We start from the raw sequence: 104,460 nt of genomic DNA, 5'->3' as shown, positions 1-104,460 counted from the left end.
GCGCTGCGCGCCAGTCCCCGGATGAACGCCTGCACTCAGCCTGCCGAGGGGGCGGGTGGATCAAGATCAAGAGCTGCAGGCGAGCTAACGCTCGGCCTGATGAGTGGTGAAGAGCGACGCGGTGGTGTGTGCTGCTGTGCTTTTGCTTTTCTGTGGGAGCGAGCTTGCTCGCGAAGGCGGCCTGCCAGCCGACCAATTTCTTGCTGATGTCCACAGATCAAATTGTGGGAGCGAGCTTGCTCGCGATGACGGCCCGCCAGCCGACTCAATTCTCACAGGCGAACGAAACCCGCAAGCAGGCCGGCGGGTAGGCCGCCTCGCTTTGGCTTTTGATCTTCTTGCCCCCTCGTGAGGCCGAGAGGAGGTTCTGCGCAGTGGGCAACCCGGCATGGATGCCGGGTTAGCCGCCGCCGGCCATGGATGGCCGATGGCGGCGGGCCCACGGAGCAGGACCGGAGCGCGGGCATGCCGAGCCTGGGCGAGGCACCGAACGTCAGGGGCAAAGCGCGTTGGTTACTTTCGCGCTCTTCGAAAGTGACCCGCCGTAATTGGATGGACTCGCCCGCGCCGAGGCGTCAATGCGCTACGGGCTCAGTCTTCACTGTGGCCCGCAGCGGTAAAGCTCATACCGTTTTTGCTAAGCCACCACCCGATAACACGGCACATACGCCGCGCCACCCGGCAGTTTCATGCGGTGCTGGGCGACGAAGGCTTTGAGCAGCAGGTCTAGCGGTTGCATGATCGCCGCGTCGCCACGGATCTGGTAGGGCCCGTGTTCTTCGATCAGGCGGATGCCCTTGTCCTTGACGTTGCCGGCGACAATGCCGGAGAACGCGCGGCGCAGGTTGGCCGCCAGTTCGTGGGACGGCAGGTCGAGGCTCAGCTTCAGGTTGGCCATGTTTTCGTGGGTCGGGTCGAACGGACGCTGGAAGCCTTCGTCGATTTTCAGCAGCCAGTTGAAGTGGAACGCATCGTTGCGCTCGCGGCGAAATTGCTTGACCGCCTTGAGGCCCAGGGTCATCTGCCGCGCCACTTCGGCCGGGTCATCGATGATGATCTGGTAGTGCTGCTTGGCGGTTTCGCCCAAGGTCGCACCGACGAACGCGTCCAGTTGTTCCAGGTACGGCGCGGCATGTTTCGGCCCGGTGAGGACGACCGGGAAGGGCAGGCCTGCATTGTCCGGGTGCATCAGGATGCCCAGCAGGTACAGGAACTCTTCGGCCGTCCCGGCGCCGCCCGGGAAGATGATGATGCCGTGGCCGACGCGGACGAAGGCTTCCAGGCGTTTTTCGATGTCCGGCAGGATCACCAGTTCGTTGACGATCGGGTTCGGCGCTTCGGCGGCGATGATTCCGGGCTCGGTCAGGCCCAGGTAGCGGCCGCCGTGGATGCGCTGTTTGGCGTGGGCGATGGTCGCGCCTTTCATCGGGCCTTTCATCACGCCGGGGCCGCACCCGGTGCAGACGTCCAGGCTGCGCAGGCCCAGTTCGTGGCCGACTTTCTTGGTGTATTTGTATTCTTCGGTGTTGATCGAGTGCCCGCCCCAGCACACCACGATCTTCGGCTCGACGCCGGGACGCAGGGTACGGGCGTTGCGCAGCAGGTGGAACACGTAGTCGCTGATGCCCTGGGAGCTGCTCAGGTCGATGCGTTGGCTGTCGAGTTCGTTTTCGGTGTAGACGATGTCACGCAGGGCGCTGAACAGCATTTCCCGGGTGCTGGCGATCATTTCGCCGTCGACGAAGGCGTCGGCCGGGGCGTTCAGCAGTTCCAGGCGCACGCCGCGGTCCTGCTGGTGAATGCGGATTTCAAAATCTTTATAGGCTTCAAGGATGGTCTTGGCGTTGTCGACATGGGCGCCGGTGTTGAGAATGGCCAGGGCGCACTGGCGGAAGAGGGTGTAGGTGCTGCCGGAACCGGCTTCGCTCAATTGCTGGACTTCCCGTTGCGAGAGCGTTTCCAGGCTGCCTTTGGGACTGACGGAGGCGTTGATAACTTGGCGTTGGGTCATTCATTGATCCTTAAAACGATGTCATTCACACAGCAACCACGAATGGCATCCGAATAATGTGTATTCATGAAAGAAGATGGCACGAACTGCACGGTCTCGCCATGTCCCCCGCTTGACGATGAAAAAGATGAAAAGGAGCCCCAGCATAGCTAAATCCTTCGCAGAGGCGATAATGGCCCGCTGTCTTTTTGCCTCAGAGCCCTTTTTACCATTGAAGCTTAGGAAACCCGACGCAATGTTCGAAATCCAGCCGATGAACGCCGACACCTACCGGCAACAGACGCGGCGCAGCACGGTCATCATCGCCCTGATTTTCCTGACGCTGGCGATGGTTTTCTCCACGGCGGCGGTGGCGCTGTTCGGCACGCCTGGGGGCGACAATCTGCGCTTCAACGTGGGCGGCGTGTTTGTTGCGGTGCTGGCGATGGCGGCGCTGATGCGCAAAGTGTTCTGGCGCCAGGAATGGATGGCGCCGGCGGTCTACAGTTGGCAACTCAAGCGCAGCCTGATGAGCATCACCAATGTCATGCATCATGTAACGGCGGCCGTGGAACAGGGTGATCCGGTTGCCATGAAGCTGTTGCGTTTCTACCATTTGGGGTTGAACCAGATGCATCAGCTGGACGGCAACTCCAGTGACCACAGCCAGTTGATCCGCGAAATGGACCAGCATGAGGAGCGGATGCAAGCGCTGGGCATCGAAACCGGGCAGACACGCCTGGATCCGGCGTGGCTGGAGGCGGTAAAGCCAGCATCGCGCTAACATCATCGCGAGCCTGGATCAGGCATAGTCAGCAAAAGCGGCGATCAGGAAGACTCGCCCCGTCACAGACAATCAGGGAGCACCATGGGACATCCGCCGATCTACGATCATATTGAAATGCTCCGGCCAACCGTGACCCGGCTCAAGGTCCGCTCGGTAGTGATCCTGCTGGTCGCGGTGTGCCTGTCGATGACGGCAATCGTGATCTGGGAAGCCTGGAGCTCGCGCCAGTACTACCTGCATGACAAGGAAGTGGCGATGTCCAACCTTGCGCAGACCCTGGCATCGCAAGCGCAGGCAACGATCAAGCAGGCCGACACGCTGCTGTTCACCCTGGTCGATCGTCTGGAACACGACGGTGTGTATCAATCCCGGTTGCCGCTATTGCTCAACGCCCAGCGCAGTGAGTTGAGTCAGCTCCATGGCTTGTTCGTTTTCGACGAAAAAGGGCAGTGGATCGCCAATTCCAATGGCGCCGGCCAAACCGGCGTCAACAATTCCGACCGCGAATACTTTATCTTCCATCGCGACAACCCCAGCCGTGGGCCGCACATCGGGCCATCGATCAAGAGTCGTTCGAGCGGTGAATGGATCATGACGGTTTCGCGCCGGGTCAATCATCCCGACGGCAGCTTTGCCGGCGTGGCGCTGGCGTCGATTTACCTCAGTCATTTCCTGCAGCTCTACGACAGCATCGACATGGGCAGTAATGGCGTGATCAACCTGATCGCCGACAATGCCACCATTATCATTCGCAGACCCTTCAAGGAGGCGGAGATCGGCACCAGCCTCGCCAAGGGCCCGTTGTTCACCCAGTTGTTGTCCAAGGGCGATGCGGGTACGGCCACGATCAGGTCGGTCATCGACGGTGTCGAACGGGTGGCGGGGTATCGCCGGGTCGAGGGTTATCCGCTGATCGTTTTTACCGCGCTGAACAAGGATGAAGTGCTTGGCAGCTGGCGCAAGGAGACGCTGCTCAGCGCCGGCATCGTCACGCTATTGTTGAGTTTTCTCGGGGTACTGGGGTTGCGGCTGATCAAGCTGATGAAGCAGCAGAATCTGGTGCAGTTCGAGTTGCTTGACACCCAGGACAAGCTCCTTGAAGTCAATCGCAACCTCGAAGGCCTGGCCCTCAAGGACGCGCTGACGGGGCTGGCCAACCGGCGTCAGCTCGACGCTTTCATCGATGTCGAAATGGGGCGCGCCCGGCGCAGCCAGACCGAGTTGGCACTGCTGATGATTGATGTCGATCATTTCAAACCGTTCAACGATCGCTATGGTCACCTGGCCGGTGATGAGTGTTTGCGCAAGGTCAGTGCGATCATCACGGACAACATCCAGCGCCCCGGTGACCTGGCCGCCCGCTATGGTGGCGAAGAGTTCGCCGTGGTGTTGCCCGGCGCCGACTATGTGGGGGCATTTCTGGTGGCGGAGAAAATCCGCCGCGCGGTGCTACAGGCCGAAATTACCCACAGCGACAGTCCGGAAGGCACCGTGACCGTCAGCATCGGCGTGTGTGCCAGCAATGCCGATTCCCAGGTCCACCCCGAAGACCTGATTGGTGCGGCGGACAAGGCGCTGTACGTGGCCAAGGCCAGTGGGCGGAACATGAGCGTGATTGCCAACTGAACGTCAGGCGTCAGGCAAACCGGTCCGTTCCCTGAACCAGTCGGGTGGCCAGGTTGGGTTTTTCAAGCTGCTCCAGCCACCAGCCCAGGGCGCGACCGTCATGGTCGCCACGCCAGCCGGCGTACAGGATGTTCGGCTCGCGCGGGTCGGCCATCGGCTTTTCAACCAGTGTGCCGTTTTTCAGCAGCGAGCCAACCCGATGCCGCGGCAGCCAGCCCACCCCCAGCGCATTGCACTGGGCGAGGATTTTTGCGCGCATGGTCGGCACGGCCAGCACCGGTTGCCCCCCGGTGACGCCGTAGGTGCTGCCCTCGGTGACTCTGGACGAATCGGCCACCACAATCGCCCGGTGCTGCGCGACCATGGCCCGGGTAATCGGGCCTTTGGCCTTGGCCAGCGGGTGTTTGGGCGACACTGCAAACACCCATTCCATTTCCCCCAGTTGCATCCAGCGCAAGGTCGGGATCGCCGGAGGCTCGTTGGTGGCGCCGATGATCAGGTCCGCGCGGCCTTCGCGCAGGGCTTCCCAGACCCCTTTGAGCACTTCCTGGGTGATGCGCAACGGTACGCCGGATTGCAGCGCATCGAATTCGTGGATCACCGGGATCAAGGTCTCGAACTCCAGCAATTCGTCGGTCACGATCCACAAGCGGCTCTCCCAGCCGTTGGCGACTTGCTGGACCCGTTGGGTCAGGCGCGAGACGTCCTGCATCAGCCGCGCCGCTTCGTTGACAAGCAACTCGCCCGCCGGGGTCAGTTGCAAACGGTAGCGACGGCGGTCGAACAGCAATGCATCGAAACGCTCCTCCAGTTGCCGCGCCGCATAGGATACGGTCGACGGCGCCTTGCCCAGGTGCGCCGCCGCCCGCGACAGACTGCCGGTTTCGCGGATGGCTTCGAGCAGCGCCAGGTCTTCTGTCGACAGCATGTGTTCAGTCCTTGGGGAGTGGTTGAATATTCAGGCGGCCCATTGCCGGATCAATCGAAGATAGACCAGCACGTTGATCACCAACACCACGGCGCCCAATCCCAACTGAATGCCGGGTGTCAGGCCGGTGGGATAGATGACCGGCCAGAGGTAGTGCTCGATGAATCCACCGCCGTAGCCGGATTGCCCGGCTTCATGGCGCATGCGGTTTTCCCAGTCAGTCAGCGGGCAGGGCAGGTGGAAGAACTCCACCGCCATACCCCACAACGCGGCTGGCGGATGCCACCAGATCAGGTGGCGCCATTTGAGCACCAGCAGCCCGCCGAATAACACAAACACAATGAACAGCAAGTGAAACAGCATCAGCCCATCGGCGGCGATTCGGTACAGCATGTCGGTGCCCCTGAGCGGGTGAGCGAATCGCTCCATGGTACTCGGGCCGGTGGCGGGTGCTCTATCGATTGTCGCGGCCCAATGCGCTGAGCACGCCTTTCAAACGTTCGCTCATCGATTCAGTGCTGCGTTGCATCGGTGCACGCAGCTCGTCACCGATCAAGGCTTGCAAGGCCAGCGCGGTTTTCACCGGGGCCGGGTTGGGCTCCAGGAACAGGCTGTTGATCAGCGGCAGCAAACGGAAAAACGTGGCGCGGCCTTCAGCCAATTGGTTGTCGCGGATCTGCCGGTGCAACTGCACGAACAGTTCGGGATGGACATGCGCCGACGCGGCTATCGCGCCTTTGGCGCCCAGGCACAGGGCATTGAAGATCTGGTTGTCTTCACCGCACAGCACGTCGACATGGCCGCTATTGAGCAAGGCGAGGGTGTTCGAAAAATTACCGCCGCAATCCTTGATGGCGACGATCCGCTCGTGGGCGACGATGTTGAGCAGGGTCGTCTGTTCGAAGGCCACGCCGGTACGGTAAGGGATGTCGTAGAGAATCAGCGGAACGCTGGAGGCATCGGCGACCGTGCGGAAAAACGCTTCGAGGCCGGCCTGGGAAGGGCGGATGTAATACGGCGCCGGCACCAGCAGGCCAGCCACCGGGCGCTTGAGGATCTCGCTCTGGAACTGCAACAACTCGCTCAGGTTGTTACCGGCCAGGCCCATGACCACCCGTTGCGCCGGCACCAGCTCCAGCACTGCATCGAGCACCGCCAGTTGCTCATGTTTGCCCATCGCCGCCGGTTCGCCGGTGGTGCCGCAAACGATGAGGCCGTCGACGCCTTTTTCCAGCAGATGGCTGACCAGCCGGCGCAAGCCGACGAAATCGATGGCGCCGTTGTGGAACGGTGTGACCAGTGGAACCCAGATACCTTGAAACGCAGACATGCACTTTCTCCTGATGGTTGACCGATTTCGTCACCGTCAGGGGGCATGGAAGGAGAGTAAGCAAGGGGAGGGTGGTCCGTCGCGCTCAATGTCCTGTCAGCTCATCTGACGGGACAGCGCGCCCCGGTCACATGAGCGACTGTTTCTTCGATTTGAGGGCGTGCGCAACGCAACCTTGCGCCTTGGCAATCAAGCCAATGACGGAAGTGTTGAGGTTGAAGGTTGCGGACATACTTGCTTACACCCTGAATGAGGCGCCCAGTTTTAAAAGGCGGGGCGCCGTTTGTCAATCACGAAAATCAGCGAACTCGGCGCGCATCCGGCCATTGTGCTTGGCCTTGTAGAGCAACTGATCGACCTGTTCGACGAACTCCAGCGCCGTTGCATGCAGTGAAACGCCGGTGGTGCCGACACCGAGGCTGACGCTCAGCAGGTTCGACACCCCGGAGAATTCATGGGCAATCTGCTGTTGGCGAATCAGGTGCAGGCATTTGTGCGCTACCAGCCTGGCGGATTCGGCATCGGTTTCCGGTAGCAGCCAGACAAACTCTTCACCGCCGATCCGCGCAATGAAATCCCGTGGCCGGTTCGCCGCCAGGGACAAGGTTTGCGCGACGCGGCGCAGGCATTCGTCGCCCTTGATGTGACCGTAATGGTCGTTGTACTGCTTGAAGTAGTCGATATCCAGCATGATCACCGACAACGGCAGGCCGGTGCGCTGGGCGTTGGCCCACTCGCGTTCCAGCACGGTGTCGAACATGCGCCGGTTGGCGATGCCGGTCAGGCCGTCCTGGAAGGAATACTCTTCAAGCTGCCTTTGCAGGCGGATCAGGTGTTCTTCGGTCTTCTTGCGCTCGCTGATATCGAACATGAAACCTACCAGCGCCTCGACTTCGCCGTCCTTGCGCACCACGTGCACCACATCGCGAATCCACACGTATTCGCCACTTTCGGTGAGTGCGCGATAGTCGGCTTCGTGATCGATACCGGCCCGCGATTGCGAGACGCAGAAGTCCATCACGTAGTCGCGATCATCCGGGTGCATGCGCTCGACCCAGTCATTGACCGAGGCCCAGCTGTCCTGCTTCCAGCCCAGCAGTTCTTCGATCTGTGGCCCGATGTAGCTGAACGTCATGGTTTTCCAGTCGATGCGCCAGGGAATCGCCCGGGTTGACTCAAGCAGGGTTTTATAAATGTCGCTGTCGGTTTCGACTGAACTCATGAAGGGCCTGCCTCGATGAAAATGCAGCGCAATCATGTTGCTAGCACTTTGGCGAATCAAGCGGGCAGCCGATGAATGGCACGTTGTCGTATGAGTGAGCAAGATTGTTCAAGCCTTCGGCCGCGACTGCTGGCAAAGTCTGGGGTCTTTCCCTGTCTGTAGAACGTTATGTCCAACTCAACCATGCCGCGCAGTGCCTTTTTGCGCGGCGCTGCAGCGATCATGCCGCTGTCTCTGGCCACCGCGCCCTGGGGCTTGCTGGCCGGCTCCATGGCCATCGAAGCCAACCTCACGCCCCTGCAAGGCCAGGGCCTGTCGGGCATTGTGTTTGCTGGTGCCGCGCAACTGGTGGCCATCGGCATGCTCAAGGGCGGTGCCGGGATTTTTTCGATCTTGCTCACCACGTTGCTGCTGACCTCCCAGCATTTGCTCTACGGGATGAGCATGCGCTCGGTGATTTCTCCATTGCCGGGGCGCTGGCGTGCAGGGTTGGGGTTCTTGCTCACCGACGAGTTGTTCGCCCTGACCAGCCAGCACGACAAACAGCAGTTCAACCGCTGGTACGCCTTGGGCGTGGGCCTGACGTTCTACATCGCCTGGAACCTCTTCACCCTGGCGGGCATCGTCCTTGGCAGCAGCATTCCCGGCCTTGAACACCTGGGCCTGGACTTCTCCATCGCGGCCACCTTCATTGCCCTGATCACCCCGGTGGTACGCAACGTGCCGACGGTGGTGTGCGTGGCGGTGTCGCTGTTCTGTTCGGTGTTGTTCAGCTATTGGCAATGGGGCTCGGCGCTGGTGCTCTCGGGGCTGGCGGGGATGACCGCCGGGTTTGTCTGCAATAAATTCTACGGTGGACGCACATGATGGTCTGGGCAGTGATTGTCGGAATGGGCGTGTTGGTGTTCCTCAACCGCTATGTTTTTCTGGAACCGCGACTGCCGGTGCGCCTGAGCAGCAATGCCCGGCAGTTCCTCGGGTTTGCCGTGCCGGGCATGTTGACCGCGATCTGTGGGCCGATTGTGTTCATGCCGGAGAAACAACTGAACCTGCACTGGGACAATCCCTATCTGATCAGCTCGCTGGTGGCGGTCGGGCTGGTGCTTTACACGCGCAATACGTTGCTCAGCATGCTGTTGAGCATGGGTTTCTTTTTTTTGCTGCGCTGGTGGCTCTGAGCGGGGCAGGGGAACTGATCTAAGCTTAAAGTTGATGACCGATCCCTTCAGGAAGCGAGGTGAACATGGCCAATGAACCCAAGCAACCGGACCCGGAAGAAGACGAGGACGAACCCACGGAAGAAGAGATTGAGCAGCAGAAGCGTTCGGTACCGGACTGGAAGCATCCTGACGACGGTAAGGAACTGTCAGAGCCTGACCGCAAGTTCTGACCGGCGCGCGAATACAACAAAGCCCCGCCATTAAGCGGGGCTTTGTCGTGATTGATAAGTTCATGGAACTTTATTAATGAGCGCGGCGCCCTGGTTCCTGACATTGCCAATGGCCTTGTCGACCTTGTACCACTCAAATACATCACTCACCTCGCCCTGGGATAACGCCATTTCCTCGGCTCGCTCCTTGGGCGTGGCCGGGTCCAGCCATTCCCGCGCCAGTTCGGGCGAGAACACCACCGGTCGCCGGTCATGCACATCAAGCAGGCCACCCGCGCTGTCGGTCGTCAGGATGACGAAACCGTCGTGCTCCCTGTGAGGGGCTCCGCCGATGGGGTACTGGCCGATGGCCGCGCAGAAAACCGGGGCCCGGTTCCGTCGCCGGATCAACCACGGTTGTTTGTTGCCGTCACCGGCGTCGACCCATTCGAACCAGTTATCAATCGGGCAGATCGCGCGATGGGGCCAGATCGCCCGGAAGTACGGGCCGTGGGCGACTTTCTCGACCCGGGCATTGACCGGCTCCGTGCGATCCGTCGCCCAGTGCGGTCGCCAACCCCAGCGCACGGCGTCGGCGTGCAGCCGCTCATTTTCCAGGTGCAACAGAGCGAGTTGCGTGGTGGGCGCGGCGTTATAGTGCGCCAGGGGTTCGTTGCCGACGTGGTTGATCAGCGCGTCGGGGATGCTCAGCACCGCCACGAAGTCGTGAATCCCGCGGTATTGCGACAGTCGTCCGCACATGGCCTGACACTCTGGTTGAGCATTTTTTTCAGTTTAGTTGGTGGCGACGAAACGGGCTTGGCAAGCACTGGAACCAAACGCTGTGTACCTTATCCAACCTCGGCCCGCCGTCTCGATACGGACTGACGACGGATGAACGGGTGAAGGATTCCTGCCAATTGAAGTATCGACCGTGATGGTCTGACCCAAGGCAAAACATGAAACAGTTGTTCAAGGTTTTAACGCTGTGCGCCATGGCGGCCGGTCTGCTGGGGTGCATCGCGGCGCCCATCGAAATGACCCCGCAGACCGAACAGCGTCTAAGCGCGCAACCCCCCATCCGGTTTCTGCTGACCTTCGATGACGGTCCCAGTGCATCGAGCTGGTGGAATCCGACCGTGACGGTGCTTGAGAGCCTGGCGCAAAACCCGCTGCAACCGGGCATCAAAGCCGTGTTCTTCGTGCAAACCCGTGCACCGCGAGCCGGCGGCAGCGAGTTGGGCCGGGACATCATGCGTCGCGAACACGCCGAAGGTCACATACTGGGGTTCCACACGGCGACGCCCTGGCACACCAATCATCGCTCGCTGGAGCCGCAGGAGCTGGAACAGGCCCTCACTGATGGCAGCGCCGACATCGCGGCGATCACCGGTGCCCCGCCAATCCTGCTGCGCCCGCCATTCTGGAACTACGACAAACGCACCTTCGCCGCTTATCAGCGGCATGGCCTGCATGTACTGCTCACCGACTTGAGCGCCAATGACGGCAAGATCTGGGGCTTCAACGCCAGCCCCCGACGCCGGTCGCACATGCTGCGCTCGATGTCCGAAGTGCGCGAACGCATTGCCCGCGGCGAATTGCCGGTGGTCGATGGTGTGATTCCGGTGGTGGTGACCTTCCACGACCTCAACCGCTATACCGCCCGGCACACCCGCGAATACCTGCAGATACTGCTCGACAGCGCCCGGGAGACCGGGGTGAAAACCGCCGACAAGCCGTTTTACGACGATCAGGCTGCCCTTCAGCGGGCGGCCATGGCGCGAACCGTGCGCGACGATTCGCAGCCGGTTGAGTTGCCGGGGTTCTGGAACTGGATCTGGGGCGCAAACACCCATTAGAAAACGTGCAGACAGGGCCCGCTACGCAGCCCAGCGGGAGCAAGCTCCCTCGCCACAGGTATTTACTGCGTTAAATTGCCGGTGGCAGCAGCTCATCAATCATCCGTAAACAATGGTTCAACCCCGGCGATACATCGCCCACCCGTCGGCTGAGAATGATCGGCGAGGTGGCGTTGTCCTCCAGCAGCGGGGTGAAGCCGATGTCGTCGCGGTGCAGCAACTGCACCGAGGCCGGCACCAGCGTGACCCCGATTCCTGCCCCCACCAGGCCGATCGCCGTTTGCAGCTCGTTGGTCCATTGTGCGACGTGGATGCGCACGCCGTAGGACTCAAACAGGGCAATCACATGGTCGGCGTAACTCGGCCGTGGATTGCCGGGGTACAACACAAAGGGTTCCTTTGCCAGCTCCCGCAGGCTGATGGGACCGGCGAGCAACGGATGCCCGGCGGGCAGGGCGGCGACCAGGCGGTCTTCGGTGAGCACGGTCTGGACGATGGCCGGATCGTCGATACGGATCCGCCCGAAGCCGATGTCGATGCGCCCGGCCTTCAACGCCTGCACCTGTTGCAGGGTGGTCATTTCCGACAGGCCCAGCTCCAGCTCCAGCGGTTCGCCACTGCGTAAGCGTCGGATCAGTTCCGGCAGCACGCCATACAGAGTCGACGGCGCAAAGCCGATACCCAGCCAGGTCTTTTCACCCAGGCCGATGCGCCGCGTGTTGTCGCAGACCTTGTTCAGTTGTTCGAGCAGGGCGGTGGAGTGTTCATGGAAAAACCGCCCGGCGTCGGTCAATTTCAGCGGTCGGCCGCGCTCCAGCAGCACCACCCCCAGTTCATCCTCCAGTTGCTGGATCTGCCGGCTCAGGGGCGGTTGGGCGATGTGCAGCAGCTCTGCGGCGCGGGTGAAGTTGAGGGTTTGAGCCAATACCTGGAAATAACGCAGGTGACGCAGTTCCATGGAGCCTCCAGATGCGGATCGGTTGCATACCTTTAAGGTATCAAGTCAGACCAATTCTATATTGGCATCGGGAAAAAAGCCGTACGAGAATCGATTCCAGAACTTCAAGAACCTGACGGGTATCGAAATGCTTGCAACAGCCATTGAGTCGATCGAGACGATCATCGTCGACCTGCCGACTATCCGCCCACACAAGCTGGCCATGCACACCATGCAGAACCAGACCCTGGTGATCATTCGCGTGCGTTGCGCCGACGGCATCGAAGGCATCGGCGAATCCACCACCATCGGTGGCCTGGCCTACGGCAATGAAAGCCCGGACAGCATCAAGACCAACATCGACACGCACTTCGCACCGCTGTTGATCGGCCAGGACAGCAACAACGTCAACGCCGCCATGTTGCGCCTGGAGCGCAGCATTCGCGGCAACACCTTCGCCAAATCCGGTATTGAAACCGCACTGCTCGATGCCCTGGGCAAACGCCTCGGCCTGCCGGTCAGCGAATTGCTCGGCGGCCGTGTTCGCGATGCGCTGCCCGTGGCCTGGACCCTGGCCAGTGGCGACACCGAGAAAGACATCGCCGAAGCGGAAAAAATGCTCGACCTGCGCCGTCACCGCATCTTCAAACTGAAGATCGGTGCCGGTGAGGTCAATCGCGATCTGGCCCACGTCATCGCCATCAAGAAAGCCTTGGGTGACCGCGCCAGCGTGCGGGTCGACGTCAATCAGGCCTGGGACGAAGCGGTCGCGCTGCGGGCCTGCCGGATCCTCGGCACCAATGGCATCGACCTGATCGAGCAGCCGATCTCGCGCAACAACCGCGCCGGCATGGCCCGCCTCAACGCCATGAGCCCGGCGCCGATCATGGCCGACGAATCCATCGAATGCGTGGAAGATGCGTTCAACCTGGCCCGCGAAGGCGCGGCCTCGGTGTTTGCCCTGAAAATCGCCAAGAACGGTGGCCCACGCGCCGTGCTGCGCACCGCCTCGATCGCCGAAGCGGCCGGTATCGCCCTGTACGGCGGCACCATGCTTGAAGGTGGCCTGGGCACCATGGCGTCGGCCCATGCCTTCGTCACCCTGAACAAACTGGCGTGGGACACCGAACTGTTCGGCCCGCTGCTGCTGACCGAAGACATTCTCAGCGAACCGCTGGTGTATCGCGATTTTGAACTGCATGTGCCGAACACCCCGGGCCTGGGCCTGAGCCTGGATGAGGAGCGCCTGGCGTTCTTCCGCCGCGACAAGACATCCACCGCCATTCATCAAGCCTGAGGAGAGCATTATGCTGTTCCACGTAAAAATGACCGTGAACCTGCCGGTCGATATGAATCCGGAAGCGGCAGCCAAACTCAAGGCTGACGAAAAAGCCCTGGCCCAGCGTCTGCAAGAGCAGGGCAAGTGGCGCCACCTGTGGCGCATCGCCGGACAATACGCCAACTACAGCGTGTTCGATGTCGACAGCGTTCAGGAACTGCATGAACTGCTGATGCAATTGCCACTGTTTCCGTACATGGCCATCGAGATCGACGCGATGTGCCGGCATCCTTCTTCCATCCGTGACGATGACCGCTGAGCCCAGCCTGTCCAGCGCGCTACGCTAATAATTACAAGATGAGGAACCCTTCAAAATGAACGTCAAGATTTCCCACACTGCCGAAGTCCAGAAATTTCTCGAAGAGGCCAGCGGCCTGCTCAACGACGCTGGCGACCCACGGACCAAGGCGCTGGTCTACCGCATCCTGCGTGACTCGGTGAACATCATCGAAGACCTGGCCGTGACCCCGGAAGAATTCTGGAAAGCCGTCAACTACCTCAACGTGCTGGGCGCGCGCCAGGAAGCCGGACTGGTGGTGGCCGGTCTCGGTCTGGAGCACTACCTTGACCTGCTGATGGACGCCGAAGACGAGCAGGCCGGCAAGTCCGGTGGCACCCCGCGCACCATCGAAGGTCCACTGTACGTGGCGGGCGCGCCGCTGTCGGAAGGCGAAGCGCGCCTCGACGATGGCATCGATCCGGGTGTGACCCTGTTCATGCAAGGCCGCGTATTCAACACCGCTGGCGAACCTTTGGCCGGCGCCGTGGTAGACGTCTGGCACGCCAACACCGGTGGTACTTACTCGTACTTCGATACCACGCAATCGGAATTCAACCTGCGTCGCCGCATCGTTACCGACGCCGAAGGCCGCTATCGTTTGCGCAGCATCGTGCCGTCGGGCTACGGCTGCCCACCGGACGGTCCGACCCAGCAACTGCTCGATCAACTGGGCCGTCATGGCCAGCGTCCGGCGCACGTGCACTTCTTCATTTCCGCGCCGGATCATCGCCACCTGACCACCCAGATCAACCTCGACGGTGATCAATACCTGCACGACGATTTCGCCTACGCCACCCGCGACGAATTGATCGCCAAAATCACCTTCAGCGATGATCAGGCGCGTGCAGCGGCCCACGGTGTCAGCGGTCGCTTTGCCGAAATCGAGTTCGACTTCACCTTGCAGTCGTCTGCCCAGCCTGAAGAGCAACAGCGCCACGAGCGAGTTCGCGCACTGGAAGACTGATCGCACGACCCTGTGGGATCACCACACTGTGGGAGCGAGCTTGCTCGCGATAGCGGTTTAACATTCAACATCCATGTTGACTGGCACTCCGTCATCGCGAGCAAGCTCGCTCCCACAAGGTCTTGCGATAACACATCGATGCGAGCACTGTTCTGGAATGATCCGACGCAACCTATAACAACAACGAGAGTGACCTGATGATGCAAGCGCAACTGTTGAGTCAGCGTAGCCGGGTGTTCGACCATGCCGACCCTTACGCGGTGTCGGGCTACGTCAATCAGCACGTCGGCAACCATTGCATCCTCATGCCCCGTGCGGGCCAGCCACTGGCCAGTCTCGACCATCGAAAGTTCGCCAGCCTCGACCTGTGCCGCATCAGCTACGGCGCCAGTGTGCGGGTGACGTCGGGCGCACTGGAGAACATCTATCACCTGCAAGTATTGCTGCGCGGCAATTGCCTGTGGCGCGGCCACGGCCAGGAACACTACTTCGCCCCCGGCGAATTGCTGTTGATCAATCCCGACGATCCGGTGGACCTGACGTACACCGACGATTGCGAAAAATTCATCCTGAAGATTCCCACCCGCTTGTTCGAGTCCGTTTGCGATGAGCAGCGCTGGCAGTATCCGGGACGGGGCGTACGGTTTCTGGAGAACCGCTATCAGTTGGGCGAACTGGAAGGTTTCGTCAACCTGCTGGCGATGATTTGCCAGGAGGCCGAGGCCACCGAGCAGATCCCCAGGGTCCAGGAGCATTACGCACAGATCATCGTCAGCAAGATGCTCAGCCTGATGAAAACCAACGTCAGCCGCCTCGAACTGGGCTCGCAGACGGCCACGTTCGAGGCGATTGCCGATTACATCGCCAATAACCTCAAGCAGGACATCGACAGCGAAGCACTGGCGCGCCAGGCGCACATGAGCCTGCGCTCGCTGTATGGCCTGTTCGAGCGCAATGCCGGCCTTACGCCGAAAAACTACCTGCGCCAGAAACGCCTGGAACGCATCAACGCCTGCCTGAGCGACCCGACCTGCAACGTGCGCAACGTCACGGAAGTGGCGATGGATTACGGCTTCCTGCACCTGGGCCGGTTCTCCGACAGCTACCGCAAGCAGTTCGGCGAATTGCCGTCCGATACCCTCAAGCGTCGGCATTGAGCCTTCAGGTTTGATGTTGTCTGGTCTGGCGCCATCGCGAGCAAGCTCGCTCCCACAGGGGCAGCGCGATCCAATGTGGGAGCGAGCTTGCTCGCGATGGGGCCGGCACATTCAACATTGATGTCGCCTGACACAACGCTGACTCCCTGCACAAAACGGATAAAGGTCTGCACCCCGCGGATATTCCAGCTTGCCCCCCCGTCCTAGCATGACCCCTGCCTGAACAATAACAATGGAGGCGGCGGCCATGACCCTGCGACCCGAATATTTGCATTCCCTGCTTGAAGACGATCCCGAGCAGGGCCTCTATCGCTGCAAGCGCGAGATGTTCACCGACCCCCGGTTGTTCGACCTGGAGATGGAACACATCTTCGAAGGCAACTGGCTGTACCTGGCCCACGAAAGCCAGATCCCCAACATCAACGATTTCTACACCACCACCATGGGGCGCCAGTCGATCTTCATCGCGCGCAACAAGGACGGTGTACTCAACGCCTTTATCAATGCCTGCAGTCACCGCGGCGCGACCCTGTGCCGGCACAAGTCCGGCAACAAGAGCTCCTACACCTGCCCGTTCCACGGCTGGACCTTCAACAACTCCGGCAAGCTGCTCAAGGTCAAGGACCCGGCCAACGCCGGCTACCCGGCGAGCTTCAACTGCGAAGGCTCCCATGACCTGACCCGCGTGGCGCGTTTCGAGTCCTATCGCGGCTTCCTGTTCGGTAGCCTCAAGGCCGATGTGCTGCCACTGGTCGAGCACCTGGGCGAGTCGGCGAAGATCATCGACATGATCGTCGACCAGTCCGCCGATGGCCTGGAAGTGCTGCGCGGCTCCTCCAGCTACATCTACGAAGGCAACTGGAAACTCACCGCGGAAAATGGCGCCGACGGCTACCACGTCAGCTCCGTGCACTGGAACTACGCGGCGACCCAGAACCAGCGCAAGCAACGCGAGGCCGGCGACAGCAACCCGACCATGAGCGCCGGCAGCTGGGCCAAGCAGGGCGGTGGTTTCTATTCCTTCGACAAGGGCCACATGCTGCTCTGGACCCGTTGGGCCAACCCGGAAGACCGTCCGCTGTACGAGCGCCGCGATGAGCTGGCGCAAGACTTCGGCAAGGCCCGCGCCGACTGGATGATCGAGAACTCGCGCAACCTGTGCCTGTACCCCAACGTGTACCTGATGGACCAGTTCAGCTCGCAGATCCGCATTGCCCGGCCGATCTCGGTCAACCGCACGGAAATCACCATCTACTGCATCGCCCCCAAGGGTGAAAGCGATCACGCCCGTTCCAGCCGGATTCGCCAGTACGAGGATTTCTTCAACGTCAGCGGCATGGCTACGCCGGACGACCTGGAGGAATTCCGTTCCTGCCAGACCAGCTATCAGGGCAGCGTCACCACCTGGAACGACATGTCCCGTGGCGCCGAGCATTGGATTGAAGGCGCCGACGAGGCCGCCAAGGAAATCGACCTGCATCCGCTGCTCAGTGGCGTGCGCACCGAAGATGAGGGCCTGTTCGTGCTGCAACACAAGTACTGGCAGCAGACCATGCTCAAGGCCCTGGCGGCCGAGCAGTCGAAGCTGATCGCCGTGGAGGACGTGCAATGACCATCACCTACGACATCGTGCGCGATTTCCTCTACCGCGAAGCGCGCTACCTCGACGATCGGCAGTGGGACGAATGGCTGGAACTGTACGCCCCCGACGCGACGTACTGGATGCCGTCCTGGGACGACAACGACGAGTTGACCGAAGACCCACAGCGGGAAATCTCGCTGATCTGGTACGGCAACCGCACCGGCCTGGAAGACCGCATCTTCCGCATCAAGACCGAGCGCTCCAGCGCCAGCGTGCCGGACACCCGCACGTCCCACAACATCAGCAACATCGAGCTGCTCGAACAGGCCGACGGATTGTGCAAGGTGCGCTTCAACTGGCACACCCTGAGTTTTCGCTACAAGACCGTCGACAGCTATTTCGGCAGCAGTTTCTACACCCTCGACGTGCGCGGTGAAAACCCGTTGATCAAGGCCAAGAAAGTGATCCTGAAGAACGACTACGTTCGTCAGGTCATCGATGTTTACCACTTGTGAGGCGGCCGTCATGACCCATTCCATTGCGTTCAATTTTGAAGACGGCGTCACCCGGTTCATCGACGCCAACGCCGGAGAAACCGTGGCCGATGCCGCGTACCGCCAGGGCATCAACATCCCGCTGGACTGCCGCGACGGCGCCTGCGGCACCTGCAAGTGTTTTGCCGAAGCCGGCAGCTACGACTTGGGTGAGGAGTACATCGAAGACGCCCTCAGCCCAGAAGAGGCCGGGCAGGGTTTTGTCCTGACCTGCCAGATGCGCGCCCAAAGCGATTGCGTGGTGCGCGTACCGACCTCCTCGGAGGTCTGCCGCACTCGTCAAGCCAGTTACGATGCGACCATCAGCGCGGTGCGCCAGTTGTCCGACAGCACCATCGCGCTGTCGATCAAGGGCGAGGCCTTGAGCAAACTGGCGTTCCTGCCGGGGCAGTATGTGAACCTGGGGATTCCCGGCAGCGAGCAGACTCGCGCCTATTCGTTCAGCTCGTTGCAGCGCGATGGCGAGGTCAGTTTCCTGATCCGCAACGTGCCCGGTGGCTTGATGAGCAGTTTCCTGACCGGCATGGCCAAGGCCGGCGATAGCATGAGTCTGGCGGGACCGTTGGGCAGTTTCTATCTGCGTGACATCCGTCGGCCGCTGTTGCTGCTGGCCGGTGGCACCGGGCTGGCGCCGTTCACCGCGATGCTGGAGAAGATCGCCGAGCAGGGCAGCGATCATCCGCTGCATCTGATCTACGGCGTGACCCACGATTTCGACCTGGTGGAAATCGACCGCCTCGAAGCCTTCGCCGCGCGCATCCCCAACTTCACCTTCAGCGCTTGCGTGGCCAGCCCCGAGAGTCAGCACCCGCTCAAGGGCTACGTGACCCAGCACATCGAGCCAAAGCATTTGAACGATGGCGACGTCGACGTCTACCTGTGCGGCCCGCCGCCGATGGTCGAGGCCGTCAGCCAGTTCATTCGCGAGCAAGGCATCGCGCCCGCGAACTTTTACTTTGAGAAATTCGCCGCCAGCGCGGCGTGAGTCGCGCGAAATACCCTGCCTGGCAAAGATCCAATGTGGGAGCGAGCTTGCTCGCGATGAGGCCGGAACATTAAACATTGATATTGCCTGTGAGGCCGCAATCGCGAGCAAGCTCGCTCCCACAGGGGCAGTTGGCATCCTTCGAGGTACACATGAACAGATTTCACGAAAAAGTCGCACTGATCACCGGCGCTGCCCAAGGTATCGGGCGGCGGGTGGCCGAGCGTATGGCCGCCGAAGGGGCGAAGCTGATCCTGGTGGATCGCTCCGACCTGGTATTCGAAGTGCAGCAACAGTTGGCGTCGACCACCCAGGTTTTGGCCCTGACCGCCGACCTTGAGCAATACGAGGAATGCAGCCGGGTGATGCAAACCGCGGTCGAGCGCTTCGATCGTCTCGACGTGCTGATCAATAACGTCGGCGGGACGATCTGGGCCAAGCCGTTCGAGCACTATGAAGCGTCGCAGATCGAGGCCGAAGTTCGCCGTTCGCTGTTCCCGACCCTGTGGTGTTGCCATGCCGCGCTGCCGTTCATGCTGGAACAGGGCAGCGGGGCGATCGTCAACGTCTCCTCCATCGCCACTCGCAGCCTCAACCGCGTGCCTTACGGCGCGGCAAAAGGCGGGGTGAATGCCTTGACCGCTTGTCTGGCGTTCGAAACCGCCGGTCGTGGCGTGCGGGTCAATGCCACCGCGCCTGGCGGCACCGAAGCACCGCAGCGACGCATACCCCGCAACGGTGCCGAGCAGAGTGAGCAGGAAAAAGTCTGGTACCAGCAGATCGTCGACCAGACCCTCGACAGCAGTTTGATGAAGCGCTATGGCACGCTGGATGAGCAGGCAGGGGCTATTCTGTTTCTGGCCAGCGACGAAGCGTCCTATATCACCGGCATGGTCATGCCCGTTGGCGGCGGCGATCAGGGCTGACGGGAGCGGCAAACAACCCTATCCACAAACGGAGTCATGGTGATGAGTGACAAACCCACGATCGTGCTGGTCCATGGTTTTTGGGGCGGCGCTGCCCACTGGAACAAGGTCATCGTCAAATTGCTCAGCCGGGGTGACACGCACATTCGTGCCGTCGAGTTGCCGCTGACTTCGCTGGCCGAGGATGCCGAGCGTACGCGCAAGATGGTCGCCCAGGTGCCCGGTCCGGTGCTGCTGGTGGGGCATTCCTATGGCGGTGCGGTCATCACTGAAGCGGGTGATTTGCCGAATGTGGTGGGCCTGGTGTACATCGCCGCCTTCGCGCCGGACGCTGGTGAAAGCCCCGGGGGCATCACGCAACGGCATTTCCCAGCGGCGGCGGCCAACCTGGCTCCCGACAGCGACGGTTACCTGTGGGTCAAGCCTGAGCTCTACCACGAAAGCTTCTGTCAGGACCTGCCGGCGACCGAAGGGATGGTCATGGGCCTCACCCAGAAAGCGCCGCTGGCCAGCACCTTCGACGACACCATTGGTACGGTGGCCTGGAAGAAAAAGCCATCGTGGTATCAGATTTCGACCGCAGACCGGATGATCGCGCCACAGAACCAGCAATGGATGGCCGCGCGGCTCAACGCCCGGGAGATTCTGACCTTGAATGCCAGCCATGCGTCATTGGCGTCGATGCCCGCCGAAGTGGCGGCTTTGATCGACAGGGCAGCGACGGCGTTGGCCGAGGGTTAGGGTCTAAATGCAACCCGAATCGGGAATTTCCATGGCGACGTCTGGTCGGTATTTTGGAGAAGGGTGGGTGTAAGGTAAGCAAGTCAACCTGATATCACTGCCCAGGAGGAGGTGACTATGAGCGTTCCGATGCTGAACAAAATGCACATGAACGGCTATGACGTGCTCCGCGTGAACAACGGCCCCTGGCGGGTATGCACCCAGGGTGACCGACTGGGTTCGTTTGACAGTCGGGAAGAAGCACTGGCGTTTGCCGCGTCGTTGCCCGGCTACAGGGCTAGTGCTGGCAGGCCGGCGCGCAGCCATCAGGCAAAGTGAAGTCCAGCCCGAAGCCCGGTTCTCCGGTAATCTCCTGTAGGAGCGAGCTTGCTCGCGATGGTCGCTAACGATAACGCGTGTTTCCTGGCTAAACTCGGCGCGCTTGAGTCCATCGCGAGCAAGCTCGCTCCTACAAAGTCCTTAAGGGCGCTAGTAGCCGCCGCCTCCGCTAGGGCGGGAGGGTTCTCGAGCCTTTTGCTGCATGTGGCTCCATTCCGCGCACGTCATAAAGCTTTTGTGGTCGACCATGCCGCGGCCATCGAAACTGACGTTGTACGGCTGCTGATGGTCGGCATGAGTCAGTCTGTAGTCAAAGCACGTACCGGGTTCGACGGTGCGATCGGTGACCGCCAGGGGCTGTCCGCCGATTTGTCGGACTTGCTCCTGGCTCATGCCGGTGTCGACTTTCGCGACCAGCGGCTGGTCCTGGTAGATCGAGTTGGTGCTGCAGCCTGCCAACGCGGTCAGTGCGACGACCAGCGTGAATAGAGGCCTGTTCATGGCAGCGCTCCCGCTATTGAGCCTTGTTGCGGCTAATGACCTTGGCTTTCACTTCCTCGGCGTAGCCGGACAGTTTTGCTTCATCACCTTGAAACAAAGAACACAGTTTCTGAACGGCTTGTGCGTCGATGTCGTTCCCGAGCAGACGCAATTGCTGCTCGATGCGCAACAGCTCCACAGCCGACCAGCGCAAATCTGACGCAAGCCCTTGCAGATCACGCCGAAGTTCCTGTTCCGATTCGTTAAGCCACATGATGACCTCCTGAACTCCTCACTCCGGAATTTTAGACCCGTTTACCGCACCGGATGTTGTGTTCGTCTGAATCAGCGGGGTTTCCTTTGGTCGGGAAAAAACTGATATCGGCCCATCAACTCAGCGGGTCAGAATGGGAGTAAGTCACGCAACGACAGCATGGAGCCTGCGAAAGATGGATGGATTATCTGAACGCAAGGAACTAACCGGGCGAAGTGATATCAATGACAGTCGCTGAATCGTTGGGGATGGCTGTAGGGACGACGGCGAGCTACATTTTCTTATTTCGAATTAAAGGAAGCAGCATGCGGATGTTGATGGGGGGAGTCGCTCTGGCATTGCTGGCCGGGTGTTCGTTGCCGGCGTCGCTGGTACCGGGCGAGCCGAATGTCAGCAAGCACAGCGCGAAGACGCCAAAAGAGTATGCGGCGTGTGTGTTGCCTGCCTGGCAAAAGGAAGTATCGAATACCACCCAGGTTTCGATATCCAACGGATACCGCATCACCGCGCCCAGCGTTATCACGGCCGACGAAGTGGTGGATATCGTGAAGTACAAGGACGGCAGCCGGGTTTCGCTGTATCAGGGGCCACCTTGGGCCAAGTCCGGCGACCTGCGCAAAATCGTGCGCGACTGTTTGTAAGCGCGGGAGCGTGAAAATCGATCACCGACCGTTTTTCGTCTGAATCGAGAAAAAACCGGATGCCTGGCGTGCATCCGGTTTTTTTTTGTCGATCAGTCTGAAAGATTGGTCGTCGGGATGATTTGCTCGCTGGCCTGGGCGCCGCTTTTCCGTTCCCGACGCTCGTTCATCCAGTTTTCCACCTTTACGCCGAATTCCGGTGGGGCCTTGCGCCCGAACTTCCTGGCGATGTCGAGGATGGTTTGTTGGGCGAGGGCCTCCTCCATGCGTTTTTGCGCAACCATCATCGCGCCATGGACCGCGCACGGACCGTCCAATGCCCATTCAGGCGGAGTGCCGTCAAACACTGCGCAACGGCCACGGATCTCCCGACAATCGAAGATCGACTTGCGACCGTCAATGGCATTGACGATATCCAGCAGGGTGATTTCGTCTGCGGGCCGGGCCAGCTTGAAGCCGCCGCGCATGCCTTCGGTGGCGACCACCAGGTTGCCTTTGGCCAGTTTGGTGAAGATTTTCGCCAGATAGTCCAGGGGAACGCCTTGCAATTCGGCAAGGTCGCGCACGCTCGCCTCGCGCGAGTCGCCGCTATTGCCTACGAGAAAAAGCAAGCAGTGGATGCCGTACTCGACACCCGCGCTGTAAAGAGACATACATATCTCCGACTTGATTAGTCGCCAATATTACCAGCCGAAAGCAAGCCAGGCAACGAATCGTCGCGTCATGAATTTTCTTTTGCAGCTTGAAAAATCCTTGTTATGCGCGTTCTTGAGCCTTTTCTGGCGAGGCATCGGCGCATTCGATGGCTGCCATCAAAAAAAACGGGTTGCAGGTTTTAACTAGGATCAATACAGTCGTAGTTGTTCGAGCGGCACAGGTGAGCAATTCTCAAAAAACACCTACCTCATGCCCGCTCCCGATGAGCGCGACTCACAACACTTGGTTATCCCCTGGAGTTAAAAATGAAGCAGCACATTCTGGTAATCGGCGCAGGTTTCGGTGGCATGTGGACCGCTTTGAGTGCCACGCGTCTGTTCGATATTCACGGCCACAACGACGTTGAAGTGACCGTGCTGGCTCCTCAGGCCGAGCTGCGTGTGCGTCCGCGCTTCTATGAACCGAATGCCCATCAACTGGCCGCGCCGATTGGCGATCTGTTTGATGTTGTAGGGGTCAATTTCATCAAGGGCGCGGCGCAGACCATCAACGTCGGGCAAAAACAGGTGGGCTATGTCGATGCCACAGGTGCCCAACAGGTCTGCAGCTACGACAAACTCGTTCTGGCCACCGGCAGTCGCCTGGCTTCGCCGAACACGCCGGGCGTGGCCGAACATGCCTTCGACGTCGATCAGATCGAACAGGCCGTGCGTCTGGAAAACCACCTCAAGGCGCTGGCCAGCCAGCCTCAAAGCAAGGCGCGCAACACGGTGGTGGTGGCCGGTGGTGGTTTCACCGGGATCGAAACGGCGACTGAAATGCCGAGCCGTCTGCGGGCCATCCTCGGCGACCGTGCCGACATCAATGTGATCATCGTTGACCGTGGCGACAAAATTGGCGGCTCGATGGGTGAGCAAATCGCCGAATCGATCGTCGAGGCCAGCCTGGCAACTGGTGTGCAATGGCACTTGAACGCCTCGGTTGTGTCGGTCGATGCCAACGGCGTCACCCTGTCCGACGGTGCTCGTATCGATGCCAACACCGTGGTCTGGACCACCGGCGTCCGCGCCAGCTCGCTGACCGAACAGATTCCGGCCGAACGCGATCACCTGGGCCGCCTGCATGTCGATGCGCACCTGAAAGTCATTGGCCAGGACGACATCTTCGCCACTGGCGACGTCGCCTATGCGGCCAGTGACGAGATCGGCAACCACGCCTTGATGACCTGCCAGCACGCTATTTCGCTGGGCCGTCACGCCGGCAACAACGTCGCCGCGCAGATTCTCGGTGTGGACCCGACGCCGTACAGCCAGCCGAAATACGTGACCTGCCTCGATCTGGGCGCCTGGGGCGCGGTGTACACCGAGGGTTGGGATCGTCAGGTCAAGTTGGTCAAGGAAGAAGCCAAGGCGCTGAAGACTCAGATCAATACCCAGTGGATCTATCCGCCAGCGGCTGATCGTGTCGCTGCATTGGCTTCGGCGGATCCGATGATTCCTGTGGCCTGATTGATTCGAACATCGGGTCTGAATAAAAAATCCCGCTCGGGTTCGCCTGAGCGGGATTTTTTACGCCTGGATTGCTTGTGTGAAAATTACCGTGTATTTTTTCATGAAATTAAAAATACAAAATTTCACGAGGCCGTATGTTTCAGCAATCCACCCGGCATGTCGCCAGTTACTACGCCCATACCTGCGCCGATCGTCTGGTCGATCGAGCCGCTCTGGAGGGCGAGCAAGACACTGAAGTGCTGATCATCGGGGCCGGGTTCAGTGGATTGCACACGGCTTTGCGCCTGGCGCTGGCCGGCAAGCGCGTGACCTTGCTCGAAGCCAGCCGGGTGGCCTGGGCCGCGTCCGGGCGTAATGGCGGCCAGGCGATCCTCGGCTGGTCGTGCGACATGCCACCGCTGGAAGCGGCGCTGGGTTACGAACGGGCGCGGCGCTTGTGGGACGGCATGCGCTGGGCCGCACGCGAGCTGCGTGACTTGCCCGGCCGCCATGGGTTCGATTGCGACTACCGCGCCGGTCATCTGTGGACTTCGGTGATGCCGCGTCGGGTCGGACTGCTGACCGAGTGGCAACACGAGGCCAGTCACAAATGGGGTCACGACAAACTGCAATTCATTCCACGGCAACAGTTGCCGGAGTGGGTGGCCAGCGAGCGTTATCAGGCGGGCCTGTTCGACCCCGAGGGCGGGCATCTGAATCCGCTGAAACTGGCCCTTGGCCTCGCGGATGCGGTTGAGCGGGCCGGTGGTCGCATACACGAGCAAAGCAAGGCGCTGAGCTATGGCGAGGAGGGCGACGGTTTTGTGGTGACGACCGAGCGCGGTCGTATTCGCGCCGATGTGCTGGTGCTGGCGTGCAACGCTTACCTCGATCGACTCGACCCGCAACTGGCCAGCTGCGTATTGCCGGTCGGCACCTATCAGGTCGCGACTGCGCCGCTGACGAAGGAGCAAGCCACCGCGTTGCTGCCGAGCAACGTGTGCGTGACCGACAACCAGTTCGTGCTCGATTATTTCCGCCGCACCCCGGATAACCGCCTGCTGTTCGGCGGCGGTTGCACTTACCTGGGCGGGATGCCCAAGGACATCGCCGCCGCGACCCGGCCGTTCCTGGAGCGCGTGTTCCCGCAACTCACGGGTGTCGGGCTGGAGTTTGCCTGGGGCGGGCACATCGACCTGACCCTCAAGCGCACACCGGATATCGGCCGTCGTGGCGATCTGTACTGGATGCAGGGGTATTCCGGGCATGGCGTGCTGCCAACACTGGCCGCGGCGCGGGCGGTGTCCGACGCGATCCTCGGTCAACCCGACGAACTGTCCCTGTACCAGGGCCTGAACAACGGCAGTTTCCCCGGCGGCAAATACCTGGCCGCGCCGCTGGAAGCCATCGGCAAGGCCTGGTATCGACTGCGCGACAGCATTTGAAGCGACACTTTCTGGAAGCCTCTAGATGGACATGCAAGAAGAAATCTCGGCGTTGGCGATCCTGATCCAGGACCTGCGCAAGCACAAGAAGTACACCCTGAAGGAATTGGCGGACAAAATCGGCCGCTCCGTCGGTTTTCTGTCCCAGGTCGAGCGCGGCCTGTCGCGCCCGACGGTAGCTGACTTGACCGCCATCAGCGAAACCCTGGGGGTGCCGACCACCTATTTCTACAGTCTGCCCAAACCCATGGCGTTGTCCTGGGTCACCCGCCCGGACGAGCGCCGCACGCTGTACTACGCCGATGGCATTACCGACATCCTCGTTTCGCCAAAAATGCGCGCGTCGTTCTCGATGCTCGAAAGCCAGCTGGAGCCCGGCGCCAGCAGTGGTGACCGGCATATGAAGGACAGCTCGGAGCAGGGCGGTTATGTCCTCGAAGGGGAACTGACCCTGTGGCTCGATGACAACGACCCGGTGACCTTGCGTCCCGGCGACAGCTTTCAACTGGCCAGCCATGCGCACTGTCGCTACGGCAACCTGTCCGACCAACTGACCCGCGTGCTTTGGGTTTACACCTGATAACAACAAGGAACAAAACGATGGATGCTGTGTGCTCTGAACTGCTGGCCGAGGTTCGCAACTTCCGCCACTGCAACCCCGAAGTGCGTTACGTCGACCTGATCTCCCTGGACATTCCGGGACATTTCTACGGCAAGCGCTACCCGATCGAGATGCTGGAAAAAGTCGCTGCCGGCAGTGCACTGAAACTGCCGCAAAACTGCGTGCTGCTCGGCACCCAGGGCGGACTGTTCAAGATCGGTGATTACTGCTTCAACGATGGTGACCCGGATGCGCTGCGCCGTTTGGTGCCTGGCACGCTGAAGCTGGTGAGCTGGGAAAAACAGCCCTTGGGCCAGATGCTGATCACCTCCGACGGCACGGAAAAACCGATCGAATTCGAACCGCGGGAAGTGCTGGCGCAGGTGCTGCAACGGCTCAAGCGCAAGGGCATTCATCCAGTGGTGGCCTTCGAGCTGGAGTTTTACCTGTTCGACAGCCGCTTGAAGGACGGCTTGCCGCAGTTCCCCCGTGATGAGCTGACCGGCGATGCCGATGATCAGCCGAACATGCACATCGAACGCTTGTCGCGATTCGCCCCGGTGCTCGATGAAATGGTCGAGACGGCGCGTGAGCAGGGCATCGATGCCACGGTGATTACCGCCGAACTCGGCCCGGGCCAGTTCGAAATCAACTTCGGCCATTGCGATGACGGCCTGCGCGCCGCCGACTGGGCCGCGCTGTTCTGCCGCAGCACCCGGGGCGTGGCGCTCAAGCACAACTACCGCGCCAGCTTCATGGCCAAACCTTACTTGCAGCACCCCGGCAGCGGCATGCACGTGCACGTCAGCCTGTATGACCAGGCCGGCAACAACCTGTTGGCGGCGAACGGGCAGCGGGCGCTGCGCCATGCAGTGGCCGGTTGCCTGGATGTGTTGCCGCACTGCATGCCGATCTTTGCCCCGAACCACAACGCCATGCGCCGCTTGAGCGCCACGGTGAACGTCGCGTCCCGCGCCAGTTGGGGCTTCGAGGATCGCGATGCCTGCTTGCGTATACCGGAGTCGGACGTCAAAAACCTGCGCATCGAACATCGCCTGGCGGGCGCCGATGCCAACCCTTATCTGGCGTTGGCGGCGATTCTGGTGGGGCTGGAGCAAGGTCTGGAAGGGGAGCGCGAGCCGATTGCACCGCTCAACGAAGACCGCAGCAGTGGTATCGATTTTCCGTTGGAAATGCTCGAAGCGGTGCAGTCCATGCAAAGTCACTCATCGCTGCGCGAAGGCTTGGGGGCAGAGTTCGTGGACGTCTACTGCGAAAACAAGCGTCAGGATCATCTGGCATTTCTGCATGACATCAGCGCGCGGGAGTATCGCTGGTTCCTGTAGCCGCCCCTAGAAAACATGTGGATATTGAAGGGGTTAGAAAGATTAGTAACTGAATAGTGAATAAAAATATCTTGTTACAGCCGGAAATATTCCGTAATATCCGCGCCGCGTTCACCACCACGGTTTATGCATTTTTAAATCCCAGGCGTCCATCAGCTGCCTGGGATTTTTTTTTGCCTGAAATTTAGTCGGCCGCTGACTCCAGCATCGGCGCTCGCTTGCCGAGCTTCATCAGCCAGTAGTAACTCAACGCCGGCACCAACAACCCTACGATCCACGCCAGATCCACCCCATCCAGCGCCGTGGCCACCGGACCGACGTACAGCGTGGTGTTCATGAACGGAATTTCCAGGGCAATCGCCAGCAGGAAACTGCCGCAGGCAATCCGGTTGACCCGCCCGTAGATCCCGTTCAGGTCGAAGATGTCGTCAATCCGGTACTGGCCTTTGCGCAGGCAGTAGTAGTCCACCAGATTGATCGCCGTCCACGGGATCAGGAAGTAGCTCATGAAGAAGATGAAGTTGAGGAAGAAGCTGATGAAGTCGTCCTGACTGATGGTGCACAGGGCCGTGGCCACCAGGCTGATCAGCAGCATGAACACGCCGCGTACTCGCGGGGTCACCTTGAGTCGGGCGAAAGGTTCGATCACGGTGATGGTCGACATGAACGCGCCGTACAGGTTGAACACGTTGATCGATACCTGGCCGTAGACGATGAAGGCGAACAGCAGCACCGCACCAGCGCCGAACAGACCGGCGACATGCCCGCCGACGTTGCTGGAAAAGTCGCTGATGCCGACGCTCAGGATCGCCCCGAGAATCATCATCCACGCACCGCCGCTGACCGTGCCGGCGTAGCTGTACCAGAACACCTGGGCGGTCGGCGTGTTGCTCGGCAGGTAGCGCGAATAGTCGGCGACGTAAGGCGCGTAGGACAGTTGCCAGGTCACGGCGATGCTCACCGCCACCAGGAACTTCGACAGCGAGAAGCCTGTCGGCAGCCATTGTTCGGCCGGGATCGGCAACTGCAAGGCGAGCACCGTGGCCGCCACGAACACCACCAGCGACAGAATTGACAGCAGCTTCTGCAAGCGGTGAATCAACCGATAGCCATAGAGCGCGACGACGAAGCACAACGCGCCGATCAGGTAGATATTGCCGGACATCGGCAGCGGGCTGACGGACTCCAGCGCCTGGGCCGCGAGCAAGGTGTTGCTGACGAAGAAGCCCAGGTAGATCAGCATCACGAACAGCAGCGGCAACACCGCCCCCAACACGCCGAATTGCGCCCGGCTCTGGATCATTTGCGGAATGCCCAGCTTCGGTCCCTGGGCCGAGTGGGAGGCCATGAAAATCGCCCCCAGCAACGAGCCGATGATGATCGCCAGCGCACTCCAGAACAGGTTGAGCCCCATCACCACCGGCAACACGCCGGAGGCGATGGTGGTGATGTTCATGTTGGCGCCGAACCAGATGTAGAACAGCGAGCCCGGCTTGCCGTGACGTTCGGCCTCGGGGATGAAATCGATGCTTCTTTTTTCGACTTGCATGGCGATCACTCCTGAGTCCGGACGAGGCGGGATTGCAGACGGGCGATGGTGCTTTCCAGCTGATGGGGCTGGTGGGCGAACAGATCCGGACGCTCGGGGATCAGGCTCAGGTAGTCGCGGTGTTCCAAGGCGCGCAGGCATTCGGTCGTGGTTAGGATTTCCAGTGCGTAGACCCAGTTGGTCATGATCAGCAGGGCCGAGTAATGCCCGGCCTCGGTGGTCGTGGTGCAGGCATCACTGACCAGGCGCACGTGATAGCCCAGGGCGAAAGCATCGAACACGCTGGTGAGTACGCAGACGTCGGTCAGCACGCCGCAGACGATCAGCGTGTCGACCTCCATTGCCTTGAGTCGGGCGTCGAGGTCGGTGCGGTGAAAGGCACTGTAACGGCCCTTGTCGATGATCAATTCACCGGGCTGCGGCGTCAGCGCCTCGATGATTTCCACTTGCCGGGTGCCGGCGCGGTAACTGCCGGGGCCACCGTCGGCGGCCAGAGGTTCGCCGTGGGGCAGGTCACTGCCGTCGGCCTGATTGATGTGGCGGGTATAGACGACAGGCATCCGCTGACGGCGGGCGGTATCGAGCAAGGCGGCGGTATTGGCGACTACCGTGTCGAGGTTTTCGAGGACGAATCCGTCCTCCTGCTGCATGTCGATGATCAACAGCGCGTTGTTATTGTTCATTGGGCAAACCTGATCAAAGGCGAAACACAAGGCACCGTACGCGCCATGCAATGGCGAGACGCGGGGTGCGTGATTGGCTGTTCGGGTGGGCTCAGTGAACTATTTGCCAGAAGCCGTTCTGCTTGGCCGAAACGCTGGCGCGCAGGCGTTTGAAATGCAGGTGCGAAGCGGTCCATTCACCGCGCAGGTAAGCCCGCGCGGCGCCGCAGGGAAGGGCGAGTGATGGGAGACGACCGGTAAGCATTGGAATCGACCCCTGTAGGAGCGAGCTTGCTCGCGAAAAACATCTGCACAACGCGGTCATTCAGATGGCGCGCGTTATCGTTGGCGTCCATCGCGAGCGAGCTCGCTCCTACCTGAACGCTGGCACCACGTGCTTGATGAACAGCTCCAGGGATTTTTTCTTCTCCGCGTGGGGCAGGCTGTTATCGCACCAGAAGCTGAATTCGTCGACCCCCAGTTCCTGGTAGTACTTGATGCGCGGAATGATTTCTTCCGGGGTGCCGATCATGGCGGTCTTGTGCAGGCTTTCCAGTTCGAACTCGGGGCGACCGGCGAATTTCTCTTCCGGGCTCGGCGCGAGGAAGCCGTTGACCGGGGTGGTCTTGTTGCCGAACCAGGCATCGAAGGTGCGGTAGAACTTCGAGATCGCCTTGGCCCCGACTTGCCAGCCTTCGGGATCGTCAGCGGTGTGCACGTGGGTGTGGCGCAACACCATCAATTGCGGGCGCGGCACGCCAGGATTGTTGTCCAGCGCGGCCTGGAATTTGTTCTTCAGGTCGAGGACTTCCTCGTCGCCTTTCATCAGCGGCGTGACCATGACGTTGCAGCCGTTGGCCACGGCGAAGTTGTGCGAGTCCGGGTCGCGGGCGGCGATCCACATCGGCGGGTTCGGCTGCTGGATCGGCTTGGGCACGCTGGTGGAGGTCGGGAATTTCCAGATGTCGCCGTCATGGGCGTAGTCGCCGTTCCACAGGGCCCGTACCACCGGGACCATTTCCCGCAGCGCCTGGCCGCCGGAGGATGCCGGCATGCCGCCGGCCATGCGGTCGAACTCGATCTGGTAGGCGCCACGGGCCAGACCGACTTCCATGCGCCCGTTGCTGATCACGTCGAGCAACGCGCATTCACCGGCCACCCGCAGCGGATGCCAGAACGGCGCGATGATGGTGCCGGCGCCCAGGTGGATGGTGGTGGTCTTGCCCGCCAGATAAGCCAGCAGCGGCATCGGGCTTGGCGAGATGGTGTACTCCATGGAGTGGTGTTCGCCGATCCACACGGTGCTGAAACCACCGGCCTCGGCCATCAGCGTCAGTTCGGTCAGGTCTTCGAACAACTGGCGGTGGCTGACGCTTTCGTCCCAACGTTCCATGTGTACGAACAGGGAAAACTTCATGACGCTTACCTCGGATCTTTTGTTGTTGGCCTGTCGACTGCGGGCCTGTTGGTTGTTGGTATACCATAATACTAAATTGTAGAAAAATATATTCTGACGAACAGTCCGGATCTCAGTCAGTAAAAGGTAGATCAAGCGCCACAGGTTGTATGTCAGTCATGTGATCGCTTCAGGCCAGAACGGGCAAAGCACCCATCTTGCCGTGGCAATACACCAGCGGGCCGGCATTCTGGTTGGGCACGATCAGGTTTTTCACCGCGCCGACCATGATGGCGTGGTCACCGCCTTCATATTCGCGCCACAGCTCACATTCGATGACCGCCGTGGCGTTGGCCAGAATCGGGTTGCCCAGTTCGCTCAACGTCCACTCGATCCCCTGGGCCTTGTCCTTGCCCTTGCGCGCGAAGGCATAGGCTTCGTTTTGCTGGCCGCCGGACAGCACGTGAATGGCAAAACGTTTGTTCTTGATCAGGACCGGGTAGGAGTCGGAGCTGTAGTTGGGGCAGAACAACACCAGGGCCGGGTCCATCGACAGCGAGCTGAAGGCGCTGGCGGTCAGGCCGACGATTTGCCCGTCGTCATCCAGGGTGGTGATCACGGTCACTCCGGACGGGAACGAACCCATGACTTGTTTGTAGATGGCGGCATCGATCATTGGACGGTCCTCGGTGGTGTTGCGCGGTTCTTATTTGTTTGTAGGTCTGATGGTATACCGTAATACATCTATTGCAAGGCCTTTTTGGGTGAACCGATAAACGTACGGATTTCGTCTGAAGCTCAATGATTACGGGGCTTTCAGCTAGCCAGTGCTGGCGTGAATCGGGCAGGATGCCGGTTCAGACGGGGGTTCAAAGTCCGGATCAGTCTTGTTTAAAGTTTGGAATACCATAATATGGTCCGCATCTGAGGGGCGGCCAAAGAGTCCCCCCGGTTTGGCTTCATACAAAGATAAGAACAGACAAACTCGAGTTCATGCACATGTCCCAGATGTCCCGGCAAGATCCGTTGATCGAGAACCACACGGTCGACTACGTTCCACTCGCAGAGCGCCACGGGAAGGCCCGCGATCTTTTCACCCTGTGGTTCAGCACCAACATCGCGCCACTGCCGATCGTCACCGGCGCCATGGTGGTCCAGGTGTTCCACCTCAACCTGTTCTGGGGTCTGCTGGCGATTGCCCTCGGGCACATGGTCGGCGGTGTGGTGATTGCCCTCGCGTCGGCCCAAGGGCCGTGCATGGGCATTCCGCAGATGGTGCAGAGCCGTGGTCAGTTCGGTCGCTACGGTGCGCTGCTGATCGTGTTCTTCGCGGCGCTGATCTACATCGGCTTCTTCATTTCCAACATCGTGCTGGCAGGCAAATCGATTGTCGGCATTGCGCCGTCGGTCCCGGTGCCGGCCAGTATTCTCATCGGTGCCCTCAGCGCCACGGCCATCGGGGTGATCGGTTATCGCTTCATCCATACCCTGAACCGTATCGGCACCTGGGTGATGGGCAGCGCGTTGCTCACCGGTTTCCTCTACATCTTCGCCCATGATCTGCCGGCGGATTTTTTCACCCGCGGCGGATTCAACCTGTCCGGCTGTCTGGCCACGGTGTCGCTGGGCATCATCTGGCAGATCAGCTTCTCGCCGTACGTGTCGGATTACTCGCGCTACCTGCCGGCGGACATCGGCATTACTCGGCCATTCTTCGCCACCTATCTGGGGGCGACGCTGGGCACGATCCTGTCCTTTACCTTCGGTGCCGTGGCGGTACTGGCAACCCCGGAAGGCACCGAGGCGATGGCGGCGGTCAAGCAGTCCACCGGCTGGCTGGGGCCGATCCTGATGGTGCTGTTCCTGCTCAACATCATCAGCCACAACGCCTTGAATCTGTATGGCGCGGTGCTGTCGATCATCACTTCGATCCAGACCTTCGCCAGCCAGTGGACGCCGAGCATCAAGGTGCGCGTGGTGTTGTCGGGCATCGTGCTGGCGGGCTGCTGCGTGGTGGCGCTGGGTGCCTCGGCGAATTTCATTTCGCAGTTCATCGGCCTGATTCTGGCGCTGTTGCTGGTGCTGGTGCCGTGGGCCTCGATCAACCTGATCGACTTCTACCTGATCAAGCGTCGTCGCTATGACATCGCCTCGATCTTCCGCGCCGACGGCGGCATCTACGGTCGCTTCAACCTGCACGCGATCATCGCCTACTTCATCGGCATCATCGTGCAGTTGCCGTTCGCCAATACGTCGCTGTATGTCGGGCCCTACGCCAATCTGGTAGACGGCGCGGACCTGTCGTGGCTGGTGGGGCTGGTGGTGACATGCCCGTTGTATTACTGCCTCGCTACGCGCAGCCAGGCGCAGGAAAGCCGTTCTGTGAAGTTCGGCTATACCGACTGAGGCAAAAGGGTTTGGTGTTCGTCTGAAAAATGCCCGGCCCGTCGCCGGGCATTTTTGTTTTCGGCAACCGCTCAGGAATGCTTGAACACATTCAGGCCGCGTTGTACCGCCGGCCTGGCTTCGACCGTGTCGAACCAGCGCGATAGCTGTGGAAGTTGCTTCCAGTCCAGTCGATCACGGAACGCTGTGGCAATGGTGAACGCCGAAATGTCGGCCATGGAGAACTGCGCTCCGGCCATGAATTCGTCCGTCAAAAAACTTTGGGCGTAGGTGAGTTGCTCGATCACCCGCAGATCGATGATCGCCGCCGCCTTGTCCTGCCCCGCCTGGTGCAGAAAAAATGCGGCATGGCTGGGGGCGATGACGTCGGTCACGAAAAAGAAATAGCGGTCAATCACCCGGATGCGCTCAGGTCCGGGCTGCGCCGGTGCCAGCCGTCCAGGCGCCTTGGAATCGGCGTACTGGATAATGGCGTTGGACTGGTTGATGACCAGCGCCGGCGTTTTCCCGTAATCGATCAGGGTCGGGACTTTCCCGGCCGGGTTAAGCGCCAGGAAGGCCGGCCCACGATGCTCCTGTGCATACAGGTCGAGCCTGCGTGCCGTGTAAGCAATGCCGGCCTCTTCAAGAGCAATCGCTGCCCGCAGACTGTTGCCGGTATTAGCGCCGTAGAGCTGTAGCTGATCGTTCATGGGTCATTGCTCTTGTAGGGACACACAAGCAGCTACCGAACGCTGCTGATGATGTCAGTATGATGAAAATCCGCCGCACCGATATGCAAAAACAGTGATCGTCCATACCCCTGCGCGACAAGGCTTATCCCTCCACGAAAACTACTTTCACTGCGTTTGATAATAGCCTCTCGAAATGTTTTAAGAGTTTCACAAGCCAGCCAGTCAACCCTCACCTCGAACTTCCGATGCGCAAGTCACTCATCGGGCGCACCTGTTTTCGCGCTCGTGTTGAGTGCTGTTGCGTGGGCGGCAATCGGGCCCTGTCTGGCGCTGAAGCCCTCAAATAACGATAAGAAACACCCAGGAGCACCGTATGTTCAAACGCGCCATTCCCACCGCAGTTCTGTTGGCCACCGGTTCGCTGTGTGCGCAGGCCGCCGATTCCGCCGCCCATGGTTTTCTCGAAGACAGCAAAGCCAGCCTCTCGATGCGCACCTTGTATTTCAACAGCGACAATCGCGATGGCAGCGCTGCCCCTTCGAAAACCGAAGAGACGGCCCAGGGTTTTGTGCTGCGCTATGAGTCGGGGTTTACCCAGGGCACCTTGGGGTTCGGGCTCGATGCTCAGGCATTGCTCGGCATCACACTGGACAGCGGAGCGGGGCGCCACGTCGGTAGCGGCATGATCCCGACTGACGGCGACGGCGCTGCCGACGCCTGGAGCAGCTTCGGTCCTACGGCGAAGATGCGCCTTGCCAGGACCGAATTTCGCTACGGCACCTTGCTGCCAAAGTTGCCGATCCTTCTGGCGAACGATGCTCGCGTGTTGCCGCAATCGTTTACCGGCGCGCAGATCACCTCGAACGACATTGATGGCCTGACATTGACCAGCGGTGTGCTTGAACACGCGGTAGGACGCGCCTCGACGGACCGCACCGGCTTGTCGGTCGCCGGCGGCACGCAGGACAGCAACAAGTTCTACTACGCCGGCGCTGACTACAACCTCACCAAAACGCTCAAGACCCAGTATTACTTCGCGCAACTGGAGGACTTCTACAACCAGAACTTTCTCGGTCTGACGCATATTTTGTCCATCGACAGCGCCAGCTCACTGATCACTGACCTGCGCTACTTCCGCACCACCTCGAGCGGTGCCAACAGCACCGCCTCCGGCCGTGCGCAAGGTTATCGGGTATCGGGTTATACCGACGACAACGACGGTGAAATCGACAACAGCACCTGGTCTGCGATGGTCACCTACACCCATGGAGGCCACGCGGTGACGGTGGGCCATCAGCGTGTGGGCGATGGCAGCAACTTCGTCCAGCCCAACCAGGGCAGCCTGGTGGACAAAGGAGCGGGCGGCGGCAGCGTCTACCTGCCCACCGACAAGATGATCCAGAACTTTGCCCGGGCCGGCGAGCAGACGAACTTTGGCCAATACACCTACGACTTCGCGCCCTTGGGCGTGCCGGGCCTGAAAGCCTCGATCGTGTATTTGAAGGGCACGGACATCAAGGTGCAAAACGCCAGCGACCAGTCCGAGTGGGAGCGCGACATGACCCTGGACTACGTGCTGCAATCGGGCACGTTCAAGGGGGTGGGTTTCACACTGCGTAACGCCAAGTCCAATACCGATGCCGGGCGCAATGTGGATCAGAATCGACTGATCATCAATTACACGTTGTCGTTGTTGTAATCACGCCACAACCCCTGTGGGAGCGAGCCTGCTCGCGAATGCAGAGTGTCAGTCAATGCAGGTGTCGACTGACCCACCGCCATCGCGAGCAAGCTCGCTCCCACAAAGGATTGATGTCGAACACAAAGTCCGCGTACGACGAAAATCCACTGTGGGAGCGAGCTTGCTCGCGATGGCGGACTGACAGGCAACAGAGATGTACGGTGTAGGGCTTAACGAAAAAACTCCCCCGGTGTTTCGCCGAATTGCTGGCGGAAGGCAGCGATAAAAGCCGACGTCGAGTCGTAGCCACAGGACAACGCGACGTCGGTCACTCGCTCGCCCTGTTCCAGTGGCGTCAGGGCGCCGAGCAGGCGCAAACGCTGACGCCAGGCGCGAAAGGTCAGGCCGGTGTCGCGCAGGAACAGGCGACTGAGGGTTTTCTCGGTGACGCCGAACTTGTCGCTCCAGTGACTGAGCGTGGTCTGTTGCTCCGGGTGCGACTCCAGGCTTTGAGCGATCTGCCGCAGTCGGCTGTCCTGGGGCAGGGGCAGCATCAAATCGATCTGTGGCGCTTCAGCCAATTGATCCAGAATCACCTGGGCCAGCCGACCGTGCGGACCGTTCTGATCGTATTCCACCGGAATCTGGCTGAAGGCACGGATCAACTCGCGCAACAGATCGCTGACCCCCAACACATGACAGCCCGGCGGCGCCCAGGTCGAGACGCTGCAATCGATGTACAGGCTGCGCATTTCCGTGCGCGGCGAGCTGAACACCCGGTGCGGCATGCCCGCCGGAATCCACACCGCACGCTCCGGCGGGGCGACGAAACGCCCGACGCCGGTCTGTATTTCGAGCACGCCCTGAATCGCGTAGGAAAGCTGCACCCACGGGTGGCTGTGGCGCCGGGTCAGGGCGCGATTGGGCAGCGATTCGGTACGGCCGTAGAGCGGTCGTGGCAGGCTGGACAGCCCGGGAATACTGCGTCGAACACTCTTGTCATGTCCTTTAGGCGGCATCAGCTGGCTCATCGGCGTTAGTCGGTAATTCCCAGTCACGTTAGAGTCGCTTTCACGTACTGGCAACCCCCGGATGATCAACCCCATGACTCGCCCCCGTTTGTTACCCGACAACTTCACCCTGACCCTGATCGGCGTGGTGACGCTCGCCAGCCTGCTGCCCGCCAGCGGTGAGGTTGCGGTCGGTTTTGGCTGGCTGACCAACATCGCCATCGCACTGTTGTTTTTCCTGCATGGCGCCAAGTTGTCCCGCGAATCGATCCTTGCCGGCGCCGGGCACTGGCGCCTGCATTTGCTGGTGTTCAGCCTGACCTTCGTGCTGTTCCCGTTGCTCGGCCTGGCGCTCAAGCCGCTGCTGTCGCCGCTGATCGGCAATGACCTGTACATGGGCATGCTTTACCTGTGCGCGCTGCCCGCCACGGTGCAGTCGGCGATTGCCTTTACCTCGCTGGCACGGGGCAACATCCCGGCGGCGATTTGCAGTGCGGCGGCGTCCAGCCTGTTCGGGATTTTTCTCACGCCGCTCTTGGTGACCCTGCTGCTGAATGTCCACGGCGAAGGCTCCTCGACCCTCGACGCCATCCTCAAGATCAGCGTGCAGTTGCTGCTGCCATTCATTGCCGGACAGATCGCCCGGCGCTGGATCGGCAACTGGGTGGCGCGCAACAAGAGCTGGCTGAAGTTCGTCGATCAGGGTTCGATTTTGCTGGTGGTCTACGGGGCGTTCAGCGAGGCGGTGATCGAAGGCCTCTGGCATCAGATTCCGCTGTGGGAACTGGCCGGGCTGGTGGTGGCGTGCTGTGTGCTTCTGGCATTGGTGCTGGTGGCCTCAACCGTGCTGGGCAAGGCATTCGGCTTCAATCAGGAAGACCGCATCACCATTCTCTTCTGCGGCTCGAAGAAAAGCCTGGCAACCGGCGTACCGATGGCCCAGGTGTTGTTTGCCGGTAGCACCATTGGCGTGCTGATCCTGCCGTTGATGCTGTTCCACCAGATTCAACTGATGGTCTGTGCGGTGCTGGCGCAGCGTTATGCCAATCGGCCGGAATCGATTCCAGAGCTGATGGCCCAGGTTGATCCCTGATGATCCGGGACTGGAGCGGTAAAGGCTCCAGTCCCGGTATCGATTACCGCTGGTCAGCCGCCAATGGCGGGGTGCGCGGCGGGATCATGCGTTTGTTTCCGGTCGACTCGAACGCCGACGCCAGGTGCAGCAGTGACGAGTCGTCATAGGCGCGCCCGGCAAACGTCAGGCCGACCGGCATGCCGATGTCCGGCATCACGCCCATCGGCACAGTGACCGTTGGCACACCAAGATGACGGATAGCGAGGTTGCCGTTGGCGACCCATACGCCGTTGCTCCAGGCGATGTCCGCCGATTGCGGGTCGACATCGGCATTCGCCGGGCCCACATCGGCGACCGTCGGGAACAGCACAGCGTCGAGACCCAGCCGATCCATCCAGTCTTCCAGATCGATCTTGCGGGTCTTTTCCAGTCCGCGCAGGCCGTCCGGCACTGTGCTGATCTGATCCCACGGCGTAATGCCGCGCTCAGCCATACGCACGTATTCGTCCATGCCCGCAGCCAAGTCGCCCTCGCGATTGGGCAGGGTGCCCGGGTCGTGAGGGAAGATCTGCGGACCGTCGACATCGACCAGACGGTTCAGTTTCGGATCGCCGTTGGCCTGCAGGAAATCATCGAACGCCCAGGCGGTCAGGTCCCACAGTTCATGGTGTAAAAATTCCTTGGAGACGATGCCGCGATTGAACACGGTCGGCGCGCCCGGGCGATCGCCCTCGCAATTGGAGACCAGCGGGAAATCCACTTCGAGCACTTCGGCACCCGCGTCTTCCAGGGCCTTGCGCGCCTGTTCCCAGAGCCCGATCACTGAAGGACGGGTGTTGATGCGTTGGCCGGTCGGGCCACCAATGCCCGGCGCTTCAGAGGTGCCGGCTTCAGGGTCGGCGTTGATGTACATGCGCGGGATGCCGAACTTCTTGCCTTTGAGCGCATCGCTGTTGGCAGCCAGCGCCGCGTAGGATTTGGGGCGCACCAGGGACGAGCTCGGGATCGGCACCCAGGGTTGCAGGCGCCACAGATCGCCACGGGTGTCCGGGTCATCGGCGACCACCACGTCGAGCACTTCGAGCAGGTCGGCCATGGTCCGGGCAAACGGCACGACCACGTCCATGGTCGGGGTCAACGGCCAGTTGCCGCGCACCGAGATCACCCCGCGTGAAGGGGTGTAGGCGCACAAACCATTGTTCGAGGCCGGGCCGCGACCGCTCGACCAGGTTTCTTCCGCCAGGCCAAAGGCCGCGAAACTCGCGGCAGTAGCAGTACCCGCGCCGTTCGACGAACCGGAGGCGAAAGGGGCGGTGAGGTAGTCAGCGTTGTACGGGCTCTCGGCGCGGCCGTAGACGCCGCGCTGCATCCCGCCGTTGGCCATCGGCGGCATGTTGGTCTTGCCCAGGCAGATCGCCCCGGCGGCGCGCAGGCGTTCGATGGTGAACGCATCGCGATAGGCGACCAGGTCTTTGAAGGCCGGGCTGCCGGAAGCGGCAGTCAGCCCCTTGACCAGATAACTGTCCTTGGCGGTGTAAGGGATGCCGTCCAGCGGTCCCAGCGCCTGGCCCTTGGCGCGACGGGCGTCAGACGCCTGCGCTTCGGCGAGGGCCTCGGGGTTGCGCACCACGACCGCGTTCAGGGCGGTGGGCGTCTCGGGGCCGTCATAGGCGTCGATCCGCGCGAGATAGGCCTGGACCAGTTCAACCGAGGTGGTCAGGCCGGATTCGAGCGCAGCGCGCAGCTCGGCAATGGAAACTTCGGTAACTTCGATCATGCTGCCACCGCCGCTTGCAGGTGGAGGGTCCCAAACACTTCACTTTTCTCGAAATGGACTTTCATATCGTTATTCTCGTTGCACTGTGTGGCACGACAGGGTCGGGTGTTAAAAATACTGAGCACTATTTAGCATTAAACCGGGATTTTAGGAATCCGTTGTCCAATTTATCTTACAGGCGACAGAAAAAAGGCCACCACAACCCGACGTTGTGGTGGCCCGAGGGTGACTCATTATAGTGGCCCGCGCGCGCAGGCCAATGGATCAGTGAGCGCCGGCGGCCTTGTTCAGGTCGCTTTCGGCCCATTCGGTGTAGACGCAGGCATCGGCGGTGGCCCAGCGCACCCGCACCGGGTCACCGGCCTTGAGCGGCATGCCAGCGGCGGACAGTGCCTTGACCGTCATCGAGGTGCCGCCAGCGGTGACCACGCTGCAGGTCTGGCTTTCGCCGAGAAACAACACTTCAACGACCTTGGCCGAGACTTCGTTCCAGCCGGCGGCCAGCGGTTCGGCAATGGCTTGTTCATTGCTCAGGGCCAGGGCTTTTTCCGGACGCACCATCAGCAGCACGTCCTGGTCGGTTTGCAGGCTGGCGGTGAGTCGGATCGACAGCGGCTGCCCTTCGAAGGTCGCCACCGCATTACCCTGGGCCTTGAGCTTGAGGAAGTTCGAGTTGCCGAGGAACGAGGCGACAAAGGCGTTCGGCGGATTCTGGTACAGGTCATAACCACTGCCGAGGCCGACGATCTTGCCGTGACTGAAAATCGCGATGCGCTGGGACAGGCGCATGGCTTCTTCCTGATCGTGGGTCACGTAGACGATGGTGATGCCCAGGCGCCGATGCAGCTGACGCAGTTCATCCTGCAAGTCTTCGCGCAGTTTTTTGTCCAGCGCGCCCAGCGGTTCGTCCATCAGCAGGATGCGTGGTTCGTATACCAGCGCCCGTGCAATGGCGACCCGTTGCTGCTGGCCGCCGGACAGTTGCGAAGGGCGGCGATGGGCGAATTGCTCAAGCTGCACCAGCTTGAGCATCGCATCGACCCGGCGCTCGCGTTCGGCGGCGGCCAGTTTGCGGATGGCCAGCGGGAAGGCGATGTTGTCGCGCACCGACAGGTGCGGGAACAGCGAGTAGCGCTGGAACACCATGCCGATGTCGCGTTTGTGCGGCGGCACGTTCACCAGCGACTGGCCGTTGACCAGGATCTCGCCGCTGCTCGGGGTTTCGAAGCCGGCAAGCATCGACAGCGTGGTGCTTTTGCCCGAGCCGCTGGAGCCGAGGAAGGTGAGGAATTCACCGTCCTTGATGTCCAGCGAGATGTTGTCCACGGCGGCAAAGTCGCCGTAGTGCTTGTTCAGGTTACGCAGGCTGACCAGGGGTTTGTCATTTTGCTGCGCGGAATCTTTGATCACTGCACTCATGTCGTACTCCTGGCGCTCAAGCGCTGATTTCGTTGCGCCGGCGCAGAGCGGCGGCGATCACCATGACCAATACCGAGAGGCCGATCAGCAGCGTCGAAGCGACGGCGATCACGGGCGTCAGGTCCTGGCGCAGGGTGGTCCACATTTTCACGGGAAGGGTTTGCAGGGTCGGGCTGGCCATCATCACGCTGAGCACCACTTCATCCCACGAGACGAGGAAGGCGAAGAGGGCGCCGGCCACCATGCCCGGACGGATCGCCGGGAAGGTCACCTTGAACACCGCTTGCAAGCGCGAGGCGCCGCAGATCACCGCCGCATCTTCAATCGACTGATCGAACAGCTTCAGCGAGTTGATGATCGAGATGATGGTGAACGGCAACGCGACGATCACGTGGCTGACCACGAAGGCGAACATGGTCCCGGTGTAACCCAGTTTCAGGAACAGCGCATACACCGCCACGGCGATGATCACCAGCGGCACGATCATCGGCAGGGTGAACAGGCCGTAGAGCATTTCCCGGCCGGGAAAGCGGCCACGCACCAGGGCGAACGCGGTGGGCAGGCCCAAAGCGACGGCGAAGAAGGTGGTCAGCACCGCGACCTTGAGGCTGGCCATGGCCGCGTTCATCCAGTCGGCATTGGAGAAGAACTGGCCGTACCATTTCAGCGTCCAGCCCGGCGGCGGGAACACCAGCCATTGCGACGATCCGAACGACAGCAGCACGATGAACACGATCGGTAGCAGCAGGAACAGACCGATCAGCCCGGTGGTGGCATACAGGCCGAAGCGCATCCGGCGGCTCATGGCATTGGGGGTCAGGAGCATGACGGCTTACCTCGCGTTGCTGGCGCCAACCGGGGATTCCGGCTGGAGCTTCAGGTAGAAGTAGAACAACACCAGCGTGATCACGATCAGCAACGCGGCGCCGGCGCTGGCCAGGCCCCAGTTGAGGAACGACTGCACCTGCTGAATGATGAACTCGGGCAGCATCATGTTCTGCGCACCGCCCAGCAGCGCCGGGGTCACGTAGTAACCAAGGGACATCACGAACACCATCAGGCCACCGGAGAACAGCCCCGGCCGGCACAGCGGCAGGAACACCCGGAAGAAGTTGGTCCACGGACTGGCCCCGCAGATCGAACCGGCCTGCAGGATCATCGGGTCGATGGCCTGCATGGTCGCTTGCAACGGCAGCACGATGAACGGGATCATGATGTAGCTCATGCCGATCACCACCCCGGTGAGGTTGTGCACCATCTCCAGCGGTTGATCGATGATGCCCATGGCCATCAGCGCCTTGTTGATCACCCCGGAGGCTTGCAGCAGCACCAGCCACGAATAAGTGCGGGCGAGCAGGCTGGTCCACATCGACAGCAGCACGATGTTCAGGATCCAGCGGCCCCAGCCGCGGGGCACCAGGGTGATCGCCCAGGCCAGCGGGAAGCCCAGCAACAGGCTGAACAGGGTCACAAGGCCAGCCACCGAGAAGGTGTTGAGCAACACCCGGGCATAGGCCGAGTTGGCGAACAGCTGTTCGTAATTGCCCAGGCCCGGCACCGGTTCCAGCACGCCGCGCAGCAGCAGGCCAATCAACGGCGCGAGAAAGAACAGGCCGAGAAACAGCAGGGCGGGCACCAGGTTGCTCGCGCCACGCCAGCGCTGGGCCAGGGAAGGGGATTGCGTCATCACAGCTGCCTTGGCGGGGGCCGAACCGGCAGCGCCAGTGGCGCTCCCGGTGGCAGTGGATGGACGAGACGCGGTTGCCGTCATTTTCATTTGACCAGCCATTCGTTCCACCGTGTCGCGATGGCCGGACCGTTCTTGGCCCAGTACGCGAAATCAAGAGTGATCTGATCCTTTGCGTAAGCGGTCGGCAGGTTTGGCGCCAGCGTCGAGTCCAGGCGCTGCACGCTGTCGACGTTGACCGGGGCGTAGGCGGTCAGGTTGGAGAAGTCGGCCTGGCCTTTGGCGCTGCTGGCGTTGGCCAGGAACTTCATCGCCGCGTCCTTGTTTTTCGAACCCTTGGGAATGACCAGGATGTCGGCCATGACCAGGTTCTGTTTCCAGCTTACGCCGACTGGGGCGCCGTCTTCTTGCAGGGCATGAATCCGGCCGTTCCAGAACTGGCCCATGCTCGCTTCACCGGAGGCCAGCAGCTGCTGCGACTGCGCGCCGCCGCCCCACCAGACGATGTCTTTCTTGATGGTGTCGAGTTTCTTGAACGCGCGGTCCAGGTCCAGCGGGTAGAGCTTGTCCGCCGCTACACCGTCGGCCAGCAGCGCCAGTTCCAGTACGCCAGGGCTTGGCCATTTGTAGAGGGCGCGTTTGCCGGGGTAGGTCTTGGTGTCGAACAGCGCGGACCAGTCCTGAGGTTTGCTGGCGCCGAGCTTGCCTTCGTTGTAGCCGAGGACGAAGGAGAAGAAGAACGAGCCGACGCCGTGATCGCTGACGAAACGCGGGTCGATCTTGTCGCGTTCAATGACTTTGAAATCGAGGGGTTCGAGCAAGCCTTCGGCGGCGGCGCGCAGGGCGAAGTCGGCTTCGACGTCGACCACGTCCCACTGCACGTTGCCGCTTTCGACCATGGCCTTGAGCTTGCCGTAGTCGGTCGGGCCATCCTGCACAACGGTGATGCCGCTGGCCTTGCTGAACGGGTCGGCCCAGGCCTGCTTCTGCGCATCCTGGGTGCTGCCGCCCCAACTGACGAAGTTGACGCTTTCAGCCGCCAGCAATGCCTGGCTGGTCACGCTCAGCAGTCCCGCAAAAAGAACCGCGGTCGCACGTTTGTTCAACACCATTTTCACGCCCTCATTGTTGTGTTTATGAGCGGGGCTTTCGAGTGCCCGCCTATCGGGAGCATCAGGTCCGTCGAGTCAGTTCTGACTGTCCGGTCTATGGAATATCATATTATGGTATTCCAAACTTTGTGCAAGCACTTTGCCGTACCGGCTATCAGCCAAAAGTGGTTTTTTGGCTCTGGGGTTTGGCCTGAGCCTGTCAGGCAATGCAATCCCTTGTGGGAGCGAGCTTGCTCGCGATGAGGGCGTGTTAGTCGATACAAGTGATGACTGTCATACCGCTATCGCGAGCAAGCTCGCTCCCACAGGGAATTGCGCTAAACCGAGGGTCAGTCGGTGAATGGAATACTCTCCACCACCTCCAGGTCATACCCGGTCAAGCCCGCATACTTCAGCGGCGGGCCGAGGTGGCGCAGTTTGCCGACACCCAGGTTCTGCAGGATCTGCGCACCGGTGCCCACCTCCGAGTAAATCCGCGACTGCGAACGGCTGAACTGCCGGGGCGGCTGGGTCAATTGCGGCACCCGCTCGAGCAACGCCTGCGAGGATTCGTGATTGGCCAGCACCACCACCACGCCGTGGCCTTCGGCGGCGACACGCTGCAAGGCGGCCCACAATGTCCAGTTGCTCGGCCCGCTGTACTCGGCACCAACCAGATCGCGCAATGGATCGATCACATGCACCCGCACCAGTGTCGGTTGCTCGCGGCGCAGATCGCCCATGACCATGGCCATGTGGACACCGCCTTCGATGCGATCCTCAAAGGTGATCAGACGAAAGGTGCCGTGCACGGTCGGCAGATCACGCTCACCGATGCGCACGATGGTGTGCTCGGTGCTGAGGCGATAGTGAATCAGGTCGGCGATGGTGCCGATCTTGATCCCGTGCTTGCGCGCGAACACTTCCAGGTCCGGACGGCGGGCCATGGTGCCGTCGTCGTTCATCACTTCGACGATCACCGAGGCGGGCGTATGGCCGGCCAGGCGTGCCAGGTCGCAGCCGGCTTCGGTGTGGCCGGCGCGGGTCAGCACGCCGCCTTCCCGGGCGCGCAACGGGAAGATGTGGCCGGGCTGCACGATGTCGGCGGGGCCGGCTTGGGCGGCGACGGCAGCGGCCACGGTGCATGCACGATCGGCAGCGGAGATACCGGTGGTCACACCGACGGCGGCCTCGATGGACACGGTGAACGCGGTGCTGAACACGCTGCCGTTGCTCGGCACCATCTGCTCCAGGCCCAGGCGTTTGCAGTGTTCGTCGGTCAGGGTCAGGCAGATCAGGCCCCGGGCTTCACGGGCCATGAAGCTGATCGCCTCGGGTGTGCAGCAATCGGCGGCCAGCAACAGGTCGCCTTCGTTTTCCCGGTCTTCATCGTCGACCAGCAGGACCATTTTGCCGAGGCGGTAATCTTCGATGATTTCTTCGATGCTGTTGAAGGCCATGCTGGAGTCTCAGTGTTTGTTGGATTGGTAATGTGGTATACCATAATACAAAACAAACTGAGAGGTCACTATGAAGGCGTACTGGATTGCTCATGTGGATGTCACCGATCCCGATCAATACAGCCAATACACTCAGCGGGCGCCGAAGGCGTTTGAGCTGTATGGCGGTCGGATTCTGGCGCGGGGTGGGCGTAGCGAGGCGATGGAAGGGCGGTCTACGCCGCAACGCAGTGTGGTGATTGAGTTTGATTCCTATGAGCAGGCGGTGGCTTGTTATCGGTCGGCGTTGTATCAGGAGGCTAGGGGGCACCGTGAGGGTGTGGCTTTGGCTGAGGTGATTATTGTCGAGGGTGTGGCGCCGCTCTAAAAAGCGACTGAGTTGAGTACATATCCGTTGCTGCGGTAACGGCGGCTTATGGTTTCGCCCTTACGGCGAGTCCCTTTTGGCAAACGCCCCAAAAGGAACCAAAAGGTCTCGCCCCTTACGTACGGCCCCTCGCCAAGGCTCGGGGTTCCTTCGCTCCGGCATTCATCCGGGGGCATTGCCCTCCGGTCGGCTTCGCTTCGACCTACATGCAATGAGTTCGACTGCGTCGAACGGCGCTGCGCGCCAGTCCCCGGATGAACACCTGCGCTCAGCCTGCCGAGGGGGCGGGTGGATCAAGATCAAGAGCTGCAGGCGAGCTAACGCTCGGCCTGATGAGTGGTGAAGAGCGACGCGGTGGTGTGTGCTGCTGTGCTTTTGCTTTTCTGTGGGAGCGAGCTTGCTCGCGATGGCGGCCTGCCAGCCGACCAATTTCTTGCTGATGTCCACAGATCAAATTGTGGGAGCGAGCTTGCTCGCGATGACGGCCTGACAGCCGACCAAGTGCATCCCAGACGAACGAAACCCGCGAACAGGTCGGCCGGTAGGCCGCCTCGCTTTGGCTTTGGCTTTTGATCTTCTTGCCCCCTCGTGAGGCCGAGTGGAGGTTCTGCGCAGTGGGCAACCCGGCATGGATGCCGGGTTAGCCGCCGCCGGCCATGGATGGCCGATGGCGGCGGGCCCACGGAGCAGGACCGGAGCGAGGGGGTGCCGAGCCACAGCGAGGCACCGAATGTCAGGGGCAAGAGCGTTTGGTTACTTTGCGCTTTTCAAAGTGATCCGCTGTAAGAGCGGAACCCTAAGTGGCCGTTACCGCAGGAATGGATATGTACACCGACCAGAAAACAGCCGAACAAGGGGATTCTCCAAAACAGCTAGCGAATAAAGTGAATCTTCCCGCTGTCATCATTGCCCATATAAATGCCATACACCCCAGCCTGGCGCTCCTCGATATAGCGCTCAAGGATCTGCCGGATCGCCGGGTAGTAGATGCTGTCCCAGGGAATATCCTCAGGCGCGAAGAATTGGTAGTCGAGGGTTTCCGGGCCGTACTGTCCGGTAATCTCCAGCGCGATGGCGCGAAAGATGATGTACACCTCGCTGATCTTGGGCACGCTGAAAATCGAGTAGGGCGAGACGATTTCCGCGTGCACGCCGCTTTCTTCCCAGACCTCGCGCAAGGCCGCCTGCTCGGTGGTCTCGCCGCTTTCCATGAAGCCCGCCGGCAGGGTCCAAGTGCCCGGACGCGGCGGAATCGCGCGTTGGCACAGCAAATATTTGCCGTCCTGCTCGATGATGCAGCCGGCAATGATCTTCGGATTGACGTAATGGATGTAGCCGCAGCCGCGGCACATCAGGCGCTCGTGCGTATCGCCCGGCGGCACCTGCTGACCGAGATCAGCGCTACCGCACTTGGGGCAAAAGCTCGGGCTGAACATTTCAGCGACCTATGCGCGGTTCTTTCAGCGCGATGGGCTGGGTGATCGCCGGGATGTCGCCGGTTTCTTCCTGCTTGCGCTTGAGGTAATCCAGGGCCACGGCAGCGGCTGCACGCACGTGGTCGACGCACGCCTGGTGGGCGGCCAGCGGGTCACCGCCCTTGATCGCTTCGACCATGCGTTCCATTTCCTGGTTACTGGCGCCGCGACGGTTTTCCTGGGACACCGAGGTCGCCCGCAGGTAGCTGATGCGTGCCTGCAACTGGCGCAGCTGAGTGGCCGCGACATGGTTGCCCGAGCCTTCGAGCAGCACATCGTAGAAACCCTGAACCGAGTCGATAACCTGTTGCAGCTCGCCGTCTTTCAGCGCCTTGCGGTTTTCTTCCAGGGCTTTTTCCAGGGCCTTGATGTCCTTGGCCTTGGCGCGCAGGGTGAACAGTTGAACGATCAGCCCTTCGAGCACGCAGCGCAGCTCGTAGATGTCCACGGCATCGGCCAGGGTAATGATCGCGACACGCGGGCCCTTGGCATCGGCGAATTCCACCAGGCCTTCGGATTCCAGGTGACGCAAGGCTTCGCGCACGGAAGTACGGCTGACGCCCAGGCGATCGCACAGATCGCGTTCGACCAGACGGTCTCCCGGCAGGAGCTGGAAGTTCATGATGGCGCTTCGCAGTTTATCCAGCACGATTTCGCGCAGGGTAACGGGGTTGCGATTGACCTTGAAGCTGTCGTCGAGTGGCAGGCGTTTCATGGGGTCCGCTCTGATTGTGGCTGTCCATGCAAAAAGAGCACTTCGATTACGGGAATCTGGGTGCTCGGTCGGATCAAACAGCCAAGGGTTAACTGGAGGCCTCGGCATCGGCTTCGGCGAAGGCTTCACGGGCGAGCCGGAAACTGTCTACGGCAGCGGGGACACCGCAATAAATGCCGACCTGAAGCAGTATTTCGCGTATTTGCTCACGACTCAGGCCGTTACGCAAGGCGCCGCGCACATGCAGCTTGAGTTCGTGCGGCCGGTTGAGGGCCGAGATCATCGCCAGGTTGATCATGCTGCGCTCCTTGAGCGACAAGCCCTCACGACCCCAGACATGACCCCAACAATACTCGGTGACCATTTCCTGCAATGGCCGGGTGAAGTCGTCGGCGTTCTCGATGGAACGATTGACGTAGGCCTCACCCAGCACTTGGGTGCGGATCTTCAGGCCTTTTTCATACTTTTCGTTGGTCATTTGCGTAGCTCCCGTGGGCTCAGAGGCCGCCCATCAAGGTGTATTTGAGTTCCAGGTAATCCTCGATGCCGTACTTCGACCCTTCACGGCCCAGCCCCGAGGACTTGATGCCGCCAAACGGCGCGACTTCGGTGGAAATCAGCCCTTCGTTGATCCCGACCATGCCGTATTCCAGTGCCTCGCTCATGCGCCAGGCACGGCCCAGGTCACGGGTGTAGCAGTAGGCGGCGAGGCCGAACTCGGTGTCGTTGGCCATCTCGACGGCCTGGGCTTCGGTGTCGAAGCGGAACACGGCGGCCAGTGGACCAAAGGTTTCATCCCGGGCGACCTTCATCTGCGTGGTGACGCCTGTGAGCACGGTCGGCTGGAAGAAGCCGTTGCCCAATGCATGACGTTCGCCGCCGCACAGCAATTGTGCGCCGTTTGCCAGGGCGTCTTGCACGTGGTCTTCGACCTTGGCCACGGCACGCTCGTTGATCAGCGGCCCTTGGGTGACGCCATCATCGAAACCGCTGCCGACCTTGAGTTGCGAAATCCGCTCGGCCAGGCGCGCGACAAAGGCGTCGTGGATGCCGTCCTGCACCAGGAAGCGGTTGACGCAGACGCAGGTCTGCCCGGCATTGCGGAATTTGGCGATCAGCGCACCGTCAACGGCGCGCTCCAGATCGGCATCGTCGAAGACAATGAACGGCGCGTTGCCGCCCAGTTCCAGCGAGACTTTTTTCAACGTTGGCGCGCACTGGGCCATCAGCAGTTTGCCGATGGCGGTGGAGCCGGTGAATGACAGTTTGCGCACCTGCGGGCTGGCTGTCAGCTCGGCGCCGATGGCGATGGCATCGCCGGTGATCACGTTGAAAATCCCGGCGGGAATGCCAGCCTGTTCTGCCAGCGCCGCCATGGCCAGTGCCGAGAACGGTGTTTCCGGGGCCGGTTTGACGATGCATGGGCAACCGGCTGCCAGCGCCGGGCCGGCCTTGCGGGTGATCATCGCCGCCGGGAAGTTCCACGGGGTGATGGCCGCGACGACGCCAATCGGCTCCTTGCTGACCACGATGCGCGCATCGCCCTTGTGGCTGGGAATCGTGTCGCCGTAAATGCGCTTGGCCTCTTCGGCGAACCACTCGATGAAGCTCGCGGCGTAGAGGATTTCGCCTTTGGCTTCGGCCAGTGGCTTGCCTTGTTCGAGGGTGAGGATTTGTGCCAGGGCGTCGGCGTTTTCCAGCATCAGCGCATGCCAGCGCTTGAGCGTATCGCTGCGCTCCTTGGCGGTCAGTGCGCGCCAGGCCGGCCAGGCCTTGTTGGCGGCATCGATGGCCATGCGCGCGTGCTCGGCGCCGAGGTTCGGCACCTGGCCGATCAACTCGCCGGTGGCCGGGTTGAAGATGTCCTGACAGGCGCCATCCGGCGCGTCCAGCCATTGGCCGTTGATGTAGGCCTGCTGGCGGAACAGTAACGAGGCTGCTGGGCTCATGCCGGCTCCTGGAAAGAATGAAGACTTATCTGTCTGGTGCAGTACCTGTGGGAGCGAGCTTGCTCGCGATAGCGGTGTATCAGTCGACATACATGTTGAATGTCAGTCCGTCATCGCGAGCAAGCTCGCTCCCACAAGGGATTGGCTCCCACAGGGGGATTGTGTAGATCCATCAGGCCAGGGTGGGCAACGGCCCCAGCTTGCCTTTGTGGTAGATCATCGGCGTCACCGGTTGCTCCGGCAGGATCAGGTTCTTCACCGCGCCGACGATGATCGCGTGATCACCGCCGTCGTATTCGCGCCACAGTTCGCACTCGATGATCGCCGTCGCCTTGGCGAGGATCGGGTTACCCAAATCGCTCAAGTGCCACTCGATACCTTTGGCCTTGTCCTTGCCTTTACCGGCGAAGGCATAGGCCTCGGCGGTCTGGTCGGCGGACAGCAGGTGAATCGCGAACTGCTTGCTGTCGCGCAGCACCGGGTAGGTGTCGGAGCCGTAGTTGGGGCAGAACAGCACCAGTGCCGGGTCAATCGACAGCGCACTGAACGCGCTGGCGGTGATGCCGACGATGCCGCCGTCCGGGTCCAGGGTGGTGACCACCGTGACCCCGGACGGGAACGAGCTCATCACGTCTTTGTAAATGCCGGGTTCGATCATTTTCCAGGACTCCTAGCGCATCACGAAGGGATCAGGCATCGGTGCCTGGGACAGGTTGATCCACACCGTTTTCAGCTCGGTGTAGGCCAGCACCGAATCGATGCCGCTTTCGCGTCCATAGCCACTGTTCTTGAAGCCGCCGATCGGCGCCATGGCCGAGACCGCGCGGTAGGTGTTGACCCAGATGATCCCCGAACGCACGTCCCGGGCCAGGCGATGGGCGCGGCCCAGGTCGCGGGTCCAGATGCCGGCGGCGAGGCCGAACTGCGAGTCGTTGGCGATCGCCAGCGCTTCGGCTTCGTCCTTGAAGCGGATGACCGAAGCCACCGGGCCAAAGACTTCTTCCTGCATGATCTTCATCGAGTTGCGGTCGCACTCGAACAGCGTCGGCTCGTAGAACCAGCCGTCGCCCAGATTGGTCGGACGCTTGCCGCCCAGGCGCAGGCGCGCACCTTCGGCGATGGCGTCAGCCACCAGCCCTTCGACCACGGCCAGTTGCTGCGCGGTGGCCATCGGGCCCATTTCGCTGCTGTCGTCCTGGGGGTTGCCGATGCGGATGCGCTGGGCGCGTTCCACCAGACGGCCGACGAACTCGTCGTAGATCTCGTCCTGCACCAGCAAACGCGAACCGGACACGCAGCTCTGCCCGGAGGCGGCGTAGATCCCGGCGATGGCACCGTTGATCGCGCTGTCGAGGTCGGCGTCGGCGAAGATGATGTTCGGCGATTTGCCGCCCAGTTCCAGCGACAGTTTGGCGAAGTTCTCCGCGCTGCTGCGCACCACATGCCGCGCCGTGGCCGCGCCGCCGGTGAAGGCGATCTTGCGCACCAGCGGATGGCGGGTGAGGGCGGCGCCGGTGCTTGGGCCGTAGCCGGTGACGACGTTGACTACCCCCGGCGGAATCCCGGCTTCCAGCGCCAGGCGTGCCAGTTCGAGGATGGTCGCCGAGGCGTGTTCCGACGGCTTGATCACGATGGTGTTGCCCGCCGCGAGGGCCGGGGCGAGTTTGATCGCGGTCAGGTACAGCGGACTGTTCCACGGAATGATCGCGGCAACCACGCCCATGGCTTCGTGCACGGTGTAGGCAAACAGGTCCGGCTTGTCCAGCGGCAGGGTGCCGCCTTCGAGCTTGTCCGCCAGGCCTGCGGTGTAGTGGAAGAACTCCGGCAGATAGCCAACCTGGCCACGGGTTTCGCGGATCAGCTTGCCGTTGTCGCGGCTTTCCAGCTGCGCCAGTTGTTCTTTGTTTTCGGCGATCAGGTCGCCCAGGCGTCGCAGCAGTTTGCCGCGAGCGGTGGCGGTCAAACCGCGCCAGGCCGGGCTGTCGAAAGCCGTCTGCGCAGCCTGCACGGCGCGCTCGACATCGGCTTCGTCGGCATCGGGCAGCTCGGCCCAAGGCTCGGCCAGCGCCGGGTTGAGGCTTTCGAAGGTCTTGCCGGACAGGGCATCGACCCATTCACCGCCGATGCACATCTGGAAGCGTGCGAGTGTCATGCAACGATCCCCTTGATCTGGTTTTGTTGGGAGTGCGCAGCCTGCAGAAACTCCAGCAACAGCTGGTTGACCAGGCGCGGCGATTCTACGGGCATCATATGCCGTTGCTCGGCGAGTACGGCAGCGGTCGCGCCGGGAATGCGTTCGGCCAGTTGTCTGGCCATTTCCGGGGTCGAACCGGGGTCCAGTTCGCCGGTGGCGATCAACGTTGGCACCTGGATACTGGCCAGGTCGTCGGCGCGGTACATGTCCTGGGTGGCGAACAGTTCGTAAGTGGTCAGGTAACCCTGCGGGTCATTGCCAGCCAGGGTCTGGCGAATCGCGGCGATCTGCGCCGGGTTGGCCGCCTGGTACTCGCGGCTGAACCAGCGCGACAGCGCCGCTTCGGCATTGGCGTCCGGCCCGTGTTCGGCGGCCTGACTGGTGCGGGCGATGACCCCGGCGCGCTGTTCGGCGCTGCGGTTGAACACGCTGTTGAGCACCACCAGGCCTTCCAGGTGTTGCGGGTAGTGCAGGGCAAAGGCCCGCGCCACCAGCCCGCCCATGGAAAAGCCGATCACCGTTGCCTTGGGCAATTGCAGGTGGTCGAGCAGTTCCAGCAACTGGTCGGCATAGCCGAGCAACGGTGTGCCACTCTCCGGCCGCGGGCTGGCGCCATGGCCGAGCATGTCGTAGGCGATGACGCGGTACTGCGTGGCCAGGCCAACGATCTGGCCGCCCCACATTTCTTTGTTCAGGCCCACGCCGTGGATCAAGACCACGGGCTGGCCTTGGCCGGTCGCCAGGTAACTGGTGCCAGCCGGGGTGAGTTCAGCGGTGAGCCGAATCATGGAGCGCTCCTGCAATGCCTTCTTGTTGTCGTTCTGCTGGCCGGTTACTGGGCTTTTTCGGCTGCCAGTTCTTCCAGGTCGATGTAGCGATTGCCGATGCGCGGGTGCAGGCGGCCGCCGTCGGCGCAACCCAGGACCACGACGATTTCGTCGGCACGCGGTGCGTCTTCAATCTGCATTTCCAGGGTGATGTAGTGCGAACGCAGGCCTTCGTCGTCCTTGTGCATCATCGGGATCTGGATCGAGGTGCCCGGGCCGCCGCGCTTGTTGGTGAAGCTCAGGTAGCTCTTGGCCTTGACCGCTTCGCGGTAATGGTTGCCGAAGCGCAGGGTGTGGATCACCGCCGAAGCGTGCTCGATCTCGCCGTCGGCGCCGACCACCGCAGCCTTGCCGTACGCCTCGATTTTCTCGGCACCGCCGATGATGCCCACCAGACGCTCAACCATCAGTGCGCCGAGGTCGGAGCAGTTGGCGCGGATCTGTGGTTTCAGGTCTTCGACGAAACCGTTGCCCAGCCAGGGGTTTTTCATCACCACGGCCAGACCGACCATGGTCACGGGCTTATCGGTGGCTTTGCCGCCTTCAATAAAGGTTTCTTCGACATAGCTGACGATCTTGCGGATTTCGAAACTCATGAGCTGCTCCGTAGAGGTTTTGGGTGTCTGTGCGTCTGATGGTATACCATAATACCGGAAGCACAAGTCCCCGAATGGAGTTTCTGGCTGGATGGCATGCAAAAATGTGCGCCACGGGCAGCAGCGGACAAACGGCAGGCACGGGTTTATGCCGGGCGCAGGCCCGGCATGGGGGAGAAGAGAAGGGTAAGGAAGGGGATCAGCGGTGAAGCGGGGTCAAGCGGTGCGTCGGGTTTGCTACCGGCTGTCCGTCAGGACTTCGCCTCCTTGGTCCCCAGCACATCACGGATGTTGTCCACCACATTGCTGTCCTTGATCACATCGTTGAGCCAGCCCTCGAGCGGCATGTTGCCCCATTTGATCGCGCGTTCGATCAGGTAGGGGACGGGGCTCTGGGGTTCGGTCTGCTTGAAGAACTGCGCAATACCCGCCAGCAGGGTGAATGCCTCGTCGCGGGTTTGCGGTGTGGTGCGCAGCGGTGTGACGGGGATGTCTTGCTGGGTCTGGGTCATTGCGGCACCTGCAGGTTGTGCGCCAGCGCTTTCGGAGACGGTCGGGGGGGGAGCGACAGGGGCCGGGTTCAGTTCGATGCCGCGATCCTTGAGCAGTTTTTCGGCCAGTTGGCCTGCGCGGGACAACACGTCATGGAGCCCGGCAAAGCTTGGCGCGTCATGGCCGAAAAGCCTGTCGGCGGTGCTCTGTAGTTGCTGGCAGGCCTTCAGGCTGGCGGCGATTTCGCCGGCTTTCTGGCGCAGGTGATCGGAGTCGGTCAGCACCACCGAACGCTGGAACACTTCGGCGTTGATCTTGCCTTCGTCGAGGGCGGCGCGCATGGCCTGGGGGTTCTGCAACGCCAGGTTTTCGACATGCCGGGATTCGTCATAACGCAGCAGGCCGTACTGTTGGCCCTGGGTGATCGGCAGTCCGCCCACCACATCCGCCAGCGACGTTTTCATCCACGCCAAACGGGCAGCGCGTTCATCGACCCCGTCCTCGAGGGAAGGGAAGAGGCCGGTCCAGAAATTGTCCAGCAGGCGTTCGGCCAGGGTCAGGCCGAAGCTGATACCGGTGAAATGGTACTTGTGCGCCAGGGCTTCGCTGAGCCAGGCGACGAGCATCAGGTCCTTGCTCTGCCGAGCCAGGCCTTGGGCAGCCAGGGTGAGGGTCAGATCCCAGTCGGATGACTTCAGATCGGTTTGCCAGTCACCCTGGGTCAGGTAATCGGGGTCTGCTCGCCGTGCTTCTTTCACCTGATCGAACAAGGTGGAAAAGCTCAGGTCTTCGCCGCTCCCCTCATTGATGGGCGCGGTCAGTTCGGCCAGCGAAAGGTCGTTGAGAAATTCAGACATGGGAAACTCTGATCAGACTAAAAGAACACCGCGCCCGCCGGGCAGGCACGGTGCCGAAAACGAGCCGCGTGCGCGGCCCGTCATTGCCACGGTGTTATGCGAAAACCTTGTTCGCGGTGCGATCCCAACCACCGGTGACGTTACCGCCGCCCTGGCCATCTGCACGGCTCTGCTGGGTGTAGGTGGTCTTGATGCGGGCGAAGTTGAAGCTGATTTCTTCGATCGGCAGGTCGCCAACCGCTTTGTCTTCACCGTTCTGGCTGCCGCCAGCGACCGCTTTCACGGACGACACCACGACTTCTTCCAGGTTGATGGTCAGATAGGTCACCTTGTCGCCACCGGCACGGTTCACGTTCAGCTGGATCTTGGCGATGTGGGTGCCTTTGCAGCAGGCTTCGAACAGCTTGGCAGAAGCCTTGTCCACGGCTTTGCGGATGCTGAAGTCGCTCAACGCAACACGCTCCGACGAAGCACCGCCCGAAGAGCTGGCCGTCGCGGAAGTCGCCTGGGTTGCGCCGTACTCGTAGCCCAGCACTTCGATCCAATCCTTGTGTTTGTCGTCCAGAACTTCACCTGGAATGCCGTCGATCTGGATGTATGCGTCAAATGCCATTTCTATTTTCTCCTTACCTTCATTTAAAGGGATGTCACCTGCAAGCAGGTCGCAGCCCTTCGCTTTAACCTCTTTGAATCGATCAACAGAGGTGTCTTATGCCGGCTCGGGCCTCTCGTCGAGATGACCCGGATGCCGGTATTTCTTCACAAGGCGCGCATGCTCAGTTGAGTGCCCGCACTTCGATTTCTACCCGCCGGTTAGGCTCAAGGCAGCGGATCAGCAGGGCCCTTGGTTGCTGCATGTCGCACTTGACCAAGGGCTTGTTGCTGCCTTCGCCGACGGCTTCGACCAGCTCGCCGGGCACGCCTTTGCCTACCAGATAGGTCTTGATGGTTTGCGCCCGCTGTTTGGAAACCTGCAGGTTGCCTTGGGGATCGCCGAGTTGATCGGCGTGCCCGGCGATGATGATTTTTCCGATGTTGGGGGTGCTCAGCAGCTTGCCGGCGATCGCGCTGAGCTGGCTTTGGCCTTCGGTCTTGAGGCTCTGGAAATCCGCACGGGCGAAAGCGAACAGGGTGTCCGACTCCAGCGTGATGGTTTCGATCGAGCGCAACGACTGAGTCAGCAGGCTGTTGATGTAGTTGCGCGAGCTGGAGATCAGGAACGCGTTGTCGAGGATCCGCGGCACGTCCGACTGGTGAATCTGGTCGCTGTAGAAATTGATCTGGCGACTGGCGAATTCATAGTCCGAGGCGGCGACACTGGCGTTGCCGACCTGACGGGCAATCGCCGGGTACCAGTAGTCCGGGATTTTCGCCTTCAGGAACGCAGGGTCGGCCTTTTCCCGTTGTGCACGGGACAACATGACGTAGGTGTCCAGCGTCGCCTTGCCGAAACCGGCGATGGACTGCGCCCGGTTGTCGTTGGGCAGCGCCTTGGGTTCGACGCTGTCCACGCCAGTCACGGGCATCAACTCTTTGGCATTGCGCTGATAGACCTTGAGGGTGGTCAGCAAGTACAACGAGCGGGTCAGGTTGTCGGCCGTGGGCTTGAGCATCACGCTTTCCAGGCGGTCGAAATAGCGGCTGCGCACCAGTGGTTCTACCTTGTGGCCTTGATAGAGCCCGAGGCGCATGCGCAGCGGCACACCTTCGTCGTGGTGCTGCGCGTAGTAGTGCGCGGTCCAGAAACGCAGGCGGTCCAGGGTTTGCCAGGCGGTGTACTGAGCAGGTACTGAACGGTCGTCGATGCCAGCCTGAGTCAGTTCTGCCGAGAGACTCTGCAAGGTGTTCCTGTTGTTCACATACGACCAGCCCGACAGGCTGCACAGCAGCACCGCGACCACTGCGGCACCGCCAATCCAGGTCGCCCGGCGCCGACGCTCGCGGTGGTTGGTGGTGTACAGCGCCACCAGGTGCTGGTCGGGAATGATGACCTTGCGGAACAGACTGTTGATGAACAACGGGCGCGGTTGTGCATTGCCGTTGGCGGTCTCCCGGTCACCTTCCAGGGAAAAGCGCTCGGTCACCTGCCGTGCGTGTCCACCCAGTTCCGGCTGGTCTGCGTCCAGCGCGCTGGTGAAATAGAAGCCGCGCAGCAGTTCCGCACTTTGATAAGGGTTGGCGCGCAACAGGGCATCGACGAACAGTTGAAGCCGTGGCTTGAGGGCTGCCAGTTCCAGCGGGAAGCGATACACCGCCGAATCCTGCCGGGTGATCTGGATGTCCTGGGTGACCAGTTGCTGGCTCGCCACTTGTTGCCAATAGCTGACCAGTTCGTCCATCGCGACGCCAAAGCGCTGCCCCCAGTCGGCCTGCTCAAAGCCTTTGTGGGAGAAGGTCTTGCCCATGACTTCGCCGCGTGCGGTTTCATCGAGCTGGCGATAGAAGGGCGCAAAACCCGGCACCAGGTCGCACTTGGTGAACACCAGGTAGACCGGCAGGCGCACTTCCAGCAGGGCATGGGTTTCCTGGATGCGTTCGCGCAGGCGCTTGGCGATGCGCTCCTGATCCTCGAGCGAGGCTTGCAGGATGTCGTGGATGCTGACGGTGACGATCAGACCATTGAGCGGCCGACGCTGGCGATGCTGGCGCAGCAGTTGCAGGAACGCGCGCCATTTGCCGGCCTCTTCCTGGTTGTTCATGTAGCGGCCGGCGGTGTCCAGCAACACGGCTTCGGAGCTGAAGAACCAGTCGCAGTTGCGGGTGCCACCCAGACCTGCGACCCGCACACCCTCGCGCTCGGCGTAGGGGAAGTTCAGACCCGACTGGTAGAGCATGGTGCTTTTGCCCGCTGCGGGCTGACCGACCACCAGGTACCACGGCAGGGCGTACAGCGCGTCCTTGGGGTTGCTGCCCCGTGGCTTGTTGCTGTGCAAGCGCTCGATGCTCTGCAGCAGACGCTCGCGCAACAGGCTGACTTCCTCGCGATCCGCCGGGCTCGCGTTCAACACGGCCTGATCGGCATCCTCGCGCAGCAGTCCTTCGAGGTTGTGATGCCGGGACACGCCCCGATAGAGCAGCAGCACATAACCAGCGGACAGGAGCAAGAACACGCCGATGCCGGTCAGCAGGCTGTTGAGCGAACTGAAGCCGAACGCACGCCCGATGCCCCACACCACGAAGATCGTGAGGAAAAAGCACACCCCCAGAATGTAGGGTTGATAGCGCAAGAAGTAATACTTGATCTTGTTCATACAGGCTTCGAATCCAGGGCATCGACAAAACGGTCGATAACGTCACCCAGCGGGCGGTCGATTTCGGGAAAGGCGTGTTTGCGGTGGTGCTCGTCAAAGGCATCGAAAGACGCCAGAACGTCGTAGCTTTGCGAACGGTCAGCGATGCCGGTCAGCAGGCGATAGGCATCGCTGGTCTGGCGCGATGCAAAACAGATCAGCCGGGGCCGCATGAAGTCGTCCGCCAGCAGGCTGATCTGCGGCACCGCACGTTCCGGGGTCATCTGCGTCAGCCAGGTGACCCACAGATCGGCGGTCGGGTTCTTCAAGCCCCGTTCCGCCGGCAAGGGCAGGGCGATGCCGATCGGCGTCGCGTGAGCCAGGTGTCTTCTCAGGGCCTGAAGCCGGGTCAGCACGGCGTTGGTGACGAATTCCGGGTAGGCCCCTTCGAGCGCGGTGCTGATATCGCGCAAGTTGAAGTTCACCAGGAACTTGTCATGCACGCGCCGGAACAACTCGAAGTCCTGGCCTTGCAACGGGCGCAGGGCCTTGATGCGGTCGAACAGCACTGAAGTGCTTTCGCCCTGGACGGCCATGTGCAGCAAGGGCCTGATCTGTCCGCTGAACAGTTCGCCCAGAGTGAACGGATTGACCAGAGGCTCGGCTTCAGTGGCCTTGAGGGTCTGGAAAATGAAAAACGGATAACGTCGCCCACTCGAATCCCTCGAGCTGATCAGCCCGCCCAGCAACCAGTTGCCGCTGCGTGCCCGGTAGCTGAAAAAACACAGCGGCAATGCGTCGAACAGTTCGCGCCAGTCTTCGCGGTGCTGCAGGGCGGCCAGCGCCCCTTGCAGCCAGCTATCGAACTCGCAGACGTCGTCGCCCGCACCTTGCAGGCTGACGAAGTCCGGGCTCGCGGGCACCTTGCCGAAGCAACCGATCATTGGCCGCAACCCTGCTTCAAGGCTCGGCCGCTCACAGCGCTTGACCTTCTTTGGCGTTGAGCGCGCTCAAGGCCTTGACGTTGGCCAGGTCGGTCAGCTTGACGCCGCCGTAGTTGCGCACGGCGAGGCTGACCGGGCCACTGCTGGTGTTCCAGCTGAAGCGTTGCTGGATGCCGTCCAGATCGCTGACCCGTGCGCTGTCGTTCATCCGCAGCAGACCCCAGCGGCCCGGGTAGTCGAACACCGTGATGCGCTCACCGGTCAGGGTCACCACATCGAGGCGTGCGCCCGGCGTGGTGGTCGTGCCCGGCCACGAGAAGCGGCTCCAGCTGGTCTTGCCGTTGCGGTAGTGCTGCACCTGGCCGTCGAGGGTGAAGATGATGTCGGTCAGGTTGGCGGAAGGTTCGAGCATGATCTCGAAGCCGTTGTCGCGGTCCGACAGGCTGGCGATCACCTGGCCCAACGAGCTGGCCTTATCGATGCTGTTGACCATGTTCGGGTTGACCAGTGGCGTAGCCTTGCTGTTGCTGCTCATCCCCAGGCCTTCGCCACCGGACAGATTGCCGATTTCGTTGCGCTTGAAGTTCGGCAGCAGCCCGGACTCCGGGTCGACGAAACGCTGCAGATCCTTGACCGAGGCTTCATTGCGGCTACCAGGTGCAATCGGGTAACGGTGCGCCATGACCTGTTCCCAGGGCTTGGCAATCTGTTGCGCCCAGGCCTTGGCAATCTGTTGGCCGGCCGGGTCGCGCAGGGTTTCCCAGGCAAACTGGATCGGCAGGCTGAACAGGCCCTGCAACGAATCGGACAGGCCGCCCTGGCTGGTGTCGACGGTGGTCTCGACATAGTTGCGCACGCTGGTCACTTCGCTTGGCAGCCCTTCGAGGGTTTCGCTGATCAGCTGCTTGCTGCTCTTGCCAACGTCCTGGGAGCGCTGGATGTTGTTCATCCGCACCTTGAGCTTGCGCAGGGCCGCGAGGTAACGGTCCATGATCGTGCTGTCGGCGCCTTCGGCGTTCTGCACCGCAAACACCCGCGATACCGGTTCGAAGCGCTTCGCCAGGCTGCCGTCGTCGACCGCCGGCAACGGCGAAATCAGCGCGCCTGGCGAGGTGTTCTTGTCGTCGAAGATCCCGGTGACGCTGCTCCAGAATCCGTCATCGGGCTTGAGGCCCGCTTGCAGGGTTTCGCGGGGGGCAGGGACGTCCCATTGGGTGTTGTCGTTGACCGCCGCCAGGAGAGTTTTCACCGGCGAGTTCTGCACGTCGCTGAGCAGCGACAGTTGCTGGGTCGCATTGGCCATGTCGGTGAAATGACGGACGCCAACGCTGTCGATGAAGGTGTACCAGGCCTGGGTGTAGTCGCGCTTGTAGCGCGTCATGAACTCACGGATGAAGTTGGCTTTCTGCACGATGCTGTCGCCGCCTTCGCCATCGAGCACCCAGTCCGATTCGTTTTGCAGGTTGCCCGACACCAGCTTGATCAGCTCGGGCTTGACGAACTGTTCCCAGCCCTGGCGGGTGAAAATCGCCGGGACCGCCTCGGTGCCGTACAGCAACTGACGGCCGGGCATTGGCACCAGGTCGCTCAAGCCCACGGCCGGGAACTGACGGCTGGATTCCAGTTGCAGGCGCAGGTATTCGCGGTCCACCAGCGAGCTGGAAATCATGAAGGACTTCAGGCTGTTGCGGGTTTCGCTGATCAGCTGCTCGTTACGCGACAAGGACGGTGCCTGGCCATTTTTGAGCAATTGCACGTAGACCGGCGAGTTGTCCTGAATCACCGCCGTGCTGACAGGATTGTCGGTACTGGCGGTTTTGGCCCAGGCCACCGGCAATGCGGCGCCGACGAACTCCGGATCTGGATGGGTGCCGGGTTGCGTGAGCATCAAGTAGAGCTTCAGCGCGTTATAGGACTCGATGATGGACGCGACCTGTCGCTCATCCAGCCGGCCGAGCATTTCTTCGGACAACGACAACCCGCCGGTGGTCGCCGACAAATCCGCGGCATCGCTCGCCGTGGCAGGGTTGCGCAGTGCCGTCAGCACTTCGCCCCGTGCCTTGTTCGCGGCACCCTTGGCGGCACCGCTCAGGCGACTGGCGACATCACCGCCACTGCGCGGCAGGTTGTTCAAGCGGACCGGCAGTTTCTGGCCCTGCACGCGGGCTTTGACCGAGTCGGCTTTGTTTGGCGCAGGCGCAAAGCTGTTCTGCGCATCCATGGTCTTGGCGAACTCATTGAAGGCGCGCATCTGCAATTGCAGTTGCAAGGTGACAGGTTCCAGCGCCTGGGTGCGCAGTTGCTGCAAGTAGGCGGTCTGCGCGACGCGGTAAATGTCGTCACCGCGATAAAGGCCTGCGCCGAGTTGCAGCGGCACACCCTTGGCGCGGTGCTTCTCGATGGCCGAAAGTTGATCGCGCAGCAGTTCCAGGCCCTGGCCCGAGGCGAGTAAGCCGGCACGGTCCGGGGACTGTTGCAGTTCGGTCAGTTGCTCGCGCAATGTGGCCAGCCACTGACGGTTGTTCTGGAACGACAGGGCTTGCCAGCCAATGAACGCAACACCGGCCAGCACCGCCAGGCCCAACAGGGCAGGGCTGGCGGAGGTGTTCTTGCCCAGGCGCGACTGATAAAGGGTCAGGTCACGGTCCGGGAAGATCACCCGGCGGAACGTATCGGTAATGAAATAGCTGCGGTCGCTGATTTTCTTGCCGTTGCTTTGCTCCGGTTGCTCAGGCGCTGGTTTCAAGGCGAACGACTCGGCCAGGTCGTCTTCGTACACCTGGCTCAGTTGCTGGTCGGTCTGCAAGGCGCTGGTGAAATAGAGCCCGCGCAGCAACAGTGGCGCACCGCTGCGACGGGTCTCGGCGAAGTGCTGGAGAAACTGCTCCAGCACCCCGGAAAGTTCGGCGAAATAGTTCGGGAAGTTCAGCAGTGCGCTGTTGGCATCGGCACCCAACGCAATCATCTGGGCGTCGACATGACGGCGAATATGGTTGTGCAGGTTGGCCAGCTTGGCATCCAGCACCGGGCGCAGGCCCTGGTTGCGGATCTCGGACAAACCGAAGGTCATGCCCAGCGGTTGCTGGCGCTCGTTCAGGTCCAGGCCTTCAAACGCCTGGCTGAAGCCCGGCAGTTGATCGGTCTTGCTCAGCATCAGGTAGATCGGCGGACTGGCGTCCAGGCAATCGTTGTATTCCTCGATGCGCGACACCAGTTGGGCGGCGAGTTCGTTGCGCTCGGTCGCGCTGCACGCCAGCAGTTCCGGCAGGCTCACCACCAACACCAGACCGTTGACCGCGGCCTTGCTGCGCTGCTTTTTCAGCATCCGCAGGAAGGCGGCGAATTCGCTGGCCGACGGGTCGTCCCGCAGGTAACGGCCGGCCGTGTCGATCATCACGGCCTCGGGGCTGAAATACCAATCGCAATGCTGTGTGCCGCTTTCGGTGTCGTTGGCGCTGCTGGCAATGCTTGCGGACAGTCCCGAGCGGGTCAGCAACGAGGTCTTGCCCGCTGCCGACATGCCGATCACCAGGTACCACGGCAAATCATAAAGCGCCGACGAGCCGCCGCCACCGGCCGAACGGTCGGCGCGCAGCATCGCGATGGCGTGCTTGAGGCGTTCGCGCAGCACTTGCTGGTCGCGGAACTCGCCGGCGGATTTGAGCGAGCGATCGACTTCGATCTGTACCAGGTTTTCAAGGTTGTGCTCGGTGCGGATGCGCTTGTACTGACGCAGCACAATGATCAGCAGGTAGAAGGCGCTGACGATCGCCATCGCCTCCAGCGCATAGCCGCGCAGCCAGCTCACGTGCGGGGCCACGAACCAGCAAACCGCCAGGCTCGCCAGCCACAGGGCGGGGACGAGGAGCCAAAAACTTTTTAACGAGCGCAATAATATCTTCATGTCTTCCTGACTCGATTACCTGACCTGTTTTCAGGCACTGAACAGCTGGCTGATTTGTTCGGACAATGCGGCCAGGTCTTTGGCCAGCAACCAGTCCAGCGTCAGGTAGACACCCGCGCAGACCAGCGCAATCAGTGCCAGGTAGAGCCAGAGGGGAACTTCATGGCGCAGCATCTGCGAGACCTGGTCAGGCAATGCCCAGTCAGGCGAGAGGGCCTTGGGCGTCTTGCGAAACCGTGCGATGTCCTGGCCCAGGGTATTGGCCAGGTAACGCAGCTGGTCCTTTTGCCCGAGGCTGAACTTGCCTTCGAAACCCAGGGCCAGGCACAGGTGGTAAACCTCGAGCACATCGAGGTTCTGTTTGACGTCGCCACGCAGTGCATCGATTTTTTCGAAGAAGCCTTCGCCGGCCAGGTGCACGCCGAAATAGCGGAACTGCAAGGGCTGCAACTCAAAGTGGCGACGCAATTCGTTGTCCCCGGAACGCAACACGCTTTCATCGAGGAACGCACACAGGGCGTACTGGGTGTCTTTCACCTGTTCAACGCTGTAGTTGGCGCCACGGGCATCGCGTTCCAGCGCCTTGAAGAAGGTGTCGACGCTCGCCTCGAAGGCGCTGACCGAAGTCACCTGGCGACCCTTGCGCACGATCAGTGCCATGCTGATGAAGTCCTGCACCAGATCTTTGAGGGTCGGTTTTTCACGGGCGGCCGCAACGGCGCCTTGCAGTACGGCTTCGGTCATTTGAGTACCGCCATCAGTTCAAGCTTGAGGTTGGTGAACGCGCTGGGCGCATAGAAAGAGATGGCCTGGGCACTCATCATTCGCTCGTACACCCGGCCATGGGGTTCGATGGAGAAGTAGTGATTGTCCAGTCGCACCGGAATCGCATTGGGCAGGCGGGTCGAGTGATTGAGGGTGACCCCTGGCATGGCGCTGTTGACCACCACTTCGATGTCTTCCGGCGAGCCGACCTTGAACGCCCGTGGCACCAGTTCCAGCAGGCTCGCGCCTGGCATGTCGGCGTGCACGGAGATGTAGAAGTCCGCCTCCGCCAGCCGTGGGTCGTGCAACTGCCCTTGCCAGTAGGAGGGTTTGGTCTGGGTCAGGTTGATCACCACGCACTGGTTCGGCACCACGTTGTCGAGCAGCACGCGAATCATTTCGTCGAGCTTGACCAGCGAGGCCGCCGGGTCGTGGTGGTCGTACTCGGGGATGTCGTTGAGCTGGGTGTCCAGCGAAAACGTCAGCAAGCCGCCGGCAAGTTCGGCCAGGAACAGATACAAGCGCTCGGGGTGCAAGCGCGGGTGCGCAAGCAGGTGCGCCAGGGCCGGGTGGGCACGGTTCACCGTGTTCAACAGCCAGAACAGGGTCACGTCGCTGGAGCCGAACTCGGCAATCTGGTCCGCGCGCTCGCGACGACGCCCCGACAGCGCCTTGCTCTTGGATTGCAAGGCGCCGAGCAAACGCTTGCCCAGTCCGATCAGGGTGTCGTGGGTGCCCAGGTGCAGCGTCGGGTGCACAAAATGCCCGTCGAGGTTAAAGCCGCCGATGTTGTTGCGCGACAGCCGGGCAATCGGGCACCAGGTGTAGCCATCGAGGTTGTCGCCGTCGATCAGCATCACCACGTTCAGGCGCAGGCTGGTGATTTCGTTTTCCAGGTCGCCTTCGTTGAGGTCCGGCAAGGTGTCGAACTGCTTGCGAAAGCGCCGCCCGGTCTTTTGTTCCTGACCGTCTTCGACGTAGTTCAGGCCGAAGGGCTCTGGCAGTTTCAGCGCGGCATAGACCTTCAGGTCGTTACCCTTGAGCAAGTCCTTCAAGTCCCGGGCGGCCGGCAGCGGATCGTGCTGCGGTGCGTCGAACAGGCTGCCGTCGGGAAACACCAGTTTCAGCCGCTTGAGCTGCAGGGAACCAGTGGCGAGGGCTTCCTCGTCCACTTCCAGCAACTGCACGCCCCAGTGAAAAGGCGTGTTGCGCAGGGTCGCCTGCGCCAGCTGATGCTGGTGGAACTCATCCTGATACTGGAAATGTTGTGGCAAAAGGAACATGCCTTCGGACCACATCACCCGGCTTTGCTTACTCATTGAGCGCCTTCCAATAATGAATTCAATTTCGAGTCCACGGCTTTTTGCGCGGAGGCACTCGCCTGGTCCTGGGCCTTTTGCAGCACGGCGTCCTGCACACGGTCGGTCAGCGTGGGTTCGGCCGGTTGCTCAGCGGCTTTGGCCAGTTGTTCCTGGGTCTTGGGTTTGTCCAGCACGTCGACGCCGCTGACGGCCGACACGGTGTTGTTGTCCACCAGCACCCGCAGGCCGTCGGAGGAGAACCAGATGCCGTCCTTGCGCAGGGAGTTGGCGTCAAACGCGACCTTCCAGCGACTGTTCTCATCAGTGCGGAAAAAAGCCGCGACGCCGACATAGCCGGCTGCTTTGTTCAGGGGCCACTTGTCGACTTGCCCCATGCCCGGCAACAAGGTGATTTCGCGGTTTTCCAGCAGGGTATTGCCGAGAGCCTTTTGCGGGTCGTCCCACAGCGAGTCGGCATCCACCGACGCAAAGCGCTCCAGCGATGTCAGCTGGTACACGCGCAGCACCACCGAAAGCGGCTTGCCGGACGCGTCGGGATTGAGCTGGTTGCCGCCGTCGGACGTCAGGATGACTTTCTCGTTGTCGTCGAACAGCATGTCGCCGGCCCACGTGTCGTCGACCCGCTTGCCGACCCGGTCGGTGACGCCACAGGCGCTCAGTACCGCCATCATCACCACCGCCGTCAGGCATTTAGCCAACGCCGTCTTTTCGGGACGCTTCCCTGGATATCTCTTGTCCATGACCACTACCTGTAAATGCCCGATCAGTTCAGGCGATAGGCGAAATCGCCGTCGCTGCCCAACTCGATGTTCAAACTCTGAATTGGTTTGTCCTGCGCCATGCGCTCCAGGACCCGCTGGGCCAGTTCCGGCATCAGGGTCTTGGACAAAATGTTGTCGATGTTGCGGGCGCCGCTGTCGACTTCCGTGCAGCGCGAGGCAATGGCCTTGACCAGCGCCTCGTCATAGCTCAGGACGGCCTGATGATTGCGCTCGAAGCGCTGGCGAATGCGCTCCAGCTTGAGCGCGACGATGCGCTCCAGGATCGCGTCCTTGACCGGGTAGTAGGGGACGATGGTCAGGCGGCCGAGGAAGGCCGGCTTGAACACTTGGTTCAACTCGTCACGCAGCCCTTCGACGATGTCTTCCGGCGTCGGTTGCGGCTGTGCATTGAGGCACCACTGCATGATGCGGTCGGTCCCGGTGTTGGACGTGAGGATGATCACGGTATTGCGGAAGTTGATCTCGCGACCTTCGCCGTCATCCAGCACGCCTTTGTCGAACACCTGGAAAAACAGTTCGAGCACGTCCGGGTGGGCCTTTTCCACTTCATCGAGCAGCACCACGCTGTAGGGCTTGCGTCGCACGGCTTCGGTTAGCACGCCGCCCTCGCCATAACCGACATAACCCGGAGGCGAACCCTTGAGGCTGGAGACGGTGTGGGCTTCCTGGTACTCGGACATGTTGATAGTGATGACGTTACGCTCGCCGCCGTACAGGGTGTCGGCCAGCGCCAGTGCGGTTTCGGTCTTGCCGACACCGCTCGGGCCGAGCAACAGGAACACGCCGATGGGTTTGTTCGGGTCTTCCATGCGAGCGCGGGAAATCTTGATGCGCTTGCCAATTTCGTGCAGTGCGTGGTCCTGGCCGAGCACCCGTTCGCCCAGCAATGCCGGCAGGCGCTGCACGGTTTCGATTTCGTCGCGCAGCATCTTGCCCAACGGAATGCCGGTCCAGCCGGAGATCACTTCACCGATGGTGCCGCCATCCACCAAGGCATGTACCAGCGGTTGTTCACCCTGGACGCTGGCCAGTTCGGCGCGCACCGCGGCAATCTCCTGGGCATCCGGTGCCTGATTCTCCGGGTGGCTGAGGGCACCGAGTTTTTCCACCAGTTGCAGCTCGCGTTGCCACTGTTGTTCAAGGGCGTCGCGGGTCTGCTGTTCACTCAGCAGTTCAGTGTTGAGGGTTGCCAGGCGTCGGGCATGGTCGCTGCCTTTGGCGGCTTCCTGCTGCAGTACCGAGATTTCCGCCTGCAGGTTGTCGATCTGGCGCTTGCAGTCTTCCAGCGGCCCCGGTTGCGCCGATTGCCCCAGGGCCACCCGGGCGCAGGCGGTGTCCAGCACGCTGACGGCCTTGTCCGGCAGTTGGCGCCCGGTGATGTAGCGATTGGACAGGCGCACGGCCTGCACCAGCGCTTCGTCCATCACTGTGACTTTGTGATGTTCCTGCATCTTGGCCAGCAGGCCGCGCAGCATGTGGATCGCCTTGTCTTCGTCCGGCTCTTCGACTTTCACCACCTGGAAGCGGCGGGCCAGGGCGGCATCCTTCTCGAAGTACTTCTTGTACTCGGCCCAGGTGGTCGCCGCGATGGTGCGCAGTTCGCCACGAGCCAGGGCTGGCTTGAGCAAGTTGGCGGCGTCGTTCTGCCCGGCCTGGCCACCGGAGCCGATCAAGGTGTGCGCTTCGTCGATGAACAGAATGATCGGGTGCAGGCTGCGCTTGGTTTCTTCGATGACTGACTTGAGACGGTTTTCGAATTCGCCTTTGACGCCGGCTCCGGCCTGCAACAAGCCCAGGTCCAGGGTGTGGATGGCGACGCCCTTGAGCACCGACGGCACGTCACCTTGAATGATGCGCAGGGCCAGGCCTTCGACCACGGCGGTTTTGCCGACGCCGGCTTCACCGGTGAGGATCGGGTTGTTCTGGCGGCGGCGGGTCAGAATGTCGACCATCTGTCGCACCTCGAACTCGCGACCCAGCACCGGGTCGATCCGGCCTTCGCGAGCGCTTTGCGTGAGGTTGATGGTGTATTGATCGAGGGCCGGGGTTTTGCCGTTGCCTTTTACCGGATTGGCGCTGGCGCCGCCGGAAGTGTCCAGCGGTTTGGCCTGTTTCGACTCGGCGCTGCCTTCCACCAACGCATTGAGGTTCACGCGCAAATCGTCGGCGTTGATCTTCTCCAGCTCGGCCGCACCGGCGATCACAACCCGGCGTAGCTCATCGTCATCGAGCAAGGCTTGCAACAGATGGCCGGTGCGGATCTGTGCCTGGCCGAACTCGATGGACGCCAGGACCCACGCCTGTTCGATCATGCGGGTCAGGTGCGGCGACAGTGCGGGCGTGCGCGTATTGCCTTTCTTGAACGTCCCCAGTGCCGTCACCAGTTGCGCCTGCAAGCGCTCAGGCACCACGTCGTAATGACGCAGGATGGCCGGCAGGTCGTTGTCTTGGCTGCCCTGCAACTGCAACAACAGGTGCTCGATTTCGACATCGTAGTGGTGTTCCGACAGGCACAGGGCCGCGGCGCTTTCGGTGGCGGTACGGCTGGTGTCGTTCAGCTTGGCGAACAGGGACTTCAGGTTCACAGGGAGACCCCATCAAAAGGAATGTGAAAGAGGGCACAACGGGAAGGCTCCACGTCGACGCCTGGTCGCTTGAGCCAGCCGAGCCGGCCCAGCGAAACGTTGCCCTGGCGACCCAGGCGGGCGACGGGTACGGACTGCGGTTTGAGCTTTGGCGCCAACTGGAAGTCGAGTTCCGCGCCGACATAGAAACGCACCAGTTCCACCAGCTTCTGGTAGTCCTCGGTGCCTGGCTGGAAGCGTTGATAGTCGGCCAGTTCCAGTGGGCCCATCTCGATGCGCACGCACGACTGGTAGTCCCAGACCCGATTGCCGGCGACAGCGCTTTGCCCGAGCACGGCGTTCTTGCGCCCCAGTTGCGTGCATTGGCTGGCGTCGAGCTTCAGCCAGCGACCGGCAAACGGCTTGACCTTGAACGGCAGGGAAAAATAGAAAGCCAGCATCACTTCCAGGTTCAGCGCGTTGCGCGGTTTCTGGGCGAACAGACCGGAGAAATAGCTGAACAATTCACGGCGCAGGGGCGAGCCTTGTTTGTCGAATTTCTGCTTCTGCGCCTCGGGGCCGAACCCCACCAGGTTGAGCAGGTAACGATCGAAATCCGAAGTGCCGTTGCGTTCGTACTCGATGTAGAACTTGTACTTTTGCCAGGCTTCGTAGAACAGCGTGGTCATGCGGTGCGAAAAAATGTCGAGGAACGCATGGGCCGCATCGTCCCGGTACTGGATGTGCCGCTCGATCAACAGCTCGGTGTACGGGCGCGGCAACACGCCCGACGGCCCGACCAGCCCCATGAAGGTGACTTGCATCTCGGACAGCGGCAGGCCGGCCACGGACACCTTGCCCTCACGCTCGAACTGCAGATCGCTGACTTCACTGGCCGGGAAGTTGAGCGACAGCTGCGAGCGAAAGCGCAAAGGGTCTTCGTGCGGTCGGGTTTCCAGGTCCATGCGCCCGGTTCTGCTGTAATGCAGGCGAAGCAAGCGCACCAACTGGAAAAACTCGAATCGGTGCGGCTCAGCCCGTGCCTGGTCGATCAGACCAGGGGTTGATCGCCGGTTCGCGGTGGCCATTGGACGACTCTCTTTTCGCGCTGCAAGGTGCGAAGGGTTAATTGGGTAAAACTGTTCATCGAGCAGTACTGACCAAAGAAGTGATCGAGCACCATGCCGAACAAAAACACACCGCTGCCGGTGTATTGGCTTTCATCGAAATTGAGGGTGATGCCGACGCCGCGAACGAAATTCGGTCGCGGGTGGCCGATGCGTGCGACCACGGGTTCGCTGCTCACCGAGACAATGCCGTTGATCTGTTTGCGGATCGCCGACACGTTGCGGTAGTTGTAGAGCGACAACAGCTCCAGCAGCACCTCGCGACCTCGGGACACCAGCGACATGTGGTTCAGCGACAGGTGCGAAATCAGCCGCCAGATCACGCCGTTGCCCAAGGGCACGCGCGCGGTGGCGGTGGGCTTGCGCAGGCAGCGGATGTCCTTGATCACCGAGTTGCCCGGGATATTGAAATCGCCGCGCTCACCACCGAACGGCAACATCAGGGGCAGGTCACGGTTGCTGCAGGTCAGGCGGATGCTCAACGCATCGTTGTTGGACTCCATCAGCCCCAGCTCGCGATCCACCACCCGGATAAACACGTTCGAGCCATCGCGCTGGCCGCTCTGTACCGCACGGCGCCGGGCAATCCAGAAGCTTTGGCCGGGACCCAGATCGCCTCGGGGTTCGAAAAACGGATGGCAGGTGCCGACCTGATCGATACCGCCGACCTTGCGCACCCGTCGTACGCGATCGATGGACACCACTTCGGCCGAGCCTTGCAGGCGCACATCCGGCGTCACCGCGTACTCGTGCTGGGAGTGGGTCAACTTGATCGGTTCGGCCTGCTGGCGGAACAGGTTGATGATCGGCGTGCAATTGAGCTTGAAGTTATTGCGCCCGATGTTTTGCGTCAGGCGCGCCAGGCGGTCGCTCAGGTCGTAGTCGGAAAAGTAGAAATTGATCTCGACTTTCTCGACGTCCTTGCCCGCCAGAATCCGTGCAAAGCCCGACAGGTCGAAGAACATGAACTTGTCGGGGAAGGTGAAGTACTCGTGCAGCAGGCGGTAGCCGAGGAACGAGCGCTCGGAGTAGTCCACCAGGCCTTCGTCCAGACCGTAACCGACGGCTTTCAACGCGTTGGCCGGCAAGGTGACCTCGCGGGTGCGCCCCTGATCTTCGAAGCTCAGCGTGGCCTTGGCCAGGTTGTTGAACAGCAGTTCGTACAGTTGCAGCATCAACGTGCTTTCGCCGTCGAGGAAGAACCGCAGGCTGTCCAGTTCCAGCTTGCCGAACATCACGTCGGAGGTCGCCACCAGGCCGATGCGCAAGCGCGCGACCAGGTCGGCGCTGTGGCCGTTGAACGCCGAGCGTTCCATCTCGATGAACGACGCCTGTTGCACCGCCACCGGCCACAGCTCGACCGGATAGCAGGTGCGGAATTTACACACCACGCCTTCGATCGGGTTGGCACTGAGTTCGGTATGCCGGGGCACACGGAACGCTTCGGTGACTTTTTCCTGCTTGCCCAGGTTGAACTCGACGATCGACATCGATGGGGTAGGGCGCAGGTAATGCGGGTACAGCACTTCGAGAAACGACTCGACGATTTCCGGCAGCTCGTCGTCGAGTTTTTTGTGCACCCGTGCAGACAGGAACGAGAAGGCCTCGATCAAGCGCTCGGTATGCGGGTCTTCGCAGTTATCGCCCTCGATGAGCAACCGCGAAGCGATTTTCGGATACTGGCTCGCAAACTCCTGGCCTAAAAAGCGCAGGTGCGACAGTTCCTTTTCGTAATAGGGCAGCAGATCGTCGAGCATCAGTTGAGGTTCTGCACTTTGTATTCCTGGGTGTTGACCTGCAGCACCGCGTCGAAGGACACCTGACGGGTGACGTCTTGCAGGCGCAGGACCGCGTCCACGCGAAAGGTCAGCATGCGTTGGCCGGTCTGTTGGGCGAGCAGTTGCACTTTGACGCTGCGAAAGCGCCGGTCGCCGACCGTGATTGCCTTCTCCAGCTGCCGCTGGATCAACAGGCGATCCTTCGGATCAAGCACGCTGCGACTGGTGAAGTCCGGCATGCCGTAATCGAGGATGCTGCCGCTGAGGTTGACGAACCCGTCCAGCTCGTTGGCGACCAGGGACTGGCGGGTGTTGACCAGGATTTCCAGGTCGCGAACGATGCTGGCCTTGTAATCGGCCAGCGAACACAAGCGCTGCGATGACGCTTCGATGGACTGATGCGGACGATCGTCCAGCAATCGGTCCAGCAGTGATGGCAACAGCTTGTGTTGACTGGTCATGGTGCCTCCCTGGCAATGTGCTCGATCAGCCGCGGGTCGATTGCGGCAATTCAGCGACCAGGCGCAACGAAGCGGTCAGCTCGTCCAGTTGGTAGTGCGGGCGCAGGTAGGTCACGGCCTTGTACACCCCCGGCTTGCCCGGCACCTCGAACACTTCGGCGCGGGCTTCGCGCAACGGGAACTTGGCCTTGGCTTCCTGGCTCGCGGTGTCGTCCAGCAGCACATAGCTCGACAGCCACTTGTTGAGGAACAACTCGACGTCCTTGCGCGAAGCGAAGCTGCCGATCTTGTCGCGCATGATCGCCTTCATGTAGTGCGCGATGCGCGAAGTGGCGAAGATGTACTGCAACTGCGCGGAAAGCCGGGCGTTGGCGTTGGCGATGTCGGTGTTGTACTGCTTCTGCTTCTGCGCCGACTGGGTGCCGAAGAACGCGGCGTAGTCGGTGCCTTTGCAGTGCACCAGCGGAATGAAACCGAGGTCCGACAGCTCTTTTTCACGGCGGTCGGTGATGGCGATTTCGGTCGGGCACTTGAGGGCGATTTCACCGTCATCGGTCTTGAACGTGTGGGTCGGCAGACCTTCAACCAGACCACCACCTTCGACACCACGGATCGCCACGCACCAGCCGTAACGGGAAAACGCGTCGGTGACCCGGGTGCCCAGCGCGTAGGCGGCGTTCATCCACAGGTACTTGTTGTGGTCACGGCCATCGACGCTTTCGACGAAGTTGAATTCCTCGACCGGCGTGGTATCCGGGCCGTAAGGCAAGCGACCGAGCACGTGGGGCAGGGTCAGGCCGACATAACGCGAGTCTTCGGAGGCGCGGAACGACTTCCACTTGGCGTATTCGACGGTGTCGAAGATCTTCGCCAGATCCCGTGGGCCGGACATGTCGGTGAACGAATCCCAGCCGAACAGCTCAGGAGAGGCCGCCGAGATGAACGGCGCGTGGGCGGCCGCGGCGACGTGGGAAATCTCTTCGAGCAGGTACATGTCTTCCGGGCTGCGGTTGAACTCGTAGTCACCCAGCAGCATGCCGAACGGTGCACCGCCGAAGGTGCCGTATTCTTCTTCGTAGATCTTCTTGAACAGCGCGCTCTGGTCGAATTCCGAAGCGGCCTTGAGGTCGCGTACCAGGTCTTTCTTCGACGCGTTGAGCAAATGGATCTTCAGCGTGGTGCTGGTCTCGGTCTGGTCCACCTGATACTTCAGGCCGCGCCAGGAGGCTTCCAGCTGCTGGAACTCACTGGCGTGCATGATCTCGTTCATCTGCTCGGAGAGCATCGCGTCGATCTCGGCGATGCGCGCATCGAGCACGGCGATCAGGTCCTTGCTCGGCGTCATTTCGCCTTCCAGGATCTGGTTGACCAATTCACCAATCAGGTCGCGGGTGCGGGTGCGCTCGGTCTCGGAACGGGCCACGCGGCTTTGCGAAATGATGCTGTCGAGCAACGAGGATTGCGCGGTGAAGCTGTCCACTTCAACCAGCGTGCTGTCCTGTTGAGTCACGGTTTGTTTGTCGTTCATCGTCAGGCTCCTACGCTTTGCCGTCGGTGGCTGGAACAGCGGCTTCGCGGCCGAATTCCTTGCCCAGGGTTTTCAACTTCTCGGTGTTCTGCAACACGTCCATCAGCAGCTCTTCGAGCTTGTCGTTGCCGCCCATCTTGTTGCGCAGGTCCGCCAGCTTGTTGCGCACTTCCAGCAGCTTGCGCAGCGGCTCGACCTGCTTGACCACGTTCTGCGGTTCGAAGTCTTCGAGGGCGTTGAAGTTGAGCTCGACGCCCAGTTGCGTGCCGTTCTTGGCCAGGGTGTTGTCGACGCGGTAGGTCAGGCGCGGCTTGATGCCCTTGAGCACGCCGTTGAAGTTGTCGCGGTCGATGAAAATGAACTTGCGGTCCTTGAGCTTCGGCAGCGGCTCCAGCGGGTTACCGGAGAAATCGCCCAGCACACCGACGACAAAGGGCAGCTCTTTCTTTTCCTGAGCGTCACCGATATCCACGTCGTAGGTGATATGGACCCGAGGCGCGCGAACGCGATCGAGTTTGTGCTGGGTACTTTCCTTCTTCGCCATCGTGATCTCCTGTGCGAGCAATTCGCTGCAAGTCGTTTGCGTGTCGGTTCATTGGGTGGCCGAGCGCGTTACATTCCTTCGATCGTCAGCAGCAGGCGCTGACGGATTTCATCGTTCATTTCCATGATGTTTTCAAAGCCCACTAATTCTTCGAAGCTGGTGTTGCCGGCAATCTGGGTGCTGCTGCGGATCACGGCCTCGTCGGGCAACTGCGAGCGAACCGGCGAGCTGATGACGCAGAAGGGCAGGTCGCCGAACTCCTTCAAGCGCTCGAAACTGACGGGAAAACGCAGGCCTTCGAGCAGGCGGCTGATGCCGGGTGACTTGCTCAGGCAGTAGAACAGCACCAGGTAATGCACCACGAAGCGGTACAGCTCGGCGCTGCTGCGATTGGGGTCTTTGATGACGGTGCGAAAACGCGCCAGGTCGAACGAACTGAACCCGACCACCCAGCGCACGGGGCTGGTGATGCGAATGGATTGGCCGCTTTGGGACAGCACCTTGTCGTACTCCAGCGCAAACAGTTGCGGGGTGGTACTGAGCAGGTTGAGGGGCACTTCGAGTTCGTTGACCAGCTTGTACGGGGAGGTCGAGCCGATGCGGTCGTAGAGCTCCTTGAGTTCCTTGAAATGGTGCTGGGTCTCGCGCCCGCTGCTGCGTTGCGCGCCCTGCAGGTACTCACCGAAAAACGTCTGCGGACGGATCAGCAAAGCCAGGGTCGCAAGATAGTCCGAAGCCTGCGCCTTGAGCGCATCGGAAATGGCCCGGGTCTGGCTTCGCAGCTTGATCAATGCTTCAACATCAAAAAACGTCTGAGTCATCGGTACATCGTCCTTGAACACTCCACGATCGCTACCCGGATTAACCCGGGCGTGAAGAGCTACTAATTTCTCGATTGAACACCTGTTCACGAGTTGTGATTGCTGATGTTTGACATCAAGAAATCACACCGTCAGGCGTATCCGGAAGTTCATTGCTGGCATAAAGATATTGAGTGGCCAGCAATGTCGTGTATGGCAGCACCGATATCGAAAAGTTCACATGGGGGCTGATTTTTTCTCGTTTTTGTTACGTCCTGCAATGATGTCTTAGTGCCATTTCTTGTAGGAAAATACTTACATCGAAGTCTGAAACCCAGCAGGATCAAGGGTTTGGTGAGTGTGTTGGATCCAATTTTTAGTTCAAATTAAATTGTAAAAAGGTGAAGCGGTTCATCTGCGAGAGAGGTTCATTCATGCAAGGAAACACAATCAGCGGGAAGTGAGAGCTTCTTTACTGGCGAAAGTGGTGGTGCTGACTCCGTCGGCAAAAGCCATCAACAACAAAAACCGGGTTGACACCGAGTGGTGCGTGGGTGTTTCCTTTCGCACGTATTCAAGTCCCGGTTCGACAAACTGTGATGCGTTTCTCGTTTTTCAATATGCCCGGAACTTTTGGCGGGTGGGGTGATCGCATCCCGCAACAGCATGACTGGATCAACTGATCTTTATTGTTATTAGCTGTCGAGAGGCGCCGGTTAGTTGAGCGTGACGCTCGGAAAGTGAGCAGGGCCTTACACGGCGATAGTTTATTGCAGAACTATTCGACCGGCGGGTATAGGAGAAAGGAACATGGATGAAAGATTTTTACCTTGCACAGTGGCCAACCCCCGCGGTACGCGGCAGCAAGCCGGATTGATTTCTGGCGGCAATCTTTCATTTCCCAGTGAGATCGCCTCGCGGTCCTTCCCTGCGCCGCAAAATTTTGCCGGTTACTACGCGACCAGCGATTACAACGCGGCGATGTTTCTCGCCCATGAACTGGCTTCGCCCGAATTGGACATGTCGCCGAGTGAGGCGCAAGAGTCCTTACAGTTACTGCGTTCGTTAATCAGGAGCCTGACTTCGGCGAAGGATATTTCAGTCAAAGCGCTGAAAGAATTGCAGAAAACCGCCGAGGCCATCCCGGAAATAGGGCCTTTGATGTTTTCTCCGGCCAACTTGCCTGGCACGTTGGTCAGTGCCGGTACCAGCATCGCTGCATTAACCAAGTCAAAGTCGGTTGTAGACCTGCTGGATCTCTCCGCGGCCGACAAGAAAAAGCTGATCAAGTGGGCGAGTAGTCGGGGCACCGCGAACTCAACCTCAGCTAAAAAAGCCTTCAAAGGCAGGATAAAACTGATTCGGGTTGCAGGGCAGTTGCATTTTGAAGTGCCGATTACTGCCCAGGCACAAAGTTATAAGGTGCTGGGGCAGGTTGGGCAGCAAGTTGCTAATCTTCCGGCTTATGGAACTAAGGCCGCACTTAGTAAACGTGCAATGTTGCATTCCGGCGGAGCCGCAGGCGGACTGAAGTTTATGACAGGCAATACCGTCGGAGTTGCCTTGGCCGTTGGGCCGCAGGCTTATTTTGACTATACAAGTTCGGCTTCAATGAACGAGTTTTATAGGAAGTCTGCATACAGCCAGCCTACTAATGTTGCGGCGTTTGCTGGTGGGATAGCTGGGGGGGCGTTAGTTACTTTTGTATATGGAATCGCAGCATTCGGGGCCGCACCACTCGTGCTGGTTCTCGCTGTCGGCTGGGGCTTTGGATTGGTAGCGCAGAGAGGCATGAGTTACACAGGAGCGGATCAAAAAATTGGAGATTATCTAACAAAATGAATCTTAATCATGATTAATGCGGACACTATAAAGAAGGGAAGTTGGCTGGTTTTTTTCTCTATTGTATTTTTGAGCGCTTTGGGTCCTTCAAATTTAGATTATTACTGGTGGGTGTACTGTTTTTTTTGTGCTTTATTTTTTGTCTGGACGCTGTATCTCGTTTATTTATGCGAGAGCTATGTGGTGTATTTGACAACAGTTCTGACCGCTACGGTAAGTATCTTTGCTTTCCTGGCTGGTGGTTTGGCGTATCTTTCTACTTCAAATTTTTTAGGGGGAACAACTGTTCTTCCTGTTGTTATTGGGATGTGCCCGGCAGTTTTGGTTTTTGGGGTTTTTGCTACGATTTATTTCAGCAAGCCATCGTTTTTTCCTTTTGAATGCGTAGGTAATAGGATAACTATACGTTCAGGTGGCCGAGAACAACCTAAGTATAATATCGGGATTATTGCTGGTATTACAGCGTTGGCGGGGGGTGTATTTCTTAGAATGGTCGACGCACTTACAACCGATGTGGTGGCCGTGTCGATTTGCACCGGTTGCGCTATCGCAATATTGATCCAATTACGGCACACCGTACGAGGTCTTCGTACCCTCCACATTCAGGAGCGTAATATGAACGTTCCTTACACATTCATGGAGATTGATGAAATACGTCAAGCCCGTCACCGATGGTGGCTGGGTAGGTTTTTGAGATGGCTAATTTCCCTGCGGTCTTCGGTGTAATTGGGGGCGATATATAGCGAGACTAATTTTAAGCTATTGCGGGTTCGTTGGGAGCACCGTGGTGATAGTTTTTGTAGTCGGCATGGTGGCCGGCACTGCCGTTCAATCGTTTATGATTCATAGTGGTTTAGATAAAGAAATTGCGGATCGCCTGAAAAATTGAGAGTGCCAAATGTTTGATCCCGATGCATACATGATTAAAAAGCTCCCGTGGCTCGTGTTTTCTGCGGTGGCATTTACCGGTGTTTTCAAAATTTCTGGGTTGCCCTACTACTGGTATATGTATTTTTTTCTTATTTTTTTGATGCTGGGTGCTACTTTATATTTAGCCTACCGATGTGAGCGATATACAAGCTTCGTGTTGATAACGCTTTGTTCTGGGTTGTATTCGCTTATGTATCTTCTGTCCAGTTTAAGCTACTTGCTTTTGAAGAATGATTTAGGATTTGGTGCGGTGGGTGCGGTCACAGCTGGGGCAGGGCCTATGCTGATAGTGGTTGCTGCGTTTTTACTGATCTATTTTACGAAGTCTCCATTTTTGCCTTTTAAAATTGAAGGTGGAAAAGTCGCTGCTAAAGAGTTCAAGGCGAAGGATTCTGGATTTTTTGGTGGTGTGCTTGTAGGGGGAGCCGCTTTGCTTGGCAGTCTGTTTGTTAAATCTGTAGGTTCATTCAATGCCGGGGCGGTTTCCATTTTATTAGGGACCTGTATGTGCGTGTATTTGCTGGTACGACTACGTCACGTAATCCGCGGCATCCGCACACTTCGCCTGCAAGAGCGTTGCATGCCTGTCCCATATACCTTCATGAGAATCGACGAAATACGCGAAGCCCGCAGTCGCTGGTGGCTGGGTCGATTGTTTAAATGGATGAGTTCCCTGCGTCAGCCGACAGGTTCCTGACGGCGCCAGATGGTATTGCGGCAGTAGCCCGAATATAGATTTCCAGGAGTTACATATGACAATGGATCTTTCATCCCTGTTTACCGCGCAGAACCGGCGCCTGTTCAAACTGAATATGCCGCTTAAAAATGGCCAGGAGCTCCTGCTTGAATCCTTCGTCGGGCACGAGGGCCTTTCGATGGAGTTCGGCTTTGAACTGGAGCTGTTGTCCGATGATGCCAGTGTAAAACTCAAAAGCGCGCTGGGGCAGTCGGCGACGATCGAGATTGAATTGGCTACGGGCGCAAGTCGCTACATTAACGGGCATGTATTGCGATTCGGTAGTAGTGGCAGCGACGGTGGGATGTGTCGTTATTCGGCGCTGATCGGCTCCTGGCTCAGTTTGCTTGAACAGCGGTTTGACTCGCAGATTTTCCAGGACCAAACGGTCGAACAAGTGATTACCCAAGTGTTCAGTCGTTATGAAGGACTGGCCAAGTTCGAGTTTCGAGTTAACCGTGCGCTCAAACCTCATAGCTACATCACTCAATATCGGGAAAGTGATCGGCATTTCGTAATGCGCCTGCTGGAGCACGAAGGGCTGTTCTATTACTTCGAGCACACCGCCGATAGTCACACGTTGATCATCATGGATGATTCAACCCAGTTACCTGTACTGCCAGAGCAGCCTCAAGTGCGATTTCACACGGCTTCCATTACGGAGTCGGCGGACTCGATCACCCACTGGAATGCGGAAAGGGAGTTGCAATCGAGCAAAATAGCGGTCCAGACCTTCGATTACCGCCAGCCTCAAAACCGCCTTCCAGTGACCATGAACAGTCTCAATCAGCAGGGCGATGTACCTGCGTTCGAGATTTACGACTTCATGGGGCAGTACACCCATGGAACGTACGACGACGGCGAAGTGCTGGTGCGCAATCGTATCGAGGCACTGGAACTCAGAGGCAAGGAGTTTTCCGCTGCGAGCAACTGCCGGGCGATGCGACCCGGTTACACGTTCGAGCTCACGCAGCACTACGAACACGATAATGGCTCGGTCGATGACCGACAGTTTTTGTTGATGAGCATCCAGCATCGGGGCAGTAATAATTATCTGTCCGGCGGACAGGCGGGTTATGCCAACAACTTTATTTGCGTACGCAAGAAAATCAAGTTTCGACCTCAACTCGATACCCTGACGCCAACGATATCCGGCCCACAAACCGCCATTGTCGTCGGCCCACCCGGCGAAGAGATCTACACCGACGAACTGGGCCGGGTAAAAGTGCAGTTCCACTGGGACCGCTACGGCGAGTTCAACGACAAGAGCTCCTGCTGGGTCCGCGTCGCCCAGTCCGGTGCCAGTGGCGGTTTCGGCAGTGTCCTGATCCCTCGCGTTGGCGACGAGGTGGTCGTGGCGTTTCTCGATGGTGACCCCGACCGCCCGCTGATCATGGGCAGCCTCTACAACAGTCAGAACACCCCGCCGTGGTCGCTGCCGGCGAACAAGACCCAGAGCGGGTTTCTGACGCGGTCGATGAAGGGGAAGGGCAGCAATGCGAACTTTTTCCGCTTCGACGATAAAGCGGGTGCCGAACAGATCATTGTTCATGCCGAACGCAATATGGACACCGAAATCGAAGCTGACGAAACCCATAAAGTCGGTGGAAGTCGCCAGATCAAAGTCGACGGCAAGCACTCGGAAACTATCAAGCTGGAAACCAGCATTGCCGTTGAAGAGGGGTCGTATTACGTCACCGTCGATAAGGGCGAAGTGAAGATCAAGGCAGAGACGTCCATCACGCTGGAAGTCGGTGCCAGCAAGTTCGTCATGAATCAGGACGGGACAATTACCCTGTCCGGCATCGTCGTCGATGTGGAAGGTAAAACCATCATCAACCTGAACAAATAAGCTGACGGATAAGGGACTGCCGCATGCGAACCAGTATTTACGATCGTATCTCCGAGAAAAGGATTCGTGAGGAACAGCAACTCGAAAAAGAGCGCTTGGAGCAGGAGGCACTCGACGCACCGCCCCCACCTCCCGAACGTTTTCAGACCAATGAGTTGAGCTTTGTTCGCCCGCCAGGCTTCAAGGACAAAACGTTTCATGTATTTACGCTCACTGATATAGGGCCAAGCCCCTTATCCGTGGTAATTGGTCGAACACCTATCGAAAGCGACAGTGATCTTGAATCAATGGCGCAGCAGTTGCTTGCTGATCTGAAAAAAGCCCTATCACATCTGGAGTGGGTTGAGCCTTTGAGCCCTGCCGAACTTGCGGGTGTTGAAGCTAGACGTGTCGAATTCAAATGGCGGCAACAAGGTCAACCGGTGCACCAACTCCAGTTGATCTTTCTCCATCACGACGAACTTCGGCAGCCGCTTCTGATGCAGATCACAGGAACAAGCAACAATCCCAAAGGCATGACGTCTGAAGAGCGAAGCGCGTTCTATGAGTTAGTCGAATCGCTTGAACTGCGGCACGTCCAAGATGGCGGTGAATCGGTAGAGCAGGCATGAGCGCTGCTGCACGCCTGGATGATCCGATTGAGCACACCGGATCACTAACGGGGTTGCTTGCAGGACTCGCCGTTGGTGCCATTGGCGCTGCTCTGATCGTGGGTACCGGCGGATTGGCAGCGGTCGCAATTGTCGGCGCTGCCGCGGCGACGGGAGCAGGCATAGGTCAGTTGGTTGGAAGTTTGTCGTTTTGCAGTCACGAAGCCGGCCAAATCGTCAGTGGGTCTGGCAACGTTCATACCAATGGCAAGCCCGCCGCCAGAGCGCACCTGGACAAGGCGAAATGTGACGAGCACGGCTCTGCGCCGCAAATAGTTGCGCAGGGGAGCAGTACCGTTCATATCAACGGTCAACCAGCGGCCCGGGTCGGTGATCGCACCGTGTGTGATGGGAAAATCAGTTCCGGATCTGGCAATGTATTCATCGGAGGAGGCATCGATACGACCGACCCGATAAATCCCGAAGTCCCGGAGTGGCTGGAGCGAGCAGTTCTCATCGTTGGTTTGGGAAGTGCCTTCGTATTGGCAAGCCCGGTGGTCGTGGTTGCAGGGCTTGTTGGCGCTGTCGCAGGCGGATTGGCTGGACACTGGGCTGGTGGGGAGTTGTTTGGTCAAGGGTCCGATGGACAGAAACTGATGGCCTTCGGTGGCGCTTTGTTGGGAGGAGGGCTAGGGGCTAAAGGGGGGAAGTGGTTTGATGCGCGGTATGAGATTAAGGTTCAAGGAGTTGGGTCGAATCTTGCGAATGTGAAGATTGTCCCAAAAGGTTCAGAAAAAGTTGCGAGCATTGCGGAATCAGAAGCCGCATTAGGTCGCGCGAATCATGCCAAAACAGAACTACCTTCGAGCAAAGAATATAAAGTAAAAACCGTATCATCGAACGACAAAAAAACATTGAGTGGATGGGGTGACAAGAAACCCGAGGGGTACGAAAAAGTATCAGCAGAGCATGTAAAGGCGAAGTCAGAAGAAATTGGGCACGAAGTGAAGTCACACCCATATGATAGAGACTACAAAGGGCAATATTATTCGTCTCATGCGGAAAAACAAATGTCTATAATCAGCCCGGATCATCCTATAGGCGTTTCTAAACCAATGTGTAATGACTGCCAAGGTTATTTTTCAAAATTAGCGCAGTATAAGAATGCGGAGCAGGTTGTTGCCGATCCAAAGGCGGTTCGGATCTTCAAGCCTGATGGGACAGTTGAGACAATTTTGAGGTCGGAATGAACAAAAAGTCTGAAGTGTTAGTTAAAAGATTGTTGGTTGAGGTGAAAAACTCGCCGTCGGGTGAGCTGATTTTACCTTTAAGAAAGCTTTTGTGGAACACCATTACGGTTGATGAGCCTGACGAGGTGAAAAGGCTGATTCTTACCAAGCTGGATTATATTTGTGTAAATCATGGCGCAGCCATCTGGTCACATAAGTTTGGAAGTTCTCAGAATTTAATCACGGTTCTAACTGTAGCGCTTGATACCGTTGAGGGGAAGCTCTCTGAAGTGAAGGCCCTGAGTATTCGAGATGATTTCTATGTTGAGGTAGTTGAAAATCAAGAATACGAACCTGACGAGTATCCAGCAATGTTCGTTGGTCATGCTGCTGCCAATACAATTGCTACAGCAACAGCTGATTTTGTGTTTGATCCTTCTGATGATCGTGATGATCGTGACCTCGATCCTGACGCATTCGAACCTAGCTTTTTAATGGCTTCTGCTTTCGCCGGGGGATTGGACGATAGTGGCGATTCTGAGTTGCGGCGTAGATTTTGGGAGTGGTATTTGTCGAGTGCAATAAATCAGGTGGTTTGAATTTCTATTAGTCTGGAGCTTTTATGTTGTTTTTTTGTTGCGGAACTAATGTGGGGATTTTCAATGTTTTATTATTTAGAGCCAGAAGTTGCTGGAGGGTTTGGTGAAGATGCTGTAGTAAATACTGCAAGCCATCCGCCTGTAGTGACAAGGTTAGAGTATAAGTTTGAAAGTTGGTTGGGTGATGAGGTTTTGGAAATATTTCCGTGTTTTATTGTAACTGAGGCCGTGGCCTCAAAAATCACCAAGCGAAACCTTACAGGCTTTTCTTTAGATTCTGTAAAGATTTCAAAGTCTGAAGAGTTTGATGAAATGGAGCCATTGACGGTTTTGCCAAAATTCTTGTGGCTGAAAGTTGAAGGTCAGGCTGGAGTGTCAGACTTTGGTATTGCAACTGATCATAGGCTGGTCGTTTCGGATAAGGCTAAAAGCGCTTTGGAAAAACATCAGTTGCAGTATGCTGATTTTGAGAATTTCGTTGGGTAGATTTAGTGTTTGCGGTAGCTAAAGGGCTATCAGGACATTTTGTCAGCGTCGGATGCGGCGTTGCATAGTTCGCTGCGCCGCTATGTTCAACTACTTTTTTCAATGCTTAAAATTTTTGATGTCCAGAACTTCAAGTCTGATTGGGCAGTTAATAAAACTCTGAGATGGGAATGAACAAAAAACCAGAAATGTTAGTTAAGCAACTAATAGGTGAGGTTAGGAATTCGCCGTCAGGCGAACTGATTCTGCCTTTAAAAAAACTTTTGTGGGACACCATTGCGGAGGATGAGCTTGAGTGTCGAAAATGATTACATTGGAAAACGTGGTGGAACAAGTTAAAACTTGTTTTGTCGATCGTGATGTGTATTTTTCGCCGAATGAATTGCCCGCGGATGTGGTTGTTCCGACGGGGTGGAAAGAGTTTGGTGCCGTTTTTTCTGAGCAACCCAAGTTTTCCGTTGCATGGTATTCTTTTGCCGATAAATTGCCTTGGGTGTTGTCCTTGCTAGATACTTGCTTGATCGGCACGTTTGTCTTGGGTGGGGAAAAAATTGAATTGTTATATGTTTTTCATGACGCCAATGGTCTTTATTACTATGTGGGTGGGTTGCCACTAAGTAGTTGTCCATTGAAGTCTGATAAGATTAACCTGATTGCGGGTAGGTTGTCGGATTTCTATTTGCATGTACACAATGGGTTCACTTTTTTCCCCGCGCAATCAATGGGGCCTCAAAAAATAGAAGATTTATCACGTGTAGCAGATTTAATTGATGAAGAAGAAACGAGCTTTGCGGAGAGTTGGATTACAGTTTTTTCTAATGGGGGTGGAGATTATTTAGCCGTGGATATAAATAACCAGGCGGAAGATAAAGGTGTTATCTGGTGGCATGAGCAATCCATGGAGCCGGAATTGGGAATAGATGTTTTTGAGGTGATGGATACGTGGATCTCTATATTTCTGGAAGACACACAATTGCGAAGTGATATATTGATAGAAGAATCTAATTTCAAAGCTTAAATTCGTCTGAAGCAAGTAGCTTGGCGTGTGACACCTAGGTGAATTAACCCGACAACAGGGCCTGGCGCACCCCAATAGCAACCTCATCGCCGAAGTCGACGCCTTCGGTCACACAGCCGAACACCTTAACGGTGATGACGGCCTGCCGCACCTTCATTGATGCCAGCCACAAGTCAAAATACCCGTGGTGGAACACCTGGCATGGGTCGAGCGCTTCCAGAGTTCCTTGGGTAAAACACCACGTTTCGGTTCGACGAGCGCCAGGACCTGATCGCCGTCACCGACGTGCTGGGCCATACCACCAAGCTGGATTTCGAGAAACTGTTGTCTGGTCAAGAGGTCGATATATTCGATTTGGATGGAACGGCGGCGTCATTAAGTTGATTTTTGGAGTGCTTTTTATGCCTGTTATAGCAATAGTTCTTGAAGGGGAAGTAACTCAGGCACAAAGTCTTCTGAAATTTCACAAAACGCTTGGTGTATCACTGCATTCGTTGAAGGACTCGTGGTTGAACGAACGTCCGATTGTGGAGGTGGAGATTTTTGAAGGAGATTACCAAGAGAAAGCAAAGATTATACGCTCAGTCCTTAAAATTATTCATGAAGAGCATCTAGTTGCGAAATTTTATGAAATTCCTTTTGGCGAGCAGTATGCCGGTAATTCGCAGCTCCAGACTTGGGAGGTTGATGCTGCACTCGTCGGCGGTATATTGGATGCTGCCGATAAGGAAGTAGATCGACAGTTGGATAATTGATGTTTCATGGGCATTGGTTTGGCTTTATTTATGAAGGATGTAGTCATCCTCGGCACTAAAACAGAGTTATCAGAAATGCTCTATCTGTATTGATGTCATCAACTATCATATTTTTCATTGATTAAATACGATGGGTTCTTGTGTTTTATTGTGTGGTGCCTGGAGAAGTGGCGAACTGAAGGCTTGATAAGCTGTGACAGGGATCGCGATGACCTGCACAGAGAAATAGACGATGGTTTTCGTTTTTCACTAACACCTGCCAGGATTACGGTGTTTTATAAAGTCAACTACTAGGGAAGTAACCATCTCATGCAGCAATCACCCACACCCGCTCCAACGGTGACAGGTCAACTGATCTCCACTTTCCGCCACGGTAAAGGCTTTCTGGTCTTCATGCTGTTGTTCGCAATCGTCTTGTTGTGCCTGGCGGGATTTGTGCTGTACCTGGGCACCATACTGCCGGCGGGCAGTTCCGGGGCGAACACCAGTCGTGGTTCCAGCCCGCAGTTGCTGATCTACTCCGTCAGTGGCTTGTTGGTCGTCATTTCGGCAGCCCTGTTCGGACTTTATACGTGGCAGAAGAAGTTGCGCGGGACCCATTATGAGGTTTACGAGCACGGCATTGTTGCTGTCAGCGGAAAGCAGCAACAATTTACGGCGTTTGCTGAAATGGAAGACCTGTATCTGTTCGGCTCGGGGCAGACGGCATTCACCGGGCTGATCACCAACCTGGCGTATCGACGTAATGAAAGGGAGCCATTTCATCGCATTATCGAGTCGCTGAAAGGCTTTCAGGACTTTCAGCAGTTGGTGCGTGAGTTGCACGTCCGCGAGCGTTTGCCGGTTGTGATGAACAAGCTTGAGTCTGGCGGAGCAGTGACTTTCAAGTATGTGCCGACTGGGCAGGTCTGGCGCAAACGGATCGCGGGAGACCTCCTGAATGTCGTCACACCAACAATTATTGTGACACGCGAATTTCTGGAAGTTGACGGACGTAAAACCCCGGTGTCGACCCTTGCTTCAGTCGATTTAAATGCCTGGAGTGAGAAGGTCACTCTAAAAGACGAGGCTGGGAACCCGATGCTGTCAACGGTGTGCACCGGCATCATGAGCCATGACCTGTTCCTCACGACGCTGGATGTCCTGCTGGATGCTCAACGAGCAAGCAGCGACGAGACTGTCGAGAGCCTGGCCTGAAGTTCTCAAGGTACCCTCAGGCTGAACAACAAAAGAAACCGGCTGATCAGGCCGGTTTTTTTGTGGGGCGGTGGTAGAGCAATTTATTCAGGCGGTGCGATTCTGGATCAGACGATCCGAGCCACCTTCAGCGACGCGGTTTTGCAKCAGTTTGTCCGAGCCACCTTCAGCGACTCGATTTTGCAGCAGTTTGTCAGAGCCACCTTCAGCGACGCGGTTYTGCAGCAGTTTGTCGGARCCACCTTCGGCAACGCGGTTCTCCATCAACTTGTCGGAACCATCGGCGGCAACGCGGTTTTCGATCAGGCGATCGGAACCACCCTCGGCCACACGGCTTTCAATCAGACGATCCGAACCGCCTTCGGCGACAACTGGCTGAGCAGAAGTAGCGGCAAAAGCGTTCACTGCAAAAACCGAGAAAGCGATGCTGAGGAGGGTCTGGCGTTTCATGATGGTGTGCTCCGGGGTGTTATGGGTTGGTATGGAGCAGATGTTACGCCGTGGATTTTTTAAGAGAACTTCATTGAATCAATGGTGACTATCGACGCAGTCAATGGATGCCGCACCCGGTGTTATCGGGAAATGAGCCCGTGATCGATCGCGTATTTGACCAGCGCCGCCGGCTTGTCGATGTTGAGCTTGCGCCGAATGCTCAAACGATGTGTCTCCACCGTGCGCACGCTGATGTCCAGCTCCCGCGCCATTTCCTTGTTGTTCAAGCCTTGCGCCATCTTCGACAGCACCTGGCTTTCCCTCGGGGTCAGTTCATTGTCGGTGTTCTTGTCGGCGATCAGGCGCTGGGCGATTTCCGCGCTGTAGAAGGTGCCGCCGCTGCTGATGGCTTCGATGGCGGCGATGATTTCCCGTGACGGGGCGTTTTTCAGCACGTAGCCGCTGGCGCCGGAGCGCACCGATTCACTGACGTATTCGTAATTGTCGTACATGCTCAGCACCAGCACCTTGAGCGACGGGTACTGGCTGCGCAGCACACGGGTCAGCTCCAGGCCGTTCATGTCCGGCAGGCTGATGTCGACCAGCAGCAGGTCAGGCTGGCAGCGTCCGACCATTTCGATGGCGTCGGCGCCGTTTTCCGCTTCGCCGACCATTTCCAGGGGCGACATCACGGCCAGCAGCGCCTTGATGCCGTCGCGGACCAGGGAGTGATCGTCGACCAGGGCGACGCGGATCGGGGAGGGCAGGTTCATGCGAGGTTTCACTCTTGTAGTGTTGGGCCGGCTCAGCGTTTTGCGCCAGGTTTCATCGGCAGCCGTACGTCCAGCTCGCTTCTGCCCGGCATCGAGATCAAATCGAAGCGCCCGCCAAAATGTTCGACGCGTTCGCGGATGTTACGCAAACCTATGCCAGCCTGACGACGTTCGACCTGGGCGACGTTGAAACCGATGCCGTCATCGACCACTGTCAGCCGCACGGACTCGTCGCAGCCGCGCAGTGTAATGGACACGTTCTTCGCCTGCGCGTGGCGTTCAATATTGGTCAGTCCTTCCTGGACGATGCGGAACAGCGACACAGCCGCGCCGTCGACCAGTTGGCAGTCGAATTCATTTTCGTCATAGGTCACGGTCAACCCGCTGCGCTGCTCGAATTCGGCGGCCAATTGGCCGATGGCCGCCGGCAGGCCGAGGGTGTCGAGCAAGGATGAGCGCAGGTCGTGGGACAGGCTGCGCACCTCGCCAATCGCTTCGCCCAGGCGTTCGGTGGCATCCCTTAACGTGTTCAGGCCCTTGTCGTGGGCTTGTCCACGTTCCAGCAGATGGCTGGCCAGTTCGAACTGAAACTTGATCGAGACCAGCACCTGGCTGATGCCGTCGTGCAACTCGCGGGACACCCGGGATCGCTCTTCCTCCTGCAGGCTAACGATGCGCTGGGTCAGGCGCTGCAGTTTCTTGTCCGCCAGGCGATGCTCGCTGACATTCAGGGTCATGCCGGTGGCGAACACGAACAGCACCGCGACGAGGGCGACCACGGCAATCGCCATCATGGTCTTGCGAATGCCCATGGCCACTTCGGCACGGGCCTGCTGGGTGGCGCGCTCGACATCTTCGAGGTAGATGCCGGTGCCGAGCATCCAGCCCCAGCGATCGAGCATCACCACATAGGCGAGCTTGTCGGTCACCTGGCCGGAAGAAGGTTTGTTCCAGGCGTAACGTTGAAAGCCTTCGCCGGATTGCGCACTTTGCAGCAGCGCCTGAATCACCGGCAGGCCGTGGGGATCTTTCATGTCCCACAGGTATTGGCCCACCAGCTCCGACTGTCGTGCGTGCATCAGGCTGCGGCCTTCGCGGTCGTAGACGAAGAAGTAGCCGTTGATGCCGAAGCTGAGCTTGCGCAGTTCTTCCAGCACTTGCTGCTGGGCACGGGCGTCACCATGGCCGTCGTCGTACAGCGGCGCGATCAGGCTTTGCGCCATTTCCACGTAGTTTTTCAATTCCGCGCGCTTGCTCGCCAGAATGCTGTCTTCGATCAGTTGCGCCTGCTGATCGCCCAGTTGGCGGTTGAGGGAAATCACCAGCGCGCAGATGACGGCAATGGCCAGCACCAGCGGCAGAATCCCGAGGGCGACAATTTTGTGTTTGAGCTGCATGTTGACTCCTGCCCGCGCGAAGGCTAGGGATCATATGCCAAAGCGGCGCTGGGCTTGTAGCGTTGCTGGACGGAATGACCGGGTGGGAGTGTGCAAAACCTGTGGGAGCGAGCTTGCTCGCGATGAGGGAGGCACATTCGGAAGTGATGTGGCTGAAAGTCCGCTATCGTCGGAACGCCGCCCGGAGCAAGCTCGCTCCAACATTTGATCGGGGATGGCCCCGGATCCGGTGGTCAACCCACAGGAGATCGGTGTCATCTACGTAGAACTACGTAGACGCCACGTACGTAGTAACGCGGATTTATTTGTGGACGGCATGCGCAGATATTGGGCCAGCTCCGCACCGCGGACACAATTATAAAAATTACCGCCGCAGTCACTGGCTGTCGGCAGGAGACACGCTATGCCCCGTCTGGCTAAACACCTCGCCTGGTTTGCCGTGGCTGTCCTGGGAGCGATTGCGCTGAGTGTCGTGGCCCTGCGCCGCGGTGAAGCGATCAACGCCCTGTGGATCGTAGTCGCAGCCGTCGCCATCTACCTTGTTGCCTACCGCTACTACAGCCTGTTCATCGCCAATAAAGTGATGCAGCTCGACCCCAATCGAGCCACTCCCGCTGTGCTCAATAACGATGGTCTGGACTACGTACCGACCAACAAACACGTGCTCTTCGGTCACCACTTCGCGGCCATCGCTGGCGCGGGACCTCTGGTCGGCCCGGTGCTGGCGGCGCAGATGGGCTACTTGCCCGGCACGCTGTGGCTGATCGCCGGCGTGGTGCTGGCGGGTGCCGTGCAGGACTTCATGGTCCTGTTCATGTCCACCCGCCGCAATGGCCGGTCCCTCGGCGACATGGTCCGCGAGGAAATGGGCCGCATCCCCGGCACCATCGCGCTGTTCGGCTGCTTCCTGATCATGATCATCATCCTCGCGGTGCTGGCGCTGATTGTGGTGAAAGCCCTGGCCGAGAGCCCGTGGGGTATTTTCACGGTGATGGCGACCATCCCGATCGCGATGTTCATGGGCATCTACATGCGCTACATCCGCCCGGGCCGCATCGGTGAAATCTCGGTGATCGGCGTATTGCTGCTGCTGGGTTCGATCTGGCTCGGCGGGCAGATTGCCGCGGATCCGGTGTGGGCCAAGGCCTTTACCTTTACCGGTCTCCAGATCACCTGGATGCTGATCGGCTACGGATTTGTCGCAGCGGTGTTGCCGGTGTGGCTGATTCTGGCACCGCGTGACTACCTCTCTACTTTCCTCAAGATCGGCACCATCGTCGCCCTGGCCATTGGCATCCTGGTGACCATGCCCGAGCTGAAAATGCCGGCCCTGACCCAGTTCATCGACGGCACTGGCCCGGTATGGAAGGGCGGCCTGTTCCCGTTCCTGTTCATCACCATCGCCTGTGGTGCGGTCTCCGGTTTCCATGCGCTGATTGCCTCCGGCACCACGCCGAAACTGCTCGCCAGTGAAGGGCATGCCCGCTACATCGGTTACGGCGGCATGCTGATGGAATCGTTCGTGGCGATCATGGCCATGGTCGCCGCGTCGGTCATCGATCCGGGCGTGTATTTCGCCATGAACAGCCCGGCAGCCGTGGTTGGCGCTGATGCGGTTGCCGTTGCGCAAACCGTCAGCAGCTGGGGCTTTGCCATCACACCGGAAGCCCTGCAGGCGGTGGCCCACGACATCGGTGAAACCACGATTCTGGCCCGTGCCGGCGGTGCGCCAACCCTGGCAGTCGGTATCGCGCAGATCCTGCACCACGTCCTGCCGGGTGAAAACACCATGGCGTTCTGGTACCACTTCGCGATCCTGTTCGAAGCGCTGTTCATCCTGACGGCGGTCGACGCCGGTACCCGTGCCGGGCGTTTCATGCTGCAGGACTTGCTCGGTTCGTTCGTGCCGGCCCTGCGCCGGACCGAATCCTGGACCGCCAATCTGATCGCCACCGCCGGTTGCGTGGCCATGTGGGGTTATCTGCTGTACCAGGGCGTGATTGATCCGTTGGGCGGCATCAACACCTTGTGGCCGCTGTTCGGTATCTCCAACCAGATGCTGGCCGGTATCGCGCTGATGCTCGGCACCGTGGTGCTGATCAAGATGAAGCGCCAGCGGTATGTCTGGGTCACCTTGCTGCCGGCGGTATGGCTGCTGATCTGCACCACCACCGCCGGTTTCATCAAGCTGTTCGATGCCAACCCGGCGATCGGCTTCCTCGCCCTGGCGAAGAAGTACAGCGATGCGCTGGCCAACGGTCAGGTGCTGGCCCCGGCCAAGAGCATCGACCAGATGCAGCACGTGATCTTCAACGCCTACACCAACGCGACGCTGACCGCGCTGTTCCTGTTCGTGGTGTTCAGCATCCTGTTCTTCGCGCTCAAGGTCGGTATCTCCGCCTGGGGCAGCAAGGAGCGTACGGATAAGGAAGCGCCATTCCACGCGCTGCCGGATGCCTGATCATGTTCAATGACCTGAGTCGCCTCGGTAAATACCTCGGTCAGGCTGCACGCCTGATGGTCGGCATGCCCGACTACGACAACTACGTCGAGCATATGCAGACCAAGCACCCGGACAAACCGGTGATGGACTACGAGGCGTTCTTTCGGGAACGCCAGGAGGCCCGTTACGGCAGTAAAGCCGGACCGAAGTGCTGTTGAGTGAAGTAAAAAAACCGGCTGAAAGGCCGGTTTTTTATTGAGTGCAGGAACACCCTGAATGGCTCAGGCCGGGTGGCAATCCGAATCGTCGCCGCCACTTTTGTCCCTGGTCATGGAAACATTGCCAACATTTCGTCCATGCGGCTGATGATCCGGCCTGGCGATCTTGAGCGCCCGGTCGGCGACCTTGGCGTTATGCATCAGGCGACAGAACACGGCGGCGATGATGATCGACAGCAATGACCAGATGACAATGGCTTTGAGGAGCATGGCGAAACCTCTCGCGGCAAACAATTCTTACGGTCGCCAGCGTCCTTGCAGCAAATGCGACTTATCCATTGTGGCATGTGTTCATGATCTTGCATTTCCTTGCATTTCCTTGCTGATTTGAGCTGTTTATCAGCTATCTCCCCAGATGAAGCGACAGTTTCCCGGACCGGTACTTTAATGGATGTTCTGGAGCGACTGATCACTGGGCCGTCATAGCCTTAAGGCTATGGATCCCATACCGAAAAGCTATTTCTTCAATCGGTGATCCGGATCCACGCTTAAGGATGGTTAGCTGAAAACAAAATCAAGAGGAGATGCCATGTCAACTGAATCGAAATGCCCGTTCAATAACGCCGCTGGCGGTGGCACGACGAACCGCGACTGGTGGCCGAACCAACTGAACCTGAAGATCTTGAGTCAACACTCGCCCAAGTCTGACCCGTTGGGGGGCGACTTCAACTACGCCGAAGCCTTCAAGAGCCTGGACTTCCAGGCGCTGAAAAAAGACCTGACTGCGCTGATGACCGATTCCCAGGACTGGTGGCCAGCGGACTTCGGTCACTATGGGCCTTTCTTTATCCGCATGTCCTGGCACGCCGCAGGCACCTATCGCACCGGTGACGGCCGGGGCGGCGCCGGTTCCGGCCAGCAACGTTTTGCACCGCTCAACAGCTGGCCGGACAACGTCAGCCTCGACAAGGCCCGTCGGCTGCTCTGGCCGATCAAGCAAAAGTACGGCAACAAAGTCTCCTGGGCCGACCTGATCGTTCTCGCCGGCAACGTTGCACTGGAGTCCATGGGCTTCAAGACCTTTGGTTTTTCCGGTGGCCGCCCGGATGTCTGGGAACCGGACGAAGACGTCTACTGGGGCTCGGAAAGCACGTGGCTGGGTGGCGACGTGCGTTATGGCAAAGATGCCGGGCAAGCTCCCGCAGAGCGCAATCTGGAAACCCCCCTCGCAGCCGTGCAGATGGGCCTGATTTACGTAAACCCCGAAGGCCCTGAAGGCAACTCTGATCCGGTCGCCGCCGGCAAGGACATCCGTGAAACCTTTGCGCGCATGGCCATGAACGACGAGGAAACCGTCGCGCTGATCGCGGGCGGTCACGCCTTCGGCAAAACCCACGGTGCCGGTCCTGTCGACCATGTCGGACCTGAGCCCGAAGCCGCCGGCCTCGAACTGCAGGGCCTGGGCTGGAAGAGCACGTTCGGTACCGGTAAAGGTGGCGACACCATCTCCAGTGGCCTGGAAGTGACCTGGACGACCACGCCAACCCAGTGGAGCAACAACTACCTGGAGAACCTGTTCGGCTACGAATGGGAGCTGACCAAGAGCCCGGCGGGGGCAAACCAGTGGAAGCCGAAAAGCGGTGCTGGCGCCGGCACCATTCCGGATGCCCATGATCCGTCCAGACGGCGTGATCCGACCATGCTGACCACGGACCTGTCGCTACGTTTCGACCCGATCTATGAGCCGATTTCGCGGCGCTTCCTGGCCAATCCAGACCAGTTGGCCGACGCCTTCGCCCGTGCCTGGTACAAGCTGATTCACCGTGACATGGGGCCGCTCTCACGCTACCTCGGCCCGGAAATGCCGAACGAAGAGCTGTTGTGGCAAGACCCGATCCCTGCCGTCAACCATCCACTGGTCAACGACAGCGATGTGGCCGCGCTCAAGGGAAAAATTGCCGCCTCGGGGCTGTCAGTCTCGCAGCTGGTATCGACGGCCTGGGCGGCAGCGTCGACTTTCCGTGGCTCCGATAAACGCGGCGGCGCCAATGGCGGTCGCCTGCGCCTGGCGCCACAGAAGTCCTGGCAGGCCAACCAGCCCGCGCAATTGGCGACGGTGCTGGCGAAACTTGAAAGCATCCAGAACGAGTTCAACAGTGGCGGCAAGAAAATCTCCCTGGCCGACCTGATCGTGCTCGCCGGTGGCGTGGGCGTGGAACAGGCGGCGAAAAATGCCGGCCAAAGCGTGACGGTGCCTTTCACTCCGGGGCGCATGGACGCCAGCCAGGAGCAGACGGATGTCGACTCCTTCGGATTCCTTGAACCGATTGCCGACGGCTTCCGTAATTTCCTGAAGCAACAGTACCGTGTGCCGGCCGAAAAATTGCTGATCGACAAGGCGCAACTGCTGACGCTCAGCGCGCCGGAAATGACGGTGTTGCTGGGCGGCTTGCGCGTGTTGAACACCAATGTCGGCCAGAGCAGACACGGTGTGTTCACCACGCGCCCGGAAGCCTTGACCAACGACTTCTTCACCAACCTGCTGGATATGGGCGTGGAGTGGAAGCCGGTGTCGGATGCCCAGCAAGAGTATGAAGGGCGCGATCGCAAAACCGGTGCAGTGAAGTGGACGGGGACGCGGGTTGACCTGGTCTTCGGTTCCAATGCGCAGTTGCGCGCTTTGGCCGAATTCTATGCCTGCGCCGATGCGCAGCAGAAGTTCGTCAAGGACTTCGTCGCCGCGTGGACCAAAGTGATGAACCTGGACCGATTCGACTTAAACCGCACTGTCTAGAGGAGATGTTGTCATAACGCTGGCATTACCGGCAAAAAGTGCCTCGGCTCGCCCTCCGGCTCCTACATCAGCGGAGGGCATCCAGCGACCATAAACCTTGGCGATCATGGTCCAGTCTTTGTGGCCGAGCTGCTTGGCTACCCACATTGGATTCTCGCCAGCAGATAGCATCATCGAGGCATAGGTGTGGCGACTCTGATAGGGTCGCCGCCACCTAACCCCCGACTTCTTCATCGCCGCCAGCCAGGAAGGTCAACTCTTTCTGCTTGAGCAATGCTTCCCGCGCCGGAGCCAGTAACTTCACGGTGCGCCTCCCAGCCAACGTCTTGGTCGACTCTGGCTCATTTGCAGCCCGCGTCTTGGCCCTGACGATCCTTATCTCCCCCGCGATCCAGTCGATATCCCCCCATTCCAAGGCGATCAGTTCGCTGGGCCGTAGACCTGTCCAGAAAGAGAACTGCAGTTGCGGCCACGTTTCGCCCCTGGCTGCTGCCAATATCGCTAGTTGCTCTTCGCGAGTGAAGGGGTCAACGTCATCTTCCTCCTTGAGCTGTTCACGATTCTTGTAGGCCCACCCAGAGAGCGGATTGCTCTCCAAGATTTCATCCTCGACTGCGTCGTTAAGCGCAGAGCGAAAGCAACTCTGCACATTCGTAAGGGTCTTGTTGACCACCTTATAGGTCGACATTTTTTCTCTGATGATCTTTTTCGACAGCTCATTCAGAGGCAGGTCGCCGAACATTGGCTTGAGGATTACGCGGATGGTTGTTACGTAGAATGATTCCCGCGAGAACTGCTCAATGGTCTTGTACCTGATATGTCCGCTCATGCCTTCTTCCAGGTGGCCGTCGACACCCGCGTCCAGCGCTCGGTGGTGACGATGATGAAGTTGCGGAAGCCGGTCAGGACCAGGTGCATTTCGCCGTCGAACTCGACGAAAGAACCCGTCTTGCGGCGCTCAGGCTGGCGTTCGATGGTGTCGAGCAGGCGGCCGACACTGCCATCTGGCCGGCGCTCATGGATGTCATAGGTTGGCATTGCGATGCTCCATGCCGCGCGTGGCGGCAGAAGGTGGTGATTGTGGTTAGGCTGCCTTCCGCAGTGCTTGGGCGGCGATCCGGCGCCGGCTCATGAGTACCTGCAAGCGGTACGCGTGGAAGCAGCGACCGTCCTGCGATGTGATTTCCGGTGCCAGGTACGACAGGTCTTCTTCCAGCTGGCCGAAGTAATAGAGGTGCTCGCCGTCACTTCCCCACTCGGGCTGTGCGGTTGCCCAGTTGCGAGCGGCGAGGTATGACATGCAGGTTTTGAACGAGCCCATGTCGCCTTCCCAGCTTCCTGATATCAATTGGTACTTCTGGCCGGGCTCGATGTGCCCGTGGCATTCGCCGCATTTGTGCACCTTGCGAGCGGTGGGCGTGGTTTCGGTTTGAAAATCGGACATGACGAATCCTCGCCCGCCGTTCACCGGCAGGCTGGTAGGTGGGAGAGGGATTATTCAGTTGGTGGCGGCAATAGCTTTTGAGCGGCTTCGACCATGCGTCGACCGTCCGGCAACAGCATGTGAGGCATGAACACCTCTTCGAACGTCATCAACTGGCACTCGACGGCGGTTACGGGCAGGCTTTGAGTTGCCGCCGGCTGGCGTGATTCGTTGAAGTGGGCTATTGGTTGATGACCGGGCATGTTGCTGGATCAAGGAGGAAAAAATGGTCAAAAAACCAAGCAATAAGTTGATTGCAGAGGTTTCAGGCTTGACTGAGGGTGAGGTGGGAACCTACCTGTGCCAGCTAGATCAACAGGCGAGTGGCGATTGGTTGGCTTACTTTGGTAATGAGATAGAAAAAGCTTCTGCAACTTGTCAAAAACGCAATAAGGCGAAGACGGTAACGATCCCCGTAGAGTTGGCTAACAGCTGGTACGACCGAGGCAATGGCTGAGCTCGTAGCTCAATAGGTGAGGAGTTATGCTGAGGTTTGAACAGATCGAGAAGGTAGATTCTTCAAGGTGAGTCTATGGCGCATTATGTGGTTTCAGCCGTTCGAATCAACGATGCCGCTGAAATAGAGCTCTTCATGTGGGCAAAGGTTGACTCCAGCGTCAGCAAAGGAAGATTTCTTGAAAAACCACACATAGCTTCGATGGAAGACATCATTGCGGCTATTCGCGATGGCGACGTTGTTGAGATGACATTCGAAGCGGGCATCGGGACGGTGTCAGGTGGAAAGCTTCTGGAATGCCACTTGCCAAGTGGTGAGGTGACCGTAACCGAAGAACGTGCTAATCCAGGCAGAATGATCAGCGACCTACCAAGATTTTAAATCGTGACAACTACCCGTCTGCCGATGCGTTCAGTGCAATAGGTGAGGGCGGGTCAGGCAGCTGCCGTGGATTCAGGCGAGTAGTCCATCCACGAAAGCTTGGTCGCTGACTTCCGCCTCACATCATTCTGTGGCAGCTTGACCTTCGCCCTGATGATCACGTCGCGGCACCGCCCCAGCTTACGAATGCGCTCCGCGTACTCGGCGGCGTACTGGGGGGGCATCAAACATGCTGCTGAGCTGTGCGACACGCTTGCCGTCCATGATCTTGATCACGCGCTCTTCGACGGCTTGGAGCCACTGGCTCATTGAAAGCTCGATCCGCTTACCTTTCTCGATCTTGTAGTCCCGAACCTTGCGCTTCGCCTCTTCGCGGGCGAAGTGCTCATTCATTCCAAATACGGCAAATGTGCTCATGGCTATTTCCAGGCAGACACCTGCCTCGCCGGCTGGCGTGAGTCGTTTAAGAGGGGAAGGCCATTACTGATTAAGTCGTATCGATACGCTTCTCACAGTGGTCGCTGCTGGCGTAATGCGTTGATGGCGTTAGGGTGATTTGATTTCACTTGAGCCCCACCCCAATCATCTGCTGGCGTGTTGATCATGAGGAAAGCGGTTGAAATGGTTAACTGCCATTCAAACTCTCTACATCTTGAAATTGACGGTGAGTGGGACGTCGGAATTGACATGACCAGATGCTCGGGAAACGTCTTTCCGAATCTTCTCGTCAATGTTCGTTCCCCGACTCGAGCAGTGAAGCCAACCCGAAACCAACCTTGCCCTTGTGGGACGGGGAAAAAATTCAAGCACTGTCACGGAGCAATCTAATGGCAACAGCAATCAATGTAGATGGCGACGATAATAAGTTTCCAGGGGCGGTAATTATCTCGGACGGAGACGGGGTTATTGTCAAAGGCAATAGAAACGACTTCTCGTCAGCGAAAATTGCAGCAGGCGTTAAAAATGTAGATCGGACTATTGCGTTGCTGGGGTTGCCTGCTGACACCCCCCCGGAATACCTCACCGAGGTACTTGAGGCTTTTGCCAAGAATGGCGAGGTTAATGAGAACGAGAAATTTGCACTTAAAGATTGGCTTGTGAAGTCTGGAAATGAAGCCGTTTCTTGGTTGCAGCTTTTGAAAAACATCGCTGCCCTCGTCCTTCCCTGAGCTCCTCAATAGCTAGTTAGGTTGGGTTGGGGCATTGCGGGGGATACAAATGTCGGTCGAAAGGAGATCTAAATGCTGCACTCAAGCTTCAGAGATGCTTACAAAGGACGCATCATCCAGATTCGCTTTGATGAACATCCAAAGGGCTTTACTGCCAAGTTGCAAATTGATGGTAATTCTACCGAACTGCCAGACAGGGGCCGTGTGTGGCGTGATCGCGAAGATGCAAAAGTTGATGTCACCAACATTGCTCGCGAGATCATCAGCAGTATGTGATGTTGATCAGTCGTCATGGCAGATGCGCAGGGCTTCGCGGTTGTAGGCGAGCTCAAGTTTGCGCGACACGTTTTCGGGTATCTCGTAGGTGTGTCGCGGCGGGGTCAGCAGAGACGCGGACTTTTGAGGCCCTAATCCATGAAGATGATGAATCATCAGCGTGATGGCCTCGCCCTGTTCCTCGATGCCGCTCCAGGCCATCAGCTCAGCCAGTGCCTGCCGGGTGCCGGCCATGCAGTGCAGCCGGATTTCTTCCTCGCCGCGAGTCTTTCGCCTCGCCGCGGTCTTTGCCGATCGTTCTTTCTGCGCGGCTGCCATTGCTGCACTCCTTTAAATCGCTGGCTGGTAGATCCAGCCATGTCTGTCGTCGGCGCTGGCGCACCTGGTTGCTTATTCGTCTCATGCTGCCCTCTGCTGACTCCAGACACCCACGGCGTCGAACACCCGTGCGGCCTGCTCTTCAGTCAGCGATATCTCGGCGGGGATGGCGATCCAGCCCGAAGCGACCCGATGATTCGGATTGCTCTCGGCGATCAAGTCTTTGTAGGTTTCCTCGATCACGTCTTCGAGGTGCGCGGCCAGATAGTTGCCTTGGGGAGCAACCTCTACTGATTTAGTGTAGCGGTGCCCTCGTTGATCGCGACACTGGACGCTGAGATAGATTGTCCAACGGTGAGCAAAGTCGCAGACCGCGTCCGCGAGGCGTTGGCCTGGCGGGATGCTCTTGCAGCTCTTCCAGTTGATCATGCCCTGGCGGCCGCTGGGATCGATGTTCACCACCGCGACGTGGTTGGTGCCCAGCAGTGCTCGGCACGATCGCTCAATCCGCGCACGCATGTTGTTTGGCTTTCTCTTGCTCATAGTGGAATCTCGTCGCCAAGGATCACTTCGACCTGCAGCTTCGGCAGCTTGGTTTTGATCTCTGTCAGGCCTTCTTTGAGCACCAGAGAGTTATCCGAGACGGATGGCATAGACATGACGTTCAACGACGACGAGTCGGTGACGCTGAGATGGGAAGCAAGTACGGATGAAGACCGTGTGATGGAGGTCGACAGCATTGAAGCGGTAGAGGAGCCGGCGCCTTTCTAGCTGGTAACAAAAAAAGCCCGCACGTGGCGGGCTCATCTATTCGGATTGACTTCAGTCCTCTGGATCAATTTCTTCTTCAGGCTCACACCTGGCAATCAACTCGGCGATGGTTTCTGCTATGAACTCCGCGTTTCCTGTGATCACGGCCAGATGGTCCTCAATACGGTTGGACACTTCCGTAGAACCACGCTGATCGATCCAAATACCGATCTCTTCAACGGCACAACCCAGGGCCATGATGTTCTGATTGAGGCGGTGGAGCAGGGCGGGGGTAAGGTCGTTTGACATAGCCGGTCCTCCAGTTAACAGAGAAGCATAGCAAGCAGGGAAGAGCCCAAAGGGCTATCGATCATTCAACAACGAGGCGACTCCACGCGTGATGAATTCTAAGTTTTCATCCAGCTTGGTCAGTGAGTTGCGGATTCTGGTCCCGTCTTCAGCGGGACCATGCAACTGTTCAATCCAAATGGACAGATCTTCCACAGCCGCTGCTATGGCGAGTTGGTTTTCGTTGAGCTTGTAAATCAGAGAAGGGACGAGGTCGTTGGTCGGCATGGCTTGATCCTCCTTTGTGTGAGGAAAAGCGTAGCAGGCAGCAAAAAGCCCGCTTAGTGGCGGGCTTTTTGTACGGGGTCAAATCCTTTTGTCCGTTCAATCTGCGCTCCATTCTGTGAGCGCTTCGTGAAAAGTATGTCGCAGGAACGAAAAAGCCCGGCGTCGGCCGGGCTCTCTGTAGATGGGCCAAATCCCTTTGGCTGACCGCATTGTGCGTGACGGGTGTTACGGATGCGTGACAGTGCAGATACGAAAAGCCCCGCGCGGGTGTGTTCAGGCGCAAATTGCGCCCCTGATGATTCTGTCTAGCCGATTGTAGGCTGCTGCCAAACGATCTAACGGTCGATGCTGGATAAAGCATAGACTGAAAAGTAACCTTCTCCGCCAAGGTCAAGGATAGGGTGATCTAGCGTGCAATCGTTACACGCTCTTGATTTTACGTGCTATAGCATGAGTCTCTTGGTTGGCTCCGGTTGAGGGTAGCCGCCATGCTTTCCAGTCTAGAGCTTCGATACCTGGTCGAGAGAAGCTTTCTCCCGATGTATTGCGCATGCTCAGTTTCATCTGACAACTGTCTGACTGTCCGTATCTACAGTCCAGAGACAGGCCGGCTAGATCTTTTCTCTACCGGCATCTCCTGTTCCGAGCTCAACAGCAATCGTGCAATAGAGAGTATGCTCGCCAACCTCCGCAATGATCTCAACGCACATACCGTGCAACTTTCGCTCGTGCGTAATCATTGAGCCCCAGAACCCCGACTTGATCGCTACCTGAGCATGACCAGGCTTTTTGGAGAGCTTTCGAGCACAGAAACGAAAAGCCCTGCTCTGACGCGGGCTGATTTTCAGTTTCTGACCTGGCGACCAAAGCGACTAATCGTTCATCAGCTCCGCGATTCCGCGGGTGATGTGCGCCAGGTTCTCGTCGAGAGTAGTCAGGGTGCTACGCACATTGTCGGCAACATGCGAAATTGCACTCCACTTGACCACCCGCTTGCATTCGACCTGACCAGTCATTTGCATTCGTTCTGACCACCGATTGCATCGGATTTGACCAGCACGCTTTGTAACCATGATCGGCAGAGAACGGCCAAAAGCAGTGACAGCCATAAGTGAAATTTCTTAAATTTCTATTTTTTCTTAGACGCTTCAGCCCCCATCCAGCCAGACAAGATGTTGCATTGAACGACGTTATCGACCAGCGAAGTTGAAATCCTCCATCAGCATCGCGCGCGATGAAAATAACCGTACTAGGCTATTGCGGGCGCCTTGAGTAGTAATGGGAGTTCTATCGCTGGGTGAGTTGACCCCTTTGATCTATCCATTGGGCATTGTTTGAGGGATCACTCACCAGGATCCTGGTCGCTGCGTGCTGGATGTTTGAGTAGCAGTAACAAGGATCGACACTTGATAAAGGAATGCCTGTATGAAAAGACTTCCACATTGCTCCAGGCTATTCGTTGCCTGTTCATTACTGATAGCGCTCAACGGCCTGGCCCAGGCAGCACAAACAGAAAAGCCCAATATCCTGTTCATCGTGTCCGACGATACTGGCTACGGAGACCTCGGCCCCTACGGCGGCGGTATTGGCCGCGGCATGCCGACCCCGAGCATTGACGAATTGGCACAAGAAGGTACGACCTTTTATTCCTTTTATGCCCAACCAAGCTGCACCCCGGGTCGGGCGGCCATGCAGACCGGGCGCATCCCCAACCGCAGCGGCATGACCACCGTGGCCTTCCAGGGCCAGGGCGGTGGTTTGCCCGCCGCTGAATGGACCCTGGCCTCGGTGCTCAAGACCGGCGGTTACGAGACCTACTTCACCGGCAAGTGGCACCTGGGTGAAGCCGACTATGCGCTGCCCAATGCCCAGGGCTATGACGTGATGAAGTACGTCGGCCTCTATCACCTCAACGCCTACACCTACGCCGACCCGACATGGTTCCCTGACATGGACCCGGAAACCCGGGAAATGTTTGCCAAGGTGACCAAGGGCGCACTCTCGGGCAAGGCGGGAGAAAAGGCCGTCGAAGAGTTCAAGATCAACGGCCAGTATGTTGATACGCCGGTCATTGATGGCAAACCCGGTGTAGTCGGGATCCCCTACTTTGACGGTTATGTCGAGAAAGCCGCGCTGGAATTCCTCGACACCGCGGCCAAATCTGACAAGCCGTTCTTCATCAACGTCAACTTCATGAAAGTGCACCAGCCGAACCTGCCGGCACCGGAGTTCGTTCACAAGTCGATCTCCAAGTCCAAGTACGCCGACTCGGTGGTCGAGCTGGATACGCGCATCGGCCGTATCATGGACAAGCTCAAGGCGCTGGGCCTGGATAAGAACACACTGGTGGTCTACACCACCGACAACGGTGCCTGGCAGGATGTTTATCCGGACGCCGGCTACACGCCATTTCGTGGCACCAAGGGCACCGTGCGCGAGGGCGGTAACCGGGTCCCAGCGATCATGACCTGGCCCGGAAAAATCAAGCCCAATGCCAAGAACCACGACATTCTCGGCGGGCTCGACTTGATGGCGACCTTCGCCTCGGTGGCCGGCATCAAGTTGCCGGAGAAGGATCGCGAAGGTCAGCCGATCATGTTCGACAGCTACGACATGACCCCCGTAATCACCGGCACTGGCCCCGACCCACGCAAGGAGTGGTTCTACTTCACCGAAAACGAGCTGTCGCCAGGGGCCGTCCGTGTAACCAATTACAAAGCCGTGTTCAACCTGCGTGGCGACAATGGTGTGCCGACCGGCGGCCTGGCCGTGGACACCAACCTGGGCTGGAAAGGGGAGTCGAAGTACGTGGCGACAGTGCCGCAAGTCTTTGACTTGCTGCAAGATCCCCAGGAGCGCTATGACATCTTCATGAGTAACGTCACCGAGCGCACCTGGACCATGGTGCCGATCAGCCAGGCGATCAACAAACTGATGCAGACCTACATCAAATACCCGCCACGCAAGCTGCAAAGCATGGGCTATGACGGCCCGATCGAGTTGTCCAGGTACCAGAAATTCCAGTCGGTGCGTGAAGTCCTGCAGAAAGAAGGGATCAGCCTGCCGATGCCAGCCGGTAATTAATTAAGCTGACAATGAGCGACGGCCCTTTCAGGGGGCCGTCAATTTGCGACTGACGTTTCTAAATATGAAATGGTGCCGATAGTGGCGGTGGTGAGTGCCACCGAAGCCCTCACGGGTAACCGCGATCAGAGATACGATGCGTGATCCGAAAGCACTTCTGAAGTAGCAAGTTATAGGCATTACTAATGCGCATCCGGTCGGCGTTTTCAACGCAACTGCTGACCTGCGCGCTTTCTGGAAACCCAATAAGAATCATTTTACTTAGCTTCATCTGAAGGACTGCAAAGGGTCGTTCTCTGCCGGTCATGGCCACGCAGCGTGATGGTCAAATCCGATGCAAATGATTGGTCAGGTCGAATGCAAATGGGTGGGCAAGTCCGTGCAATTACCCACAACAGTGGGATGCCCGAGTTTGTCTACCCATAGAGCAAGCTCTTCGACAGCGGCCGCGATCGCTATTTGGTTCTCGTTAAACCGGTAGAGCAGGGAAGGGATCAGATCGTTGGTTGGCATGAGCTCGCTCCTCCTTTGAGGAGAAAAGCTTCGCATCGGACAACAAAAAGCCCGCACGTAGCGGGCTTTCTGTATGGGGTCAAATCCTTTTGTCTGTTCAATCTGCGCTCAACTCTGTGAGCGCTGCGTGAAAATTGCGTCGCCGAAATGAAAAGCCGATGAGTGTCAGGATCGGGGGATGGCAGAACGAAAAAGCCCGGCGTCAGCCAGGCTTCTAGTAATCGAGGCCAAATCCATTTGGCTGTCTGCATTGTGCTGGGTGCATGTGACGAAGGCATGACAGGGGCAGATACGAAAAGCCCGGCTCTGGACCGGGCATTTGAGTTACATCGGTACGACCGCCAGCACGCTTGTACTCACAATTTCGCCAGCCTCCATTACGGAGAACTGCTGAACCCTGATTTTTTTTGAGTCCCGCATCGAGTGACTACAACATCTCGCCGTCATACCACGCGCCTACTCCGCCTTCCCCCGCACAATCCTTCTCGCCTTCATAACCCGCCAGCTAATTTGTGCCGTTCAATGGAGAACCCTGCGACTCTCTCCAATCCTGATCCGATCAAGCGCCCGGTTTAATGCGTCCAAGGCATCGAGGAGAGCTTTCGCCTCGGCTTCCCGGCCATCCCCCCATAGGCGTTCAGCCATTTTGTTCAGGGCTTGGATGGAACGCTCAATTTCAGCAGCAGTCACTGCTGCTTTACTGTCCGTCTGCTTCTTCTTCATTGAGTAACCGTTTGCAGGGCATTGCTTGTATTTCAGGATCTAGCGCAAATACGCCCGCCAGAACGTATGGCTATTCAGCCTTCCGGACAATCCTTCCCGCCTTCACCTCATCAGCGTAAGCAGTCAGCCGATCAGCTTGCTCATGCAGCTTTTCGATCGTCTCCATTGCCTCCAGAAGCTCTGTATCCCCGCGCTGTTTTGCCAGCCTGAACATTTCCAGGGCCGCTTCTTCGAGGGAATATGCAGCGGCTTTCAAGTCGCGGCGTAACTCTTGATTGGGTTTGTTAAGTGCCATGACAACCTCCTGCCAATCCCTGCCGCGATCATTGGCAGTGTTCCGCCTTCGCCGGCCGGATTACCTGACCTGCACCGATTTCTTTAATCCAGCCATCTAACCGATTCTCACCTTGCTGAAAGACTGTGATCATCCTTCGAAGCGCCTCAGCATCTGGTCCATTACCTGCGTGGCTTAGCCGCTCGGCAATCCGAACTAACTCCACGGC

The 104,460-nt window shown here is 59.2% G+C and carries 110 protein-coding genes and 1 pseudogene (1 of these 111 cut by a window edge); 46 read left to right on the top strand and 65 right to left on the bottom strand.

The genetic code is table 11. The features are described 5' to 3' along the window. Positions 1–637: 637 nt before the first annotated feature. Positions 638–2,011: a nucleotide 5'-monophosphate nucleosidase PpnN gene (gene ppnN / locus AC1D1M_RS14670; protein WP_477776183.1), complete on the bottom strand. Its 1,374-nt coding sequence runs from the start codon at positions 2,009–2,011 to the stop codon at positions 638–640. A 235-nt stretch (positions 2,012–2,246) separates the two neighbouring features. Between ppnN and AC1D1M_RS14665 the strand changes: the two genes are divergently transcribed. Next, on the top strand, positions 2,247–2,774 hold the full coding sequence (locus AC1D1M_RS14665) for a DUF3087 domain-containing protein (RefSeq protein ID WP_477776182.1): 528 nt from the start codon (positions 2,247–2,249) through the stop codon (positions 2,772–2,774). An 84-nt stretch (positions 2,775–2,858) separates the two neighbouring features. After that, the gene (locus tag AC1D1M_RS14660; RefSeq protein WP_477776181.1) at positions 2,859–4,403 is read left to right on the top strand and encodes a sensor domain-containing diguanylate cyclase; all 1,545 of its coding nucleotides are present in this window, start codon (positions 2,859–2,861) and stop codon (positions 4,401–4,403) included. Between the two features lie 10 nt (positions 4,404–4,413). On the opposite strand, the gene AC1D1M_RS14655 is transcribed toward AC1D1M_RS14660, so the two are convergent. The 4 genes from AC1D1M_RS14655 to AC1D1M_RS14640 form a co-directional block, all read right to left on the bottom strand. After that, entirely contained in the window at positions 4,414–5,331 is a 918-nt protein-coding gene (locus AC1D1M_RS14655; RefSeq protein ID WP_477776180.1) for a LysR family transcriptional regulator, read from the bottom strand. A gap of 30 nt (positions 5,332–5,361) precedes the next feature. Beyond that, positions 5,362–5,724 carry a DUF2784 domain-containing protein gene (locus tag AC1D1M_RS14650; RefSeq protein WP_477776179.1) on the bottom strand — a complete coding sequence of 121 codons (363 nt, stop codon included), beginning with the start codon at positions 5,722–5,724 and terminating at the stop codon, positions 5,362–5,364. A 61-nt stretch (positions 5,725–5,785) separates the two neighbouring features. Further along, positions 5,786–6,661: a 4-hydroxy-tetrahydrodipicolinate synthase gene (gene dapA / locus AC1D1M_RS14645; protein WP_477776178.1), complete on the bottom strand. Its 876-nt coding sequence runs from the start codon at positions 6,659–6,661 to the stop codon at positions 5,786–5,788. Positions 6,662–6,947: 286 nt separating this feature from the next. Then, complete coding sequence (locus tag AC1D1M_RS14640) at positions 6,948–7,883, bottom strand: diguanylate cyclase (RefSeq protein ID WP_477776177.1); 936 nt, start codon at positions 7,881–7,883, stop codon at positions 6,948–6,950. A gap of 168 nt (positions 7,884–8,051) precedes the next feature. Between AC1D1M_RS14640 and AC1D1M_RS14635 the strand changes: the two genes are divergently transcribed. From AC1D1M_RS14635 to AC1D1M_RS14625, 3 genes are read left to right on the top strand one after another with little or no spacing between them, the layout of a single operon-like run. Continuing rightward, entirely contained in the window at positions 8,052–8,750 is a 699-nt protein-coding gene (locus tag AC1D1M_RS14635) for an AzlC family ABC transporter permease (RefSeq protein WP_477776176.1), read from the top strand. Then, positions 8,750–9,061: an AzlD domain-containing protein gene (locus AC1D1M_RS14630; RefSeq protein ID WP_015095729.1), complete on the top strand. Its 312-nt coding sequence runs from the start codon at positions 8,750–8,752 to the stop codon at positions 9,059–9,061. The genes AC1D1M_RS14635 and AC1D1M_RS14630 overlap by 1 nt, the downstream gene beginning before the upstream one ends. Before the next feature lie 59 nt (positions 9,062–9,120). After that, on the top strand, positions 9,121–9,273 hold the full coding sequence (locus AC1D1M_RS14625) for a hypothetical protein (RefSeq protein ID WP_477776189.1): 153 nt from the start codon (positions 9,121–9,123) through the stop codon (positions 9,271–9,273). Positions 9,274–9,333: 60 nt separating this feature from the next. On the opposite strand, the gene AC1D1M_RS14620 is transcribed toward AC1D1M_RS14625, so the two are convergent. After that, positions 9,334–10,014, bottom strand: a complete 681-nt coding sequence (locus AC1D1M_RS14620) for an SOS response-associated peptidase family protein (protein ID WP_477776175.1) — start codon at positions 10,012–10,014, stop codon at positions 9,334–9,336. Between the two features lie 197 nt (positions 10,015–10,211). Here AC1D1M_RS14620 and AC1D1M_RS14615 point away from each other — a divergent pair, with 197 nt between their 5' ends. Beyond that, positions 10,212–11,111, top strand: a complete 900-nt coding sequence (locus AC1D1M_RS14615; RefSeq protein WP_477776174.1) for a polysaccharide deacetylase family protein — start codon at positions 10,212–10,214, stop codon at positions 11,109–11,111. A gap of 70 nt (positions 11,112–11,181) precedes the next feature. Here AC1D1M_RS14615 and AC1D1M_RS14610 read toward each other — a convergent pair whose 3' ends face one another. Further along, positions 11,182–12,069, bottom strand: a complete 888-nt coding sequence (locus tag AC1D1M_RS14610; RefSeq protein WP_477776173.1) for a LysR family transcriptional regulator — start codon at positions 12,067–12,069, stop codon at positions 11,182–11,184. 127 nt (positions 12,070–12,196) lie between these two features. Between AC1D1M_RS14610 and AC1D1M_RS14605 the strand changes: the two genes are divergently transcribed. From AC1D1M_RS14605 to AC1D1M_RS14560, 10 genes are all read left to right on the top strand, one after another. Beyond that, positions 12,197–13,345: a muconate cycloisomerase family protein gene (locus AC1D1M_RS14605; RefSeq protein WP_191629309.1), complete on the top strand. Its 1,149-nt coding sequence runs from the start codon at positions 12,197–12,199 to the stop codon at positions 13,343–13,345. A gap of 10 nt (positions 13,346–13,355) precedes the next feature. Continuing rightward, positions 13,356–13,646: a muconolactone Delta-isomerase gene (gene catC / locus AC1D1M_RS14600; protein ID WP_477776172.1), complete on the top strand. Its 291-nt coding sequence runs from the start codon at positions 13,356–13,358 to the stop codon at positions 13,644–13,646. Positions 13,647–13,701: 55 nt separating this feature from the next. After that, positions 13,702–14,631 (top strand): catechol 1,2-dioxygenase, encoded by a 930-nt coding sequence (gene catA / locus AC1D1M_RS14595; protein ID WP_477776171.1) that lies wholly within the window; start codon positions 13,702–13,704, stop codon positions 14,629–14,631. A 197-nt stretch (positions 14,632–14,828) separates the two neighbouring features. Beyond that, positions 14,829–15,788, top strand: coding sequence for an AraC family transcriptional regulator (locus AC1D1M_RS14590; protein ID WP_477776170.1), 960 nt, complete (start codon positions 14,829–14,831; stop codon positions 15,786–15,788). 247 nt (positions 15,789–16,035) lie between these two features. Next, positions 16,036–17,400 (top strand): benzoate 1,2-dioxygenase large subunit, encoded by a 1,365-nt coding sequence (gene benA / locus AC1D1M_RS14585; RefSeq protein WP_477776169.1) that lies wholly within the window; start codon positions 16,036–16,038, stop codon positions 17,398–17,400. Then, the gene (gene benB / locus AC1D1M_RS14580) at positions 17,397–17,885 is read left to right on the top strand and encodes a benzoate 1,2-dioxygenase small subunit (protein ID WP_477776168.1); all 489 of its coding nucleotides are present in this window, start codon (positions 17,397–17,399) and stop codon (positions 17,883–17,885) included. Before benA ends, benB begins: the two co-directional genes overlap by 4 nt. A gap of 10 nt (positions 17,886–17,895) precedes the next feature. Beyond that, on the top strand, positions 17,896–18,909 hold the full coding sequence (gene benC / locus AC1D1M_RS14575) for a benzoate 1,2-dioxygenase electron transfer component BenC (protein ID WP_477776167.1): 1,014 nt from the start codon (positions 17,896–17,898) through the stop codon (positions 18,907–18,909). Between the two features lie 152 nt (positions 18,910–19,061). Then, on the top strand, positions 19,062–19,835 hold the full coding sequence (locus tag AC1D1M_RS14570; RefSeq protein WP_477776166.1) for a 1,6-dihydroxycyclohexa-2,4-diene-1-carboxylate dehydrogenase: 774 nt from the start codon (positions 19,062–19,064) through the stop codon (positions 19,833–19,835). 42 nt (positions 19,836–19,877) lie between these two features. Beyond that, positions 19,878–20,576, top strand: a complete 699-nt coding sequence (locus AC1D1M_RS14565; protein WP_477776165.1) for an alpha/beta hydrolase — start codon at positions 19,878–19,880, stop codon at positions 20,574–20,576. A gap of 117 nt (positions 20,577–20,693) precedes the next feature. Continuing rightward, positions 20,694–20,894, top strand: a complete 201-nt coding sequence (locus AC1D1M_RS14560; RefSeq protein WP_477776164.1) for a DUF2188 domain-containing protein — start codon at positions 20,694–20,696, stop codon at positions 20,892–20,894. Between the two features lie 150 nt (positions 20,895–21,044). Here AC1D1M_RS14560 and osmE read toward each other — a convergent pair whose 3' ends face one another. Next, positions 21,045–21,395, bottom strand: a complete 351-nt coding sequence (osmE, locus tag AC1D1M_RS14555; protein ID WP_477776163.1) for an osmotically-inducible lipoprotein OsmE — start codon at positions 21,393–21,395, stop codon at positions 21,045–21,047. A 13-nt stretch (positions 21,396–21,408) separates the two neighbouring features. Continuing rightward, complete coding sequence (locus tag AC1D1M_RS14550; RefSeq protein ID WP_116263595.1) at positions 21,409–21,648, bottom strand: hypothetical protein; 240 nt, start codon at positions 21,646–21,648, stop codon at positions 21,409–21,411. A 305-nt stretch (positions 21,649–21,953) separates the two neighbouring features. On the opposite strand from AC1D1M_RS14550, the gene AC1D1M_RS14545 reads away from it, so the two are divergent. Further along, complete coding sequence (locus AC1D1M_RS14545; protein ID WP_477776162.1) at positions 21,954–22,289, top strand: hypothetical protein; 336 nt, start codon at positions 21,954–21,956, stop codon at positions 22,287–22,289. Between the two features lie 92 nt (positions 22,290–22,381). Here AC1D1M_RS14545 and AC1D1M_RS14540 read toward each other — a convergent pair whose 3' ends face one another. Then, complete coding sequence (locus AC1D1M_RS14540) at positions 22,382–22,942, bottom strand: RrF2 family transcriptional regulator (RefSeq protein ID WP_477776161.1); 561 nt, start codon at positions 22,940–22,942, stop codon at positions 22,382–22,384. A gap of 309 nt (positions 22,943–23,251) precedes the next feature. Here AC1D1M_RS14540 and AC1D1M_RS14535 point away from each other — a divergent pair, with 309 nt between their 5' ends. The 4 genes from AC1D1M_RS14535 to AC1D1M_RS14520 all read left to right on the top strand — a co-directional run bounded on the left by AC1D1M_RS14535 (position 23,252) and on the right by AC1D1M_RS14520 (position 27,828). Then, complete coding sequence (locus AC1D1M_RS14535; protein WP_477776160.1) at positions 23,252–24,454, top strand: NAD(P)/FAD-dependent oxidoreductase; 1,203 nt, start codon at positions 23,252–23,254, stop codon at positions 24,452–24,454. 137 nt (positions 24,455–24,591) lie between these two features. Then, positions 24,592–25,881 carry an NAD(P)/FAD-dependent oxidoreductase gene (locus AC1D1M_RS14530; RefSeq protein ID WP_477776159.1) on the top strand — a complete coding sequence of 430 codons (1,290 nt, stop codon included), beginning with the start codon at positions 24,592–24,594 and terminating at the stop codon, positions 25,879–25,881. A 25-nt stretch (positions 25,882–25,906) separates the two neighbouring features. Continuing rightward, entirely contained in the window at positions 25,907–26,461 is a 555-nt protein-coding gene (locus tag AC1D1M_RS14525) for a helix-turn-helix domain-containing protein (RefSeq protein WP_477776158.1), read from the top strand. Between the two features lie 20 nt (positions 26,462–26,481). Further along, positions 26,482–27,828, top strand: coding sequence for a glutamine synthetase family protein (locus tag AC1D1M_RS14520; protein WP_477776157.1), 1,347 nt, complete (start codon positions 26,482–26,484; stop codon positions 27,826–27,828). Positions 27,829–28,012: 184 nt separating this feature from the next. On the opposite strand, the gene AC1D1M_RS14515 is transcribed toward AC1D1M_RS14520, so the two are convergent. The 5 genes from AC1D1M_RS14515 to AC1D1M_RS14495 form a co-directional block, all read right to left on the bottom strand. Then, on the bottom strand, positions 28,013–29,377 hold the full coding sequence (locus AC1D1M_RS14515; protein WP_477776156.1) for a purine-cytosine permease family protein: 1,365 nt from the start codon (positions 29,375–29,377) through the stop codon (positions 28,013–28,015). A 5-nt stretch (positions 29,378–29,382) separates the two neighbouring features. Further along, positions 29,383–30,060, bottom strand: a complete 678-nt coding sequence (locus tag AC1D1M_RS14510) for a cysteine hydrolase family protein (RefSeq protein ID WP_477776155.1) — start codon at positions 30,058–30,060, stop codon at positions 29,383–29,385. A gap of 91 nt (positions 30,061–30,151) precedes the next feature. Next, complete coding sequence (locus AC1D1M_RS14505; RefSeq protein WP_477776154.1) at positions 30,152–30,304, bottom strand: hypothetical protein; 153 nt, start codon at positions 30,302–30,304, stop codon at positions 30,152–30,154. Between the two features lie 108 nt (positions 30,305–30,412). Further along, positions 30,413–31,456, bottom strand: coding sequence for an LLM class flavin-dependent oxidoreductase (locus tag AC1D1M_RS14500; RefSeq protein WP_218432959.1), 1,044 nt, complete (start codon positions 31,454–31,456; stop codon positions 30,413–30,415). A 169-nt stretch (positions 31,457–31,625) separates the two neighbouring features. Further along, a complete protein-coding gene (locus AC1D1M_RS14495; RefSeq protein ID WP_046043515.1) occupies positions 31,626–32,111 on the bottom strand; it encodes a flavin reductase family protein in 486 nt (161 codons plus the stop codon). 323 nt (positions 32,112–32,434) lie between these two features. Here AC1D1M_RS14495 and AC1D1M_RS14490 point away from each other — a divergent pair, with 323 nt between their 5' ends. Then, positions 32,435–33,841, top strand: coding sequence for a purine-cytosine permease family protein (locus tag AC1D1M_RS14490; protein WP_477776153.1), 1,407 nt, complete (start codon positions 32,435–32,437; stop codon positions 33,839–33,841). A 71-nt stretch (positions 33,842–33,912) separates the two neighbouring features. Here the strand turns inward: AC1D1M_RS14490 and AC1D1M_RS14485 are convergent, their stop codons facing one another. Next, on the bottom strand, positions 33,913–34,533 hold the full coding sequence (locus AC1D1M_RS14485; protein ID WP_477776152.1) for a glutathione S-transferase family protein: 621 nt from the start codon (positions 34,531–34,533) through the stop codon (positions 33,913–33,915). A 355-nt stretch (positions 34,534–34,888) separates the two neighbouring features. On the opposite strand from AC1D1M_RS14485, the gene AC1D1M_RS14480 reads away from it, so the two are divergent. Further along, positions 34,889–36,214: an OprD family porin gene (locus AC1D1M_RS14480; protein ID WP_477776151.1), complete on the top strand. Its 1,326-nt coding sequence runs from the start codon at positions 34,889–34,891 to the stop codon at positions 36,212–36,214. A 212-nt stretch (positions 36,215–36,426) separates the two neighbouring features. On the opposite strand, the gene AC1D1M_RS14475 is transcribed toward AC1D1M_RS14480, so the two are convergent. Beyond that, positions 36,427–37,215 carry an AraC family transcriptional regulator gene (locus AC1D1M_RS14475; protein ID WP_477776150.1) on the bottom strand — a complete coding sequence of 263 codons (789 nt, stop codon included), beginning with the start codon at positions 37,213–37,215 and terminating at the stop codon, positions 36,427–36,429. Between the two features lie 85 nt (positions 37,216–37,300). On the opposite strand from AC1D1M_RS14475, the gene AC1D1M_RS14470 reads away from it, so the two are divergent. Further along, positions 37,301–38,299 carry a bile acid:sodium symporter family protein gene (locus tag AC1D1M_RS14470; protein ID WP_477776149.1) on the top strand — a complete coding sequence of 333 codons (999 nt, stop codon included), beginning with the start codon at positions 37,301–37,303 and terminating at the stop codon, positions 38,297–38,299. Between the two features lie 43 nt (positions 38,300–38,342). Here the strand turns inward: AC1D1M_RS14470 and AC1D1M_RS14465 are convergent, their stop codons facing one another. The 6 genes from AC1D1M_RS14465 to ribBA form a co-directional block, all read right to left on the bottom strand. Then, entirely contained in the window at positions 38,343–40,058 is a 1,716-nt protein-coding gene (locus AC1D1M_RS14465) for an amidase (protein ID WP_477776148.1), read from the bottom strand. A gap of 264 nt (positions 40,059–40,322) precedes the next feature. After that, complete coding sequence (locus AC1D1M_RS14460; protein ID WP_477776147.1) at positions 40,323–41,477, bottom strand: ABC transporter ATP-binding protein; 1,155 nt, start codon at positions 41,475–41,477, stop codon at positions 40,323–40,325. 16 nt (positions 41,478–41,493) lie between these two features. Beyond that, positions 41,494–42,303 carry an ABC transporter permease gene (locus AC1D1M_RS14455; protein WP_007976227.1) on the bottom strand — a complete coding sequence of 270 codons (810 nt, stop codon included), beginning with the start codon at positions 42,301–42,303 and terminating at the stop codon, positions 41,494–41,496. Between the two features lie 6 nt (positions 42,304–42,309). Continuing rightward, positions 42,310–43,254 (bottom strand): ABC transporter permease, encoded by a 945-nt coding sequence (locus AC1D1M_RS14450; RefSeq protein ID WP_056723593.1) that lies wholly within the window; start codon positions 43,252–43,254, stop codon positions 42,310–42,312. Further along, positions 43,251–44,276 carry an ABC transporter substrate-binding protein gene (locus AC1D1M_RS14445; RefSeq protein ID WP_477776146.1) on the bottom strand — a complete coding sequence of 342 codons (1,026 nt, stop codon included), beginning with the start codon at positions 44,274–44,276 and terminating at the stop codon, positions 43,251–43,253. Before AC1D1M_RS14445 ends, AC1D1M_RS14450 begins: the two co-directional genes overlap by 4 nt. A 329-nt stretch (positions 44,277–44,605) precedes the next feature. Then, on the bottom strand, positions 44,606–45,715 hold the full coding sequence (ribBA, locus tag AC1D1M_RS14440) for a bifunctional 3,4-dihydroxy-2-butanone-4-phosphate synthase/GTP cyclohydrolase II (protein ID WP_477776145.1): 1,110 nt from the start codon (positions 45,713–45,715) through the stop codon (positions 44,606–44,608). A 70-nt stretch (positions 45,716–45,785) separates the two neighbouring features. On the opposite strand from ribBA, the gene AC1D1M_RS14435 reads away from it, so the two are divergent. Further along, positions 45,786–46,082 (top strand): DUF1330 domain-containing protein, encoded by a 297-nt coding sequence (locus tag AC1D1M_RS14435; RefSeq protein ID WP_477776144.1) that lies wholly within the window; start codon positions 45,786–45,788, stop codon positions 46,080–46,082. 872 nt (positions 46,083–46,954) lie between these two features. Here AC1D1M_RS14435 and AC1D1M_RS14430 read toward each other — a convergent pair. From AC1D1M_RS14430 to AC1D1M_RS14320, 23 genes are all read right to left on the bottom strand, one after another. After that, a complete protein-coding gene (locus AC1D1M_RS14430; protein ID WP_477776143.1) occupies positions 46,955–47,518 on the bottom strand; it encodes an NUDIX hydrolase in 564 nt (187 codons plus the stop codon). A gap of 1 nt (position 47,519) precedes the next feature. Then, positions 47,520–48,272, bottom strand: coding sequence for a GntR family transcriptional regulator (locus AC1D1M_RS14425; RefSeq protein WP_046042558.1), 753 nt, complete (start codon positions 48,270–48,272; stop codon positions 47,520–47,522). Positions 48,273–48,360: 88 nt separating this feature from the next. Further along, positions 48,361–48,750, bottom strand: a complete 390-nt coding sequence (locus tag AC1D1M_RS14420; protein ID WP_477776142.1) for a carboxymuconolactone decarboxylase family protein — start codon at positions 48,748–48,750, stop codon at positions 48,361–48,363. A gap of 19 nt (positions 48,751–48,769) precedes the next feature. After that, complete coding sequence (locus tag AC1D1M_RS14415) at positions 48,770–50,221, bottom strand: NAD-dependent succinate-semialdehyde dehydrogenase (RefSeq protein ID WP_477776141.1); 1,452 nt, start codon at positions 50,219–50,221, stop codon at positions 48,770–48,772. Positions 50,222–50,393: 172 nt separating this feature from the next. Then, a complete protein-coding gene (locus AC1D1M_RS14410) occupies positions 50,394–50,879 on the bottom strand; it encodes a flavin reductase family protein (RefSeq protein WP_477776140.1) in 486 nt (161 codons plus the stop codon). A 12-nt stretch (positions 50,880–50,891) separates the two neighbouring features. Beyond that, on the bottom strand, positions 50,892–52,373 hold the full coding sequence (locus AC1D1M_RS14405) for an aldehyde dehydrogenase (protein ID WP_477776139.1): 1,482 nt from the start codon (positions 52,371–52,373) through the stop codon (positions 50,892–50,894). After that, complete coding sequence (locus tag AC1D1M_RS14400; protein ID WP_477776138.1) at positions 52,370–53,203, bottom strand: alpha/beta fold hydrolase; 834 nt, start codon at positions 53,201–53,203, stop codon at positions 52,370–52,372. Before AC1D1M_RS14400 ends, AC1D1M_RS14405 begins: the two co-directional genes overlap by 4 nt. A 44-nt stretch (positions 53,204–53,247) precedes the next feature. After that, a complete protein-coding gene (locus AC1D1M_RS14395; RefSeq protein WP_007978708.1) occupies positions 53,248–53,838 on the bottom strand; it encodes an amino acid synthesis family protein in 591 nt (196 codons plus the stop codon). 251 nt (positions 53,839–54,089) lie between these two features. Beyond that, positions 54,090–55,187, bottom strand: a complete 1,098-nt coding sequence (gene tssA, locus AC1D1M_RS14390) for a type VI secretion system protein TssA (RefSeq protein ID WP_477776137.1) — start codon at positions 55,185–55,187, stop codon at positions 54,090–54,092. A gap of 94 nt (positions 55,188–55,281) precedes the next feature. Continuing rightward, entirely contained in the window at positions 55,282–55,800 is a 519-nt protein-coding gene (locus AC1D1M_RS14385) for an Hcp family type VI secretion system effector (RefSeq protein ID WP_007978712.1), read from the bottom strand. Positions 55,801–55,963: 163 nt separating this feature from the next. Beyond that, on the bottom strand, positions 55,964–58,438 hold the full coding sequence (gene tssM, locus AC1D1M_RS14380; RefSeq protein WP_477776136.1) for a type VI secretion system membrane subunit TssM: 2,475 nt from the start codon (positions 58,436–58,438) through the stop codon (positions 55,964–55,966). Then, positions 58,435–59,361 carry a type VI secretion system-associated protein TagF gene (gene tagF, locus AC1D1M_RS14375; protein WP_477776135.1) on the bottom strand — a complete coding sequence of 309 codons (927 nt, stop codon included), beginning with the start codon at positions 59,359–59,361 and terminating at the stop codon, positions 58,435–58,437. Before tagF ends, tssM begins: the two co-directional genes overlap by 4 nt. 31 nt (positions 59,362–59,392) lie before the next feature. Next, positions 59,393–63,265 carry a type VI secretion protein IcmF/TssM N-terminal domain-containing protein gene (locus AC1D1M_RS14370; RefSeq protein WP_477776134.1) on the bottom strand — a complete coding sequence of 1,291 codons (3,873 nt, stop codon included), beginning with the start codon at positions 63,263–63,265 and terminating at the stop codon, positions 59,393–59,395. 30 nt (positions 63,266–63,295) lie between these two features. Next, positions 63,296–64,009 (bottom strand): type IVB secretion system protein IcmH/DotU, encoded by a 714-nt coding sequence (gene icmH, locus AC1D1M_RS14365; protein ID WP_046042544.1) that lies wholly within the window; start codon positions 64,007–64,009, stop codon positions 63,296–63,298. Beyond that, entirely contained in the window at positions 64,006–65,349 is a 1,344-nt protein-coding gene (gene tssK, locus AC1D1M_RS14360) for a type VI secretion system baseplate subunit TssK (RefSeq protein WP_046042543.1), read from the bottom strand. The genes icmH and tssK overlap by 4 nt, the downstream gene beginning before the upstream one ends. Further along, positions 65,346–66,092: a type VI secretion system lipoprotein TssJ gene (gene tssJ / locus AC1D1M_RS14355; protein ID WP_477776133.1), complete on the bottom strand. Its 747-nt coding sequence runs from the start codon at positions 66,090–66,092 to the stop codon at positions 65,346–65,348. The genes tssK and tssJ overlap by 4 nt, the downstream gene beginning before the upstream one ends. A gap of 23 nt (positions 66,093–66,115) precedes the next feature. Next, positions 66,116–68,719, bottom strand: a complete 2,604-nt coding sequence (gene tssH / locus AC1D1M_RS14350; protein ID WP_477776132.1) for a type VI secretion system ATPase TssH — start codon at positions 68,717–68,719, stop codon at positions 66,116–66,118. Next, positions 68,716–69,786, bottom strand: a complete 1,071-nt coding sequence (gene tssG, locus AC1D1M_RS14345) for a type VI secretion system baseplate subunit TssG (RefSeq protein ID WP_477776131.1) — start codon at positions 69,784–69,786, stop codon at positions 68,716–68,718. Before tssG ends, tssH begins: the two co-directional genes overlap by 4 nt. Continuing rightward, entirely contained in the window at positions 69,750–71,582 is a 1,833-nt protein-coding gene (gene tssF / locus AC1D1M_RS14340) for a type VI secretion system baseplate subunit TssF (RefSeq protein WP_477776130.1), read from the bottom strand. The genes tssG and tssF overlap by 37 nt, the downstream gene beginning before the upstream one ends. After that, positions 71,582–72,064, bottom strand: coding sequence for a type VI secretion system baseplate subunit TssE (tssE, locus tag AC1D1M_RS14335; protein ID WP_034150988.1), 483 nt, complete (start codon positions 72,062–72,064; stop codon positions 71,582–71,584). The genes tssF and tssE overlap by 1 nt, the downstream gene beginning before the upstream one ends. 25 nt (positions 72,065–72,089) lie before the next feature. Further along, positions 72,090–73,592: a type VI secretion system contractile sheath large subunit gene (gene tssC / locus AC1D1M_RS14330; RefSeq protein WP_056723981.1), complete on the bottom strand. Its 1,503-nt coding sequence runs from the start codon at positions 73,590–73,592 to the stop codon at positions 72,090–72,092. Positions 73,593–73,602: 10 nt separating this feature from the next. Then, positions 73,603–74,136 (bottom strand): type VI secretion system contractile sheath small subunit, encoded by a 534-nt coding sequence (gene tssB / locus AC1D1M_RS14325; RefSeq protein ID WP_007978739.1) that lies wholly within the window; start codon positions 74,134–74,136, stop codon positions 73,603–73,605. Positions 74,137–74,204: 68 nt separating this feature from the next. Further along, complete coding sequence (locus AC1D1M_RS14320; RefSeq protein ID WP_477776129.1) at positions 74,205–74,957, bottom strand: hypothetical protein; 753 nt, start codon at positions 74,955–74,957, stop codon at positions 74,205–74,207. A 789-nt stretch (positions 74,958–75,746) separates the two neighbouring features. Here AC1D1M_RS14320 and AC1D1M_RS14315 point away from each other — a divergent pair. From AC1D1M_RS14315 to AC1D1M_RS14275, 9 genes are all read left to right on the top strand, one after another. Next, complete coding sequence (locus AC1D1M_RS14315; RefSeq protein WP_477776128.1) at positions 75,747–76,778, top strand: hypothetical protein; 1,032 nt, start codon at positions 75,747–75,749, stop codon at positions 76,776–76,778. Between the two features lie 9 nt (positions 76,779–76,787). After that, positions 76,788–77,504 (top strand): hypothetical protein, encoded by a 717-nt coding sequence (locus tag AC1D1M_RS14310; RefSeq protein ID WP_477776127.1) that lies wholly within the window; start codon positions 76,788–76,790, stop codon positions 77,502–77,504. Between the two features lie 172 nt (positions 77,505–77,676). Continuing rightward, entirely contained in the window at positions 77,677–78,405 is a 729-nt protein-coding gene (locus AC1D1M_RS14305) for a hypothetical protein (RefSeq protein WP_477776126.1), read from the top strand. A 55-nt stretch (positions 78,406–78,460) separates the two neighbouring features. Next, on the top strand, positions 78,461–80,296 hold the full coding sequence (locus AC1D1M_RS14300) for a type VI secretion system Vgr family protein (protein ID WP_477776125.1): 1,836 nt from the start codon (positions 78,461–78,463) through the stop codon (positions 80,294–80,296). Between the two features lie 23 nt (positions 80,297–80,319). After that, positions 80,320–80,907: a DcrB-related protein gene (locus AC1D1M_RS14295; protein WP_477776124.1), complete on the top strand. Its 588-nt coding sequence runs from the start codon at positions 80,320–80,322 to the stop codon at positions 80,905–80,907. Further along, positions 80,904–82,136: a PAAR domain-containing protein gene (locus AC1D1M_RS14290; protein ID WP_477776123.1), complete on the top strand. Its 1,233-nt coding sequence runs from the start codon at positions 80,904–80,906 to the stop codon at positions 82,134–82,136. Before AC1D1M_RS14295 ends, AC1D1M_RS14290 begins: the two co-directional genes overlap by 4 nt. Further along, on the top strand, positions 82,133–82,714 hold the full coding sequence (locus tag AC1D1M_RS14285; RefSeq protein WP_046042525.1) for an Imm5 family immunity protein: 582 nt from the start codon (positions 82,133–82,135) through the stop codon (positions 82,712–82,714). Before AC1D1M_RS14290 ends, AC1D1M_RS14285 begins: the two co-directional genes overlap by 4 nt. A gap of 63 nt (positions 82,715–82,777) precedes the next feature. After that, positions 82,778–83,200, top strand: a complete 423-nt coding sequence (locus tag AC1D1M_RS14280; protein WP_477776122.1) for a hypothetical protein — start codon at positions 82,778–82,780, stop codon at positions 83,198–83,200. A gap of 304 nt (positions 83,201–83,504) precedes the next feature. Continuing rightward, positions 83,505–84,218: an SMI1/KNR4 family protein gene (locus AC1D1M_RS14275; RefSeq protein ID WP_477776187.1), complete on the top strand. Its 714-nt coding sequence runs from the start codon at positions 83,505–83,507 to the stop codon at positions 84,216–84,218. A 43-nt stretch (positions 84,219–84,261) separates the two neighbouring features. Here the strand turns inward: AC1D1M_RS14275 and AC1D1M_RS14270 are convergent, their stop codons facing one another. Next, a complete protein-coding gene (locus AC1D1M_RS14270) occupies positions 84,262–84,390 on the bottom strand; it encodes a hypothetical protein (protein ID WP_477776121.1) in 129 nt (42 codons plus the stop codon). Between the two features lie 229 nt (positions 84,391–84,619). On the opposite strand from AC1D1M_RS14270, the gene AC1D1M_RS14265 reads away from it, so the two are divergent. Both AC1D1M_RS14265 and AC1D1M_RS14260 read left to right on the top strand, forming a co-directional pair. Next, positions 84,620–84,973: a hypothetical protein gene (locus AC1D1M_RS14265; protein WP_046042524.1), complete on the top strand. Its 354-nt coding sequence runs from the start codon at positions 84,620–84,622 to the stop codon at positions 84,971–84,973. Between the two features lie 309 nt (positions 84,974–85,282). Further along, a complete protein-coding gene (locus AC1D1M_RS14260) occupies positions 85,283–86,170 on the top strand; it encodes a hypothetical protein (RefSeq protein ID WP_477776120.1) in 888 nt (295 codons plus the stop codon). Between the two features lie 87 nt (positions 86,171–86,257). Here AC1D1M_RS14260 and AC1D1M_RS14255 read toward each other — a convergent pair whose 3' ends face one another. From AC1D1M_RS14255 to AC1D1M_RS14245, 3 genes are all read right to left on the bottom strand, one after another. Next, positions 86,258–86,620: a hypothetical protein gene (locus AC1D1M_RS14255; RefSeq protein ID WP_477776119.1), complete on the bottom strand. Its 363-nt coding sequence runs from the start codon at positions 86,618–86,620 to the stop codon at positions 86,258–86,260. Between the two features lie 122 nt (positions 86,621–86,742). Beyond that, the gene (locus AC1D1M_RS14250) at positions 86,743–87,375 is read right to left on the bottom strand and encodes a response regulator (RefSeq protein ID WP_477776118.1); all 633 of its coding nucleotides are present in this window, start codon (positions 87,373–87,375) and stop codon (positions 86,743–86,745) included. Positions 87,376–87,407: 32 nt separating this feature from the next. Beyond that, positions 87,408–88,772 carry a cache domain-containing protein gene (locus AC1D1M_RS14245; protein WP_477776117.1) on the bottom strand — a complete coding sequence of 455 codons (1,365 nt, stop codon included), beginning with the start codon at positions 88,770–88,772 and terminating at the stop codon, positions 87,408–87,410. 403 nt (positions 88,773–89,175) lie between these two features. Here AC1D1M_RS14245 and AC1D1M_RS14240 point away from each other — a divergent pair, with 403 nt between their 5' ends. Both AC1D1M_RS14240 and AC1D1M_RS14235 read left to right on the top strand, forming a co-directional pair. Next, positions 89,176–91,233, top strand: a complete 2,058-nt coding sequence (locus tag AC1D1M_RS14240) for a carbon starvation CstA family protein (protein WP_477776116.1) — start codon at positions 89,176–89,178, stop codon at positions 91,231–91,233. Between the two features lie 2 nt (positions 91,234–91,235). Continuing rightward, complete coding sequence (locus tag AC1D1M_RS14235) at positions 91,236–91,433, top strand: YbdD/YjiX family protein (RefSeq protein WP_007976534.1); 198 nt, start codon at positions 91,236–91,238, stop codon at positions 91,431–91,433. Positions 91,434–91,496: 63 nt separating this feature from the next. Here the strand turns inward: AC1D1M_RS14235 and AC1D1M_RS14230 are convergent, their stop codons facing one another. Next, on the bottom strand, positions 91,497–91,703 hold the full coding sequence (locus AC1D1M_RS14230) for a hypothetical protein (protein ID WP_477776115.1): 207 nt from the start codon (positions 91,701–91,703) through the stop codon (positions 91,497–91,499). Positions 91,704–92,022: 319 nt separating this feature from the next. On the opposite strand from AC1D1M_RS14230, the gene katG reads away from it, so the two are divergent. After that, positions 92,023–94,227, top strand: a complete 2,205-nt coding sequence (gene katG / locus AC1D1M_RS14225; protein WP_477776114.1) for a catalase/peroxidase HPI — start codon at positions 92,023–92,025, stop codon at positions 94,225–94,227. Positions 94,228–94,441: 214 nt separating this feature from the next. On the opposite strand, the gene AC1D1M_RS14220 is transcribed toward katG, so the two are convergent. From AC1D1M_RS14220 to AC1D1M_RS14205, 4 genes are read right to left on the bottom strand one after another with little or no spacing between them, the layout of a single operon-like run. Next, the gene (locus AC1D1M_RS14220; protein WP_477776113.1) at positions 94,442–95,056 is read right to left on the bottom strand and encodes a tyrosine-type recombinase/integrase; all 615 of its coding nucleotides are present in this window, start codon (positions 95,054–95,056) and stop codon (positions 94,442–94,444) included. After that, the gene (locus AC1D1M_RS14215) at positions 95,053–95,265 is read right to left on the bottom strand and encodes a hypothetical protein (RefSeq protein WP_477776112.1); all 213 of its coding nucleotides are present in this window, start codon (positions 95,263–95,265) and stop codon (positions 95,053–95,055) included. The genes AC1D1M_RS14220 and AC1D1M_RS14215 overlap by 4 nt, the downstream gene beginning before the upstream one ends. A 46-nt stretch (positions 95,266–95,311) precedes the next feature. After that, on the bottom strand, positions 95,312–95,671 hold the full coding sequence (locus tag AC1D1M_RS14210; RefSeq protein ID WP_477776111.1) for a hypothetical protein: 360 nt from the start codon (positions 95,669–95,671) through the stop codon (positions 95,312–95,314). 50 nt (positions 95,672–95,721) lie between these two features. Continuing rightward, positions 95,722–95,913, bottom strand: coding sequence for a hypothetical protein (locus tag AC1D1M_RS14205; protein WP_477776110.1), 192 nt, complete (start codon positions 95,911–95,913; stop codon positions 95,722–95,724). 23 nt (positions 95,914–95,936) lie between these two features. Between AC1D1M_RS14205 and AC1D1M_RS14200 the strand changes: the two genes are divergently transcribed. Beyond that, positions 95,937–96,167, top strand: a complete 231-nt coding sequence (locus AC1D1M_RS14200) for a hypothetical protein (RefSeq protein WP_477776109.1) — start codon at positions 95,937–95,939, stop codon at positions 96,165–96,167. A 75-nt stretch (positions 96,168–96,242) separates the two neighbouring features. After that, the gene (locus tag AC1D1M_RS14195; RefSeq protein ID WP_477776108.1) at positions 96,243–96,548 is read left to right on the top strand and encodes a hypothetical protein; all 306 of its coding nucleotides are present in this window, start codon (positions 96,243–96,245) and stop codon (positions 96,546–96,548) included. A gap of 180 nt (positions 96,549–96,728) precedes the next feature. Here AC1D1M_RS14195 and AC1D1M_RS14190 read toward each other — a convergent pair whose 3' ends face one another. Further along, entirely contained in the window at positions 96,729–96,965 is a 237-nt protein-coding gene (locus AC1D1M_RS14190) for a hypothetical protein (RefSeq protein ID WP_477776107.1), read from the bottom strand. A 186-nt stretch (positions 96,966–97,151) separates the two neighbouring features. On the opposite strand from AC1D1M_RS14190, the gene AC1D1M_RS14185 reads away from it, so the two are divergent. The 3 genes from AC1D1M_RS14185 to AC1D1M_RS14175 all read left to right on the top strand — a co-directional run bounded on the left by AC1D1M_RS14185 (position 97,152) and on the right by AC1D1M_RS14175 (position 97,993). Further along, on the top strand, positions 97,152–97,376 hold the full coding sequence (locus tag AC1D1M_RS14185; RefSeq protein WP_477776106.1) for an SEC-C metal-binding domain-containing protein: 225 nt from the start codon (positions 97,152–97,154) through the stop codon (positions 97,374–97,376). Continuing rightward, entirely contained in the window at positions 97,376–97,717 is a 342-nt protein-coding gene (locus AC1D1M_RS14180; protein ID WP_477776105.1) for a hypothetical protein, read from the top strand. The genes AC1D1M_RS14185 and AC1D1M_RS14180 overlap by 1 nt, the downstream gene beginning before the upstream one ends. A 72-nt stretch (positions 97,718–97,789) precedes the next feature. After that, complete coding sequence (locus tag AC1D1M_RS14175; protein WP_477776104.1) at positions 97,790–97,993, top strand: hypothetical protein; 204 nt, start codon at positions 97,790–97,792, stop codon at positions 97,991–97,993. 6 nt (positions 97,994–97,999) lie between these two features. Here the strand turns inward: AC1D1M_RS14175 and AC1D1M_RS14170 are convergent, their stop codons facing one another. The 5 genes and pseudogenes from AC1D1M_RS14170 to AC1D1M_RS14150 form a co-directional block, all read right to left on the bottom strand. Further along, positions 98,000–98,311 carry a hypothetical protein gene (locus tag AC1D1M_RS14170; RefSeq protein WP_477776103.1) on the bottom strand — a complete coding sequence of 104 codons (312 nt, stop codon included), beginning with the start codon at positions 98,309–98,311 and terminating at the stop codon, positions 98,000–98,002. Positions 98,312–98,392: 81 nt separating this feature from the next. Next, positions 98,393–98,854, bottom strand: coding sequence for a hypothetical protein (locus tag AC1D1M_RS14165; RefSeq protein ID WP_477776102.1), 462 nt, complete (start codon positions 98,852–98,854; stop codon positions 98,393–98,395). A gap of 2 nt (positions 98,855–98,856) precedes the next feature. Continuing rightward, positions 98,857–98,940, bottom strand: a pseudogene (locus AC1D1M_RS14160) (exonuclease); the annotation flags it as partial. A 193-nt stretch (positions 98,941–99,133) separates the two neighbouring features. Beyond that, on the bottom strand, positions 99,134–99,370 hold the full coding sequence (locus AC1D1M_RS14155) for a hypothetical protein (RefSeq protein ID WP_477776101.1): 237 nt from the start codon (positions 99,368–99,370) through the stop codon (positions 99,134–99,136). A gap of 54 nt (positions 99,371–99,424) precedes the next feature. Next, the gene (locus AC1D1M_RS14150; protein ID WP_477776100.1) at positions 99,425–99,637 is read right to left on the bottom strand and encodes a hypothetical protein; all 213 of its coding nucleotides are present in this window, start codon (positions 99,635–99,637) and stop codon (positions 99,425–99,427) included. Between the two features lie 488 nt (positions 99,638–100,125). Here AC1D1M_RS14150 and AC1D1M_RS14145 point away from each other — a divergent pair, with 488 nt between their 5' ends. Both AC1D1M_RS14145 and AC1D1M_RS14140 read left to right on the top strand, forming a co-directional pair. Then, positions 100,126–100,380, top strand: a complete 255-nt coding sequence (locus AC1D1M_RS14145; protein WP_477776099.1) for a DUF1652 domain-containing protein — start codon at positions 100,126–100,128, stop codon at positions 100,378–100,380. Between the two features lie 682 nt (positions 100,381–101,062). Next, positions 101,063–102,721, top strand: coding sequence for an arylsulfatase (locus AC1D1M_RS14140; RefSeq protein ID WP_477776098.1), 1,659 nt, complete (start codon positions 101,063–101,065; stop codon positions 102,719–102,721). Between the two features lie 348 nt (positions 102,722–103,069). Here AC1D1M_RS14140 and AC1D1M_RS14135 read toward each other — a convergent pair whose 3' ends face one another. The 4 genes from AC1D1M_RS14135 to AC1D1M_RS14120 form a co-directional block, all read right to left on the bottom strand. After that, positions 103,070–103,234 (bottom strand): hypothetical protein, encoded by a 165-nt coding sequence (locus AC1D1M_RS14135; RefSeq protein ID WP_477776097.1) that lies wholly within the window; start codon positions 103,232–103,234, stop codon positions 103,070–103,072. A gap of 519 nt (positions 103,235–103,753) precedes the next feature. Then, positions 103,754–103,957, bottom strand: a complete 204-nt coding sequence (locus AC1D1M_RS14130; RefSeq protein ID WP_477776096.1) for a hypothetical protein — start codon at positions 103,955–103,957, stop codon at positions 103,754–103,756. A 70-nt stretch (positions 103,958–104,027) separates the two neighbouring features. Then, the gene (locus tag AC1D1M_RS14125) at positions 104,028–104,252 is read right to left on the bottom strand and encodes a hypothetical protein (RefSeq protein ID WP_477776095.1); all 225 of its coding nucleotides are present in this window, start codon (positions 104,250–104,252) and stop codon (positions 104,028–104,030) included. Between the two features lie 28 nt (positions 104,253–104,280). Further along, on the bottom strand, positions 104,281–104,460 hold the 3' portion of the coding sequence (locus tag AC1D1M_RS14120; protein WP_477776094.1) for a hypothetical protein. 72 nt of this gene lie beyond the right edge of the window; only the last 180 of its 252 coding nucleotides appear in the window; the start codon falls outside the window, past its right edge; it ends in the stop codon at positions 104,281–104,283.

It is taken from the genome of Pseudomonas sp. P1_F7 (genome assembly GCF_056405655.1).
Note: the sequence above shows the minus strand (reverse complement) of the source record. Positions and strands in the feature narration are given on the sequence as shown.

Excerpts from the sequence above, each read along its gene's own strand:
- AC1D1M_RS14395 (WP_007978708.1), bottom strand. The coding sequence starts at position 53,838 with ATGAGTTTCGAAATCCGCAAGATCGTCAGCTATGTCGAAGAAACCTTT.
- AC1D1M_RS14505 (WP_477776154.1), bottom strand. The coding sequence starts at position 30,304 with ATGCTTACCGGTCGTCTCCCATCACTCGCCCTTCCCTGCGGCGCCGCG.
- AC1D1M_RS14190 (WP_477776107.1), bottom strand. The coding sequence starts at position 96,965 with ATGAGCACATTTGCCGTATTTGGAATGAATGAGCACTTCGCCCGCGAA.
- AC1D1M_RS14665 (WP_477776182.1), top strand. The coding sequence starts at position 2,247 with ATGTTCGAAATCCAGCCGATGAACGCCGACACCTACCGGCAACAGACG.
- AC1D1M_RS14180 (WP_477776105.1), top strand. The coding sequence starts at position 97,376 with ATGGCAACAGCAATCAATGTAGATGGCGACGATAATAAGTTTCCAGGG.
- AC1D1M_RS14400 (WP_477776138.1), bottom strand. The coding sequence starts at position 53,203 with ATGATTCGGCTCACCGCTGAACTCACCCCGGCTGGCACCAGTTACCTG.
- AC1D1M_RS14550 (WP_116263595.1), bottom strand. The coding sequence starts at position 21,648 with ATGTGGCTTAACGAATCGGAACAGGAACTTCGGCGTGATCTGCAAGGG.
- tssG (WP_477776131.1), bottom strand. The coding sequence starts at position 69,786 with ATGGCCACCGCGAACCGGCGATCAACCCCTGGTCTGATCGACCAGGCA.
- katG (WP_477776114.1), top strand. The coding sequence starts at position 92,023 with ATGTCAACTGAATCGAAATGCCCGTTCAATAACGCCGCTGGCGGTGGC.
- AC1D1M_RS14130 (WP_477776096.1), bottom strand. The coding sequence starts at position 103,957 with ATGAAGAAGAAGCAGACGGACAGTAAAGCAGCAGTGACTGCTGCTGAA.
- AC1D1M_RS14545 (WP_477776162.1), top strand. The coding sequence starts at position 21,954 with ATGCGGATGTTGATGGGGGGAGTCGCTCTGGCATTGCTGGCCGGGTGT.
- AC1D1M_RS14450 (WP_056723593.1), bottom strand. The coding sequence starts at position 43,254 with ATGAAAATGACGGCAACCGCGTCTCGTCCATCCACTGCCACCGGGAGC.
- AC1D1M_RS14430 (WP_477776143.1), bottom strand. The coding sequence starts at position 47,518 with ATGTTCAGCCCGAGCTTTTGCCCCAAGTGCGGTAGCGCTGATCTCGGT.
- AC1D1M_RS14170 (WP_477776103.1), bottom strand. The coding sequence starts at position 98,311 with ATGGCAGCCGCGCAGAAAGAACGATCGGCAAAGACCGCGGCGAGGCGA.
- osmE (WP_477776163.1), bottom strand. The coding sequence starts at position 21,395 with ATGAACAGGCCTCTATTCACGCTGGTCGTCGCACTGACCGCGTTGGCA.
- AC1D1M_RS14615 (WP_477776174.1), top strand. The coding sequence starts at position 10,212 with ATGAAACAGTTGTTCAAGGTTTTAACGCTGTGCGCCATGGCGGCCGGT.
- AC1D1M_RS14295 (WP_477776124.1), top strand. The coding sequence starts at position 80,320 with ATGCGAACCAGTATTTACGATCGTATCTCCGAGAAAAGGATTCGTGAG.
- tssB (WP_007978739.1), bottom strand. The coding sequence starts at position 74,136 with ATGGCGAAGAAGGAAAGTACCCAGCACAAACTCGATCGCGTTCGCGCG.
- AC1D1M_RS14655 (WP_477776180.1), bottom strand. The coding sequence starts at position 5,331 with ATGCTGTCGACAGAAGACCTGGCGCTGCTCGAAGCCATCCGCGAAACC.
- AC1D1M_RS14480 (WP_477776151.1), top strand. The coding sequence starts at position 34,889 with ATGTTCAAACGCGCCATTCCCACCGCAGTTCTGTTGGCCACCGGTTCG.
- AC1D1M_RS14210 (WP_477776111.1), bottom strand. The coding sequence starts at position 95,671 with ATGTCCGATTTTCAAACCGAAACCACGCCCACCGCTCGCAAGGTGCAC.
- catA (WP_477776171.1), top strand. The coding sequence starts at position 13,702 with ATGAACGTCAAGATTTCCCACACTGCCGAAGTCCAGAAATTTCTCGAA.
- AC1D1M_RS14205 (WP_477776110.1), bottom strand. The coding sequence starts at position 95,913 with ATGCCCGGTCATCAACCAATAGCCCACTTCAACGAATCACGCCAGCCG.
- AC1D1M_RS14315 (WP_477776128.1), top strand. The coding sequence starts at position 75,747 with ATGGATGAAAGATTTTTACCTTGCACAGTGGCCAACCCCCGCGGTACG.
- AC1D1M_RS14385 (WP_007978712.1), bottom strand. The coding sequence starts at position 55,800 with ATGGCATTTGACGCATACATCCAGATCGACGGCATTCCAGGTGAAGTT.
- tssM (WP_477776136.1), bottom strand. The coding sequence starts at position 58,438 with ATGAACAAGATCAAGTATTACTTCTTGCGCTATCAACCCTACATTCTG.
- tssJ (WP_477776133.1), bottom strand. The coding sequence starts at position 66,092 with ATGGACAAGAGATATCCAGGGAAGCGTCCCGAAAAGACGGCGTTGGCT.
- AC1D1M_RS14175 (WP_477776104.1), top strand. The coding sequence starts at position 97,790 with ATGCTGCACTCAAGCTTCAGAGATGCTTACAAAGGACGCATCATCCAG.
- AC1D1M_RS14290 (WP_477776123.1), top strand. The coding sequence starts at position 80,904 with ATGAGCGCTGCTGCACGCCTGGATGATCCGATTGAGCACACCGGATCA.
- AC1D1M_RS14320 (WP_477776129.1), bottom strand. The coding sequence starts at position 74,957 with ATGACTCAGACGTTTTTTGATGTTGAAGCATTGATCAAGCTGCGAAGC.
- tssA (WP_477776137.1), bottom strand. The coding sequence starts at position 55,187 with ATGTCTGAATTTCTCAACGACCTTTCGCTGGCCGAACTGACCGCGCCC.
- AC1D1M_RS14490 (WP_477776153.1), top strand. The coding sequence starts at position 32,435 with ATGTCCCAGATGTCCCGGCAAGATCCGTTGATCGAGAACCACACGGTC.
- AC1D1M_RS14540 (WP_477776161.1), bottom strand. The coding sequence starts at position 22,942 with ATGTCTCTTTACAGCGCGGGTGTCGAGTACGGCATCCACTGCTTGCTT.
- AC1D1M_RS14220 (WP_477776113.1), bottom strand. The coding sequence starts at position 95,056 with ATGAGCGGACATATCAGGTACAAGACCATTGAGCAGTTCTCGCGGGAA.
- dapA (WP_477776178.1), bottom strand. The coding sequence starts at position 6,661 with ATGTCTGCGTTTCAAGGTATCTGGGTTCCACTGGTCACACCGTTCCAC.
- AC1D1M_RS14145 (WP_477776099.1), top strand. The coding sequence starts at position 100,126 with ATGCTTTCCAGTCTAGAGCTTCGATACCTGGTCGAGAGAAGCTTTCTC.
- AC1D1M_RS14215 (WP_477776112.1), bottom strand. The coding sequence starts at position 95,265 with ATGCCAACCTATGACATCCATGAGCGCCGGCCAGATGGCAGTGTCGGC.
- AC1D1M_RS14240 (WP_477776116.1), top strand. The coding sequence starts at position 89,176 with ATGCCCCGTCTGGCTAAACACCTCGCCTGGTTTGCCGTGGCTGTCCTG.
- AC1D1M_RS14200 (WP_477776109.1), top strand. The coding sequence starts at position 95,937 with ATGGTCAAAAAACCAAGCAATAAGTTGATTGCAGAGGTTTCAGGCTTG.
- tssE (WP_034150988.1), bottom strand. The coding sequence starts at position 72,064 with ATGACCAGTCAACACAAGCTGTTGCCATCACTGCTGGACCGATTGCTG.
- AC1D1M_RS14185 (WP_477776106.1), top strand. The coding sequence starts at position 97,152 with ATGAGGAAAGCGGTTGAAATGGTTAACTGCCATTCAAACTCTCTACAT.
- AC1D1M_RS14530 (WP_477776159.1), top strand. The coding sequence starts at position 24,592 with ATGTTTCAGCAATCCACCCGGCATGTCGCCAGTTACTACGCCCATACC.
- AC1D1M_RS14415 (WP_477776141.1), bottom strand. The coding sequence starts at position 50,221 with ATGAGCCCAGCAGCCTCGTTACTGTTCCGCCAGCAGGCCTACATCAAC.
- AC1D1M_RS14510 (WP_477776155.1), bottom strand. The coding sequence starts at position 30,060 with ATGAACAATAACAACGCGCTGTTGATCATCGACATGCAGCAGGAGGAC.
- AC1D1M_RS14135 (WP_477776097.1), bottom strand. The coding sequence starts at position 103,234 with ATGCCAACCAACGATCTGATCCCTTCCCTGCTCTACCGGTTTAACGAG.
- AC1D1M_RS14520 (WP_477776157.1), top strand. The coding sequence starts at position 26,482 with ATGGATGCTGTGTGCTCTGAACTGCTGGCCGAGGTTCGCAACTTCCGC.
- AC1D1M_RS14495 (WP_046043515.1), bottom strand. The coding sequence starts at position 32,111 with ATGATCGATGCCGCCATCTACAAACAAGTCATGGGTTCGTTCCCGTCC.
- AC1D1M_RS14435 (WP_477776144.1), top strand. The coding sequence starts at position 45,786 with ATGAAGGCGTACTGGATTGCTCATGTGGATGTCACCGATCCCGATCAA.
- AC1D1M_RS14560 (WP_477776164.1), top strand. The coding sequence starts at position 20,694 with ATGAGCGTTCCGATGCTGAACAAAATGCACATGAACGGCTATGACGTG.
- AC1D1M_RS14140 (WP_477776098.1), top strand. The coding sequence starts at position 101,063 with ATGAAAAGACTTCCACATTGCTCCAGGCTATTCGTTGCCTGTTCATTA.
- AC1D1M_RS14475 (WP_477776150.1), bottom strand. The coding sequence starts at position 37,215 with ATGCCGCCTAAAGGACATGACAAGAGTGTTCGACGCAGTATTCCCGGG.
- icmH (WP_046042544.1), bottom strand. The coding sequence starts at position 64,009 with ATGACCGAAGCCGTACTGCAAGGCGCCGTTGCGGCCGCCCGTGAAAAA.
- AC1D1M_RS14590 (WP_477776170.1), top strand. The coding sequence starts at position 14,829 with ATGATGCAAGCGCAACTGTTGAGTCAGCGTAGCCGGGTGTTCGACCAT.
- AC1D1M_RS14445 (WP_477776146.1), bottom strand. The coding sequence starts at position 44,276 with ATGGTGTTGAACAAACGTGCGACCGCGGTTCTTTTTGCGGGACTGCTG.
- AC1D1M_RS14195 (WP_477776108.1), top strand. The coding sequence starts at position 96,243 with ATGGCGCATTATGTGGTTTCAGCCGTTCGAATCAACGATGCCGCTGAA.
- AC1D1M_RS14570 (WP_477776166.1), top strand. The coding sequence starts at position 19,062 with ATGAACAGATTTCACGAAAAAGTCGCACTGATCACCGGCGCTGCCCAA.
- AC1D1M_RS14650 (WP_477776179.1), bottom strand. The coding sequence starts at position 5,724 with ATGCTGTACCGAATCGCCGCCGATGGGCTGATGCTGTTTCACTTGCTG.
- AC1D1M_RS14565 (WP_477776165.1), top strand. The coding sequence starts at position 19,878 with ATGAGTGACAAACCCACGATCGTGCTGGTCCATGGTTTTTGGGGCGGC.
- benA (WP_477776169.1), top strand. The coding sequence starts at position 16,036 with ATGACCCTGCGACCCGAATATTTGCATTCCCTGCTTGAAGACGATCCC.
- AC1D1M_RS14155 (WP_477776101.1), bottom strand. The coding sequence starts at position 99,370 with ATGTCAAACGACCTTACCCCCGCCCTGCTCCACCGCCTCAATCAGAAC.
- tssK (WP_046042543.1), bottom strand. The coding sequence starts at position 65,349 with ATGAGTAAGCAAAGCCGGGTGATGTGGTCCGAAGGCATGTTCCTTTTG.
- AC1D1M_RS14635 (WP_477776176.1), top strand. The coding sequence starts at position 8,052 with ATGTCCAACTCAACCATGCCGCGCAGTGCCTTTTTGCGCGGCGCTGCA.
- tagF (WP_477776135.1), bottom strand. The coding sequence starts at position 59,361 with ATGATCGGTTGCTTCGGCAAGGTGCCCGCGAGCCCGGACTTCGTCAGC.
- AC1D1M_RS14460 (WP_477776147.1), bottom strand. The coding sequence starts at position 41,477 with ATGAGTGCAGTGATCAAAGATTCCGCGCAGCAAAATGACAAACCCCTG.
- AC1D1M_RS14280 (WP_477776122.1), top strand. The coding sequence starts at position 82,778 with ATGTTTTATTATTTAGAGCCAGAAGTTGCTGGAGGGTTTGGTGAAGAT.
- benB (WP_477776168.1), top strand. The coding sequence starts at position 17,397 with ATGACCATCACCTACGACATCGTGCGCGATTTCCTCTACCGCGAAGCG.
- AC1D1M_RS14150 (WP_477776100.1), bottom strand. The coding sequence starts at position 99,637 with ATGCCGACCAACGACCTCGTCCCTTCTCTGATTTACAAGCTCAACGAA.
- AC1D1M_RS14620 (WP_477776175.1), bottom strand. The coding sequence starts at position 10,014 with ATGTGCGGACGACTGTCGCAATACCGCGGGATTCACGACTTCGTGGCG.
- AC1D1M_RS14275 (WP_477776187.1), top strand. The coding sequence starts at position 83,505 with ATGATTACATTGGAAAACGTGGTGGAACAAGTTAAAACTTGTTTTGTC.
- AC1D1M_RS14285 (WP_046042525.1), top strand. The coding sequence starts at position 82,133 with ATGAACAAAAAGTCTGAAGTGTTAGTTAAAAGATTGTTGGTTGAGGTG.
- tssF (WP_477776130.1), bottom strand. The coding sequence starts at position 71,582 with ATGCTCGACGATCTGCTGCCCTATTACGAAAAGGAACTGTCGCACCTG.
- AC1D1M_RS14420 (WP_477776142.1), bottom strand. The coding sequence starts at position 48,750 with ATGACCAACGAAAAGTATGAAAAAGGCCTGAAGATCCGCACCCAAGTG.
- AC1D1M_RS14640 (WP_477776177.1), bottom strand. The coding sequence starts at position 7,883 with ATGAGTTCAGTCGAAACCGACAGCGACATTTATAAAACCCTGCTTGAG.
- AC1D1M_RS14235 (WP_007976534.1), top strand. The coding sequence starts at position 91,236 with ATGTTCAATGACCTGAGTCGCCTCGGTAAATACCTCGGTCAGGCTGCA.
- AC1D1M_RS14605 (WP_191629309.1), top strand. The coding sequence starts at position 12,197 with ATGCTTGCAACAGCCATTGAGTCGATCGAGACGATCATCGTCGACCTG.
- tssC (WP_056723981.1), bottom strand. The coding sequence starts at position 73,592 with ATGAACGACAAACAAACCGTGACTCAACAGGACAGCACGCTGGTTGAA.
- ppnN (WP_477776183.1), bottom strand. The coding sequence starts at position 2,011 with ATGACCCAACGCCAAGTTATCAACGCCTCCGTCAGTCCCAAAGGCAGC.
- AC1D1M_RS14455 (WP_007976227.1), bottom strand. The coding sequence starts at position 42,303 with ATGCTCCTGACCCCCAATGCCATGAGCCGCCGGATGCGCTTCGGCCTG.
- AC1D1M_RS14410 (WP_477776140.1), bottom strand. The coding sequence starts at position 50,879 with ATGATCGAACCCGGCATTTACAAAGACGTGATGAGCTCGTTCCCGTCC.
- AC1D1M_RS14425 (WP_046042558.1), bottom strand. The coding sequence starts at position 48,272 with ATGAAACGCCTGCCACTCGACGACAGCTTCAAGGTCAATCGCAACCCC.
- AC1D1M_RS14125 (WP_477776095.1), bottom strand. The coding sequence starts at position 104,252 with ATGGCACTTAACAAACCCAATCAAGAGTTACGCCGCGACTTGAAAGCC.
- AC1D1M_RS14525 (WP_477776158.1), top strand. The coding sequence starts at position 25,907 with ATGGACATGCAAGAAGAAATCTCGGCGTTGGCGATCCTGATCCAGGAC.
- AC1D1M_RS14535 (WP_477776160.1), top strand. The coding sequence starts at position 23,252 with ATGAAGCAGCACATTCTGGTAATCGGCGCAGGTTTCGGTGGCATGTGG.
- AC1D1M_RS14465 (WP_477776148.1), bottom strand. The coding sequence starts at position 40,058 with ATGATCGAAGTTACCGAAGTTTCCATTGCCGAGCTGCGCGCTGCGCTC.
- AC1D1M_RS14485 (WP_477776152.1), bottom strand. The coding sequence starts at position 34,533 with ATGAACGATCAGCTACAGCTCTACGGCGCTAATACCGGCAACAGTCTG.
- AC1D1M_RS14265 (WP_046042524.1), top strand. The coding sequence starts at position 84,620 with ATGCCTGTTATAGCAATAGTTCTTGAAGGGGAAGTAACTCAGGCACAA.
- AC1D1M_RS14515 (WP_477776156.1), bottom strand. The coding sequence starts at position 29,377 with ATGCAAGTCGAAAAAAGAAGCATCGATTTCATCCCCGAGGCCGAACGT.
- AC1D1M_RS14245 (WP_477776117.1), bottom strand. The coding sequence starts at position 88,772 with ATGCAGCTCAAACACAAAATTGTCGCCCTCGGGATTCTGCCGCTGGTG.
- AC1D1M_RS14310 (WP_477776127.1), top strand. The coding sequence starts at position 76,788 with ATGATTAATGCGGACACTATAAAGAAGGGAAGTTGGCTGGTTTTTTTC.
- AC1D1M_RS14370 (WP_477776134.1), bottom strand. The coding sequence starts at position 63,265 with ATGAAGATATTATTGCGCTCGTTAAAAAGTTTTTGGCTCCTCGTCCCC.
- AC1D1M_RS14260 (WP_477776120.1), top strand. The coding sequence starts at position 85,283 with ATGCAGCAATCACCCACACCCGCTCCAACGGTGACAGGTCAACTGATC.
- ribBA (WP_477776145.1), bottom strand. The coding sequence starts at position 45,715 with ATGGCCTTCAACAGCATCGAAGAAATCATCGAAGATTACCGCCTCGGC.
- AC1D1M_RS14630 (WP_015095729.1), top strand. The coding sequence starts at position 8,750 with ATGGTCTGGGCAGTGATTGTCGGAATGGGCGTGTTGGTGTTCCTCAAC.
- AC1D1M_RS14230 (WP_477776115.1), bottom strand. The coding sequence starts at position 91,703 with ATGCTCCTCAAAGCCATTGTCATCTGGTCATTGCTGTCGATCATCATC.
- AC1D1M_RS14250 (WP_477776118.1), bottom strand. The coding sequence starts at position 87,375 with ATGAACCTGCCCTCCCCGATCCGCGTCGCCCTGGTCGACGATCACTCC.
- AC1D1M_RS14470 (WP_477776149.1), top strand. The coding sequence starts at position 37,301 with ATGACTCGCCCCCGTTTGTTACCCGACAACTTCACCCTGACCCTGATC.
- AC1D1M_RS14165 (WP_477776102.1), bottom strand. The coding sequence starts at position 98,854 with ATGAGCAAGAGAAAGCCAAACAACATGCGTGCGCGGATTGAGCGATCG.
- AC1D1M_RS14500 (WP_218432959.1), bottom strand. The coding sequence starts at position 31,456 with ATGAAGTTTTCCCTGTTCGTACACATGGAACGTTGGGACGAAAGCGTC.
- benC (WP_477776167.1), top strand. The coding sequence starts at position 17,896 with ATGACCCATTCCATTGCGTTCAATTTTGAAGACGGCGTCACCCGGTTC.
- AC1D1M_RS14305 (WP_477776126.1), top strand. The coding sequence starts at position 77,677 with ATGTTTGATCCCGATGCATACATGATTAAAAAGCTCCCGTGGCTCGTG.
- AC1D1M_RS14405 (WP_477776139.1), bottom strand. The coding sequence starts at position 52,373 with ATGACACTCGCACGCTTCCAGATGTGCATCGGCGGTGAATGGGTCGAT.
- AC1D1M_RS14610 (WP_477776173.1), bottom strand. The coding sequence starts at position 12,069 with ATGGAACTGCGTCACCTGCGTTATTTCCAGGTATTGGCTCAAACCCTC.
- AC1D1M_RS14660 (WP_477776181.1), top strand. The coding sequence starts at position 2,859 with ATGGGACATCCGCCGATCTACGATCATATTGAAATGCTCCGGCCAACC.
- catC (WP_477776172.1), top strand. The coding sequence starts at position 13,356 with ATGCTGTTCCACGTAAAAATGACCGTGAACCTGCCGGTCGATATGAAT.
- AC1D1M_RS14300 (WP_477776125.1), top strand. The coding sequence starts at position 78,461 with ATGACAATGGATCTTTCATCCCTGTTTACCGCGCAGAACCGGCGCCTG.